Origin of the sequence: Methanobrevibacter millerae (assembly GCF_001477655.1) — an archaeon.
GTDB lineage: Archaea > Methanobacteriota > Methanobacteria > Methanobacteriales > Methanobacteriaceae > Methanocatella > Methanocatella millerae_A.
In genome coordinates, this window is sequence record NZ_CP011266.1 from 1,365,864 (window position 1) to 1,481,206 (window position 115,343).

Sequence of the window (115,343 nt, forward strand, 5' to 3'; positions counted from 1 at the left end):
CGTCTGCTTTTTTAGAACTTCATGAGTCACATCATCAATTTTAAAAAGCTTGTCAAGTTCCAGTTCACTTTCTCTTATGTATTCATTGTTAATATAGACAATTGATACCTTTTTAACGTTCAATCCAAGATTTGACAGTACAAAGTACTGATATGCTGCATCGTCAATGTAGATATCATCGATTTTTGTAGAGCTTTTAACCTCATAGATTTCCACACCATCAGCATCATTTTTTAAAATATCAACACTGCAGAAATTGTTTTCAAAACCGAATGACGCTTCGGTAATGACATTAGGCTTATTTTTCAACAATTCTTCAGTTTTATCTATTGAAACTGTTAAATCAATGTCAAACGGAACATTAACATAATCTCCAAAAAGTCCCTTTGCAAGCTCACCTACCTCACGGCCCTTTTCTAAAACAGCATCATTGCCATCTATTGAATAATCAGGCAAGTATTTTTCCAACCATAAAATCTTTTCACACTGCACGCCCTTGCAATAGCGGGACTTTGATAAATGTATTTTACTCATAATATAACCCTAAATCCAACTTTTAATAATCATTTAATATAACTGGTTCATTTCCCCTGCAGGAAGCATTATTATGTATATATATTCTAAACACAATAATAATTTTCTAATCGATTTTTGTTCCGCATTCACTACAAAACAGTGAATTTTCAGCAAGTTCTGCTCCACATTTTTTACAATTTGCGATATCTTCCTCTTTTAAAAGTTCGTCCTTTAAATAAGAGAATTTTTCATCAGTTATTATTCCTTGTTTATGAAAAGATTCTAATCGCTTTAAGTTACTGATTTTGTATGATTCATCCAATTTTTTCAATTGAGAATAATCTATTTCTAAACCCCATCCATCTTCTTCATAAAGTGCTCCACTGATACGTTTGCTTAAAACATCCACACAATAATCCAAAATATGTTCTGAAATAGTGTATCCACATGTTAATTTTAAAAATATTTTTTTGTCTTTGAGCAATGTTAAAAGACCCATAGATTTTTTGTTTTTATCTTCGAGTTTTTCAAAAGAAACTATATCCTCATAAGGTATTCTAATATCACTTCCATCCATAGATCCATTTTTAAATACTATTCCTTTATCGACTACCTGAAATAAAGTAGTTATTATCCTATTTTCTTCATTTTGACTTGTTCCACTAGTTGCAGCCAAACCGATAACACCAAAAGCCAATGTAGCAACACCTTTTTTAGTACCACTGCTCCCAGATGTTTTCAATTGTTTTTCAGGAAGTATAACTTCACATTCAACACCTTTAAAAATATCATTTTCTTCTAAAAATTTCTTTATTTGCTGTTGTTCACGTTCTTCCTCAGATAATCCATCATCTCTATCAAAAATTCCCATAATTTCACCATCAAATACTTTACTCCCATATCTATTCACAATAATCAATTTAAATTTTTATAATAAGGACTTAGATTAATAAACAACTCTTTAATATCCTTTTTATCAATTCCACCAATAATAGAATCTATCAATTCTTCCTGTCTGGCTTGACCCAAGGTTAACCTATAAAGTGATAATATTTGAATTAATCTATCATATCTAATTTCATCACGGCTAAACGGATATGTAGGCACGATTCTTTCAATCTTTATAGTATTATCATTTATTCCCCAATAAGGGATTAAATCAGAGCTTCCACCAACTTTTTCCTTTTGACTAGCTTTTTTAAATATTTCCTTCCAAATATTCTTTTTAAAATCAGACTTATACCTCTTTGCCAGATTCTGTCTAATTGCCAAACATTCAAATCTATTAATTCTTCCCTCACGCTGCTCCAAATCAATTGGGTTTGACGGAAGGTTCCAATGGACAATTCGCCTACAATAATTATGAAAGTCCAGACCTTCTTGGCCTATTGATGTGGAAGCCAAAACAAATGGCCTGAATGGCATGTTAAATGCATCACGAATGGATTTTTTACGGTGGGTATCCTTTTCATCACTTTTTCCTTTAGTAAATGATACTGCAAAATGTGTTCTTAAATAAACATTTTCATACTCTTTATTGCACATACGCTTTTTAAAATTTTCCAAAGTATCAACATCATATGAGGCAGTCCGGAATTCAAATGAATTAATGAATTTCCTATTAATTATTAAAAGTCTGTCTTCATTATTCTTATCCAACCCATTTGATAATAAATGAACATATTCATCAAATACTGCTTGAAGATTACCCTGTTTTGAGTATTTCAATACGTTTTTCCAGTACGCATCATCTGAATTTTCACCGAAATTCAAATCTATTACTGCAATTGATTCAGGCAAATTCATACGGTCAATAAACTTTCTTCCAATTTGTGTTGTAGTGTATAAAAAATTATTAATTATCAAATTATAAGGCAATTCCTTTTCATATGCCCTGTATGCACATATTGCAGGAGAAGCCATAGCCATATCACATAACACATTTTCCAAATCATCAGGTTTTTTACCCAATTTTCCTCCAAAACCATTATACTGTTTTTTAAGTTCCTCATAATGTGTTAAAAATCCTTTTCTAAAATAATAACCAGATTCAACCAAATCATCCGATTGCTTTATCCATAAATCAACATGGGATGGTGAATCCAAAAGCATTGGAGCTAAATAATACCATCTGAAATCATCAAAAAGAGTGTTTTCCCATTCAATTTTTTTCAAACCATCCTGAATTTTAGTTTTAACCTCATCTTCAATTTGTTTTAAGCTCAAACCCCTATTCAAACAATCCAAAGGATCATACACATCAGCTAAAAACTTTGATGGATATAAAAGTGAAAATAATGTCATTTGCGTTGCTTTATTATCTTTTAGAGAAAATGTCATTCTAGGGCTTGGATATCTACTTTGTGAAAAATAATTAATTTTACGACTTAATTGACCTATTGTTTCACGTTCAATTTCATAGGATACCAATGAAGAAATCATTCTTGGAACCATTTCCCATGATGAAAATATCAATGTTTTAGAAAAATCTTCTGTACCTTCAAATGCGCCTGTCAATTCATAATATGGTAAAGATGGAGGCACCCAAAGCAAGTTAGCTGCATTATTTTTTAAAACATGACACATTAAATTTTCTAAACGAGCATTATTTGATGAAATTATTTTATATTCATTTATATCATCTTTATTTAGCCATAATGTATCCTTTTGAATCATATCAAACTCATGGTGGTCATTAAAGTATCTCTCAATTTTCGTTTTTAACTGATAATGTTTCATGAAAGACATCAAATATGGGGATGATTTAACATAATCAATCGGCACATTAGCATTTATTCCCATTTCATCCAGCAATTTTTGCATATCCATATAGGATACAATATCCTCTTCAATTACTTTCAGCTGATTTTCAACATCACTGCTGTCAATGATATCATCCATTTTGTCTTCAGTTATTCTTTCAGTTCTGCAGATATTTTTAAACATTGCATCTTCAGCTTTATTTTTTGCAATGATAAATGAAGTTTTATCCTTGTTGATTTCTTTTAGTTTAATTGAATAGTCATTCCATATTTCTCTAAATTCCTGCTTTTTTTCATCAGTGTTGTTTAAAAAGTCAATAACATCAAAAAATTCCTTATAGTGTGTATCCAATTGTTCTTCATCAATTTCATCCAATGTTGAATACATTTTATAAGGAGTTGCTGAAAGCATTAATATCCTTAAATCATCAGAATTGAAGAATTTTTTGGTTAATCTATCCATATCTGAGTTTTCTTCACTATCCAATAAATATTTGAATCTTTGAAATTCATCCATGATGATTAAATCCGGATCCAGTTTATCCAGTGAAATATCTGCAAATAATAATCTCAATTTGACAATATATGGTTTTACTTCTTTTTTATCAAACTTCGTTTTTCTTATAATTTGACCGAAAGGTTCCGATAACTCATTTTCTTTAAGTTTTTCAGTGATTTTAGAAATCATGTATTTTATATATTTTCCATTGGATTTCTGGTCACATTCAATTACCTGCTTTTCAAACCAATCACGAGGACCATCCCACCATTTGACACCAAATCGTAATATTTTTTCTAAATTTCGCATATATTCTTTAAATTCAGGAACTCTTTTTAATATTGCATACATCAGCGCCCTTTCATCAACTGTTCCCTGTGAATTACTTACCTTGAAGGATGTTTCGGGAGTTAATGGAATTAATTGAATGTATTTATTTAAAACATTCTCATCATTTTCTTCATTGAAAATATTTAAATGCTGCATTGATAATCTGGATGTATTTGTACTTTCAGCCTTGATTTCATTGACAATTCTTAATTTGTCAAGATTTTGCTCTGCTATTGTTGAATTAGAACAAATATATACAATTTTAACCAAATCATCATTCTCATCTTTTCTTAACTTGGCAAATTTTGCTATTGTTCCTCTTGCAACTAGTGTCTTTCCAAGTCCAACTTCATCGGAAACCAAGATACGATTTTGACCGCAACGATAAAGATAATCGATTCTCTCAACAGTAGCTCTTTGAAAATCCTTTAGTTCATCCATTACTGTTTTTTCAATTTCATCCAGTCGATTAACAATTTTACTCATCATTAATCACCCGCTTAAATGTATCATGCAATTCCTCAAATCCTTCAGGAATGACATTATCTTTAGATAATGTTTTAATTAAAAACTCCAATTCAGAGAATTTTTCAGGCTCATACATTGCTGCTTTTAACATCTTCTCATACAATTCAGGCAATTCTACGGTAAAGTTAGTATCAGATTTATCTGAACTGTAATCACCATCTTCAATGGAGCTTAAAATATATTCATCACCAAGTAAAAAGGCAACATACCTGATGAATGCGGTCTTATCATTTATTATGTTTGAAACAACATCATTTTGTCTATCTTCCGGCAGATTATCAACAGGGATTTTAATAATTCTCCTTATAGAATCATCATCTTTTGTTATGGTAATGATAAAAAATTCAGACAATTGAACTTTATCCAAATCTTTAAAAATGATTTTTCGAGAAAACTTAACCTTTTTATTTGACAGTAACGGCTGTATTTCAATATCATAGTCATCATAATCTTTATCGAATTCAACTTCCAAATCAAAAGAATCATTTCGTGAAATAACATTAGCACTTGAATTTAATCTGACTATTTGCTTAACGATTAAATTAAGGTCATTGCCATCATTTTCAGGCTCTGATTTGATGGTGTCCATATTAACCATTTGAAAAGGATTATCCTTACCATCATTGAAAATGTTTTTCAATACTTTATTAATGTTAAACCTGCGTTTTTTGGCCCAAAGTTTAATCATGAACTCAACATTGCCAAATAATGCATTGTGAGATGCATTTAGTGATCCCAAATATAAATCAACATAATTTCTTTTTTCAACAATATACATCTTGGCATGAATGTCCTGCTTTTGAGAATATTCCTCGGAAAGTAATGATTCCCCATCAACAACATCATCCTTTAGTGCGTAAAACTCAAAATTATCCAATTTTTTATCTTTAAGAGGACTGAGTGAATTCAGTCTTGTGATAAGAATAGCTTTGGAATTTGGTTTTTTACGATTATTGAAATCAATTATGACATCCTTAGACAAAAACGGAGACATTATTAAAAGATTTTCAAGAGAATTGCTATAGAACAGCTGATGATTTTGAATGGAATATTCAGCACCAACACCGTTTAAAATAAAATCAAAACCCTCAAACACATTTGAATCCAATTTGAATTCAACATTTTCCAATTCATTCATTATTTCTCTTATCTTATCCGTTTTATCACCATCAGTAGAAAAACCAGATAAAAATTCAAGGAATTTTATTAATGGATTGTTTTTGTCTGTTTTGGAATCTGTAATGCTACCATCCATAGAAAAGCTTAAATCCCAATTTCTATCAAATGTCAGATTCCTGCTTAAAACAGCAAATCTGTATAATATCTCTTTTTTATCATTAATATAACGCAATACCCATACTTTAGGATGAAATGATGCATATCTGGAATATTCAACATTATTACTGTTTGTAACCTGAAATACCATATCTTCAAGAAGAATATATAATGTAGTTGTTTTGTTTGGAAGTTTTATCTGTCCGCTTTCACAGAAAAGTGCAATTTTATCTCCCGTGCTTCTTAAAGCTTCAAGCAAAAATATAGGATTTTTGTTTAACTCTGTATCATTTTCAGCTGATAAACCTAATGATATGGATGCCCCTACCAATGCATCCAAATCCAGCGAGTAAGTTGCACCAATTGCAAAATCCAATTGATAATTTTGTGGAGGAGACAAAATACTTCCATAATCTAGACGGTCTTTTTTAGGATTTAACATCTAATCACCATGCTCCTCACTTTGATAAATATCTGCAATAATATCTTTTGCAATTGAAAATCTGTAATCCAATCTTTTGCCGGCAAACCATTCATTTGTATCATATTCACCGGGATGTGCAGTTTTAGATCTGTTGACACCTTTCAAAAAGATTTCACGATTTTGAATAATATTTTTCAATTCTTCAAAATCTTCATTTTTCATAGCTTCACAGGAATTTTTTAAAAAGATTCTAAGATAAGGATTGAAAACGCCTAAAGAAGTCATAATACCATCAATATCAATATTTGAAATTTCATACAAATTCAAATTATCGAATTCCCTAATAGCTTCCTCATTTTTATTTTCAGACACAATCAGATTATAAACTACCCTTAAAGCAAAACAAAACTCGCTAAATGAATTAGCATTATTGTAATTATTTTTAATTTCATCAGGAAACATGTAGATAATCGCTTGCAAATCGCTGAAAGAGGAAATATCCAAAAATTCATGAATATCATATTTCAAAACATAAGCCATTAGTGAATCAGGACAAGTTTCTATAATTTGATTTTTTAAAAATTGTCCTTCTTCAAAGGTCAAGTTTATATCCAAATCGTCAATCCAATCTCTCTTATATGAAGGAATATTGAATAAATGTATTTTTTGAACATCTCCAGCATTTTTATCATCATGCGCTTCATCGCTGCTATTTCCTAATTTAACAGCACCTAATGTGTTTTGCTTTTGAATAGCAATGAACTTGATATACTGGTCAATTGACATTTTTCCTTTAAAAAAGCCATATTTTCTAAGACCCACCCAATAGATGCTGGCAGGAGTTCGAGATACCCAAGAGCCACCATGAATAGATCGACTTCCAATAACACCCACCTCATCAGGATTATTTTCAAGAAATATATGGGCACATTCTTTTTCTGTTTTGTCAAATGTTTTCTTTAATTTAAAAAAGTCATACTGATTGTTAAATTCCAAATCTCTTAATGCATAAGGAACAATGAAAAAGTATTTGGCTCTAGTTTGGATTGTAGAAGTCCCTGGAAAAAACAAATCTGAATAAGCATCACGAATCTGTGAAATTCCCAGCTCATCAAGAACTCCTTTTTCCCCCAATAAATCTAAAACAGAAAGTATTTTACTTCTTTCATCTTTTGAAAAGTCAATCCATCCTATTTCCATAATATCCCAAATATTAATATATAATTTATTATTTATTTTTAAAATATCTTTTACCCAATAGCCATAAATATCTATCTAACTCTTTCAGTGAATATTGTTCTAATGAATAGTAATGAGCAAATTGATGTAAGATATCATTAAATTTAACATAATCCTTTAAATCATTATTAGAAAATTTAGCGAATTTATCTTTTTTTCTAAAATACCTCAATATCTTATCAACATAACTGTCATATATAGGAAATCTATCGGGATTGTGATGTGAACAATATTTTGTAGCAAATGAATAAAATCTCCTATTTAACTCCTTAACATCAGCAATATCATTTACTAATGTTAAATCACCCTCATCAAGTCTTTTATCAATATCCAATTGATAAATATGTTTACCAACTGTAAAAATAGAAAATATCTGAGTACTATAAAAATCATTTAAAGTACTTGATTTAATTAAAATATCTTCTATTAATTTATTCTCAGGTATCAAATCGAAAAACAACTTATCAAGACTATTTTCCTGATTAACATAATTTTCTAAAGAATACCATTCACCAATATACTTCTCAACTTCTTCAACAGTTGGTGTTGGTATAACAAAATCTTCGTTTTTGACAGTATTATAACTCGTATCAAAAACTATAGGAATATGATCGCTTAATTTTATCCATTTTTCCCCATCACCAATTTGCAAATCATCAATCCTGCCTTTTTTGGCAAATACATGATCCAAATGGAATGGCTTGTCCAAATGTCTGTACATGAAAAATGTAGGCTGACTTTCTTCGCCTTGCGTTTCATTATTTAGATAGTGATATGTGTCTGTAAGACCATATTCAGATAGCTTTTCAATTACTTCATTAACATTTTTAGCGTGAGCTCCCTTTAAACGCACATCACAGTTAAAGTCACCACAAATTATCATGTCTTCATTAAAGAATCCGGAATCTTTATGATTATCATAATATTTAGTAATTTCCTTTGGATAATAAACTGTTTTAGTGCCCCCCATATCCGGATTGGTCCAGACTCCCAAAAGATTAAATTCATCATTTACCCTAACAGGTATGAAATATCTAAGTCCATTATCATCCAAATCAGCCAGTTCCAGTTTCACATCATCACGAGCAAATATTCCAAGGCCATAATACTGGTTTTCACCAACCCAATAGCAATTGGAAGCAAAATCTTTATATTCTTCTGAATCAATTATTGATGGATTTTCACATTCCTGAATCACATAGATGTCTGCATTCTCTTCAAGAATTGCTGGAAACTTTTCGCTGAATTTACCGTTGCAGTTCCAAGATATTATTTTCATAAAGAAAACACCTCACACAAATAGATTATTAATAATTTATGTTAATTGATAACTTATATTTTTACAAACCCATACAGTTTAAATTATTTTTTTCAGTTACATTCCATTAAACAATGATTGTGATAATAAAAATATTTAAAAATGAATTCTTACATAATCACTTTTAATTGAGATTATTATTATACGAGTTCAAAATACTTTAATAAATTAATAAAGCCATGGAAAATTTTTTAAAAATATATGAGGAGGATTTAATTTGCCTTTGAAAAAATTCAATTCAAATGATGAAAAGTTGATTAAAGACACGATAAATGAAAACATTGCGAGTTCCATGAAAACACAACCCTCTTTTGCTAAATTATTGCAGTTAAATGGATGTTCTTCATTAAAACTTGGTTTAATGGGAAGAAAAATTAGAAAACAGTTATTAAAAGAAGCTGAAAGTGGATATTTAACTGTAGAATCAGTTATGCCCAGAGCTTATTCATTAATGGGAGAATATTTACAAATTAATGAAGTTAAAACATTTGAAGAATTGGAAATTGGAAATAGCATTCCCAATATTGAAAATGACACTTCTGAAATTGTAAATACTGAGGAAAAGATTGATACAATCCTTCAAAAAGGATTTAATGCTACATTACCATATATAAGTTCCGGTGTCAGATTTGGGCAAGCCGGAGGAAATAGTTTTGGAGGGGCTACTTATGTTTCATCCCAATTTGGAGAAGGGCAAACCGAATGGAAAAATAGTATGGTCTTTTTCGTGGAAAATGGATTAAGAATAGATGAAACAGAACAATTCATTCATTATAAACAAGTAGATTATGTGGATTATTCAGAAAAAGAAGATAGAAAAGGTTTATTTGCATTTAAAAGAAAAGGCATCACTTTTATCATGAAAAATGGTGAACAAATTATTATGAGAGTTTTGGCAGATGAATTAAATGCCATTAGATATTTAATAGATACAAACATGGAAAACAATAAAAAAACAAATATTGTCGAAAATAGGGATAATAATGAGGATATTTTAATTAAATATTTTGACATGTTTGAAAAAGGTTTAATTACTCGTGAAGAATTTCAGTTAAAAAAAGAGCAGTTATTTGAGAATAATAATTCTGATAATTCACTTTTAAAATCAAAACAACAACAATTATATTGTACTAAATGCGGAAGTTTAATTGATACAGATTCAAATTTTTGTAGCAATTGCGGAAATCAGCTAAAACAATGAAGAACTTTTATGTTTTATAATTTGAACTTAAATCTTTCAAATCAATTTAATTTAGTGCCGCAATTCGTGCAAAACTTCTGATCTTCGTAGTTAACAGGAGTCTTGCAATTAGGACATTCAAGAATAGCTTTTTTCCCATGTAAAATTTTGGATTTTTCCATTTCAAATTCTTCTTTCGTCAAATAACCATGCTCATACAATTCAACATATTTTAAAATCTCATCTGCATCGGAAACTTTGTTTGTCGGTTCATTTTGAGAAATTTCATCCCAGCCTTTTTCTTCAAATTCTCGTCCTCTGGCATTTTGATTGACAATATCCATGAACTGGTCATTGATAAGATTTTGAATCTTTACAGCATCCCATATTGCTACAACAACAAATCCCATGTATATTATCTGGTTTTCAAGAAGTATTATTTTCAAATTATTATTGACGTGAGGCTCAACGGATATGATGGACTCATAAGGAATTCTTAAATCTTTTCCGTCCTTTTGAGCGTTTCTGAATACTATTCCATTATCCACCACAAGCATTTGTGTTGAAATTGTTCTGTTTACCTCCTCCTGCTGAATTTCATCCTGAATAGCTAATCCAATGAGCCCAAAATATTTTGTTGCAACACCTCTTGATAGGCTATTATCAATATATTTGAGTTTTATTTCCTTTTCGGGAAGTATTACATTAACAGTGACTCCCTGATAAATATTATATTTGGTATAAATCTCCAATTCCTTCTGTTTGTTTTTTTTCATTTCCGATTCATATTTAAGTCTTTTATGTTCAAGTTTTTCATGATACTTTATATAATAGCTTGGACCCAGGAAATTATCTATATCATTTTGTGTTTTAAATTCGCTGGTGTTCCTGTGATATTTCTGCCTGATTTTTGAATTAAGAGCATTACAGTCCATGTGCAGTAATTCATCAAGACGCTTTTCAATATCTTCCAAAGCCAATGTTTTATTGAGACATTCATCTTTTAAAATAGCTTTTTCATTATTATTGGTGGGATTCTTTTCATATTTATATGAATATGCTTTTTCAGTAAAATAATCACTTGGCGTGAATCCACCGCATAGCTCCTTAATTTTATTTTCACATGCCTTTTGATAATCTGAAGTTTTATTGAATAATCCCATAATCATCACTTCCTATTTTTTAAGATATCATTTAACTTTAAAATCTCATTGCCTAACATTTCATTTTGTTCTTGCAATTTTGAATTTTCCCTTTTTATTTCCTTAAGCTCTTCACTTATTGAATTTAGACTATCCATAATAGCTTCCTTATCGACCTTTTCATCTTCAGAAATCAGTCTGTCTGTCAAATAAGAGGATATTGCTGCGGTTATCATGGAAAATATAAATATTCCAACAATTATTAAAATCAATGCAATAACCTTTTCATTGAATGTGACAGGTGTAATATCACCATATCCGACAGTGGTCAATGTTACTACCACGAAATAAAAATCATCGAATAAACCATAGGAAGGACCGAAAAAATACATCAATAGAGTGAAAAATAACACAGTTAATATTATTCCAAGACCTATCCTGTCGAGGTTACTTTTTTTAAGGAATATATTGAGGCTGTCAAAGAATTTGCTGAATAAAACAATTACACGTAAAAACTTAAGCAGTCTAATCAGCCTTAAAAAACGGGCTGATGAAAATATTGCAGGTAAAATCAAATCAAATGGAATAGCCGCAATCAAATCTATCCAATTGCTTTTCTGCTTTAAAAATACCTTTTTGGGTTTCGACAAGTAAAAATTAATGCAAAATTCACCTAAAAGAATAAAACATACCATCAAATCAAAAATATATAAAGCCCATGCAATATCTGAAGGAAGTTCAAAACAGATTAAAAGCAAAATGCAAACTATATCTATTAGAACCAATATGTTTAATATAAACCATGCGATATATCTTGCATTATATTCCTTACCTCTAAATTTCAAAATTTCACCACAATCACTTTTTGAACATCCAATTTAATTTAAAGACTTCATTTTACAAATATTTTCTATATAATTGTATATATAATGTTAATAATATAAGTTTATATTAATACTTACAAATAATATATACTTTTTAAACAACAAGAACATATCTTATATTATGATGAAAATGAAACAAAATGCATTTACAGGAAACAACACTGATTTTTACAAACAGCTGAAAAAAAGCATCAAAGATGCTGATAGCATTGATATTATTGTTTCATTTCTTATGAAATCCGGCGTCAAACTGATCATTGATGATTTGAGGGATGCTGTTGACAACAACAAAAAGATTCGCATCCTGACAAGCAGATACCTGAACATCACACAGCCAGAGGCATTAATTCTACTAAAAGAATTAAAAGACATTGACTTAAGATTCTACTCAAATAAAAACAAGAGTTTTCACCCAAAAGCATACATTTTCCACAATAAAGACTATGATGAAATCTATGTGGGTTCATCAAACCTTTCAAAAGGAGCTTTAACTGATTCTATCGAGTGGAACTACCATTTTACAAAATCCCAAAACGAGGATGACTTCAATCATTTCCAGGAAACTTTCAATGATTTATTTGAAAAACATTCCATCGAAATCACAGATAAGATTCTGAATGAATATTCCAAAAAATGGAAAAGGCCAAAGCTTCAATTAAATCAAAGGGACAATGAATTATTTGAACCGAACGGTGCACAACTTGAAGCATTATACAACTTAAACAAATCTCGTGAAGAGGGTTATGACAAGGCACTTGTTGTTGCAGCTACAGGTATAGGAAAAACATATCTTGCTGCATTTGATGCAAAAAATTATGAAAAAATTTTATTTTTAGCACATAGAGAAGAAATCATAACACAGGCTTCAGAGAGCTTTAAAAACATATACCCAAATAAAACCCAGGGATTTTACTACAGCAAAGATAAAGATATCGAAAAAGACATAATTTTCGCACTGGTTCAAAGTCTAGGAAAAAAGACAAACCTCAATGAATTCAAAAGGGATTATTTTGACTATATTATCATTGATGAGTTTCATCATGCTGTAGCAGACAATTACAAAAGAGTTCTTGATTATTTCACACCAAAATTCCTTTTGGGCCTTACTGCAACACCTGAAAGGCTTGACAACAGGGATGTATTTGCACTGTGCGACTACAACAATGTATATGAAATCCGATTAAAAGAAGCAATCAACAAAGGATATCTCTCACCATTCAGGTATTATGGAATCTATGACGATACTGTTGACTACAGCCAAATCAATATGAAAAACGGAAGGTATGATGAAAAGGATCTTGAAGAAAAGCTGATGATTCACAAAAGGGCAGAACTTGTTTTAAGACATTTTCTTAAATACAATTCATCTTCTGCAATAGGTTTCTGCTCATCAAGAAATCATGCGGAGTATATGGCTAAATATTTCACAGAAAATGACATTCCTTCAGCTGCTGTATACAGCGGAAGCCAGGGAGAATATACAGAAAACAGAAAGGATGCAGTAGAAAAACTCAAAAATAACAAACTTAAAGCTTTATTTACAGTAGACATGTTCAATGAAGGGGTTGACATTCCATCAATCGATACTGTTTTATTTTTAAGGCCGACACAGTCACCGACGATATTTCTCCAGCAATTGGGAAGGGGACTTAGAAAAGATGAAAACAAAAAATACCTGACTGTCCTTGACTTTATCGGAAACTATAAAAAGGCAAATATGGCGCCGTTTCTTTTAAGCGGATATGACTACAACACAAAAACACTTTTAAATGAAAGTGTTATGGAGTTTGAATATCCTGATGATTGCTATATTGACTTTGACTTTAAGCTTGTTGACTTGTTTAAAATCCAGGCAACTCAGGAGCTTAAAATAAAAGATAGAATCGTCCTTGAATATGAAAGTATAAAGGCTAAAATCGGCAAAAGGCCAAGCCGTGTTGATCTGTTTTTAGGAATGGATGACAGCATTATCACATCAATGAAAAAATCATCTAAAATAAACCTTTTTAGAGATTACCTGAAATTTTTAGACGACAATGATGAATTAAATATTGAAGAAAGGGAATTCATATCAACGCCTGCCCATGACTTTTTAAAAACAATCGAAACGACAAACATGACCAAATCATACAAGATGCCCATACTTAAAGCATTTTATAATGATGGAGAGATAAAGTTAGACATAACAGAAGATGATGTCTATAAAAGCATGAGGGAATTCTACTCATACAAGTCAAATGCAGTGGACATGCTCAAGGACAAATCATCCAAAAACTTCGCTTCATGGCAAAAAAAGCAATACTTATCTCTTGCAAAAAGAAATCCGATAAAATTTCTGCTTAAAACCCATAGCGAGTTTTTTATAAAAAAGGAAGGATATGCAATAAGCCTGTCAGATGAACTGAAAGATTATATTAATTTGGATTCATTCAAAAATCATTTTAAAGACATTATAGAATACAGAACCCTATACTATTACAAGACAAGATATGAAAAGAAAAGTGATAATTATGAATAACTTTTATGATGATAATGCAGAGGAATTCTTTAAAGGAACAGTAAACGTAGACATTAGCTATTTATATGACGACTTTTTAAGTCTGATTCCAGATAACGGGAACATCCTTGATGCAGGATGCGGATCCGGAAGAGACTCAAAGTTTTTCATCTCTAAAAACTATAACGTAACATCAATCGACGGATCTTATGAAATGTGCAGGGTTGCAGGCGAATATCTTGAACGAGAAGTCATGCACATGCAGTTTCAGGAAATGGAATTTGAAAATGAGTTTGACGGAATCTGGGCTCTAGCATCACTATTGCATGTGCCGTCTGATGAAATCAAAGATGTTTTAAAAAGATTTAAAAACGCATTAAAGGAAAATGGAGTAATTTACGCATCATTCAAGTACGGCGAGTTTGAAGGAGAGAGAAACGGAAGATACTTTAATGACATGGATGAGAAATCATCAAATGAGCTATTCGAAAAGTTAGGCTTTGAAATCATTAAAACCTGGACAACACAGGATGCAAGAAAAGACCGTGAAGATGAAAAATGGCTTAATATCATTGTTAAAAAAATAAATTTTTAGATAATGTACGAAACATTAAAATTAATTAAAAAAATATTTTTATTAAATTTTTGAAATACCTCATTATCTTTCAATTTATCAATGTTAATTTGTTATTTTCCACCTCCAGAATTTTTACTCTCGAAATCAGTGAAATTAATTCCAGTTGATCCTTGAGTGTTATCTTTACTTCTTATAACATAATTAATTGGATAAACAAGCGAATAATAATTATTTTCGTAGAGTTTATCTGAAGTATCATTCATTGCCATAAAATTCACCGATAAGAATAAAATAAATATGATTATTGGAATAGCAATGAAAAGTTTAAGAGTAAAATTGTCCTTCATCAGGGAAAAATTCTCCAGATTTACTATATACACCCCGAATACCATCTTTATAACATACTGTGCGACCATCATAAACTGGTTTGGTACTATAAGGAGAACTTGAGACCGATTTGGTAGTTTCTTTTACAACTTCCTTTATTTCTATTTTTTGAGTCATGTTTGAAACTGAATAATTATCATTTCCGCCATATGTAACATTAAATGTATACTCCCCAGGAGTTAACCCTTTCAATTGCAGAATTCCATTACCCATTCCGTCTGTTTTTACTTGTTGTTGGTTTTTAGCCCCATTTGCATCGATAATAGTTATGTTAACTGTTTGGTTTGCAAGTGGTGTACCATTAATATCTGTTAACGCGATAGAAAAACTATCTCCATCATGTAAAGTATTATTGCTTGTAACTGTAATTTTCGTGTTTATTTTTGCATTTGTTGTTGGATTTATATACATCACACCAAAAACAACAAGCAAAGCGATAATTATTATTAATAAAGCAATTATAATCTTATTATTTTCCATTTGCACTCCCCATTTATTAAATTTGTTATTATGTTGTGTATTAATATCTTGCCAACAACATTTAATATTTTCTGTTAATGTATTTTTATTATTAGTTAATAGTGTATAAAAAAATAGAAAAAGAGTTGAGAATAAATCCCAACATCAGATGTTTGAATCTGCAAAGCTTCCCTGCATAATGCGCCAGCCATAATGTAAATGTTAAAAACTTATCTAAGTATGATAAATCCCCCGCTTCGGATTATATTGTACATAAAGACCGCTTTTGGCATCATATTTTACATCCAGGCCACTGATCCGTTCTGATCGAAGAGCCTGCTCTTTTGTTATACCAAGACTATCGGCTTCAGGACCTTCCAGATAATCCCCATTATTAGTGCTTCCTACACTTTCAATAACGGCTTTTTTAACAGTGAACTGTTGGGCTGAAGAGCAGTTCAGATAATTATCATTACCGGCATAACTAACGGTTACATTATATTGGCCATCACTTTTATCCAATTTTAAAGCAGCAATTCCTTCGCCATTAGTAACTGCTGAATGATAATCCCTATTCCCGTCTTTATCAGTTACAGTTATATTTACGGTCTGATTGGCCAGTGCTGTTCCATTAGCATCAGTCAGCCTAATCTGTATTGAATCACCTTCGTTAAGTTCCGGTCCATTTGCAAAGGTCAGATTTGTGTTTTGTTTATTTGCATGAGGCATTATTGCAACTAAACCCGCCAAAAGAAGTATAACAATCACAACTAAAAGGCAAATAATGATTTAACCGTCAGTAATTTAGTTGGAATGAATATTAATAAAGAATTCATTCCCTCTGTTGCAAACACAGTCGGAACTAATTTAGCACGATATAAATTAATCCATAAAGACCAATTTGCATATAATAATATGCAAGTAGGTAGAGATAGAACCATACGTGTTGCCAGATATAATAATGAAAATCCATCTATAATATCTCCAGCTTATAAAATATTTCAAATATTGGATGAAAATATATTAAAATCAGAATTTTTAATGTTATATTTTTTAAGATCAGAATTTGATAGATTGTGCTGGTTTTATACTGATAGTAGTATCAGAGGAAGTTTAGATTGGTCTCAATTTTGCGATATAGAAGTTCCAGTTCCATCTATTGAAATTCAAGATAAAATAGTTAATATTTATAATTTTTTAAATGAACGAATCCAACTCAAACAAAATATAAATAAAAATTTATATAAAAAAAGTAGTAAAAAAAGATTTTATATTTTTAGAAATCTTTTAAATATTTAGCTTTGATTTTATCAAATTCTTCTTCAGTTATTGCACCAACATCCAATAACTCTTTAGCTTCTTTTATTTTTTTCATTGGATCAACTTTATCTGATTCAGAACTAGTTTTTTCAATAACAACAGTATTTTGAGTGGCGTTATTTTTATGATGTAAAAAAGAATTATATCTACTATCAATTGCATTAACCATGTTCTCAGGAACATTTTTTAATTGAATAAAATCAGCTGATTTTAAATTAATAATCAAACTGCTACTTAAATGTAATTTACCTCGTGCATCATAATCAATACCAGCGACATTTTCAAAATAAATCTTACGTGTACCCATATTAGATTTTAAGAATACAGATTCTTTAAGTATTTCTAAATAGTTGTTTTCAATGAAAACATATGCATTATCAACTTCTCTACGACTAGTATTTGTGAAAGTTGAATTTTTTCTTTCTTCAATAGCACATTTAAACCATACTCTATTCTGGAATTTGATATTAAATTTTTCTTCTAATTTCTTTTCATTTTCTTTTAATGGTTTTAGTTTTTCTTCTTGTAATTTTTTGTTGGCTTCATATTGGTTCATTGGTTCACCATACTTTTCATTTAAAAGTTCAGTAAACCTGCCTTTTATTTCATTTGATTTTAAACTATTATTTTTTATTTCTTTTTTAATTTTTTTAAAACAAGTATTGAAGAATCTTGTTTCTGAAAACCCCATATTGGATATACCATATAATGGTAATAATTGTCTGAATTTGAAAAAAGTATCTTCTTTATAAGTGTCTAATTCTTTTAATGCTTCGGATTCGATTCTTTTTTCTTCATCAGTTTTCTTATCGAATAAACCCATTTTAATATTCCCTCCCATATTAATACAAATTATTTTATTTTTAATAGTTATACATAATTTATATCTAAACTGTCAATATATAATTTTATATTTAATTAAAAATAAAAATATTTTATTCATATTTATCACATCGAAATAATCTCATATAAAGATTTCCGTATGCAAGTACTTGCTTGCATCTTTTAAACCAATATAATAATCTATTTTTTTATGTGTTGAAATAAAAATCTTTATTTTAATAAAATACGTGTATTTATGTTAATAAAAACATATTTATCATATAATGCATAATAATTAATAATATGATATTCTACAGGAGGCAAATAATATGATAACCTGTTCTGTTTGTGGTGGATTGAATAATCCGAATAATGCGGTTTGTCAACATTGCGGGTCTGATTTAATCGATGAAAGCGAAGCGATGAATTTATTCTATGACAATGATGACAATGACACATCATTTTTCGATTCATCCGATGACGATTCCGGAGATTCAAATTATATTGATGATGACGATGATTATGAAGATTATTAAAAATCATTATTTAACTTAAATATTTTTCTAAATTTGCTGAAATAACTAATACACAGATATTCGCCAAACTCATTTACATGAGCATGCTAATACATATTAAAAATAATTTAAATTTATTTGAAAAGCAAATAAAAATCCCCTTTCATAATAATATTTGATTTTCAAATCTCACTTTTTGTTTTCAATATCTTCACAGATAAAAAAGCATTTAGGGGTCTGAATTTTTTAGTTCTCAGATAATTGTTGTATGGCTGTTTTTGAGTAAAATCCTTGTGATATGATTAAGGCTCCTAAAAATACATTTAAATATACTGTTTTTGCCATTGATTTTGGTGTATATTTGTGTATTTCTTTCATGTTGAGTCCTTGTTTGAGTAATTTAAAAAAGTCTTCTATTTTTCCTCGAATTGGTTTGAATTTCTTCCAATCGTCTAATTTTTTGAATAATTCTATTTTTAGGTTGTTATAAAATTGTTTTTGTGCTAAAACTTTCTTTGTTTTTTTAAATACTTGTAATGGGTAGGATAATTGGTCGTTAAGCTTTGTTTTGTTGAAATTGTCTTTTGGAAATTTTTGAGGACATTGCATTCAATCTATCTTAATCATCAATTAATCCATGTTATTCTCAGCATAGTTCGATAAATCCGTTTTATTACCAGAACATTACTTGAAAAGCAATTCAACCAAACTGTTCGTTTTTGGTATTTTTTTATAATCAGTTAAATTTTTTATCAAAAATATCTAAAAGATAATACGATGTTTAGCAAGTTAATACGTTTTTTATATGTTAAAAACATAAATAATAAATAATGATTCAAAAAACACACTGTTTTAAAGTTTGAATCACCAATTGCTAAAGGATGAGTTTATGATAGATTTACTTACAATACTAACACAAATCGACGATTTTATGTACTTTCCTGTTCTGATTATTGTAATGGCAGCGGCAGGATTGTATTTTACTTTCACTACAAAAGGAGTGCAAATCAGATTGGCAGTTGAGTCTGTAAGACTCATATTGGAACCGAAAGAAGATCAAAATTCAGTATCCTCCCTGCAGGCAATGCTGGTGTCAACCGCATCAAGGGTGGGAACCGGAAACATCATCGGAGTATCGACTGCAATATGTCTGGGAGGGCCTGGGGCCTGTTTTTGGATGTGGATTATGTGTATTATCGGAGCGTCTTCAGCATTCATGGAAAGTACCCTGGCACAGATATATAAACGAAAAGACAATAACGGACAGGCATACGGCGGTCCTGCATATTACATCGAAAAAGGACTGAAACAGCATAAGCTGGCGATACTCTTCTGCATATGCCTGATTGCAACATATGCACTGGGATTCAATCTGTTATGTTCATACAACCTCCAGTCCACATTCATGGATTACTCATTCTATAACCCTGCCGTTACTCCGCTCATTATAGGGGGCATTCTTGCAGTCATTACAGGATATTGCCTCATGGGTGGTGGAAAAAGAATCATTAAAGTTACTGGTACAGTTGTGCCTATCATGGGCGTGGCATATGTTGCAGTTGCCTTAATCGTGATTTTAATAAACTACCAAAACATTCCACCAATGTTTCTGCTTATTTTCCAGGATGCATTTGATTTCAAGTCAATTGCCGGAGGTATTGTAGGGTCATGTCTGGTTTACGGAATAAAAAGAGGACTCTTTTCAAACGAGGCGGGTGTAGGTTCAGCACCTAACGCATCAGCCTCCGCAAAAGTCTCACACCCTGCAAAACAGGGACTGGTGCAAACACTGTCAGTCTACATTGACACACTGATTTTATGTACAGCCACAGCACTCATGTGCCTGTCAACAGGAGTTGCAAGAGATGCTGCGGTTTCAGGTGCTCCATATGTGCAAAATGCAATATCAACCGTATTTGGAACTGCCGGGCCTGTATTCATCACAGTTGCAATGGTTCTTTTTGCTTTCACAACATTGCTTGGAAACATCTACTATGTCGACAATGCACTTACATTCATGAACAATAAGGTCAAGCCTTCAAAAAGATTCATGAACATATTTTATATTGCATGTACAGTAGTCATTTTTGTCGGTGCAATAATTCCTATGGATGCCGCATGGGCGATGGCAGACATCACAATGGGAGCGATGACACTCATCAACCTGCCGACATGTATGATTCTTGGAAAACATGCTATAGCATGTCTTAAAGATTATGAAATACAGAAAAAAGCCGGGAAAAATCCTATATTCAAGGCAAGTTCAATAGATATTAATGAAGAAGACTTGGATTTCTGGAAATGAACAATTCATTTCCCAACACAATTTTAACATCACCATCAAATGAATATTTTCCGCTTGAAACCTCTTTAAATGATAATCTGAAAGATATTTATAAATAAAGGATAAATATTTAATCAGGTGAAAAAAATTTTTACTACTGCATTTTTGTTATTTCTTCAGGGAATACGTGAATCAATAGGAGCACCCTTAAATACTTTCTTTATGAATTTTACGGACTTTGGAAACTTACCTATTATCCTGTTTTTTATTGCTGTAATCTACTGGAGTTACGATAAGAAATTAGGGGAATACCTGTTAGTGTCACTGTCATTTTCCCGTTTGGCCAACAGTTTTGCAAAACTTACGGCCTGTGTTTATCGTCCGTGGATGAGCGATCCCAATGTTCATCCTTATGAAAAGGCTTTGGAATCAGCTACAGGATATTCCTTTCCAAGCGGACACATTACATCCGCAACAATATTATTTATCGGATCCGTCATCAGAGGCAATATCACAAAAGGACTGCAGTTCCTTTTCATTTTCTGTCTTGTGCTGATGGCATTTACCCGATGTTATTTCGGTGTGCATTATTTATCCGATGTTATAGGCGCATTCATAATTTCCCTGATAATACTGTTTATTGTTGGAAAATTATTTGATAAGCTGGAGGACAATCCTAATTTTGATTTGATTATAGTCGGTGCAGGTATCTTACTGTCAGTTCTGCTTTTGGTTTATGCAACATTCAAATCCTATCCAATGGATTATGACAGTGCAGGCAAATTAATAGTTGATCCTGCAAAAATGGCTATTGATGCATATAAGGATGTCGGATTTACCATTGGAATATTGGTTCCATGGATAATCGAGAGAAGATTCATTAAATTTACAATCGACGGACCTTTTGACTGTAAATTTTTAAGAATTGCCGGCGCTTATATAGGTTACATGATTTTGATGTATGCTTTATATCCTTTGATTAAAGCTTCACTTAACCCGTTAATGTCTAACTTCCTGAACTTTTTCATGTTCCCATGCTATGTGATACTGATTGTTCCTGCCGTTATAAAATTCTTCCAAAACCGTAAAAAGGATGTTTATGAAGACATTTCATAACATCTTTTCTTTTTTTTAGCATTGCAGAAATTAACTGAATTCTCAATTATTTTTCAAAGCAATATTTTTAAACTCAGTAATTGAAAGCGGTTAATGGTATTGAACCCAAGCAACGGATTAAAAAGATAAAAAAAGCAGGAGATAATCTGTAGCAATAATCAATTTAAAGAAAATATCAGGCCATTCCATGTTCTCTAACATAATTACTGGTTGCAATATCCATATGCTGCCCATCTCTTGAACCAACATATTCCTTTCCGTTTTCATAGAAATGAGGTACACCATTAGAATCAACCCAATCAGAAGGTTGGCTGGATGAAACTGCATTAGAGTTTGATGAAGTTACCGGTTTTTCAATAGTTATCTTTTGAGTGAAATTGCAGTCAGTATAATTCTCATTACCACCATATGTAATATTAAAAGTATATTCTCCGGGAGTTAAACCGTTCAACTGCAGACTTCCATAACCATTTGCATCAGTGTTTACCACCTGAGGATTTTTTCCACCATTGGCATCAATTATTGTAACATTAACTGCCTGATTGGCTATTGGAGTGTTATTCAAGTCTGTCAGTTTGACGGCAAAAGTATCCCCATCATGCAAAGTAGAATTGCTTGTTACAATCACTCTTGAATCGACCTTGGCATGGCTTGGGTTTAAAAACAGAAATCCTGCCGCAAGCATGACGACAATCACGACAACCAATGCTATTATTATCTTATTGTAATCCATCTTATCACCAAATTTTTATTTCCTATCCAATTTTTAAAGTTAAAATCATGAAGGAAACAATTCATATAATTAGTATATATGATGTTAGTAATATAAGTTTATTTTCAAATTCAATAAAAAGGATCCACTATAATTGGCTAATCATAGCGGAATTTTGAGTAGAAAAGCAATATGGCTGCAGACAATGTCAAAACACTAGCTATTGCCATGATTAAATGTGAAGATGAAATCAGCCCAGGTATTGTATCACTGCCTATTGCCTGATTTCCTATTATTACAAGACAGATTACATTATATGTGGATAGGCTGATTGTTTTACCTATCTCTTTGCTGGAGGTCAGCATTGATGATGCATCACCCAAATCATCATTGTCAACAAGCGTGAGAACATACTTGTTGTTTGGAGGTGAAAATAGACCGTGTCCGATACCCTGAACAATCATGACCGCTACCAGCAGATACAACGGCAAGAGCTCTATGAAACATAGTGAAAACATTACAACGAGCAGTATTGACATTGCAATTCCGGCCAGAACCCTGTCATCATACTTATCGGAGAGCTTTCCGCTGTATGGGGAAACTAAAACCATAATCAAAGGAGTTGAAAGCAGTATTATACCTGCAATTCTTGAATCAAAGCCGAGAACGTACTGCAAATGAAAATTAAGAATATATGTTGAAATGAAAGTGATGAAATAGGCGATGAAAGCCGCATAATTGCCTACCACATACCTGAAGTCACGGAAAAGGTTCAAATCAAAAATCGTGTTTGAATTGTGAATTTCAACCTTGACAAATATGAAAAATGAAATGAAGCTTAAAATCAGAAGCGGCACGCCGAATGGCCTTGTAATATTGGTTAGGCCTAAAACAAACAAAATCATTATAAGAATATAGAAAAATGATCCCCTTACGTTAATCGGTTTTGAGTCATTTTTCCATTCACCGTCAATTTTAAAAAGCAATATCAGTTCAATTACAAGTGCTACGGCCATTACAACAAAAAGCGGCCTCCATGAGAGGTAATAAACAACAAATCCTGAAATCGTCGGAGCGGAAGTCATTCCAATATATCCCATGGATCCGACAATGCCCAGTGCACTGCCGACATTATCCTCAGATATCTGATTGACAACGAACATGTAGATACTTATGAGAAGTACTGCAACGGAAATTCCCTGAATGACCCTTGAAAAAAGAAGGAAATAAACGTCAGAAGCAATTGCGGACATGATTAATCCAATGCTTAAGACAATTACGCCGATGATGGTAAATCTCTTGACGCCATACTTGGAAATGACTCTTGACAATGGAATTGAAACTGCAATCAATGCAATCATATATGAAATTGAAATCCAGTTTGCAAGTTCAATAGTCAAATTCAGGTCACTGGACATTAAAGGTATTGCAACCTGAATCATGCTTCCGATAAATGATGTTATAAACTGAATCAATGCTGCAATAACTAAAACCAACATATCTTTTGAACTGAATTTTGAATTATGACCTGAAAGAAAACTCATAGTTTTATTTTAATCGATGATTATATTTAATGTTTTTTAGAATCCCATTTTAAACATTCAAAAATTATCACAGCAAAACTTTAAATAATTTTATGTTTTTCACCAATTTCATTTTATGTTTTTCATATAATTGCATTACGAAAAACCCAAAAGATATAAATTAGGATTTACCTAATCCCCCATTAAGCATATCCATTTCGATACTCAAATTCATTCAACATCAAAGCCCTTTTCAATCATGCTCTTTTTAAGAATCTCCATAGCTTCAATCGTATCCTCATCGGAAACCCTTTTTATCATACGATTGTTTTCATTGAATCTTCCGATGAAATAATCCTGCTGGTCCTTTCCTACAAGGTCAAGTCGGGTATAGTTTGTAAGGAATTCGAGAAGCGCGAAAAGTCCTCTGTTTATAGCTTTTGCACAGGGATTGTTCTTGACGATTTTTAAAGCGTCACTTGATATGATATATGCTTCGCCGTTGGATGTGACATGGTCTTTAATCGGATCCATTTTTCTGATGCTTGTAACCTCACAGATAATGTATGCTTCCGCATTTTTAAGTATTGCAATATCCTCATCATCACTGAACTCAGTAATATCAAGATTGCCTATGGTTGATTTTGCAAAATAAAGGGGGTCGAAGGTTATGTTTATGACGTATTTTCCTGTGTCCATAATATTTTTCAATGTTTGAGTGCCTACAAAGAGCCTGCATTCAAGCTTATCCTTTCCTTTGCATGCAATTCCGATAGGAGCCGCATTTTTCACCCCGTCTTTGCTCATTGTGGTGTAAATTCCTTCATATTTTTGCCCTTCTTCAATACCTATATCAGTTAAATCTATTGCCATTTTATCACTTAAATAATAATTGAAACGATTCACTATTATATATATTACTCAAGCTGTACAAACAACTGTTTAGATTCCATTATTTTAAAAAAACTATTTTTTAGATGTTTTCATGATAACCAATAATTATTGAACTGATTTAAACAATCAGCACTCAGTTGAAATCACACAAAGCCTAATCACAACATCTTGCCTGAAACTGGAGGAATTAATTTTTAATATTAAATATCATAAAAAACAAAACAATTATTGTAAAAAATTAAAAAAATGGTTGATATAATGAATAAGTACATAATAGGACTAGTTTTAGTATTATTTATGTTTTCAATAGGTAGTGTTTGTGCAGGCGACATGGAAAACACATATGAACTGGCAGATGGTGGTTCAAATTCTCCAGCCACATTCACCGACCTGAAAAATAATATTACGGCTAGTGAAAATGAATTCAGCATGAGCTCAGACTATAAATTTAATAAAGAAGCGGATTCGGATTTTTTAAATCCAAAAAATAAGAATAACATAACTATAGACCAGAAGAATTTTGTAATTAATGGAAATAACCACACCATAGATGCCGACAGCACAGAGGGACTAAGTTTATTTAATTTGAAAGGATCCAATATAACGATTAATGATTTAACAATTAAAAATGTTTTAAATATGTCAATTAATTCAAAATCCAACCTAACTCTAAACAACGTCAAGTTTATCAATTCAGGCACAATAAATGACCCAGTTATTTATTCTGCATCCAATTTAACACTCAATGAGTGTATTATGGAAAATATTTCAGGATATGGAATTCGCATACAATCAGCAAAATCACTGACTGTAAAAGACTCAGTATTTTCAAATTCAAAAACAAAAATGGGATTCATAAATGCCAGAACAGAGACCGTGAGATTGGACAATTGCGTATTTGAAAATATTGAATCAGAATATGGTGCTGCATTATACTATAATGGAATAGAATTATTCGTTGAAAACTGTCGGTTCAATAATTTGCATTCAAGCTTGACTGGCGGCGCAATTGCAGTCAAAGGAATACCTCTTAACAATATGACAAAAAAGTACCCTCATGAAACAAGAATAGTGATTGAAAAGTCTATTTTCAGCAATGTTTCAAGCGAAAAGAACGGAGGAGCAATATTTACAGATATGGGAGGAATGTATTTCGAAAATAACAGTACTGCAGGAGATATGCTTATTTCCGATTCCAATTTCATCAATTGCAAATCCGAATTTGGAGGTGCAATCCTAAACCTCAACGGTGCCTTATACATACTGAACAGCAGCTTTACAAACAATGAAGCAAGCGTTAGCGGCGGAGCACTATACACATCATATTCAGACCTGATTATTGAAGATTCCCTATTCAAAGATAATAACGCATTAAAATATGGTGGAGCAATATATTCTGAATTGAACGCCACAATTATAGATAACTGCAGTTTTATTTCAAACAAAGTTGATAATTCCAGTGAATTCAATCCAAACACCATCTATAATTATGATACCTCAACATATATCAGAAATTCATTTTTCAACAACTCAAAGCAAAGCATATCATCACTTTTTACAAAGGAATTCATTGAGGAGAACAATATATGGAACGATGACGAATTTTATACAAACTTAAGCATTTATCCGATTGCATATACAGATGAAGGCCTTGAACTTACCCTAATCAACAACAGCATCAACGTCACAGACTTGCCATCCAAATTTGACCTTCGTGACTGGGGCTGGGTAACACCAATTAAAGATCAGGGACGAATGGGTGCCTGCTGGGTATTCGGTACAATTGCAGCACTTGAATCAGCACTTCTAAAAGCAACAGGAACAGTATATGACTTATCTGAAAACAATGTTCAAAACAGCGAACTGATATACAGCAGATACGGATCTACATCTAACTTTGAAGGAGGATTTTCACTAGACGCATTAGGATATATCTTAAGTTGGATGGGTGTTTTGCCTCAAGAAGATGACATATACGATCAGGCAGGAAAAATTTCAGACATACTCGACAGCATAAACAAAATTCACATCCAGGATGCATTATTAATTCCAATCAAGAGAGATGAAAACAAATTATGCTACAACCAAACAGGAGAATTAATCAAAAGAGCAATTATCGAATATGGAGCAGTTACTTTTACATATGCAGGAGACGGTAAATATTACAATGAAAAAACAACTTCAATATACAACAACAACACATATGAACCAAATCATGAAGTAGCTGTAATAGGATGGGATGACAATTACCCTAAAGAAAAATTTAATATAACCCCACCAGGCAACGGAGCATGGATAATAAAAAACAGCTGGGGTAAAGAATGGGGAGATGGCGGATATGCATACATATCCTATTATGATACATCAGTTTATGGTAAAGATAAAGACACTATTGATTATACTGTAGCTTTTATAATAGAAAACACTGAAAACTACACATACAATTATCAGACAGATTTTTCAGGCCTTAAAAATTTCACAAGCAACTACACATTCTACAGCAATGAATTTGAAGCTGTTGAAAAGGCAGACCTGGCGGCAGTGGGAACCTACTTCAACGATACTGGGGTTTATTATGAGTTCAAGATATATGTAAATGGCGAGTTGAAACTTACGCAAAACGGAACAAGTCCATTTGCAGGATTCAGAACAATCAAACTAAACAAAAACATTCCAGTAAAAGAGAATGACACATTCAAAGTCGTATTCAAAAGCAATAACGTTCCGTTCCAAGATAAATCAAGACAACACTTATTGCCTGAAATGTCTTATGTAAGCAGTGATGCAAACACATGGATTGATTTTTCCAAAAAGAACATGACAGTTTGCCTTAAAGTATACACACTGGAGTCCAAAAATCAGATAATAACCGAAGATTTAGTTAAAATATATAAAAACGATTCCAGGTTTGAAGCTGAAATCGGTGCAGTAAACGAAAGCGTTGCATTTGAAATCAACGGCATGAACTATACAAGAATCTCAGATGAAAACGGAACCGCAAAAATAGCCATTAACCTAAATCCTGGAAACTACACAATAAAAACAACTTACAACGAAGCAACTGTTGAAAACACGATTACAGTATTGCCGACATTAATGGCTGAAAATCTCATTAAATACTATAAAAACGAATCACAGTTCTATATTTCATTGATTGACGGTGCCGGCAAAGCTGTCCCTAATGCCAACATTACAATGAACATCAACGGAGTGTTCTACAACAGAACCACCAATGCAAACGGAACCGCAAGACTAAACATCAACCTTAACCCTGGAGAATACATATTAACAGCAATAGACCCATTGATCGGCCTTCAAATGTCATACAGTATTACAGTATTGCCTGTACTGAGCGCAGAAGACATTAACATGACATACATGGACGGAACACAGTTTGCGGCAACATTGCTTGACGAAACCGGAAAAGCACTGGCTGGCGTCAACATCACATTCAACATCAACGGAGTCTTTTATAACAGAACAACCGATGAGAATGGAACCGCAAGACTAAACATCAGACTGATGGCAGGCGAATACATCATCACATCAATGTATGAAAACGGCGCTGCAACATCAAACAAAGTAACTATCAGAAGTTGAGGTAATTCTCAACCTTTTTTCTTTTTTTAATTCATGAAACGTTTTTTGATGTTTATAATTAAAAAATATTTAGACTTTGTAAAAAATTTTGTGGGTTATAATATAATTTTTACAAATTTTTTCATGTTTTTGTCATGAGTTTATTCTTCCCAGATTTTTGGCTTAATTTGGACCATGCGTCATTTTTATCTGGAATTATCTCAGTTTTTAGTACTATATTTTCGTACCATTTGATTTTTCCATTTCTTAAGAATCTTTTTACTCCTTGGGTTGTTTTAAATCTTTTTCTGTATTTTTTAGGAAATACAATTTTGAAGAATATTTCAAGCCAGTTGTTTGTTTTGGGAATGTTTTCATTTTCAATATGTGATAATGTGTTGTCTAGGTCTTTGCCTAGTTTAGTTATGAATTTTGCTATTTCGTCAGGTAAGTGTTTTATTTGATTTTTTAGTATGTTATATCTTAATTTTGCATTTTTAAATGTTTCTTGATTGAATATTTCGGATATTCTTTCATTGTAATTTTCATATTGGTCTATTTCCTTTTGTATTTTGCTATTTTCTTTTTGTAGTGTTCTGTTTTCCTTTTCCATTTTTATGACTTTGTCTTTTTGTTTTCGTCGTGAGTCTTTATTTTTAAAATTTGGGGATTGTCCTTTGTATTTTTCATAGTATTCATGTATTTTTTCTTTGTTTTTGTTGATTCTATTTTGATTTCTTTGTTTTTTCTGTTCTAGTCGTTTTTGTGTTTTCCATACAGGTTTTCGTTGGTTCATGATTATATGAAATCCGCAGGGGTGGAAATTCATGTTTGCTTTCTTTGCAATTATTGGATATTCTTTTAATTCATCTCCAATTAATGTATTCTTTTTTAAATCTGTTAATAATAAAGGATGTCGTGGATTGAGAGTGTTTGGGTCTTTATATGGTGATAAATCTTTTTGTGAGTAGATTATAAATGTTTCTAAAAAATCTCGATATTCATTTTCAGGTATTATTTGATCATTTATGATACTTTGGTTGTTGGAATCAATCATTGCTAGAAATGCAAATTTTTTTCCATTTATTGTTAAAAATGATTCATCATGGCCTGGAAATCCTGTGGATTCAATATTTTTTTCATTTAACTTTTCTTGTATTTTTTCTTCTTTTTTAGAAATATATTTCTCTGATTATTTATCATTAAAATTATAAGTAGATTGCCTTGATAAATTCAAATTATATGCTTCATTTAAGAATTTAGTGGCATTTGCATAGGATATGTGTTCTTTAGAATATAAATTCATAGTCATGACTCGAATATCTTCAGTATAATTGCATCCTTTTTTAACTATGGGTTCTAAAGGTGTTATTATTGTTTTCTTGCATTTTGGACAAATATATCGGTATTTAAAAATTGGATATTTTTTATCCATGTTCCAATTTATTAAATCGTGTTTATGAAGCTTACTTCCACATTCACAGACAGGATTGCTCATTTCATAAATAATTTTAATGTCTGAGGGTCCAATATGATAAAATAATATTGCAATTTCTTTAGGAGCAAAATCCTTCAACAAAACAGCATTTTCACAAAATGTAACGATATCATTAAATACTAATTCAGACCTAAATTTAAATGTAGGGGCGTTATTTCGAGACATATATAAATATATGCCTCTACAAACTATTTAAATTAATTTAATTTACTTATAAATCATTATAAATGCTTTAATTTTAATAAATTAATAGAGGAAACTTCAGTAGAAGTACAAAACTCCAGAATAAAGAAACAAAACTCAAAGATGTATTATATAACATTTACAGAGCAATACAAATATTTTAAAAATGGTTTCTACAAGGTTAATTTAATGTTTAAATAAATCTCCGAAAATCAGTGATAAAAAAAAGTCAAATTTAATGTCTTATTGCAGAGAAAAAATCTCTACAATATTCCACATAGACATTAAAAACTATAGATTTGCATCTCCATAGAGGTTTACTTTAAAAGTAATTCTCTTATATACTTGTATTATCAAATTATTATATAAACTTAACTATTTTTTTAAAAGAAGGTAATTAAACAGTGTTCTCTCCGGGAAAAAGGCCTCACGAAACTTGAATTTCAAAGTCCGTCATTGAATTGTTTATATTTAATTACCCGTTAAACAGAGGTGAAAAAGTGAGCTAATATCTTCTACATTTAATTAGAATCATCAATGATTTAATAAATGAAGCAAGATTAAACCAATATGTTCCAATCGTGAAGATGATTAACTCCACCGTTCTCACCTCCGTAGAGATGCATGGAAAGAACACCAATGCAGCATGTGGAAAAAACTGAACTGATAAACAAATAAACATTACTTAAAAATTTCATGATTATTCACCTCCCACCATACCTATAGTTTGAGGCCTTTTACTAGATAACATATTGTTAAAATCTTATTTAAAGTTTGTTTAAGCCATTTTGTAAAATTATAACCATTTTAAAAAATTGTAATCAAAAAAACATGATATATAAATGTTTTGGCGATGATTGAACTTGGATTAAAAGAAATCCAGCAGCGGTGGCCGACAGTATTGATGGTAATGTCAGGCCCATCTGGTGCACAATCATAGAAACTGACGAACTTGAAGACATTAACACCACCTATTATCTAAAAGAAGTAGATATAGAGAGACTATAAAGTTAAATAATACTGTAAAATATTCCTGTCAAAAAAACCTACTCCTGAGAATAAAAAAATTGGGAAAGAATCTATTGATTATCTTTCCAAAGTTTAAAGGATTTAGGAATACCTACAAGAGTCAAATTTTCTAAAGTGGAATCTTTAAGTCTCTTTTTATAATATTTCTCCTTATTAAAAGTTCCTTTTTGCTTTTCTTTTTCAATGTCTTGAGCAATATTATCTGCCCATTCCTGATAGAATGCAACGGCTTCATCATGAGGCATGCCTTTTGTTGGAACATAGACTGATGAGATAACTACGCCAAGAGCACTTCCTCCGCCGGATCCTAAAATATTTCTTTCTATCATGAGAACTGCTCTTATAAACTCATCTTCAATTGTATCTAAAACTTCAAGGAAAACTGGTTCAATTAATTCCCATTGTTTTCGGGAGATGACATTATCTCCACCATCTGCATATTTAAGACCTATAGATGCTGTTTTATCAAATATTTTATCAACAGCCCTGCTTTTACCTAATGCCCTGGAAAATTTACCTGATAATTTACTATCAATATCAATTATCTTATCTAATTTATCAGAACTGTCGCGGGATTCACTCCAGCCGCAGTTTGGACAGAACTTGCTTCCGCCGATTTCACTTCCGCAATTAGGACATAATTTATTGATAGATTCTTTTTCAATTTTAGTACCGCATTCGGGACAGAACTTACTTTCACCGGCATTATGTCCGCAATTTGAACAAATAACCATTTTCAACACCTAGAAATCATCAAATACATCGTCATCAATATCGTCGGTGTAGTAGTCTATATCTCCGTCACCGTCTTCATCGATGCCGTATTCATCAATTTCGCCGTCTTCATCATAGTCAAAGCCGTATGTGTCAGGATTCCCGTCACCTGTTGTATCTGCAGCATAAGTATCAGCATAGCCGTCATGATTAGTGTCTGCAACCCCAACATCAATATTGCCGTCACCGTCAGTGTCTTGGCCAACGAAATCTACATATCCATCGCCATTTGAGTCATATGCATATGTATCGTAATTTCCGTCACCTGTTGTGTCAGCAGCTGCAAAGTCTGCATAGCCGTCACCGTCAGTGTCATATTCACCGTAATCAATGTTTCCGTCACCGTCAGTGTCATATTCTGCCGCATCAACATAACCGTCACCGTTTGTATCATATACGTAAGTATCAAAGTTTCCGTCACCTGTCGTGTCTGCTGCGGCCGCATCAACATAACCATCACCGTTGAGATCTGCTTCTGCATAATCTGCGTAGCCGTCACCGTCAGTGTCATATACTGCAGTATCTGCGTAGCCGTCACCGTCAGTATCCGTTATGACAGTGTCAACATAACCGTCACCTGTTGTATCGCTTGAAACTGTATCGTAGTTTCCGTCACCGCTTTCATCTGATACTATTGTTTCTTTGTAGCCGTCACCGTTTAAATCAACATATTTTTCATCTGCCATTTTTATCACTATTCTCTCATGAGTTCATTATAACGTTCTTGTAAGTTAAAGGGATCCCTGTCAACAAGCGTTGATACTTTTGGAAGTCCCTGTTTATCGTATGAAATTGAAAAGTATTCTCTGGGTTTTGGAGGAGCCTTTTTTTGGTCTGGTGATCCTTTTCCTTTTTTGTTTAATTTTTCTACTTTAGCATCATGCTTTTCCTGATCAAATGTTAAATTATCATCAGCCATTATCCTTCCAATATTGGCCGCCATCAAAACCGGAATTCCAACACCTGTTGCCATTCCTGCAACCGTCAAACCATACATTCCTAATCTTTTTAGATTTTGATTTCGTTTCTGAATCCGTTTATATTCCACTTTCTCTTCGACAGACAAGCTTTCAAAGTATTCTTTTTCTTCCTTTTTCTTTTCCTTTTCCTTTTCAGCCTGATCATCTATTTTATCAAATATGCCCTGAAGCTGGTCAATGTTTTGAATGGAATCAATTTCCAAAGCCTGATCCTTTATGTTTTTAATGTTATTGAAAAACCCCATTTCAAATCACCGAACTACAGTTTTGTACCGCATGAATCACAAAATACGTAGCCCTCCTGAATTTGAGAACCGCAATTAGGGCATGTTTTTAATCCTTCTTTAGAAGTTTCATTTGCAGATGAATCTTGGGATGTGCTGGAAGATGGATTCACTGCACCGTAATAACCGGAAACATTAGAAACTGCAGGAGTCTGTTTGGATTTGGATAAATCATCCTGTAATTTTTTAATTTGAGATTCCAAACTGGTCTGCTTTTTGATTAATTCCTCATTTTTCTTTTGTTCAGCTTCCAAATCATCAGTTAAATTTTTAATAACCTCCCCATAATCCTTATGGAGATTCTGTTGGATTTTGAGCTGTTCTTCAAGTTCCTTTTTAAGTTTTGCCACTACATTCTTCTGCTGTGTAACAGTCTTATTCATATCCCTTGTAAGGCTTTTGTGCTTTTGGATATCCTCTTTTAAATATTTGTTCTGTTTTGCCAAAGACGCATTCAAGGAATCCTGCTGATTGAACTTGGAGTCAAGCTGTGAGAGTAAAGCATCCTGCTTATCAATGATTTTTTCAAGTCTTTCGACATACTCCTTTTCCGTTGTCATACTTCACACCAAAAAATATTACTATTTTATTGATAATCTGTTAATAATGATATAAAAATTTAGGTGTTTTAGAAATCCCCGTTTAATTTGGGGTGAGGAGTTTTGTTTTCTTATCAGCTTTTTTTAAGCCCATATTATCCAACATTCAAATATTCTTTTCAAATAGAAATAATAATTTAAAATAGTGACATGAATGATGATTAATGTTTTAAAAAAATTTCAAATCAAAAAAAATAATAAATAGCTTAGAGTTAAGCTATTGTTTAGAATTTAAAGATTAGTATTTCTATAGACAACCTCACCGTCAACTATTGTGGAAATTAGCTTTGCATCAGGTATCTTTTCAATATCATCATTTAAAAAGTCCGTATCATAGACAACCATGTTTGCAATCTTTCCAATGTCAAGAGATCCGAGACGGTCTTCCTGGCCGAACTGGTAGGCGGCATTGATTGTCATTGCATCCAGTGCATCCCTAACGCCAATTGATTCTTTTAGATTTCTAGGCTGGCACTCTGCAAATGTATATTCTCTTTTAACGGCGGCATAAATTGATTGTGGAATATTGAAATGTGAAGATACAGGATAATCACTGTGAAAAGTAATCTTTGCACCCTCATCAATGAAGGATTTTATCGGATAGCAGTTTTCGGCCCTGTCCTCTCCGAGATATGCCACTTCAAGGTCGTATTGAATATTTTCCTTTGGAGACCATAACGGCGGAACAACAGCTATGATATTGTATTCGGCCATTCTTTTAATGTCTTCCGGAGCTACAATCTCGAGATGGGCAAAGGCATTTCTCTGGTCCATATTAGCAGTTTCGATTTGAGCTTGACTTAATGCATCCAGAGCGAATTTGACTGCTCCGTCACCTACCACATGGCAGTGAACGTTCATGTCATGTTCTCCTGCAATCTTTGCAAATTCCACAAGCTTATCATGGTCATCGAATGATTTGACTCCAAAATATCCCGGCTGGTCTTCATATTCATCCAGAAGCCAGGCCGTATGTGCCTCCACAACACCGTCAACGAATACCTTAACACCTGTAATCCTGAAGTATTCGTTGTTGACTTCACTGGCCAGTTTGATGAGATCCAAAACATCATCTGTGTTTCCTACCGTACGGACTGCATATGTTCTAAGCTTCAGCTTTCCCTCTCTGGAGAGGTCAGCATATGCTTTGATTGACGGATATCCGTAATAGCCAACATGAGCATCGAGAGCTGCAGTGATTCCGTTGCTGAATGCAAATTCCTGCCAGATTAAAAGAGACTCCCGCAGTTCCTCATCGCTTTTTGTTATCCGGGAATTCAATGTGATGGCCGGTTCTTCTGAGAGGTATCCTGTAGGCCTGCCGTCATCATCAACACGGACTTCATTTGTTGAGTATTTTTCAAGAAGCTTTTCATCGATGTCAAAATATTCCATTGCAGCCGTATTCAGCCATATGGAATGGCCGTCCTGTGTGGTCAGTGCAATTGGAACATCGGCTGAAACATCATCAAGCATTGATGCTGTAGGCTCTTCATTATCGAATTTCCAGCTGTTTCCAGTGTAAATTTTTCTTCCGGGATTATCCTCAACATACTTTCTTGTTATTTCAACATAATCCTCAAGGGTCTTTCCCTCACTCAGGTCAATTGAAAATCCCTTTATATTTCCTGCCGGAAGTCCATGAGCATGACCTTCCATAAATCCAGGATAGATGAAATTGTCTCCAAAATCCAAAATTTCTGTATTTTCATCAATCAGCTGAAGGGCAACTCTTTTTGAACCGGCATACTGGATTATTCCATCCTTTACGCATACCGCTTCTACCTTTCTGTCCAGGGTATAGATATTTCCTAAAATTATTTGATCCATTGTCATGATTACCACCAATTATGTAATATATTTGAACAAAGATATTAATAAATTTTTAAAAAATATCATAAAAGAATTACATTTATTAAAAATAAGTAAACAAAAAAAGTTAAAGGAAAGTAATTGGATAATCTAATTACTCCATTTCCTTTGCAGTTCTTTATCGCTGAATACGCTTTCAGCACATTTATCATATTGGCTAACTTTTCAGATTAAGTTTTCACCAAGCTCTCTTGCCTTCTGCAACTGTTCATCCTTATCGCTGATAGCTCCAGGAACATTATTGTCCTCCAGATTAATAATATCGCCAGTTTTGAATCCCAATACTTCAAAAGCTGCCATTTGAGTGTTAAGGGAACTTTCAAATGCTTCAAAAGGAGCGGCACCATGGGTTGCAATAATTGAAACTTTCTTATTTGAAAAGAGTTCGCCATATTTAGGGTTCATAAAGTAAGAATATAGTCTGTCGATTACGAGTTTTGATTGAGCGTTAACGTCACAGAAGTATATTGGACTTGCAAGGATTATTGCGTCAGCTTCTTCTATTTTTTGATAGATATCCTGCATATCATCATTTAAAGCGCATTCGGAATCATGCTCTTTACAGTAGTTGTCACCCTGACATGGAGTGATTGTTAATTTGTTTACATCTACAATTTCGCTTTCAGCCCCTTTTGCACAGGCGGCATCAAGTGCAGCTTCAAGAGCAATTCTCACGTTACTTACTTCTCTTGGACTTGTATTGATTCCTAAAATTTTCATAATAAAATCTCCAAAAAATATAATAATATATTTCAGATTTAAATATTGATATTTGTTTCTATTTAAGCTAATGATTTTGCTGAAAGCGGGCGATAATGCTTAAAAAAGCATTGCATTATCACTGAAAGCTTCACTCATATCTCCATTATCCTTAAATAATTTGTTTTTCTTGTCTTTCCTATTGGAAATCCACCTGTTACTATTATCAAATCTCCCTTCACTAAATCGAATTCCTTTATGGCCATTTTTCTTGCATTTTCAACCATCTTGTCAGTGGTTTTATATACGTCGGTTATTATTGGCTTGACGCCGAAGTTCAAAACAACCTTTTCTGCAATGTGCTTGGACGGACAGCAGGCCAATATTGGTGAATTTGGTCTCAGATTGCTGATTTTTCGGGCAGTGAAACCTGTCATGGTTGTTGTGACAATCAGCTTGATGTCAGTGTATTGTGCGGCTTCCACAACCAGTTTTGCTATTGTATCGCTGATGCCTATTGATCCTGTGTAGGCAACATGCTTTGAATAGTCGATTGTTGATTCCACATATTCACATATCCTGCTCATTATTGAAACGGCATCTATAGGATATTTTCCTATTGTTGTTTCACCGGAAAGCATCACGCAGTCAGTTCCGTCAAGTATTGCATTTGCAACATCTGATACTTCCGCTCTTGTAGGCCTTGGACTTTCATACATTGATGCAAGCATTTCTGTTGCGACAATTGCGAATTTGCCTTTCTCACGGCATTTTCTGATGATGTCTTTTTGAATCATTGGCAGTTCTTCCATAGGAGCTTCCACTCCAAGATCTCCTCTTGCAACCATTATTCCGTCGGATTCGTCTATTATCTCATCAATGTTATCTATTCCCATCTGGCTTTCTATTTTTGAAATGATAAGCGCATCTCCTCCAGCTTTTTCGACAATTTCACGGGCTTCAATGACATCCTCTTTTGCATTTACAAATGACAGTGCCAGATAGTCACATGAATGTGTAGCTGCAAAGGTAATGTCTTTTCTGTCGTCATCGCTCATGAAATCCAGCTTCAGATTTACTCCCGGAACATTGATTGTTTTGTGGTCCTGGATTTTTCCGTCCCCCAATGCCTTTAAAAGAACATAATCATTTTCCTTTCTGATTACTTCAAGCTCAAGAAGGGCATTGTCTATGAGCACCTTGTCGCCCACCTCAATAAAGTCGATTGCATCACTGTGGTTTACTCCGAATTCAAGTTCGCTTCCCTTATTGCAGGTTTTGCTCATTTTGATTGTATCTCCCCTTTTAAGACTGACGCCTCCGTTTTCAAATTTTAATGTTCGAAATTCCGGTCCCTTGGTATCATACAATAATGCTACAGGAAGATTTGTGGCTTTTCTAACTTCACGAATATTATCAATGGTTTTAAGTATTCCATCTTCTGTTGCATGGCTTAGGTTAATTCTAGCGCAGTTCATGCCTTCATTAACCATTTTTTCCATGACTTCGGCTGAATCAGATGCCGGACCTATAGTACATATGACTTTCGTTTTTTTCACGATATCACCCAATTAAAAACAACTATATAATTTTCTGGTTAACATATTTGATAAACTCATTGGACAGTATTTTTCACAAGACACTATTTTATACTTTTCACCAAATTTATTTTATATTTTTCATCCCATATCTTTGATATTACATAAACAGTCAATAACCACACCAAATAATGTGCACCAACTATAATATAACTTAGCCAATACTTAATTAATTAAATAATTTTAATAATAAGCATGAAAATTTTCATAGTTATAATAACAAGTACAAAAATAATGAATCATAAAATCAATAATTCATGCATAAAAAAAGCAGAAAAAAGAAAAAAATAGTTGGGAATAAATCCCGACAACAATTAAGTTTTATCACCAAAATGATTTCCATCAACAACAATATCATCAACATAATACTCATAAGTACCATCAGGATAATATACATACCCATTAGCACCATTTGGACCAAGAATGTCAAAATATTGTTCCTCAGGAGATTTTATATTTGTAGAATTTGTATTAACATCAGAACCACTAATTATTATTTTATTTGCCAATGAAGCACCATTGAACGTGGAAGTAATGATATATTCACCGGCCTGCAGGTTAATGTTTAAACGAGCTATTCCTCCTGCATCGGTTGTCCTTTCATAAAAGACTCCATTGATGTTGAATGTAATTTTTTGTGCTGCAAACAGATTTCCTTTACCGTCCACGAGTTTTGCTTCAAATTTTGTTCCATCACGATATTTCATATTAATGTCTTTTGCTGAAAGAACAGGCAATACTTTAATGGTGTTTGATGCCATCAAACCATTGTAATTAGCAGTGATGACGTAAGTTACAGGATTCAAGTTGATGTTCATTTTCACATGTCCTGATGCATTGCTGGTTCTTTCATACATTACGCCGTTGATATTGAATACAACTTTTTCTCCTGCCTATAAAATAAATTAACCTAAAACTAATAATTATTATAGTTAATTATTTTGAAAAAATCAATTGATAAAAACAATAGTGATTGATGAAAATGTCATTATAATAAATAATATATTGAATATGAATACTCACAATCACAAATTAAAAAAAAAGTGAAATTAAATACATTTCATACAAAAAAATCGAATTAAAAATAAGTTTAATTTAAGGATAGGAAAAATCCCATCCTTTTCCACAAAATAAATCATGTATATGCTATTAAATGATGAATACATGATTAAACATCAAAAGATGTCTATACTAGAATATGAAAGTTATAGTATTTAAACCCTTTTATTATTTATTAAAGCAAAATTACATACTGAAATATATTTTACAGAAACAATAGAATTTTATTTTAACAAAAAACTTATTAATTTAAATATTTCAAAAGATAAACCATTACATCTAAATATTGGTAAAACTCCCACAAAATATATAGAGAAAAATAATATGCTATTAAATTTTAAGGTGATACAAATGATTGAAGATATTTGTGTTGCAATTGCTTATTTAGTCATTGCCCTGCATTATCTTCACCTAGCTATAGGATAAATAGCCAATAGTTATGAATTGAATATAGTTTTGAATTTTTTATGGATGATATTAACATTGTTAATTGACTAGTTTTCTCTCAACATTTATAATTCAAACATAACTATTAATAATTTAAAAAGATTATTTTCAATCATGATTAGTCTTTTTATAAAATATATATCCAAAATCCCAAATATTAAAAAAAATACTGTTAATTTCACGTATTCTTTGAAATAATTCATCAAAATAATTTTTATTGAACAATTACCAATTTTAGTAAATCATCATCTAATGCAAATCCATTAATTATCTATTCGTTTAATAATTTAGTATTCCATTTTATGAAATGTGTTGCATTTTTTGAGTTTACTCTATAACCTACAGATATTATTGCATCCAAATTAAAAAAATTATTTTCATAACTTTTACCATCACGGGGAGTTGTCAAAATTTTTTTGACAACTGAATTTTCATCCTACAAATGTATTATTCCAATTGAAAATAATTTTAAAAAAAGAAAAGGAGATTGAATAAATTTGAAAATTACTCCTTAATTCAATTCCCATTTAAAGTTATACTTTAAATTATATTTTGTTTACCCAGTACCCGCTAGGACTTCCTGGCTCATCAGTATCTTTATATATATAATTACCTCCTTTAGTCATTGGAACATCTCCTCCCACATCATTATGAGCATACATGATATTACCATTAGCATCACGGACATAATTATCATTTACAGTACTAGACTTTGTAGATGTACTACTACTTGTTTGAGTAGGTAAAACTTTTTCCTTCATTTCCATCTTTTGAGTAGTGTTGCATGCAATATAGTTGTCATTTCCTCCATAGGTAACATTCATAGTATATTCACCGGGAGTCAAGCCGTTCAGCTGCAATTTACCTTCACCGTTCGCATCAGTGGTTACAGCCTGAGGATTTTTCCCACCATTAGCATCAATTATAGTTATATTAACACGCTGATTAGCTATTGGCGTATTGTTCAAGTCAGTCAGTCTGATTGTAAAGTTATCCCCATCCTGCAAAGTGGAATTGCTTGTAACAACAGCTCTTGAGTCAACCTTTGCATGGCCTGAATTTAAAAATATGACTCCTGCTGCAACAAGAACGACAAGAACAACAACCAATGCAATTATTATTTTATTGTAATCCATTTTATCACATTATAAATATTAATATTATACTCTCTATTTTAATGACAATAATCGCAAATTTTAATTATAAACGCACATTTAAGAATATAAGTCAACAACACCATTATCAATAGCTTTCAGATTATTATCCCTCAGCATACCGTTCAAATATAATTGATAAGGTTCGACTTTATTCACATAATATGCAGCTTCCATCGTTGCCAATGTCACCACTGCCTCAGGATTTGCATAAGGATATCTTTCTTGTATTGAAGGAGTAGAACTTGACTTTTCTATAGGCTTATAGCAAGTTATCGTATATTTCTTAAACCAACATGTTACATTCGCCTTTTTACCAGCAACATCATCTATTGAATATGATGTGTTCGGATTGTCAGCTTCCTTAACTTCCATATATACATTGTCTTTTGAGTTATGATATAATGACACATTATTTTCATTACTGATTAATTCAAATCCCTGTCGAGGATCCAAATCTTTCATAAACATTTCATTTACGAAAAGAGCACTTAAAATAACAATAATACATATTAAAATTATTATTAAAAAATTTCTACTTTTAATGAAATTCAAAATTTTGGTCTTATCCCTTTTCATAACCGGAAGAGGTTTTGGTTTTTCTTCTTTGACATAATTTGATAGTGAAGCACCACAATTTCGACAGAATTTAGCACTTTCATCCTCAATTTTTTCACCACATTTATCACAAAACATACCTATTCCCCACTTATTTTAAAGTATAACATATTAATTATACCATTACAGGCTCACCACGTTCCCATCTATCCCTATATTCACGAAGATCACTATAACGACTTCCAACAGACTGTGAATGCTTACCGTCAGGATCAACAACTATACCATTGCTATCATAATAGACATTTACTTCAGGATCGAAGAAAATTTCATTTGATGAACTTGAAGATTTTGTTGATTGCTGATTTACAGTCTCATGAACCACTTTTTTCTCCATTGTCAATTTCTGTGTGGTATTGCATGCAGTATAGTTATCATTTCCACCATAGGTAACATTCATAGTATATTCACCAGGAGTCAAGCCGTTCAACTGCAATTTCCCTTCACCGTTCGCATCAGTGGTTACAGCCTGAGGATTTTTCCCACCATTAGCATCAATTATAGTTATATTAACACGCTGATTAGCTATTGGCGTATTGTTCAAGTCAGTCAGTCTGATTGTAAAGTTATCCCCATCCTGCAAAGTGGAATTGCTTGTAACAACAGCTCTTGAGTCTACTTTTGCATGACCTGGATTTAAAAATATGACTCCTGCTGCAAGAACAACAATCAGCACAACAACCAATGCAATTATTATCTTATCATTATTCATATTATCAACCTATTTTAATATTAATGAATTATACATGCTCGTACTAACAGGATTATCCATAAATTCTAAAACTAAATATGTTTTATCATTATTATGAAGTACCATATGCATTAACATCGTTTTAGTTCCATCATATGGGTTTTGGCATAAAATACTTACTTCAGGTTCTCCCCTAAAATCACCCACATTAAAGTCTAAAGCTTTCATACTTACATCTGAGCCAATTCCTTCATTAAATGATTTAATTATTTCAGTTTTAGAAATTTCTCCCTTATTATAGACATCAATCATTTCTTTAAAATCATTAGCACTAAAATTTTGCATTTCACCAATTTCAAAAACTGGCATAGACTCATTTTCACCCAAATAAAATATAGTGTCATTTATTCCTTTATGATAATGACTTCCTGCAGGTCCAGCCACTTTAAAATCTCCTAAATCAAAAGTTTCAGGCTGTGAATCTACATATGAATTGTAAACACCATAGGCCAGCATTGCGATTATCACCACAAGAAGACCAATAATAATATAATCTCTTTTATCCATTTTTTTCACCCTATTTGAGTACAAATTGTTACTCATTACACATATTATATCCATACATGCAAATAACTATTTTGATATTAACTTCACCAAAGATGTTATAAAAAAGTTTTTAAAATAATAAATAATATATGTCCAAATAATTAATTAACTGGAGAACTTCAAATGGAAAGAAATAACTTAATAATTATTATTTTAGCCATAATATGTCTAATTATGGCTACTGCATTAGCAACATACATAATTGTTGGAAATCAGCAGCAGGATGTAAAAGTAGTGAACAATACCACAAATACGACAAATACAACTGTCACAACAGAAAAAGTCAACCAGGAAACTCAAAAATCAGTATATGCATACAAAAGCGATGGTACACCAATGTACAGCCAGGCCGAAGTCGACAGCTATGTAAAAAGCAAATATGGAGCAGTAAACTACCATATTCAGGACAATGGATATATCAACATAGATGATCCCGGATACACTGACGACGGAGCAAGAGTAGTCAAAGGAGGAGTAAACAAAGACGGTAAAACATATGAAAGAAGCTTTTATGAAAACCATATTATGGGAAAATGATAGAGTAGAAAAAAATACTTCATGAGTTCGTCCAATAATTCAATTTTTTGATTGGATTTTTATTAAAAGGATTTACTCTTAGAATGAGATTAGTGGAGTTTCAGAAGTTATTTTACACTTGAAATTTCACTTCATTACTTTTTTAGTATTTTATTTTTAGCTGGATATTGATTAATTGTTTATTTTGTATTTTTTGTTTGGAAACGTGTTTTTATTTGTTTGAACGAGTGTTGCATTAGTTTTTCGTGTATTTTTTGCAGGTTATATAACTTGTGTATAAATTATTTGAATAATCTGACTATTCAACAAATAATGAAATAAAAAAAAATGAATGGAAATAGTTTAATCGCCCATAACATGAAATGAAAATCATTCTTCATAATCTTCACAGAACAACCTGTTGTATATCTCAGATTTTCCCAAATCACAGTAATGTCGTTCAATTTCACTGTAGTTTCCTTCGCTGTCGTATTCTCCTTCATAGCTGCTTCTGAAATGAATGCAGCTAAAGTAACAGTAATTGCCTCTTGTCATCATATCACCTAATCCTTGTATTCGTTTATTGAAGTTATAAGATTTTCCATGTCATCCAAAACGTCATGCACTTCATCCGCATCGCTTTTGGACATGCTTATAATCAGTTCGCTTGAAAGGTCATCGAGCTTATCTATGATTGCCCTTAAGCTGTCAAGTCTTGATGTTAGCTCATTATCTATCCTGGCTGAATCTTTGCCTGCAAAATTAATCATGTTCAATATTGATTTGTAGTATTCATTGAAGACCTTGGTGGATTCATCCACAACGGCCATGAACTTCTCGTTTGTAATCTGTGGAGGAGTGAACCTTTTGTTGATAAGTTCCCTTGTTTGTCTTTCCTTTTCATTATACTCCATTTTCAATTCCCTGGCCTTCAATGCATACCCCATATAATCCGGAGAGTTGAATGCATTCTGATTCGGACGACTTTCTTGAGTCCTGACAGGTTGCTGAACAGGTTTTGAAGGTTGCTGAACAGGTTTTTTCGCAGAAGTCCTCTTATGAATGAAATAGCCTATGAGAAATGCAGGTACTGCTATGACAATAGAAACTACAGTAGATGCAAATGCCTGTCCGGAATATTGGCCGGGAAGAGCTGAACCCAAGCCTGAAATCAGACCCAGCACAATAATTAACAAAGTAATCAGTTTGGTTTTTGACAGTCTGAACCTATCATCCTCATGCCAGTAAAGGAGAAAATGCACAATATCCTCACCGGCATTTCCGCTGTAATAGCTGGAATCTATATCCATTATTGAATGAATAAAAAAGCCTATAATAAATGTGGGCACTGCAAAAACCAATGCGATGACAAGTGCAGTGCCAAACTGCCAGTCCTGAAGGCCATAGATAAAGGATACGACAAACACCAGCAAGGTCAGAAACTTTGTCCTTGAAAATACATATCTGTTGTTTTCCTTCCAATACAATAAAACGTTTCCCATTAAAATCACTTGATATTATATTTGAAATATTGAATATTTAAATATTCACAAAATAGTCACAATTCAAAAGAAAATAATAAGTCGCATGCACAATATTTTAGCCTTAAATGCCCATACACTTAAAAAATAGATGCCGACATATCAGTCATTCAAAATAATACATACACATGTTAAAAAAATAATAGGCAATGATGAAAATTAAAAAGAAATACTTTTATATCTTTATCAATAGAATTAGAAATTATATAATCAGATATATGAAACTAAAAACTACATTTCAATAAATTATCCTGCACACAAGTGTTATCATTCAAATCGGGAGGGATGATCATTTCTGAAAATCAAAAAGAAAAAAAGAAGTATACAAAGCGTAGGCTTAAGCACTACCAATACCGGCGAAAAGCGGACAGGGCAATTAAAAAAAGACCTCCATGGAAAGAATATCATTTGCATATAATTGTTCTGGTTCTGGTCATTATTGCAATGTTTATTGGAATCAAAGAAATTAGAATAACAGATACCATAAGCTTTTTGCTTTTGCCTTTAATATATGCTCTTGTTATGGGATTGGCTCTTTATCTGATAAAGTCCATCAAATGGGTAGGTCCTTCACAGGCCAAGGTAGCTGAAGGAGTTATGGTTTTATTCATTGGTGTTTTGCTTTCCAAATTAGCAATTTCAAGCGGACAGTCAATTGAAACCATATTTCATGTAGGTCCCGCATTGATTCTGCAGCTTTTAGGTGATTTAGGTACTCTGATTGCATTGCCGGTTGCTTTGTTTTTAGGTTTTAGAAGAGAAGTTATCGGTATGACAAGTTCCATTTGCCGTGAACCTAACCTCGGTGTTATCATTGACAAATACGGATTTAAATCACCTGAGGCAAGAGGTGTTTTAGCAATCTTCGTTATAGGATCAATTATAGGTACACCATTCATCAGCTTCCTGTCAAGCCTGAGCGTTTCACTTCTGCCGTACCATCCATATGCATTCGCAATGGCATCAGGTATTGGAAGCGCAAGTATGAATGCCGCTGCATTGGTTCCATTGGTACACATGCATCCTGCCATGGAAACACAGCTGGAAGCGTTTGCGGGGTGCAGTAATATTCTTTCATTCTGTTTGGGAATCTACATGTGTATATTCATATCATTGCCTATTGCAGAAAAACTCTATAAATGGTTATCCCCAAGAATAGGTAAAGGAAATGCAATAATTGGAAACGACTCAGATTCCGATGAAATAAAAGAATATAATGATGATTCATCAGACGGATTGAGTTTAGGTAAACTTGAAAGATGGAGTGTAATGCTTTTGGCATTTTCAATAATTGTAACCGTTGGAAATGTCATCGGATATCACACTTCCCCGGTCGATTCATTTATAGCTATGCTAATTATTTCAGCCATTACCATTGTAGGTATGTCTCTTGAAAGGATTTTCCCAGTCAGCATTCCATCAATTATCTACATAAGTCTAATCGGTTTGATTTTAGCAATACCTGGAATGCCAACTTCAGAATTTGTAACCCATTACGCTTCACAGGTAGAGCTTACAACAATATGTACTGCATTTCTGGCCTATGTCGGTATTGCAATCGGTAAAGATTGGGACGAATTCAAAAGAATCGGTTGGAGAGGACTCATTGTCGCTTTAATCGTGATTTCCGGAACATACCTCTGTTCTGCAACTATCGCAAACATAACACTATTTGTAACAGGAATGATTTAAGAATCATTCATTAAACCATCACCAATTATATTTTTAACGCATAAATAAATAATTTCCCTTATTTTAAAAGCATAGACAACATCTTCTTCTCACCACAGATTTATTATGATTTATCAACCCAATATCCGCTAGGACTATTTGGTTCATCAGTAGCCTTATATGAATAATGTCCATCTTTAGTCATTGGAACAGAATAAGATCCGTCTGCACCAGGAGCATCGGTATGAGCATACATAATATTACCATTTGAATCACGGACATAATTATCATTACTCTTACTGGATCCTGAAGACGCACTACTGCTACTGCTTTGATCTTCCTGAGAAACCTTTTCAACATTAACAATATTAGTGGTGTTATTTGTAGTGTTAACTGATTGATTTGTCTGATTTTGATTCATCAACATATTTACAGTCAAAAAATATGTTGAAAGCGCCACTATAGCACAAATCAAAATTATAATTATTATATTTTTTGTATCCATATTATCAACTCACCATATTATTTGTTTATATTTGTTAAAAAATTAGAATGAATTTGGATTAAGTGGGTGCAGAACCTCCACCGCCGCTTGAACTGCCACCAGAACTGCTTCCACCGCCGCTTGAACTACCACCATTATATGAATCATAGTAATAATAATTTCCCGCATCAGAATAAGTTCTGCGTCCGTCATCAGTATAACCCGGCTCATCCAAATTGATATATCCATTGCCTTGAATATGATAATCAACCATACCATACTTATTCAGCATGTACTGATCAACTTCGGATTGAGTATACATCGGAGTACCATCGCTTTTATAAGCTAGTGCTTTTTTCTGATTGTTATATGATTGTGAACTATTATCAGTTGTGTTATTTATATTTTTACCATTGAATTTCACATGATCTGCAATATAATTAACTAATGTTTGATTTTCACCCATTACAGATACGGATTCTCCAGTTTCTTCAGACATGACCATCCGAGTATAAACTTTTTTACCATTAACATCAACATTAACAGAGTCATTTAAGTTTACTCCAACAGCATGACCATCAACAACACCTTTACTATATGTAATTTGCATTACCTCACTATTACCGAATAAAGCCTTAGTCGTTGATGAAACGCTTGAGCCTGCAATATTCGAATTGCTGTTAATATCGCCTGCACCATCGTTGAAGCTTATCCAGCTCGGCAATTCAAGGCTGCATGTACTGCTGAAATTATATGTTTTAAAAGATTTATCATTTGTTGTAAATGCACTTGCAAATATCAATATACTCGCTATGACTACTATAACCAGTACAATCAGCAATATATTACGAGTTCTGTTATTTTTCTTTATCTGATTCACTTCATCATAATCATTAATTCTTGTTCCACATTTAGGACAATATTCATCGTCAGAATTAAGTATCTTATTTCCACATTTCCTGCAATAAATCCTTTTCATAAAAACAATTCACCTCTTGGTTAATAATATGTGTAATGATGGTTAATATTTTTTTCAAAATCTTTTAAAGCATTCCCCCCCATGGTTCTGAATGTCAAACCTTCAATTTCACATGATTAATATTATTCATCAGACAAACAAAAAACTAATAAAGTCTAACGAGAAAATAAAATAGAAATGAAATGGCAGATTAGTAATCTGTTGACTATTCAATCGACGAATGGATGGATGCTCAAAATTAAGGTCATGACAGAGATGATAATGAGAGAAATAGAAGAAATATGGATTTTGAATTCCAAAACAATTCGACATCACAAAAATTAAAAAAATATGAATTTGAAAGCTATCCAAATCCTGCCAAAACACCGATGTTGTAAATCAGAAATGAAACTACATATGCAGTCACGATAGTTATAGCGCACATCACCAAAGCCCACCTGTAGCCGTTTGTTTCCTGCTTGATTGCACCGATAGTACCGATACATGGAGTGTACAATAAGGTGAATGCCATAAATGAATATGCTGAAAGCGGCGTGAATGTTTCCTGTACAAGATGGGTCATTCCGCTTTCATCATCCTCACCAACACCTCCAAGAGTACCGAAAGTGGACACAATTACTTCCTTGGCTGAAAGTCCTGCGATAATGGCTACTGCAGCCTGCCATGTGCCGAACCCCAATGGAGCAAAAACAGGTGCAATCGCGTTACCTATCATTCCAAGGATGCTGTCTGCTGATCCATATTTCACTCCAAGTGGGAATATGCTTAATGCCCACAATACAATAGAACATCCAAGAATTACTGTTCCGGCTTTCTTTATGAATCCCTTGACCTTTTCCCAGGTATGTGTAATCACTCCCCTAACTGAAGGTATCTTATATGTAGGAAGCTCCATTACAAACGGGGATGAAAGTCCCTTGAACATTATTCTTTTAAGAATGGCTGCGACAACAAGAGCCACAAGGATTCCGAGAAGATATATAGAAAGCAATATTATCGCATTATATTCCTTGAAAAATGCTCCGATAAATATTGCATAGATAGGCAATCTTGCAGTACATGACATGAACGGAACAAGCATCATTGCAAGCTTTCTGTCGTTTTCACTTTCCAAAGTTCTTGTTGCCATGATTGCAGGCACACCACATCCGAATCCTAAAATCATGGGAATGAAAGCCTTGCCGTGAAGACCTACAAGCTTATGCATGAATATATCCAGGGTAAATGCAGCCCTTGCAAGATATCCGCAATCCTCAAGAATGCTTAAAAAGAGAAATATCATGATAATAATCGGCAGGAAGGACATGACTCCTCCAACACCTCCAATGACACCGTCGCATATGAATGATGCAAGATACTGATTTGGAATGAAGCCCTCCACAAACTTTGAAAGCATGATAAAACCCTGTTCAATCAGTTTCTCGAAAGGTGATCCTACAGCATAGGTTAGATAAAACATTATGAACATGATCAATATAAAGAATGGAATTGCAAGAATTCTGTTTGTAACAATCTTATCTATCCTGTCAGTCACGCTTTCAATTTCAATATCAGGCCTTTCAACGGCTTCAGCCATCAGACCGTCAATAAATGCATATCTTGCACTTGCAACCACTTCCTCTGCACCATCATTGTAAACGTCATAAAGGTGTCGTGATACCTTATCTGATTCTATGAAGATTGATGAGCTTTGAGGTGACTGCTGAACATTATGAATGACTATCGAATCCTTTTCAAGAAGCTTGATTGCTGTCCAGACTGACGGAACATTCAACAGGTTTTCATCCTTTTCAATCAGTTCCTGCATATCCGCCAAATGACCCTTCAGCTCATTTCCATAGGCCAACTTTTTGCTTGTATCTATAGGATTTTTGGCCTGCCTTTCTGCAATAGTAAGGAGTTCATCAAAGCCGTCACCATTTTTTGCATTAATCTCAACTACAGGAAAGCCCAGGAGTTCACTCATCAAATCAAAGTTGATGATATGACCTTTTTTCTTTGCAAAATCATTCATGTTCACTGCCAGAATGAGATTTGCTCCAAGCTCCATCATCTGAACTGTCAGGTACAGGTTACGCTCCAGATTAGCTGCATCAACCACATTAATGATTACATCAGAATCATCGTCAACTATAAAATCCCTTGATACGATTTCCTCCATAGTATGGGCACTCAATGAATAGTTACCCGGCAAATCAATGAGTTCATAATCATATCCTCCATGTGAAAAGTGACCTTTTGCCTGTTCAACTGTTTTTCCAGGCCAGTTTCCAACATGCTGGCGCATTCCTGTCAGTTTGTTGAAAACAGTTGTTTTTCCAACGTTAGGATTTCCGGCCAATCCAACTACCAATTTTACATTATGTTCCACCATCTTTTAAACCCTATGCATTATCTTAAAAAAGTGTAAAATCTCCCAAATTACAAAACTCCTTTTTAAAAAAATCAGTTTTAATAGAACATAATAATAATTTTCCTTTTTATTTTATTTAAATTATGAAGATAATGAAGGGTGTCCGCCAAAATTAAATTTTAGTTTTGAACCCTATTTTTTTTAGAATATGGTTGCTGTGAGTTGTAATTGATTTTTAATGGATGTACTTTCACAGAAATCTTCTAAATCTTCCGTTGTATTTTCTATTTCTTGTTTTATGTTGTATAATCTGATTAGATTGTATGCTAATGCATCTAGGTTTATTCTTTCTTCTGTTTTTATCATTCCGACGACTACTTCTTTTTCTATTTGGAATTGTTCTTTGAATATTCCGAATGGTCCTTCAACGCTTGATCTTTTTGCGTATTCGTCTTTATATTTTTGTTTTTCCATTTTGTGGTTCATTGCTTTTTGTAATTCTGAACCGTATTCTGTGATTGTTTTGTGTGTTTGTGAGGATGCACAGCATTTTGTTCGTGCATTACAGTTTTTACATGCATTGTAATTGTTGTATATCCTTTTTACTTTGTCTGGTTTTTTTGAATCTTTGTGTGGTTCTGTGTATTTCGCGTAGAAATGTAAGTATTGGTTTTCTGGGCATTTAAATGCATCTTGTTCATAATCGTATTCAAAGTGGTCTTTATGGTATGGATTTTCGTTTAATTTTCCTATTTTTTCTTTTGATTGTTTTCTTGTTGGTATTAATCCTTCTATTTTTTCATCTGCTAGGTATGATAGTGATATTTGATTTAAATATATTGTATCTGCGCTTATGTATTTTGGTTTGGTGTTTACGTTTTGTATTGCTTTTTTAGCGATTGCTGGTAGTTCATAATGGTCTGTTGGGCTTTGTGTGACGTTTATTGCGCAGATTAGTTTGGTGTCGTAATCGACTGCAGATTGGATATTGTAGGCAACCATGTAATTTCCTTTCTTTCCTTTCATAAAACGTGCTTCAATATCGTTTACTGGTATTCTATCTTGTCCTGTGAATGTGAATTGTGTTTCTATTCCATACAATAGTTCTAATTTATCTTCATCACTCATGTCCTTTTTTTCCAATATTCTTTGGGCAGGTTTATGGAGTTTTTCAAGGCTTTCAGGACTAACTGGGCGTCCTTCGTAGTAATCAACTAATATTTTGGTTTCTTTTTTGGAGATTGTGTTGTTGTTGGAATTATATGCTTTTTTGATGGTTCCATCAATAGCAACGTGATTAAATTCCGTAAAACCTTCATCAAATGCCTTTTTCAATGTCATTTGTAATAATACTTCGAAATAACGACCGTATTCTCTTCGATACCTTTGAATTGAACGTTCAGATGGTCTAATATCGTCACAAACGAACCTAAAAATATCATGGTACCTTGCCATGTCCGCAATTATGGATGTTCTATCAATATGCTGGATTTTAGCATAAACAAGCAATTTTAACATTGAATCTAGAGGTAAAGGCTCTCTTCTTTTCTTTTTCTTAGGTTCATCAATTTCCAAAAGAGGAAAAACATCTTCAATAAAATCAACGACAAAACGAGAAATATGATCCTTCGGAACATTCCAATCTAATGTATTAATGCCTAATTTTGTCTGATTCTTGTCAAATTTTCTTTTAACCATAAACAACAACACCAAAATAACTTATACCTAATATAAAATATGTATAACAAAGTATATAAACTTAACTATTTAAAAAACAGTTAAATCCAAAACAAAAACTCATAATTAATTAAAAACAAATAAAACAAAAATTTAATATATAAAATTAAAATTTAAGAATAATGAATTAAAATATTTAAAAAATAGTATAAAATAATGCTAAAATTTTTTTGCACAAAATTCAAAAATTAATTTTGGCGGACACCCTGAAAATTGAAAAAAATTTAGGAATGTTTAAATATTTGGCGAAAGAAACTTGATGACGAATAGACAAATAGTATAATTGCATTAAACAGAATCATAGGAGAAAAGATTATGAAAATTTGTCAGAAATGCGAAGCTGAAGTAAAAGAAGACGAAGATACCTGCCCAAGATGCGGCAGCAAAGACCTAAAAGAAGAGAAATTCTGTAGAATACTGGGCACTAAATTGAATTGAAAAAGAAAAAAAATAATATCTATTTTTCATCAAGAAGTTTTCCAATTCACAAAGCAATCTGTAAAGCCCACAAAGTCAGATTTATTAAATTCATGAAAACTGTCACCATTGAATCACTTAAAAAAATTTAGATATTAAAAAAACTTTTGGAAATTGTCTTTAGATAAGTTATTCTGTTTTAAAATAACATTTAAAGTTTTTCATATTTTCGAAAAATAAATAGTATAAAAAATTGTTCTATTTAAAAAAATTGTTTTGAGTCATAAATATTGTTTTAAGTGGTAAAAATTGTCCTTTATTAAAACTGAGCTTTTTATATACTTTAAAAAATATATAAAATGATTGGTGATTAAATGGCACAAGAACAAGACCGAACATTCATATATTCAAATCTTTCTGCAATCAATTTATCCAATGCTTCTTCCCTAAGCATTTCATCAACTAACTGATCATAGTAAGCATCTTCATACTTTTCCTGCTGTTCAATTAGTTTTTTATCCATTTTATTCAAATCATTCATCATTACACACTCAATAATCCTCTACTGTAACAACATCGTCGCTATAATAATAGCGATAATTATATTCATAATTGCTGTATTGCTGATTTGCAGAACCATTTGTGGTTGTAACAGTAGTATTGTTTCCTATAATACTGGTTGAATTCGTTGGAATTTGGATAATTACCTTTTGATTTATGATTAACGTATCTGAAAAGTTACATCCGTTGTATTTATCATTTCCGCCGTATTTTACCTTAATAACACAATTGCCTATAGTTGAATTATCGACCTGCATGCTTGCCTGACCCTGACTGTCTGTAGTCAGGATTTTTTGCTGAGATCCTCCTGAGCTTCCAACTATCGTAACGTTCAAATTCTGGTTTGCAAGAGGAGTATTGTTTATGTTAGTTAACTTGACTGTAATATTGTCTCCTTCAGTTATGTTGTCAGCGCTTGCCATGATTACTTTTGAATCCATCTTCGGATGTGCCTGGTGAGCCATCAGGAACATTGCAGCACCTGAAACAACAACAATGATTGCTATAACCAGCAGGATATTTTTGAAATTCATATCAACACCTATTATTAGATATGTACTTTTACTATATAAATGCAATTTCTATCATTTCTTTATATATCTGTTTGCAGGCTCCGCATTAGGATAGCTAACAGGGTCTTTACCACCATAACCATTAGGATAATACTTTTTACTGGGTCCCAAACTCTCCAGGATATTGCCGCTGTCATCAACACGATAATAACATCCATCTTCTCCAATGATTACATGAGTGCTGCTTCTGCTACTGCCTGATGAATCACTGCTTGCAACCTCTTCAGTATTAACCTGCTCAACTGAAATGTTTTGTGAAGCATTTGCCGTTGAATTGTTGACCGCAGGAGCATTATTTGAACCTGAATTCAAAACGAAAAGCAAACCTCCTGCAGCGACTATTAGCAATATTATTGCAAGAACTATAATTATCTTGTTATAATCCATTTTTTCACCATATAAATATTTTGTATTAACATATTAAAAACATTATTTATAACAAACTATTAATGTAAATGATATGATAGTTAACCAGCTCAAAATATTATCATGTAACGGGCCTTTAAAAAATTATCTATTGTTCTAATGTATTAGAAAAAAGAGAAAGTCCATAATCTTTAAAATTCTCACCAATCTGACAATCCCAAAGACCAAGGTAAAATCAACTCGAATGCTATTGAGCAACCAAATCAATCATATTGAAAAATGGTGTCATCAAAGACACAATAATCATTTATATAATTCAAAATAAAGTTTAGAATGGTGTTAAAATGACATACGATAAAAAATTACCAAAAATAGCTCTCGGTGCCTGGGCATGGGGAAACGACAATACATTTGGTGGCGAATTAAGTATTGATGAATTATGTCCAATCTATGATGAAGCAATGGATTTAGGCCTTAATTTATGGGATACTGCATTTGCTTATGGTATGGGAACTTCCGAAAAGGTTTTAGGAGAATTCCTTAAAACAACCCCTAAGGAAGATTACATTATATCTACCAAATTCACTCCCCAATGTGCCGACCCACAATCTGAAAATGCAGTAACTGCAATGCTTGAAAACAGTATGAACCTATTGAACACTGATTTCATAGATATTTTCTGGATTCACAATACTGTTGACGCTCCAAAATGGACTGAAAAACTTGCATTAACCGCTAAAGAATATGATATAGGAATGTTAGGTGTTTCTAATCATAACTTGGAAGAAATTAAAGAGGCAAATGATATATTAGAAGACAACGGATTGGAACTCAAGGCCGTTCAAAACCATTACAGCCTACTCAACAGATCATCAGAAACTTCTGGAATCCTGGACTACTGTAAGAAAAACGACATCACTTTCTTTGCATATATGGTTTTAGAGCAAGGTGCACTATCCGGAAAATATGACACCAAGCATCCTTTCCCTGAAGGGTCAGATAGAGCAATGGCTTACGGCGACAGCCTTGATAAAATCGAAGAATTGAATAATGTTTTAGGTGAAGTTGCAGCAAATCATGAAGTCAATATCGCCCAAATCCCAGTTGCATGGGCAATAGCTAAAGGAACTTTACCGATTGTCGGTGCAACCAAAAAGCATCATGTAAGCGATGCATTCAAAGCATGCGAAATTACATTATCCAAGGATGAAATTGACATGATTGAAAAAGCAGGTGATGAAGTAAACGTCAATACAATCAGATTCTGGGAAAAAGAAATGAAATAACTTTAAAAAACCGTCACCATTTATTTTTTAATCCAAACCCAATTTTTCGCGGAATATTTTTTTGGTTTCCTCTTTTGTTTTCTGGCTGTAATGGGTCGGGTCATCATCATTGTCCAATGTGAATATAACCAAATCATAGATTATCTGATTCAGGGATCTGCCCTTTTTGGTTAGAATGTAATAATTTATTCTTTTGTCATCCTTATCGGTGATCTTTTCTATAAGGCCTTCATTTTCCATATATTTAAGGCATCTTGACAATGCCTTGTTGGTCAAATCGGGCTTGTCTTCCTTGAACTCTGAAAATCTTTTCTTGCCGAAAAAAATATCTCGTATAATCTGCAAAACCCATTTTCTATTAATTATTTGAAGAGACAATTCCACAGGACAGTACGTTACATCAAAATCAAAATAAGTCATAATAAATTTCCCATTAATCGATGTTAATATATTTTCAAATTATATTTTAAATAATTTTTAGTGTCATTAATGACACCCAAAAAAAAGAAAAGAGAAGTTAAAAAACTTCTAATTTTTAAATCTTCTTGCAACAACACAAACAAATAATCCCAAAAGCAATATGACAAGAGGATTACCTGTTGCATTTGAAATATCTCTTTTAACAATTTGGTCTACCGTTTCATTTTTGACCGTTTCATTGACCTCAATACCGATAACTTCTGTTACATTTGTTGAGTTAGCTAGAGTAACATTGTCGTATCCTACCAAAACAGTGTTTGTAAAGTTTCCTAATTCAGTAGTATTGAATATTACATAGAATCTTTTAGATTCACCTACTTTTAATGTATCAATTAAATTGAATTGATGCTTATTGTTAGAATTCAGCATATGTTTCCAGTTGCCTGTACCATTGTAGTAATCGACATAGACAAGGCCACAGCCATAAGAATCCTCAATAACAAATACATTATCCAAGTCAATTTCTCCATTATTTGTAACAATAATTTCAAATATTGTAAGGTTACCAATGACAACAGTTCTGTTTAAAGATATTTTTGAAACAGTCAAATTGGCTGTTCTATTGTCAACGACTTCAACTTGGGCTGTTGTATTTTTAATACCTGTTTCATTAGTACTTGCTGAAATTGTATTATAGCGAATGCCACTTGAAGTGGTATTGAATACAACATAAAAACTTGCAAATTCTCCAGGTGCAAGTATGCCATTCAAAGTCCAAACCAAAGAGTTTTCACTCCAATCTCCTAAATCATCGATGTAGTGATCATAAATCAACCCATCATGCTTAAGTTCAGTGATTTTAACATCAGTCAAATTGACGATTCCAATATTTCGAATTATGATTTCAAATACTGCCTGTTCGCCAAATCTGACAGTTGAATTAACAGCAATTTTTTCGATTGTAAAATCTGGCTTTACAACTTTTACAGTATCGTTTGCAGTCTTGTTCTGTGATGAGATCACGTTTACAAAATCACCAACATCTGTAGTTTTAAATTTTACAATAAAACCTTTATATTCATTCGGAGCCAAAACATCTTTAGTTGTCCAGCTCAAATCATCATTTTTAATCCATGCCTCATGATAATCAATAAATGAATCATATAAAAGACCATCAAATGCCAATTCAGTGATTGTAATATTTTCTAAATTGGTTTCACCGTCATTGTGAACGACAATTTCGAAAGTTACATAATCGCCGATTAATACAACGGAATTAGTGACAATCTTTTCTATTGTATAACTGGATTTCAGGACATTGACTGTATCATTTGAGGTTTTATTGCCTGATGAAATGACATTGACAAAGGTTCCATTTGTTGTAGTATTGAATACAACAAAGAATCCTGAATACTCACCAGGATGTAATGTAGAGTTAAAATTCCATGACAAATCATTATTCTTTATCCAATGATTTAACTCATCGATATAGTGGCTGAATACAAGACCGTCATATGATACTTCAGATATAGTGATATTGCTTAAATCCACTTCCCCAATGTTATGTACTACAATTTCGAAGATAGCTTGAGAACCCATAACAACATTTGGAGTTAAAGAAATCTTTTCAATGACATAGTCTTGTTTTAAAACATTTACAGTATCGTTTGATGTTTTATTTCCTGATGAAATGACATTGCCAAAGGTTCCATTTGTTGTAGTATTGAATACAACAAAGAATCCTGAATACTCACCAGGAACTAAAGTGCCATTCAGAGTCCAGGATAAATCTGAATTCTTAATCCAGATTCCAAGGTAATCTATAAATGAATCATATAAAAGACCATCATAGGACAGTTCAGTTATTGTAATGTTGTCTAAATTGGTTTCGCCAACATTGTGAATTACAATCTCAAATATGGCCTGAGAACCCACTACAACATTTGGAGTTAAAGAAATCTTTTCAATGATATAATCACCCTTATGGACTTTAACAGTGTCATTTGATGATTTGTTGTCTGTTCCATTTGCTTTTGCGGTTACAATATTGGTAAAGTTACCGTTTGTTGTGGTAATAAATGTTATAAAGAATCCTGAATATTCACCTGGACGCAATATGCCATTTAATGTCCATGACAAATTAGAATTTTCAACCCAAACATCAAGATAATCCGTGTATGAATCATATTGCAAACCTTCAAAGTGATATTCTTTCACTGTCAAGTCATGCAAGTCTACACTTCCAGTATTGTGAACGATGATTTCAAATGTTACCTTATCTCCGATTTTAGTATTCTTGTTTAAAGCTATTTTTTCAATCGTGAAATCTGGTTTAACTACATCCACAGTATCATTTGAAGTTGTATTGTTAGTTTCGTTGGAACTTCCTGATACTACATTTACAAAGGTACCTTTTGTTGTAGTATTAAATACAACATAGAAACCTGCATATTCACCCGGATACAGCAAAGAGTTCATTGTCCAACTTAAATCATTGTTTTTGTTGAATAATGAGGTATAATCATAGAAATGGTCATAAATCAAACCTTCAAATGATTCCTCTTTAATTGTTACATTGTTCAGATTCACATTTCCTGTATTGTGAACGATAATTTGGAAGATAACTTGATTTCCAACAAGTACTTTTGGAGTGACAGCAGTTTTTATCAAATCCATTGAAGCAATATCAGAGGAATTGGTAGTATTGTGGGTTTCATTGTCATCAAACACTTCAGTAGTGTTGTTTGTTGATTTATTACCCGTTCCGTTAGAACCTGCAATCACAACATTTGTAAAATTACCTATCTGTATAGTATTAAAGTTAACAATCAAAATTGCAAATTCGTTAGGATGTAAAATGTCATTTAAAACCCATTTGTTTTTATTGTTGACAACTGAATGTTTCCAGTTTCCATTGTCCACAAATGAATCGTATATAAGTCCGTCATATTGGTCTTCTATTATAAACACATCATCCAATGCACATTCACCGACATTGTGAACCACTATTTCAAATACTGCTTTTTGTCCTAGTTGGAGATATTTTGTCAATGTGATTTTTTCGACAATAAAATCCGGCTTTAAAACTGTGGTTGTGTTATTAACAGTCTTATTATCAGTCTCATTAGTCTTAACAACAATAATGTTAGTGAAATTACCTTCACGAGTAGTATTGAAAAATACCTTTAAACCAATCAACTCACCAACAGGAAGAGCGCCATTCAAAGTCCAGACATTCTTACCATCAACAAAAGCATGAGTCCAATAACCATTATCATCAAAGGAATCATAAACAAGACCATCATAAGAATCCTCAATAACAGTAACATTAGTCAACTCAGTCTCACCAATATTCCTAACAACAATATTGAAAACAGCCTGAGAACCCAAAACAACCTCAGGAGTCAAAGTAACCTTTTCAACAACAAAACCAGGCTTCAAAACCGTGGTTGTATTATTAACAGTCTTATTACCAGTCTCATTAGTCCTAACAACAACAACATTAGTGAAATTACCTTCACGAGTAGTATTGAAAAATACCTTAAAACCAATCAACTCACCAACAGGAAGAGCGCCATTCAAAGTCCAGACATTCTTACCATCAACAAAAGCATGAGTCCAATAACCATTATCATCAAAGGAATCATAAACAAGACCATCATAAGAATCCTCAATAACAGTAACATTAGTCAACTCAGTCTCACCAATATTCCTAACAACAATATTGAAAACAGCCTGAGAACCCAAAACAACCTCAGGAGTCAAAGTAACCTTTTCAACAACAAAACCAGGCTTCAAAACCGTGGTTGTATTATTAACAGTCTTATTACCAGTCTCATTAGTCCTAACAACAACAACATTAGTGAAATTACCATAAGCTGTTGTGTTAAACAATACTTTAAATGCTGCATACTGATTAGGACTTAATGCATAATTTAATGACCAGACATGTTTTCCATCAACTACAGAATGGTTCCAATAACCATTGTCGTTGTGTGAATCATAAATCAAACCATCATATTCATCTTCTATAACAGTCACATTATGCAAATCCACTTCTCCAGTATTGTGAACAACAATTTCAAATTCAGTTTGCTCGTGAAGCTTAACTGTTTTGTTTAATGCTATTTTTTCAACAGTGAAATTGGCATTTAACACACGAACAACATCAAAACTGTATACAATAGAAGAGTTAGATGATCCTCCTGTTGCATTGTTATAAAATGTTCCGTTTTTGTAAGCTAAAAATATTACTGTAAATGTTGAATTTTCAAATGCATCCAGAGATGGTAAGTTCCATGTTCCATTGGTTTCATTATATGACCAGTTTTCATCATCACTGCGCCATGAAACATATTGCAAACCTTCTGAATAATCCTTATCTTCAATGAAGATATTGTATATTGTTTCATTAATAGTGTTTCTGGCAGTTATTGTAAATTCAACATACTGATTAATCAAAACCGTCTTGTTTACAGTTTGTTTCGTTAATGTTTCATTTACAAAGTCAATTTGAGCGAATTGGAAAGTAAATAAATTCTGTTGTCCGCTGCCAGTGATAAGTGATGAAAAATTATACAGCAAAACAGTACCGTTGGCTAGGGTCTTTGTTGCACTGGTTCCATTAATTCTAAATCCGGCATCATACAATTCAATAACCCTTTTGACAATAGGAATATTTGATGATCTGAAATCTCCATCAGTGAATTCCCAAACATAATCATGCAAGTTACGTGTTTTTAACTCATACTCACTGTTAATAGTATCATATATAAGTATTTTGAGATAATCAGCAACTTCTTCACCAGTAATTACATTTCTAAGGAATTTCATAGAATTGTCCATTTGACCGGAACTAGGTTCACCGTTTTGATGTTCGGCACAGTATGCATAATAGCCGTTTGAAAGTCTCATTAAATGAGAAATATCTGAATCCCCAAGTACGGAAGCACTTTCACCAAGCAAATCATAAGATATCTTATCATCAGATACATTTGTGTCGATTAGTGTAACATTGTCATGAACATAAATTTCAGGTCCTACAGCGGCGTCGTTATTGTTCAATGTAACATTGACCAGCGTTGGATTGAAACCATAAACCCCACCACCATACTGCCTTGCAGTGTTGTTTTCAATAGTGGAGTTTACTACTTGCCCATAACTCATATAAAGACCACCCCCATAATTTCCGGCAGTGTTATTAATAATACTACAATTCTCAATCAAGGAGCTTGAACCTCTTTGAGATATTCCTCCACCACCGTACAATGCTGAATTGTTTGCAATGATGGAATTTGTAATTTTATTATTTGTACCCATAATGTTTACTCCAGCACCTGTAGAAGCATTATTGGAAATTACAGTCACATTATTTGCAACACTAGATGAACCACCAATATAAAGCCCACCTACAACATAATCTGCATGATTACCAATAAAAACAGAATCTTCAATCACATTGGAAGACCCATACAATACTGCACCACCGATATTTCGAGTAGCATGATTGTTAATGAATGTCAAATTGCTAAGTTTACCATAGCTCGCATAATAAAAGAAACCTCCCTCATATCCGGCAGTATTGTTTTCAAATACAGAATTTGAAATAACACCATAATCATAGTACCAATAGACAGCACCGCCACTATAATAAGAAAGCGCTTTATTTCCACTGAATCTGGAATTATTTAAAGTCCCATTATTTCCCATCCAACAGATAGCACCACCATCATCATATGCGGTATTATCCATGAACTGAGAATTATTGACTAAACCCTTATAACCGGACCAATAAATAGCTCCACCTTCATAATAAGCATAACTGTCACTAAAAGTACAGTTATCCACTACACCATCAGATCCAGACCAATAAAGGGTTCCTCCTTTATTGTAAGTATATCCATTGACAAAATTTAGATTACTTATTACCACATTACTTGCGGATACTTGAAAAGCCCTTGCGTTATTAGAAGAATCTATAGTAAAATTATTTCCATTTATTATAAGTGCCTTATTGATTACAATACCAGAGTTTAATGAACTGTCATTAGAAGTATACTTATAATCCCTATTCAAATCAACAGTACCATTCGAATTTTGAATTAGTGCATTTAATTCCGTGAAAGTACCTGGAACATCACCCACAATATCTTTTGAATCAATTTCATTCCCCATAACTGACGTATCATTTTCTTGTGCGCTTACTGACGATATCGACAATAAGATAAATAAGAATAATGTAATGAAAATAATCTTTCTTTTTTGCATATTCGTTTTCACCTCCCTTTAAATTTTAGACTAAATTAAAAGAAAACCAAAAAATAGCCTTAATAATATATTGTATTAAGTAATATTTATAATATTATATGAATAAAAAAAATTAAATTAAAAAAAATATAAAAATTATTCATATTATAAAATTTTAGCATAAAATCTGAACATTTTTTAAGGATTGCAGTCCCCGCATGGAGTATATCCACTTGAAACAGCACTGTCATGTGAAGAGAAATAGACCCTGTTCGAATCCTGAATCTGACTTATCAAATAGCAGTCTGACCTGTGGAACCTTTTGCTTTCTGCGTTTCCAATCAACGCCACATCAGATGAATTTGAATCATCACTGGAATTGACCGGAATATAATTTTTGGAATTGGATGAAGAATTGTTCATGAAATCATTTATAAAATCAGAATCTATTTTCCTATTTGAATTTGAATCAGGAAAAATTCCTTCATTGAGCTGCGGAAAGAATGTGAAAGCCAGATTTATAACGACTAAAACCAAAACAGCGAAAATGACAAATGAAATTATCCTGTTTCTTTTTGATGAACTTTTTTTCTTCATTGTTTTGGGAGAAGTAACCTTTACTCCGCATCTTGGGCAAACGTCATCATTTTCATCTACCTTTGCACCGCACATTCTGCAATATCTGATATCCATAATATAGTATATTTAAATTCAATGAATAAAATAATTTAGGTAAATCATCAGTTGCATAGTGATAATAGTTTTTGTCAAATTGGCACCTCTTGTGTTTCTATTTTCCCCACATGTGATATTGACAGTTATTTTCATGATGCCATTTCGTTCAGCTGAAGCATTCCATTTCCCGTCCCATCAGTTTTTACTTTCTGGGGATTTTTAGTGCCTTTTGCATCGACTATCGTTATGTATACCACCTGATTTGCAAGCGGATTTCCACCATCATCAGACAATGCAATGGATATGTAATCGCCGTCATAGATAGCATCATTGCTGTTTAGTGTTATTTGTGATGCAATCAGTTCATTTGATCGGGAAAGGACAAACATTATTCACCCCACAAGAATCAGTGCAAGGATTACAAGCAGCATTGAAATTATCGTTTTGTTTTCCATGCATTCACCAGAAATATTTTTGTCATATGCATTATAACACTTTCCAAACGGAAGCGGAAAAACATTTAAGCAAATGAAAAACAGACCACATAATTCAACATATAATAGTATGAACAATACAAATAATTAACTAAAACTTTAACTAAAATGAAATATGATGAAAAATTAGAGATTATGATTTATTAAATACACATGTGAAAAATAAAAAAAGTAAAATATTAATAATAATAGTAGGAATACCTGCTCATGCTACCAACATATGCCACATAGGTAATGATGAAGAATGAAACAACAACCATGACGACTGAAATGGCTATGATGATTGCCCCATGCTTTTTTACATCAGGATTGTCTCGGGTAAGGAGATATATTCCAAAAATGATTCCGACAATATGAAAGAGAAATGCACAAATATATCCCAAAACAATAGCGGTTTTATGTGAATCCTGATTGAGGGAAGCTCCACAGCTTGTGCAGACAGTATTTCCCAAAGGCACCAGTGCTCCGCATTTTCCACAAAATACTCCTGCATTCACATTTTGCTGAGTGCCTGGCTGACCGCCCACATCGTCCACTCTGGTTCCGCACTTGGCACAAAACTTTGATTCATCATTCAACTGATTTCCGCAGTTACTGCAAAACTTAACCATGAATTATTCCTCATCAGATGATGTCAAGTCGATTCCACAACTTGGACAGAACTTATCACTGCCTGAAACTGTTGAACCGCAGCTTTTGCATGTATTAGCCTGTGCAGTTTCCTCTGCAGGAATTGCGCTTCCACAATCCGGACAGAACTTATCGCTTTCAGAAATCTCGTGGCCACAGGTTTTACAGAAAGTGGTTTTTCCAGCAGATTTTGCTTCAGGAACTGCATTTCCACATCCAGGACAGAATTTTGATTCTCTGAACAGTCCGTGTCCGCAATTTTCACAGAATGAATCAAAATTATTAGCAGTTGAAGAAACGTTAGATGCTGTCTTTGAGTTAAGATTGATTGTTACTATATCCTCGGATGCGACGAGATAATATAATATTGCTGCAGGGAAAAAGAAAATTATCAAAACAATTAATAACCCCATGCTGTATGATTTTTTCTTCAATATGGCCGTGCCGTTGAAATTGGACTGAAAACTGTAGCCCTGTGAAAGATACATCTGTATCTGCTGATTGAATTCATCTTCACTATTAACATCAATATTATAATTAAGTCCCAATTTATAACCTCCAATAATGAATTTTAACACATATTAATTATACTTTAAATATTAAATCTAATATAGATATCGATTTAAAAAAAAATATGGTGACGGTTAATCAATCTAAAACTTCACTTCTACCTTTTCAATCAAAACATCATTGCTTACAGGATACTTATGATATGTAGCGCCTTCTTCTCCGTCATCCCATTGACTCCATTTCCATTGGCCACTATTATACATATATCCTCTTGACTGATAAGAGCTTTTATCCAGCATCTGTCCGTTTTTATAAACCCATATACCTAAACCGCCAACAGTAGTTCCTCTCCATTTCATGGCTTCAACCTTATACTCACCGACAGTTTTGCTTACCCTCTGGTCATATGCATTCAGCTCCAGAGTCACACTTCCTCCAGAGGATGAAGAGGATGATGATGAACCGCCGGAGTTTACAGGAGTGGTTTTAGCTTCGTTCATCTGCATATTTTGTGAAATGCTATTTGAAGCATATTTATCGTTTCCAGAGAATGATACGGTGACATTGTATGTTCCGGGAGTCAGCCCATTCATCTGCAATTTTCCTTTTCCAGACCCGTCAGTCGTAACCTTTTGCGGATTTTTAACGCCATTAGAATCAACGATTATAATGTCTACAACTGCATTTGCTATTGGAACACCGTTTGACGTTGATAATGATACCTCAAAGTTATCACCATCATTCAATGAAGCAGCAGATGTTACGGCCAAATTTACATTTTCCTTAAAAGGATTGAACATTACAAATGCCATTGCAATCATTGCAACGATTATTATAAGCAAAACAATTATGATCTTGTCATTTTCCATTTTTTGCAATCCTCCAACATTAGATATTTATTTATATATTTTTCAACATATATTAAGATGTATTAATCTTATGTCAATAATGGGGGAGAAATAATGGCCAAATTTTGCGGAAAATGCGGAAACAAGTTAAAAAATGAAAATGCTAAATTCTGTGATAAATGCGGAAGCAAAATTTCAAATGCAACAAGAAGCACAAACACCACTGTCAACACACCCATAAACAATGCTCCAATTTATAAAGAAAAAAGCATGCCTCTTGCTTTAATATTGTCATTTCTCCTTCCAGGAATAGGAATAGTATATGCCGGAGACGTTGCCAAAGGCCTAGCAGTGTTTATTGGTCTGGTTGTTATTAACTTTTTATTAAATACATTGTTAAAATCACCGATAACGCCCATACTGAGCATTGCTTTAATAATCTGTTCACTGTACCTCACATATGAAGAAGTCAATGCTGTCAATGAAAAAAATAGAAAATTGATGAGAAATCAATTTTAAAAAAAAAGTTGAATATTAGTCATCTAACTTTTTGAAGCTATTACACCTTTAATAGGTCCATATGGAGGAACCTCTATTCTTAAATCCAATGCCTTTAAAAGCAATTCAATACCTTTTCTTTGACCTGGAATAAACCTATATGTTGTTTCAGGAATGAAAATGTATCCCCCAACCCTAATGTATGACAATAGTTTCAATATGAAATCTACCTTGAAATAATCACTTTTTTCAATTATGCTTCGGTTTAGATTGATGATAACATAATCGAATTCCCCTTCAACATCTGATACGTCTTCAATACCTATCTGAAATATGTCAACATCATAAATCGTTTGATCTGTTATGAGAATCCCTTTTCCATACTTCTGTGCTGCGTCAATGAGAAGCTGAAGCTTTTTAATCATCACACTATTATTAAATTTATTGTGATTGTCCAATTCTTCACTTAAAACCAAATTTCTTTCAACACTTCTTAAAAATTTAATGTCATTTCTTAAGACACTTTCCTTTTTATGGGTTAAAAATACAAGTCCGCAGCTTGTGTCTACATTTTCAGTTTTCATATAAAATTTCTCTTCTTCAATCAAATCTTCAAAGACAATTTCATGAAAACTTTTTAGCTTAGGGCCTATTTTATTTATTGGAGCGGATTTTGCAAGGATATCCTTTGGAACTATGAACCTCTTGAATGCGCCATAGGACTTTAATCTGTAAGGACTCATTCTCCTTTTTAGGAAAAGTTCAGTCTTTAAATAGGATTCCAGACTTGAATCTGTTTCATGTTGGCCTGAAACCTTTTCAAAGAATTCAGAGTCTATATGACCTCCCATTACGGAACAATTTACTTCTATCAGAACCGGGCCTTTATCATCAATCATGAATTCCCCATGAACCGGACCATATTTGATTCCCACTGCATCACAGACATCATATGCGTAGTCAATCAATTCAGCCTCGCCTACATCCAATTCATTAACACTTTCAACGGTATCATATACAAATGCACCGTCTGAAGTTCTTATTTTATGGTACTTCCATATGGTCGTTACCCTGTGAAGTCCATCACATGAAACAGTGTTTACGATATATTCCTCACCATCTATGCGTTCCTGAACCAGAATACGGTCATTTAAATTTCCTAAGAAATTTTTCTCTAAAAAGAAGTCAGCAATTTGACCTGCCATTTCCTGTCTGTCTGAACAGATTCTTATGTTTGCTGAATCTGCAGAGTATATTGGCTTCAATACAACTTCACCCAATGATTCACTGTCATAAAATTCCATGGCTTCCTCAACTGATGTGACTACCTTTCCCCTAATATATCTCAATCCTTTTTCAGCAATCCTGTTATGCATTTCATGCCTTAATGTCATTGCATCCAAGTTTTCAATAGGATTACATAACAAATTTAAGTCATTTGCCAATTTGGTTGATAAAAATACACCCCGTTCGCTTCCAGATAAAACAAGCTTTGGATTTACTTTTTTAACTATTTCAAGAGTTTTTTCATAGGTATCCTGTTCATAGATAATATCAAAAGATGCGTCAACTCTTTCATATTCCATTTCCATCTTTTTATTATATTCTTCCACATCCGAAGTATCTGGCTTTAATTCCAAAACAATAGGCTTAAAACCAAAATTAATTACATCCCCTACATAATTGGTTCCTGTAGATATGCAATCAACGATAACAATTTTTTTCATAAAAAATCACCCAATATTTAATTATGGATTTGGATTTAAATACGCATAATGAATAAATATTTTACTATTTAATATATTTTATAAAATATTTAAATTTTAATTAAAAAAAGAGTTATAGTGAAAGGACACTATAACATTATCTTATTTCTCTTTTTAAATTTGGCAGAATACTTTTGTGAAAACATGATGAGAGTATGTGGATTAACATCCGCATATTTTCTGTGATACAAACTGTGGCAGCTATGACACATTACAACACCATTGTCCTGGCTGAAATATATGGGATTTGTATTGCTGCACTTGATTATGTGATGAGGTTCAAGTTTTTCACTTGAACCGCAAATGATACATTCCTTATGATTTGACAAAAGATCTCTTGCCCAGGACTGCAGTTTCCAGTACTTCTGTGATGACTGTATCTTCAATTCAATCATTAACACACCCCCAATCAGTTATCCAAATACTCAAGATCAATTCCGGCATCAGCATATTCAAACACCATTGGAGTGTTTTTGCAGGTGACGGAGATTACTCCACAGTATTCTGCAAAATTATCTTCCGTCAATCTTGCAAAGAGATTGTTTGAAATGTCTCTTGGAAGCTTGCGAGGGATTTTTGAAGGAATCCTTCGTGGCTTTTTGTGACGGTTAATGAAATCTTCACTCAGAATAAACTCCATCAACAGGAATTCTTCGTTTGTTTCCATTTCAAATGAATTTGATTCAGTGACTAAATCTAAAAAGTTTAAGGTTTGTGTAAATGACGGATTTACACAGACTTGGTTTTGACAATTTGGACAGTTTTCCATAAATATCCCTCCCATCTATAAGAAAAATAAGTTTATAAACATAATGCAACTCAACAAGTAACTAATCATAAATAAAAATTGCTTAATGGCAAATCACTCCTTAAAAAAGGATTTAATCAAAAAAGATTAAATCATCAATCATTTCATCAGCTATCATAGACAAAAACTGGTTTTCATCTATCTTTTCAAAATGGGGTCTTTTAGAGAAACTGGTTGTTCCTACAGTGATGTCGTCACCGTGGATTTTAATTCCAATGTCGGTTACCTCACCAAGGCCCTTATCACAGGTAGTGATGGTTGTTCTTGTGGAACCGGTCTCTATTTCAAAGGTAATGCAATCTTCATTGCTTTGCTTTTCAATGACATGAATTAATCTGACATAAATGCCGTTGTCATTAATTTTTCTTGATACAAAATCAAAAAACTCATCATTCATTTCGCTGAATGAGTATTTTTCATCTGCAAGGCCAAGGAGGGTTGGCATTTCATCAGATGCGTTTAGCTCTTCAACGTAGAATGGGAATTCGTCGCTCACAGTTACAGTATGTATTATGGTTTTTTTCACATTAATCTTCATATTTCTCCTCTTTTTAGATAATGGTTAACTTTATTCAACAACAGGAATACTAATATTCACATGTAAATTGTCAAATACGGATGGTTATAACCTCCTTTTAAAAATAACATTCAAAAGCAGTTTACAATTAGGAAAAATACAATCGGATTAGAACACTGTGTACCCAGTGACTTTTACAAATGCTATCATATTTATCAACTCCCCATATATAAGTTATGATAAATTCGTATACAGTCAGTTTTCAAATGGTGTGATTATTTTTAAGCTAATATTTTATATTATATATTAACTAATATATAAATATTTCCATTTTCATATTACTTTTTTAAAAAAATATAAAAAAATTAAAAATTAAATCATCAAAAAATATTAAACTTACAAAAAACATAAGAAAATACATGATTGGAAATGATTGGGATTTAGCTTTAAAAGAAGAATTTGAAAGTGATTATTTCAAAAGGATAAAAGAATTTACCGATGAGGAATATGCAACAAGGACGATTTATCCACCAAAAGAAGATGTCTTTAATGCATTTAAATTTACTCCACTAAAAAATGTAAAGGTAGTGATTCTAGGCCAGGACCCATATCATGAAGAGGGTCAGGCTCACGGCCTTGCATTCTCAACTCCTGAAGGCAGACCAATACCAAGATCACTTAAAAATATTTTTAAGGAAATAGAAAACGAATACGGCTATCGTATCCCTGAATCAGGATGTCTTGAATCCTGGGCTCATCAGGGAGTTTTTCTCCTGAATACTGTACTGACCGTTCGTGAAAGTGAAGCAAATTCCCACAGTAATTGCGGCTGGCAAACATTTACAGACCATGTAATCAAAATATTAAATGAACAGACACAACCAATAGTATTTCTGTTGTGGGGAAAGCAGGCCGAAAAGAAAAAGGAATTTCTAAACAATCCAAATCATCTGGTTTTAATCACATCACATCCCTCACCTTTCTCAGCAAGACGAGGATTTTTCGAATCAAATCATTTTAAACTGGCAAATAAATTTTTAAATGAAAATGATTTAAAAGAAATAGACTGGAAACTTTAATATAAGAGATCTTCCTGAACCAATTCATCAACATATGTAGTATCATCCTTAAGTGATTCGATATGATGAATTACATTAAGTTTCAAATCTTCAAGCTTTATTCTACCATCTATGTTTCTAAAGTCAATCAGGAAGTCAAATTCATAGACTAATTCATTTGAATGATTGAAAACCTGCCAGTTTTGGCCTTTAATATGAATTAAATGAACCGACCATTTGTCCATCAAATCATAAATCCTGGATGATACCTCATCCACATCAAAATCAATGTAGTATATTTCTTTTTTAGTCATTTCTCTATATATTAATGTTAAAAAAGCCAATATCCATTATCCAAAAGCAACTATGAAATTTGCAGGATATCGACTCCAATCATCAAATATTATTGAAGTTAACTTAAATTAAAAAAATAGAATATGGTTTAATTAATTATGAATTAATAAAACATCCTTATTGGATTTCCTCAATACCTTTTCAGCTACACTTCCAATGAAGAATTTATGCAAACCTGATTTACCGGATGCTGAAATAATAATTAAATCCACATCTTCATCCTCAGCAATTTTAACAATAGTGTCTGCAGGAGTACCGACAACAACCATTTTTGTGACATTTACATGTCCATCAAAACGTTTTGCCATATTATCTACATTTTCATACGCTTCTTTTAAAAACTCCTCATTAAGACTTTCTATATTTTTTTTACGCTGAAATGGTGTTGTAGCCTCTAATTTACTTGCAACAGACAAAACTATAATTTCTCCATCATCGGAAAGTGCCTTGATTGCTCTTTCAACTTCATGTTCGGAAAATTCAGACCCATCGGTAGGTAATAATATTTTATCAAACATTACAAAAAACTCCTTTAATATAGTATTAGATTTACTTACATTTATATTATTTCTTTGAATTTTGACATCTCTTCCAAAATATAGTTTAAATTTTGAGAATCTGTGATATTTTCATCACCTATAAATTTGATTTGATTTTCCAATTCCCTTAATCGGAATTTGAACCTGAATATGATGTCAATCATTTCACTAAACAGCTCTATGTCATTGACCCTATACAATAGATTTTCAATTTCATTCAATGTATCCAATATGTTCTTTTCAAATGTAATGTTGCCATCAAATTCCATTTCACATGCAATTATGTGGTCATATATTCCCTGACAGTCTATTTCCATTGAATCTGATTTGATTGGATTAATTTCACTGCTTTTCATTTAGATGAAAACTCCCTAATTATATAAATGATTTATATTCATCAAATTAAAAATAGTTTTTGCAATCAGTCAAAAATCAGGATGTTATTGTAGTTTTTGAAGTTTTTATATTCGCTGCAGATGATATAGTGACCGGATTCCAGATTGATATCCAATGCAGCAGTACCATTTTCATCAGTAAATCTTGTATAATTGACCCCATTTATGAAAAATCTGACTTCCTGATTGGTTTTAACAGGAATTCCATCATGCAATACCTGAATACGATAACTGGTGGTATTTTCGTGACTAAAGATAAGATCATTGGAGTTGAAAGTATATCTATCTCTATTAAGAAGTTTATTTAAATAATCCTTCGGACCTGAATCAGAACTATCAGCACAGCAGTCAAATCCTGAATATGCGAAACTGACTTCAAGGCTTAAAAAAAGAATAATTAAAAAAATAAGAATTTTTTTCATAAAAATCAGTATTTAATGCGAATGAAAGGAATGAAAATAATTGCAAAAAGCAATACCAAAATTGGATTGGCTGTTTGTTTTAAACTTAAATCTGAATTATTAACAGAACCAACTGCTTTGATTACTCCGCCATCAAATATATCAGTACCATTTGATGAATTGGTATTTTCTCCTTCAACATACATATCCATGGTTGAATTCATAATAGTCTGTGAACCAACTCCTGCCGTGAATTCATAGGTTTTGCCTGCGATTGTAGGAACGCAAACCAGTGTCAACAAATCATTTTCACCAGGATATAATGTATCTATAAACCATGTGCTGTTGTCATACTCAACAGGAAAAATCAACAGATTCAAACCCTGAGGCAACGGATACAATATTGATAAATTATGATATGTGTCCTGACCAACATTCTTTACATGAAGATATACTTCAACGACATCATCTTTATGAACTACTGAAGGTTCATAACTTTGATTGAATTGAAGATTATAGTTCTCATTTACATTATTATCTGAAACAATAGTCTTATTATCCGCAGCATTGATACTAGAGACTAAAAATAATGTTAAAATAATCAAAATCAGTAAACCAAAAATACCTTTACTGTTCATAATAATGCCTTTTTTTCATTAATTCGAATGGTATATCTGTTTTTCATCATATATAAAATACATCATATCAACAACTATTTTAAAAAATAAACCGACAAAAAAATCTATTCGATACAAAAATTAAAATTAATGTTCTTCTCTTTAAAAAGAAAAATATCAATTGAAAAGAGGTTTTGATTAAAAATAAATACAATTATTCCAAATTTAAAGAATTAAAAGATTTTCAAAAAATATCACGAGTCAAAAAATCTATTGTAGAATGAATAAATTTTAATAAAATTAAAATAAAATAAATTAATTTACATTATAGTATATTATTTATAAACATGTGAATAAAAAATAACATATTTTAAAAACACCAAAAAAATCTATCATATTCATTAATTTTAAATAAAATTCTAATCAAAAATAATATTAATGGCATTTCAGTTAATATCAACAATTCTTATAGCAATAGCACTTGCAATGGACGCATTCAGTGTATCGCTTACAAAAGGATTTATTCAAAAACACTTAAAAACAAACCAAATATTTTATTACGGAATATTTTTTGGATTCTTTCAATTTATGATGCCTATATTAGGCTTTTATTTTGGAGCATTGATAAACGAATTCATTGCATCAATCGCATCAATTATAGGATTCATTCTCCTTTTGGCCATCGGATTGAATATGATTAGGGAAAGCCTTCAGAATGATGAGGATGAACTTACAGACAACTTCAGCTTTGGTGAAGTGACCCTGCTTGCAATCGCAACAAGCATCGATGCATTTGCAGTTGGACTTACCTATGCGCTTTTAAATGAATCAATTTTACTTCCTTCAATAATTATCGGTATAGTAGCATTTCTATTTTCAATAGCAGGAGTATTTTTAGGTAAAAAAATAGGAAATTATTTCGGCGGACGCTTCCAGATTCTTGGTGGTGTTATATTAATTCTGATCGGTATAAAAATTCTTCTTGGATTTTAAAAAAAAGTATTGGAAAACTTACGCATGTAAGTTTTCACCAAATCTCTTAATGAACAGTTTTGCCCAGATATAGCCTACAGTTCCTCCAACAAAACATCCTGTAACCACACCTGCATAGATTCCAACCAATCCCCATCCGAAGATAAAGCAGAAAATGTATGCAAATACAGTTTCTAAAATCAATGATCTAAGCAAAGTAATGATTAAGGAATATACACCTTTACCCACACCCTGGAAAACCATTGATGACATTATACCATGTGGAATTGCAAGAACAAACAGGCTAAGCACTGATATTGCCGTTGCGATTTGAGGAGCCAGTTCCGCACTTGCTGAAGTGTATGAAAACATTGCAGCAATCTGTGATGAGAAAATAAACATTATTGCTCCCAGCGCAATAGATAAAATAAAACCTAATTTTATGGAATAGCTGTGTCCAGTCTTAAGGTTTTCATAGTTACGTGCACCATATGCAACACCAGACACGGTCAGTTCAGCAGTTCCAATACCTATTAAAGGTATCATAGCCATTTGAACAATCCTCATTGAAGCTGTATAAACAGCAACAGCGGTTGTGCCTGCAACAGTAACAAGCATTCCATTGATAATAATTGCCAATGCTGAAAATATAATGTTTTCAAGTGTTGATGGAATAGCTACCTGCAGTTCATCAATTATCATTTTTCCTTGGTAATTAAAGTTTTTAGGAGATAAATCCAAATACAAATCATTTTTACCCCAAATCCAATAGGACATTACAATACAGGACAATGTAGCTGAAATTACGGTTGCCCATGCTGCTCCATTAATTCCCATGTTCAATACATAGATGAATATAGGATCCAAAATAATATTCATTACTGCTGTCACTGCAATTGCAATTGTTGCTCTTCTCATGTCTCCTTCTGATCTAAATATTGCTGAAGCCACACCGGAGTATACAAAAATAATCAATGCTCCAAAAATAATATAACCGTAATTTAAAGCGTAATCTATAGTGCTGCCTGCACCCATAAGTTCCAATAGCTGTCTCATGAATACCATCATCAGCACTGTAAATATTAATGATACTACAATACATAAAACTATTGCATGCAAACCCGCATTGTTAGCCTGATCATAATCCTTTGCTCCAATATAACGTGCAATCAATGAGTTTGCACCCGCACCTATACCGTTTCCCAAACCAACCAAAACCATGAATAATGGAGTGATAAATCCGATAGCTGCAAGAGCATCAGCTCCAAGTCCTGCAACCCAGATACTATCTGCAATATTATATAACATGATTAAAAGCATGGAAATCATCATAGGAATACTTAATTTAATAATAGCATTTTTTGGATCTCCCGTAATCATTTCAATATTTTTATTTTTTTCACTCATTTTTTATCAAACCTTTCTTCATTTAATGATGTCATTTTAATAGCTAAATTTTTTAATATAATCTGTAAATTTTCCTTTTCCTGTTGATTTTCAAAAAGAATATCTTCAAACTCCTTCAGGATATCCTTTGATTTGTTAAAAGTCATTTCGCCCTTTTCAGTCATTGAAATAATATTTTGTCTTCTGTTGTTTTCATCAATTGTACGTTCGATAAAACCGTTGTCTTCCAACTTTTTAATAGATCTTGCAATGGCTCCCTTGTTTGTATTGCATCTTGAGGCAATCTTTTCCTGATTCAATGTTGAATCCCCTGCAACTTCAAAGAGAATATGAAGTTGTGTGATATTAATGTCAAGTTCACTGAGCATGTTATTAAAATAAATTGACTGAGCCTTTGCAAGAATTCCAATTAACTTTCCAATAGGCAAATCCTTCGCATCAACTTTTTCTAAATCACAATGTGTCATGATATACCTTCATTTTATCAAATTTAAAAAAAATATTTGATATAAAGAGGTTAGTATTTACTACTATATAAACTGTTGCATCATCAACAATTGCACCGACAACAATTAACAGACTCAAGTAAATATTTATTTCATGATAGACCATCAGTTTAAAAACATATTTTATCACCAGTCCAGTCAACGAAATGAAAAATATATTAAATTAAAATATATGAAAATAAAAAAAGTATTGTTTTAATTAATCATCAATGGAAATAAACTCATCATAACTTTTTGAGCGGATAACATCCAAAAAGAACTTTTTCTTTACAGGACCCAATTCATTCAAAAAGTCATCATAATATTTGGAATCCCTAATTTTTAGATAATCCTCACGAATCAAATTAAATAAAGGCTCCTTGCATTTATCAACAATCTGGGAAAGTGCAAATCTTGGACCATTGATTTTATATGCAAGCAAATCAAACTTATAGTCATCATAAAATCCGTTATCTATAAATCTTCTCATCAGTTCCTGGCCTGCCGGAACGGTATCCAAATAATCGCAGTCTATGATATCAGTAATTGATTTTGAATGTTTTCTGTGATAATATAAATGCTTTCTGATAATTGAAATTCTTTTAGCTTTCAAAAAGATTTCAAAGAAAAACGGCATATCCTCAAAAAATATTCCCTCAACAAACTTCGCAGAGGAATTTCTTAAAAATTCGTTTCTGTATATCTTTTGGCATGCATTGACTGACAAATCAAAGAGAAAATCGCGGCATTCATCAGGAGTGAATACCCTATCGTCAAATGACTCGTCAAAGGAGTTCAATTTAAACCAGTCATTGTCAGAAAACTGTCCCGTTTCATCATCAAAGTACTTGATTTGAAATATTGTAATGTCTGTATCCTTGGATTTTGCCTCGCTATAAGCGATTTCAAGGGCATCACTGCAAAACCAGTCATCACCATCGAGAAATGCAACATATTCGCCTCTGGCCAATTTCATTGCCTTGTTTCTGGATGCTCCAAGTCCAATGTTTTTCTGGTCAATCAATCTGATGCGGTCATCATCATATGAGTTAATTATATCCAAAGTGGAATCTGTAGACCCGTCATTAACGACAATAAGCTCAAAATCATCAAGGCTTTGATTCAAAATACTACTAATCGCCTTGTCAATGAACCTTTCCTCATCATATACACATAAAATTACTGAAACCTTCATATGAACTCCCTTATCAATCTTAATATTTCAGAGACATTTTCGCCAACAAGCAGATTATGCTTTGTATCATCAAAAACAATTATGCTGGAGTTTTTAATGTTATCTTTCATGATATCAGTCAAATTCTGTGAAATCAAATCATCTTCACGGCCAGCTAAAATCAGAGTTGGATTGTCAAGTTTGCCCAACTGTCCTGTGATATTCAAATCCATGCCCATGTCAATTCCATTGGCTATCGCTTCAAGATTGGCCCTTTTTGCAGATTCCCTTTTGACTATTTCAAGGACTTCCCTATTTCTGTTGAAGACATCATCCATAATTACATAATGAATGATTGTATCATAAAAATCTTCAAAAGAATTGTTTACAGCTGTTTTAAGCTCCATAAATTTGGATTTCAAATTTTCATCACATTCGCTGAAGCTGGACATTATCACCAGCCTGTCTGAAATGTCGGGATATTTCATTGCAAATGACAATGCAATATTGCCTCCCATAGAAAATCCAATCAAACTGGTTTTTTCAATACATAACTTTAAAAGCAGATTGTACAAATCATCAACAAGCAAATCGATTGTAAACGGTTCATACAGAGACTTTCCATGACCTCTTATGTCATATGACACTATCCTATAATCATCCCGAAGCCTTGAAGAGAGCACTCTCCAATATTCCAGACTATCGCTTAGCCCATGAATGAATACTATTGTCTTTTCTCCATTTCCTTCAACAGCATAATTCATTTTCATACTTATTATTTATTAATCAATTTGATTAATAATTATTTTGAAAATATTTAAAAGTGTAAAATATTATATTATACAATATGAATTCAAAATTAAGATTAGCTAAAACAATTTCAACTTTTACAAACCCTCCGATTATCTGCATACCATTATTCATAATTATATGCCTGACATTATCCATTGACAACCTTTGGCAATTTCCAGTTCTGGAAATGATTTCCCTGATATTCGCTTCAATACTTCCTATGGCAATCATATTATACTGGGCTAAAAAAACTGGAAATGATAGGGATATCTCAAGAAGAGAAGACCGCTTTACCCCACTTATCGTTGGAACCGTTTCATACTTCATCGGATTTTTAGTATCCATATTTTTAGGCCTGAATGACTTTCTGACATTTTTATTCCTATGCTATACAATAAACACATTTATCGTCATGATTATTACAACAAGATGGAAAATAAGCATTCACACCACAGGACTCAGCGGTCCGGTTTGTGCATTAATCATTCTTTTGGGACCTGTAGGTGCAGTCTTTGGCCTCATTTATCCTGTTTTGATATGGTCAAGAGTCACTCTCAAAAAGCATACAATGGCTCAGGCTATTGCTGGCGGTGTTCAGGGATTTGTCTTAACTGCAGTTGAGATGTTTCTATTCATTTTCATGTTCAATTTGAATGTGGGAAATATCTATCCATTCCATCATGTGTGCGGATTTATCCTGGCAATCGTATTTACCCCTGTGGTTCTTGGCATTTTCACTTATCTAAACAACACGAACTCAATAATATTCTATCTGGTTGAAATTATTGGTCTGGGATTCTTTATAGCCATAACACCAATAGATGTTATAATAATATACATTTTGACCACAATAGTTTCTATCGTTATAAGCAATTATGCTGGTGAAAGGTTCAGTTGGTATAATATTGTATCTTAAAAAAAGAAGTTAAGTGTTTTTTTAACACTTATCTATCAATTATTCTTCCTGCATCTATTTTTTTGGTATTATAGTTAACAGCTTTGTGAACGCTGTTAAGTGAAGTCTTTAAATTGTTTGCAATAACTTCGCGCAATTCATCGTCGAATGGAGCAGTCTTATCCCCATAGAATTCACAGATTTTTGAAATCTTTTTGTCTTCAAGGAATATGAAATATTCTTTCCAGTGCTCAGTCAAATCACCTAAAAGACTTTCAATATGGATGAATTCCTTGTTTAATTTATTTGCTTTATCATATGCCTCTTTTTCTAAAGCAGAAAATTCAGCTATTTCTTCTTTAGTGTAATCTTTCAATAATTTTTTATCAGCCATTATATCACCATAAAAAAATGATTATTAATATAAATTATCTTATTTAGGAATATATAAATATTTGTTAAAAAAAAGAAGAAAAGGAATGATGGAAGATTAAAAAAAAAACAAAATAATTTATAATTATCATAAAAAAATATGTTGGAGAGTCATTTCAAATTGAACTAAAAAAAACATTATTCCTCCAATTTTTCTTTCCAGGACTCATCTAATTTCATATCATTTTTACAGTAAAGTACCGCATTGTCAACAGATTCATACATGTCATGAATTCCTTTTGACGTTTTTCTGTAGTTTGCAACATTGCTTCTTTTTATTCCTATGCTTGCAGCCTCATCATATGAATCAATGTCGGCACCCAGAAATATGAATTCCCAGTTGTGGTTTTGAATCATGTTCTTGATTTGTGTTTTTGTGAATTCCTTGGATGAATTTTCATATCCGTCAGTTGTGATTACAAACAGTACCTTGTTGTCAATTTCCTTATCCAATGTCACTATTGTTCTTCCAATTGCATCCAATAGTGCAGTGGATCCTCTAACGAAGTATTCATCCCTTGTCAAATCATCCACTTCATAAATGTTTTTTCTTTTGTAGAGTACATCGTATCCATGATCAAAAAGTATGGTTGTTACCTTAGTGTTGTTTTCCTGAGCCTTTTGCTTTGCGATAAATGAATTGAATCCTCCAATGGTATCATTTTCAGACCCGTACATTGACCCGCTTCTATCCAACAAGAATATAATATCTATTTTTTCATCGACCATATCAATTACCTCGTATCTATCTTGTGTTTAAATTATTTGTAAGTTGAGATATATATAAGTTGTGGTTAAATATTTAGTCATACCTAAAAAAAATCAAAATATTTATATACTAGAAATTACTACATTATTAAATAGTGATGTAAATTTAGGACAACCTAAAAAACATTGCTTTTACATTATTAGTAAAGACTAATACAATCTCCAAAATTAAAACACAATTGAATTAGTTTTTTCCACAATTTTCTAATTCAAAACGAAAAAATTATCTGCCAAAGATTTTTTCAAAAAAGTCATAGGCGTTTGAACCAAAAACGCCTTTATTATCTCTTATTTTTTACGAATCTTTTAATTGAAATTAAACAATTATTTTATCATAAGATATTTTTTCACTACATCCATTACACTGCCAATTTTATTGAGCAGGTGATCTGAAAACTTCTTTCATATCTAAATTACAGATAGATTTAAATATGATGCTATACCATTATTATATAACAATAGTTATTTTTTAGGCAGTAATTATAACAATATATTTAGGTATACCTAAAAAATAACGAAACATTTATATACTACTTCTTACTACATTATTAAATAGTGATGTGAAAAGAAAAAAAAACACATTGCTTAAAAACATTATTAGTCAATAAAAACTAATACAATCTCCAAAATTAAATTACTTGAATTAGTTTTCCACAATTTTCTAATTCAAAAAAAACGGAAAAATTTATCTGCCAAAATTTTTCCACAAATATCTCAACTAGGTGTTTATTAAACCGATAAACACCTATTATTATCTCTTGTTTTCTAAAAATAATTAAAAATAGCTAAATAAAAATAAAAAATAAAAAAAGATCAAAATTATTTATAATTTTGAGCTCTTTGTTCGAAATGTGCTTTAGGATATCCGCATACTGGACATTTTTCAGGTGCATTAGGACCTTTGAAAATGAATCCACAGTTTTCACATTTCCATTCAACTTCTTCATCTTTAGCAAAGACAGTTTCATTTTCAACGGTGTCAAGTAAAGTTCTGTATCTTTCTTCATGTTCTTTTTCGATTGCACCTACTTTTTCAAACAAGAAAGCGATTTTAGCAAAACCTTCTTCACGAGCAGTTTCAGCAAACTCTTTGTACATTGCAGTCCATTCTTCGTTTTCACCGTCAGCTGCTGCGTTTAAGTTTTCAATAGTGTCAGGAATTTCTTCATCATGTAAAAGTTTATACCAGATTTTAGCATGTTCCCTTTCGTTTTTGGAAGTTTCCATAAAAATGTCATGGATTTGAACATAACCTTCTTCTTTAGCTTTTGCAGCAAAGTATTGATACTTGGTGTGAGCTTGGGACTCACCAGCAAAAGCGGCTTGCAAATTTGCTTCAGTTTTTGTACCTTTTAAATCAGTCATAATATACATCTCCAATTAATATATATAAAAATTATTTTATAAAAAAATAATGATTTTTTGTTGGACAAAAATATCATTCAAAGTCTTCTAAAAGAATTGTCATTAATTCTTCATCAGTAATATCTGAATCTCCAGACAATCTATTAGCCTGGGATGTCAATACATTTTCAAAGATATTTCTGATTTGGCGACCGTTTGCAAAATTGTCACCACGGGTATTGTATAAATCCTCGCACAATCCCTTAAGATAGTCATCAGCCTTTGAATCAAGTATTAAACTTGAATTTTCACACATGCTGATGAATATGCCGTACAATTCTTCAGGATTATAATCATCAAAGAAAATATACTTGTTGAATCTTGACTCCAAACCGGGATTTGAATGTATGAAATTGTCCATCAGTGCAGGATATCCTGCAACTATGACCACCAAATCATCACGATGATCTTCCATTGCCTTTAAAATAGTATCAATAGCTTCCTGACCATATGCATCATTCTGACTTTTTGGAACTAAAGTGTATGCTTCATCAATGAAAAGTATTCCTCCCATTGCGCTTTGAATAACTTCCTGGGTTTTTATTGCAGTCTGGCCCAAATATCCTCCGACCAAACCGCTTCTGTCAGTTTCAATAAGATGTCCTTTTGATAAGACTCCAAGTTTTTTATAAATTTTTGAAAGCAGACGGGCAACAGTTGTCTTTCCTGTGCCGGGATTACCTGAAAACACAAGATGAAGAGACATCGGTGGCTGTTTCATTCCACGCTCCTTTCTGATTTTTCTTATCTGAATCAGATTAACCAATGAATTGACTTCCTTTTTAACGGCTTCTAGACCTACCAATTTATTCAATTCATCTATTAACTCCTCCAAACTCTCATCGCTCTCTTTGCTTTCTTCATCAGACTTTGAGTCCTTGTCCAAATTCAAATTAAAGTCAGTGTTCATAAGTATTGACGCTACAACATCGGGCCTTTTTTTAGACAATTCATCATAAAATCTTTCATATTGACTGTTGCCGTCAATAGCTAGATTAATCCATGTTCTTGCCTCAGCCAGAAAGTCTGCAGTGAAGTTATTGATGTCTTCACATTCACAAAGCAAATTCAAAACCTTTGAAACATGATTTTCATCAACACTATCCTTGTTTGAAAAATAATTGTTTTTGAACTGAGAAAGGTTATGCGACAGCCCGTTCATATACTCATCAAAAAGCCTGTATGATTTGGGATCAGTATAATCGCATTTGAAATATGCCTTTGCCAAATCCCTGTAAATTTCAAAAAGCCTACTGCAGTATCCATCCAGATTCTTTTCATTCAGAAAATCCTTATGGAACATGTCGTTTTCATGAAATATCTTAAATGACAATGGCAGATAATCTTTAAAATCATTATCGTAATTATTGGAAAGAATTAAATTCAAATCATCTATGCCATAATCCAAATCCAATGTGTCCCTTATAAAAATCAATTTCTTGTCAGTGAATGATTCTCCGTTCAATGAAAGATATGTCAAAAAGTCAGCAAGATTTGTCTGTACTATTTCCTTAACTGAATGTCCACTGGATTTATAGTCTGCCAGAATAGGAGTAACATTTTCATCATAAACCCCACGATTATCGATCAATTCACAATATTCATATAATTCATTAATTTCCTGATTTATTGAATTTTCATCTTTTTTTGATAAATCATGATTACAATAAGGACAGACTTCAGCAGTTTCATCAACTTTCTGATGACAATTATCGCATAGTTTCCAATTATCTGACAAGATTAACACAACCTATGTGATAATGTTTAGAATTATACTTAAATATAATTAACTAAATTTTATATTTAGTATGAAACAAATATTATTCAATAAAAAAAATGAGTTAAAAATATGAAAAAATTTATTAAAAAATGGACTGAAAGCAGTCTAATACTAAAAATAATTATTGGAATGATTATTGGTGTTATTTTAGGAGTTTTCATTCCAAAAGTTTCAATAATTGGCCTACCTGGAACTCTATTTGTAAGTGCACTCAAAGCAGTGGCTCCGCTTCTTGTCTTTGTGTTGGTTGCATCTGCACTATCCAAAGCAAAAAGTGGAATTGCGAGCAGATTTAAAACAGTCATCATTTTCTATCTCTTCAGTACTTTCATAGCTGCAATAGTTGCTGTTTTAGGAAGCCATCTTTTTCCGGTCGGAATGCACCTTACTGCTGCAAGTAATGTATCAGCACCAAGTGGCCTTGAAGAAATTCTAACAAACATACTGACAACAATCTTTTCAAATCCTATAAAGTCATTAACCGAAGGGGAATATCTGGGAATCCTATTCTGGTCTTTTGTATTTGGAATAGCTCTTAAGATTGTAGCAAGTGACAATACAAAAAATATGATGGAAGATTTTGCAAACGCCCTGACCATAATAGTAAGAGGAATAATACAGTTTGCTCCTATAGGAGTAATGGGACTTGTTTTTACTTCCGTTTCAGAAAGCGGAATAGGTATATTTACCCAATACGGCCAGCTAATACTATTACTTGTAGTATGTATTGGAATTGTTGCACTGATTACAGATCCGTTAATTGTAGCATTAACCCTAAAGCGCAACCCTTATCCTCTCGTATTCACATGCCTTAGGGAAAGTGGTATTACTGCATTTTTTTCCAGAAGTTCAGCAGCAAACATTCCAATTAACATGAGGCTATGTGAAAGACTGGGATTGGATAAGGATTTCTACTCAATAAGTATTCCTTTAGGCGCTACAATAAACACAGAAGGTGCTGCAGTTACGATTACAGTAATGACATTAGCAGTCTGCAATACACTGGGAATACACATATCACTACCAATTACAATAATGTTATGCCTAATTTCAACAGCGGCAGCATGCGGCTCATCCGGTGTGGCTGGTGGATCATTACTGCTTATTCCAATGGCATGCTCAATGTTCGGTATCGGTAATGACATTGCAATGCAGGCGGTTGCGGTTGGATTTATTATTGGTGTGATTCAGGATTCATGCGAAACTGCACTTAATTCAAGTGGAGACGCACTTTTCTCTGCAACAGCAGAATACTACGATAGAATGAAACGTGGAGAAGATATGAAATTTTTAGGAGAATTTGCGAAATAGGATTTAGAATTTCAATCCTATTCCATATGCTTTTTTCAATGCATCTTCAGCATTATCAGCATCACCGATGAACTTGACACCACCCACTTCAAGACAATCAACCATTTCCAGTTCTGTATTCATCTCGAATGGCTGCTTTATGACCAAATCGATGTAAGGCCTGTAGAAATCATCACCAGGATAGGTGTGTGTAAAAATCAGTACAACCTTTCCTGAAAACTTCTTGTTAGGATTGTTGAAAATAGAATAGAACCTATCGATTATAGTTTTAAGCTGTGCAGTATTAACTATTAATATTATATCATATAAAATCATGAAAGTGAATAAAAGCACCATGATTCTACTATATTCTGATTGATAATTATGATGGAAGCGACATAGTGTAAATTTTTCAAACTTACATGTCATCACCATCATTCTGTACATGTTACAATATACTTTACAATAGAAATATACGTCTAAATTTTTATGAAAAAATTTTATATCAAATACTTAATATATCAACTTATTTTTAAAAATTAAGCCATTTACTGTATCCAATAGAATGAAAATTTCTCAGCCACAGATATATTTCAAGTGTAAAATTTTCATATATATTTAAAAAAATTTTTATTTTATTCAAAACATAATTAATTCTATGAATATACTGATAATAGGTTCCGGAGCTGTAGGGATTGGACTTGGAAGTTCACTCCTGTCACAGGGAGAAAATGTATCATTTCTTGCAAGCAAAAAAACTGCAAGCAAAATGAGGGAAGATGGAATTAAAAGAACAGGCTTATTTACAAACTACTCTTTCAATCCAAAAGAATTCAATATCTATAAAGGTTATGAAGAGATTCCAAAAAATTCATTTGACTATGTGCTTGTTGCAAGTAAAACTGTATCCAACAGTGAAATCAGTGCAAAATTAGATATGCATAGAGACATATTGAAAAATGATTTTACAATACTGATTTGTCAAAACGGATTTGGAAACGATGAGGCATACTTAAAATACTTCAAGACATCAGAAGTCTACTGTGCACGTATAATTACTGGATTTGCAAGGCCTGAGAGAAACATAAGCGAGATAACGGTTTACACAGAACCAATGCTTTTGGGATCTCTTCAGGGTGAAGACATCTCCCATCTGCAGGAAATAGCTGACAGGATTACTGCATCCGGATTAAATTGTGAACTGACAGAAGAGCTGGACAAGTACCTTTGGGCAAAGATGCTGTATAACTGTAGCTTAAACCCATTGGAATCAATACTGGATGTTACATACGGAAAGCTGACTGAAAATGAATACACCATTGAAATAATGAATAAAATCATTGATGAGATATTCAATGTCCTTGAGGCTTCCCCATATTCAACTTTATGGAAGAGCCCTGATGAATACAGAGACCTGTTCTACTCAAAACTAGTTCCGGACACATACAATCATTACTCATCAACCCATAATGACATTAAAAGAAAAATAAAAACTGAAATAGACTCATTAAATGGAAAAGTAATAGAACTTGGAGAAAAATACGATGTTGATGTAAGTACAAACAGAATCATCTATAACCTAATCAAAGCAATAGAAAGTGATTTCTAATTTGCAAGTTTTTCTAAAAGCTCTATTATCCTATTGTTTTGCTTAATCAGTTCCTTGTTTTGTATAATTAGAATATCAAGTTTATTGTCATTTGAAATGTTGCTTAATTGAAATTGACTGTCTGTTTCTTTTTTGATTTCTTGTTTATTTTCCATTTCGGGTACATCTTTAGGTTCATTTTTTGGTTTTGAAGTTTTGAAACGTGATGAATGTCTTTTTATTGGATCTCCTTCGGAAACCTTAAAATCTTCAGATACCAGGCGTGTTCCGCAGGATACGCAAAATACACTTCCGTCTTCATATACTTCCTTACATTTTGGACAAATCATTTTTATCGTCCCCCATGTGTAAGCAGATACCATGTAATTAACTGATTGTTGGAATGGGTATCATGCTGATTTTTTTGTGATACAGAATTGGAATAATCCGTGCTGACCCTATCTAAATATGCTCTGTCTTCATGCTGCCCGTATGCCTCACTCAAGATGCCATAAAATGAATCGGATGTCATATCAGATGCAGGAGCTGACTCCACAATATGTGAAATACTTGCGTTTACATCATTTCCCTGAAAGCATATGCAATAGACTGACTGGTTAACCGGAAAATATAGATAAGATACATTTTTAGAGATATATGTATTATACACTGTCAGCAATCTTGCAGGGCGGCTGTCTATAGACAAATCACTAACAGAATCCGAAATCTTATAGTATCCGCCGTAATTGCTTATTATATAGTCATCCACACATAATATTGCAAAAGTCCTTAAGTCATGGTAGACATAACCGTTTTTCTGCTTATCTCCCAATGAGTATTGGTTTGGAATTTCAAACTCGTTACCATTGACAGTAACTTTTGAAAAATCTTCGGCATATACACATCCTATTATAAGAAATATTAATGAAATGAAAATTATTTTTTTCATCATTTAGTAATATATTAACAACTTGTATATATATTAAAGGGAAAAACCATGCGAAAAAACTAAACACTTAAATACTTAAAAGTAGTAAAATAGTATTGTTCATATTTTACATACTATTTTTTTATAATATGAACAATGGTGATGGTTAATGATAAGCATTCGTTTGTATTCCTTTAGTGGTGTTTAGGAAGAGAATGCTTATTTGTTTAAAAAAAATGCTTATTTTTATAATTAAGGTGAAAAAATGGAAAACACTGAAAATTTAAAAAACTTGACTGAAAAGTATATTGAACTTGAAGATAACGGAGCATCAGAAGAGGAATTACATGAACTTGCTCATGAAATAGACCATGCAGTATTCCATGCTGAATTATACATGATTTTAAATAAACTCGAAGATGAAACCGAAATCGTTGCATTGCTCATCGGTGAAGAAGAAGATGACGAAAGCTTTTTTATACCAGTGTACACCAGCGAAGAAGAAGCCAACAAAGCTATTGAATTCTTTAAAGGCCAGGAAGGAAGCGGCGAATTTGAACTTGACAAAGGTAGCGGTGAAGAAATTATTGCAGCATACACAGAAGATGATGATTTCTTAGGCCTTGCAATCAACGCACCGGAAAATGGATTTGTAGTATTTGCCGAAACCGTACATGACTGCTGTGACGAATAGATATGCAACTTAAAGATTACGAATATTACCAAAAAACCTCTGAAGGTGGATGCAAAAGTCAAATGAAAGATTTCATTAACTTATATTCCAAAATTTTAAAAAGGGTTAAAAAGGAATCCGCTTCAGAGCTTGACGGTGTTAAAATCAACATCAAAAGAAGATATCCTCAAGAAGTTTACCTAACATTAATTGATGAAAAGGATGAACTTATAAAGCTTACATTAACCGAAAAAACAAAGGAATATGTCATTCCTATTTTTACCGATGTATGCGAATATGATGAGGGCAGTGAGAAATTAACCAAACTTTTCCTTGATAAAATGACTCAAAAGGTCATATCTGCTGAAGACATTAAGGAATTGGGAGAAAATGACAAGTATTTCAAAGGAATAATTATAAATCCTCATTCTCAAAACTTCAGAATGGATACAGAGGGAAACATATGAACTTTATATGCCCAACACTCGGCGAAGATCATGAAAAGGATTTCCTTGTAATGGGAAAAATAGATGATTTCAAAATAATAGTATTTTCAGATATGAAAAATTACAATGAAGGTTTTGAATATTTGGAACTTGCCGATTATAAACCTTGTAAAGTATCTATTGACTTATTTAAGGAACTTTCAAAAAATGATGACGATTTTTCCGGTCTTGTTTTGGACATCCATTCAAAAAACAAAATAATTTCAAAAGAAGAGATTTTAGAATTATAACTCCTCTTCTTCCTCATTTTCTTCAGCATTTTCCTGATTGTAATACTTATACCTATAAGACATTTTAAAACCGGAAATTGCTTCTCTTTTTGGTCTGCGCTTAGTAAAAATCTTTTCCTTGTTAGAATATTCATTTTGAAAAGACTTATTCAACTCCTTATTTTCACGAAAATAAGTGTTTCTTTGTTCTCTTTTATGAGGAGCCCTATACATTCTTTTTCTGATTAAACGTCTGCGACCAGTTACTAATTTTATCACAAAAATCACTTGTTTCTAGAAGCGGATTTATCTAATGTAGCTTGAATTTCATCAATTCTTTCAACTACAACTTTAATAGCTTGTTCTCCTTGACGAGTTGGATTAATACCTTGTTCTACAAGTAATGCATCTCTGATATCTCTTAATCTGTCAATTGAATCAATTTTCATTATTGTTGAGTAAAACATCTTAAAATTTCCTCCACACCATTACATTTATTATATAATATATAACTTTCCAACTTAATATATAATTTTCTAAGTACGATTATATGATTGGACAAAATGAATTTTAAAATTTTTTTCAATCATGATAATAATTTCTGCCAACAAATAAAAAAATTATTTGTAAACATTAAAATTATCAACTGTCCTTACCAAATTGCTTGCAATCTGCGTTTTATTTTCCATACTGTCATCCTGAGCGGTTTCAAAAAGAATCACTTCATGGCGGTTATTTGAAATCGGTATCGTTACCCATTCAGGTGAAGTGCCTCCAGTGATTGGAAATACTGGAAAACTCAAATTGCCAGCGATTTCATTGGCATATTGCACAGACACATTAGATTCATTGTTAATGATACCCACATATTTCTGATTTTCCCAATAGTCTTCCATTTCATGAACGTCAACTACAACATAAGGGTCATAGTTTTCAATATCCGGAACAACATATTCATTGGCTAAAAGTTCACCCATATGCCTGTTTGTATCATAGTCACTGGTATTCATACCGCTATCATTGAAATTAAGTTTAATGTAATATGCAACAAACCTGTTTTTGAGAGTATTATCCTTAGTGAAATTCATTATGGATTCATTTGTAGCAATATGAGTACCATTTTCAAGGCTATGGACTCCTAAAATCATTATTGCAGTATTATTGGAGGATAAATTTCCGTATGTTATCTTATAAACTGTACCGTTGGAGTTGTTTCCTATTATTGTTGTATATTCATCTAAAGTTTCTGTTTCTTGTTGTGATTCGTTCAGAATTAAAGTAATTCCCACACCAATAACAATCAAAATTAATATTATTGATATAATTATATGATCTTCTTTCATTGTTTCCATCTTAAATTTTTATCAATTATGATATATAAAATTTTTAAGGTTACAAACTTTTTACTTTTCCAAATTGATAAACTTTTCAATACCTAATTTTGAAAGATTCATTACAAAGCTATTTATATTACAATCCAATACATTAAAAAATATGTATAAATCTCAACAAGTCATTTATTTATCTGGTGGTTGCTTTTGGGGTGTTGAAGCATACATTTCAAGACTTAAAGGAGTTAATCAGACCGAAGTAGGATATGCGAACGGAAGAACACATGACCCTACATATGAAAGCGTTTGCAGTGGAAAAACAGGACACAGTGAATGCGTTAAAGTAACATACAATCCGGAAATCATTTCACTTGAAGAAATTTTAGAGCAATATTTCAGGATTATCGATCCATACAGCATCAACAGACAGGGTTCAGATGTTGGAAGCCAGTATAAAACAGGTATCTATTGGCAGGAACCTTCACAGCGAAGCACTGTTGTAAAGTTTTTAAACAAAAAGCAAAAGGAGGCACCCAAAAAAATAGCTGTTGAAGCCCATGAGATTTACGGTTTCTATCATGCTGAGGAATATCATCAGAAATATCTTGAGAAAAATCCACAGGGCTACTGTCATGTTGATTTAAATCAGATAGATGATAAAGAATTTGACCACTTGACTCGAGAAGAGTACCAAATAACACAGCTTGCTTTAACAGAAGTACCATTTAGTGGAAAATATGATAACTTTTTTGAAGATGGTATATATGTAGATGTTGTAAATGGTGAAGTTCTCTTCACTTCAAAGGACAAGTTTGATTCAGGATGCGGATGGCCTGCATTTTCAAAGCCAGTAAATGAAGATGCAATAATAAAGCACAGGGACTTCACCCATGGAATGGTTAGAACTGAAGTGAGAAGCAGTAAGGCCAACTCACATTTAGGCCATGAATTCAATGACGGACCGAACGGAACAAAAAGATATTGCATAAACTCAGCAGCATTAAGATTTATCCCGAAAGAGGATTTGGAAAATGAAGGCTATGGTGAGTATTTAAGCTTATTTGACCAAAAAGATTAAAAATTATATAATATGAAATAAAAAGGTATTAACAATGAAAGCCGAAGACATAAAACACCCGGAATTAAAGCAATTGATAAACATGAGCTATCTTCATGGAGAGAACAACAATCAGAAAATGATTGAAAAGACAGACGATGAAATCAAGGAATACTTGAGTGAAAACATATTTATTATTTCAGGCAACCAAGATGAGTTATTTACCATTCCCTACGGCAATGATGGAGAATATGTCATTCCTATTTTTACTGACTTATTGGAATACGAACGTGGAATGGAATATTATGATTTAAATGAAATGAGCGAAAATAAGGATTACGTAATTAAAAAAATAGAAAAAATAGATGATCCTAATTTTTTAGGATATCTAATCAATATAGCCAGCGTCAGCTACATTACTCTTGTTTAAAAAAACTTTCATTGATTTTTCCAACGAATTCTTCGAATCTTTTTGAAACTTCACCATCAGGGTCAAGTGTTGATACGACACCATCCTTGTTTGGTGAGTCACTTACATTTTCAGTCAACGGCAAATCTCCAAGATATTCGATTTCCATTTCTTCGGAGAATGTTTCACCGTCACCTTCACCGAAAATGTTTAATTTTTCTCCGCAATGAGGACAGATATAGTATGCCATGTTTTCGACAAGACCTATATTTTCCACATTCAACATGTTAACCATCTTTACACATTTCAAGACATCTTCCTGTGATACAACGTTAGGTGTTGTAACCATAACAACAGCATCAAGATTTGGAATAGTCTGCAAGACTGTTAACGGTTCATCTCCAGTTCCTGGAGGGTTATCTATAATTAATACATCAAGCGGACCCCATTCCACTTCAGCAATTAACTGTTTGATTGAACCTGATTTTTGAGGTCCTCTCCAAATGATTGGAGTGTCAATGCTGTCAAGCATGAATGCCATTGACATTACTTTCAAGCCGCTTGGAGCTTCAACAGGAACCATATTACGGTTTTCATTAATGAATAAATCTTCACCTTCCAAACCTAACATTTTAGGAATGTTTGGTCCATGAATATCGGCATCTAAAATACCTGTGGAAAATCCTAACTTCTGGAAAGTTTCTGCAAGATTCGCTGCAACGGTTGATTTTCCAACCCCTCCTTTTCCACTCATAACAGCTATTTTATATTTAATTTGACCTAAATTTCTGGATAATTTGATTTCTTGCTCAATCATCTGCTTTTGTTGTTCAGGAGTCATTTGACCCCCGTGGCCATGTCCGTGACCGTGACCATGATGTGGATTTTCTGCCATTTAATTTCCCCCTATTTAATTGAATTTTTTACTAACTTCTTCAACAGCAAGTATTAACGGATCTGTAACCATAGATACTGGTGGCGCATAAGCAAATTCCATATTGCTTAAATCAAAGCAGGTTAAACCTTCAGTGATAGCTAATGTCATAGTATCAATTCTTTCAGCTACCCTTTCCTCTGCTATGATTTGACAACCAATAATAGTTCCATTTCCATCACAAATAATTTTGATATCCATAGGTTTTGCATTCGGATAATAACGTGCTCTTGTTAATGCTTCGACTTTTTGCACAACAGGCCTGATTCTATTTTGCTGAGCAAAACTAGTAGTATATCCAACTGCACCAAATTCCAATTTTCCAACTTTTGAAACCATTGAATTTAATACAGGATTGAATTTGGATTTTTTGTTACAGATTGTACGAGCCAATGTTTTTGATTCACGAACCGCAGTGGTACCCAATTGAGAAATTGTATTAAATCCTAAAATCAAGTCCTTGGATTCTACACAATCCCCCACAGCATAGATATCTTCCACTGAAGTTTCCATTCTGTCGTTTACAAGAATTGCCCATCTTCCAATTTCACAGCCTGCCATTCTAGCCAGATCCAATTCAGCCCTGACACCAGTAGCTAAAATGACCATATCTGCATCGATTAACTCTTCATCATCAAAGCATGCCTTTTCAACTTTCTTATCACCAATCAATTTGGTAATCGGTTTTCCTAAGACAACATTGATTCCTTCCATTTCAAGATATTTAACCAAGATATCGGACATGTCCTTATCAAGTGACCTTGGTACGATTTGAGGCATCATTTCACTTAATGTAACATTCAAACCTTGTTTCATTAATGCAAATGCAATTTCAATACCTATTAAACCGGCACCGGTTACAATTGCACTTTTAGCATCCTTGATAGCTTCCTGAACTTTAATACCATCATCAATATTTCTGATTTGATATACACCCTCCAAATCCACACCCTCCATTGGAGGCACAAATGGATTTCCACCAGTAGCTAAAACCAATTTATCATATTTAATAGTTTTTGATTTAGATTTGGATTCGTAAGTAACAGTTTTTTTACCACTGTCAACTGCAGTAACTTCAACTTCAGTTATGATATCAATATCTTTTTTCTTATAGTCTTCAGGAGTTCTCATTACAATATCATCAAAAGATTTAATTGTTCCAGATAAAACATAAGGAATAGCACACGGTGAGTATGCAACCTTATCATCTCTTGTAAGAACAACAATCTCACAATTTTTATCCATTTTACGAAGATTAGAAGCTGTTGATATTCCTCCAGCTCCTCCACCAACAATTACCACTTTCATTTTAACAAAACCTATTTAAGATAATTATTTAACAATATTTAATATATTAATAATTAATATAAATAATTAAGGGATTATTATGAAAGAAATTGATTTTGACTTAAAAAATAACCCATTTATTAACTTTAAATCTTCAAGATATACAATGTCTGCAAGAATTAATGTGGAAAAGCTATGGAAATTCTGTAAAAAAAATGACTATTCATTCTTTATATTAAGCCTTGGATGTTTGATTAATGCGACCAACAATGTTGAAAATCTAAAAAGAAGAATAATTAATGATAAAACAGTTGAATATGATTATCTTGATGGTGTGACTCCAATAATGAATGAAGAACTTGAAATATATAGGGAAATGAGAGTCAAAATACCTCAAGAATTTGAAGACATTTACAAATGGCACGATTATGTAAAAGAGTTATCCAATAAAATATTAAATGGAGAAGATGATGGATTTACACTTGATATGCTTGAAAGAGACTATACGAACATAGCAAACTATTCATGCATTCCATGGGTTGATTTTGATTCAATAACATCCTGTGAAGTACAAGGAAAACAAATCCAACCATTAATAACCTGGGGAAAAGTAAATAAAGATTATAAAATGACTGTATCAATTACTGTAAACCATATATTTGTTGTAGGGCGTGATCTTGCATATTTCTACGAATATGCTCAAAAAGAGTTTGATTCATTTAACTTATAATCAAACTCAAAACAAACAATAGTAATGAAACTCCCACAACTATTTTTGAATCCCTAATTGTTTCTTCATAATCTGCTAATTTGAATCCAGCATACAATGCAACAATAACACATAATAATGGATATAGCATTAATCATTTTTACATGGAACCATGATCCTAAAATAACTATAATCTCAAGCACAATAATAGAATAACCAAAAATTTTTATTGTTTGAATTTTTTCAAAAGAAGAATCAGTGACTTGAGGAGTATTTTTTACAGTTCTATTTTAATGTTTTCCAACTTATTTCCACAATTTTGACAAAAAATTGATGAATCATCACCAATTTCACCACATTCAGGACATTTCTTCATTATCCCACCTCCAAATATTATTTTATATTAATATATATATTTTAATTAACTTAATACCATATTATCAACATCTAAGAAAAATCTACGATTTTCAAAGTAAGCATATATAACTAGCTCATTTCCAAAAATGACAATATCACAATATCTAAATTTTGCATTTATTTCAGATTCTGTCTTTTTAACAAGATTTCTAAAATCTTGATTTAAATATAGCTTTTCAAAATAAGGAGTAACGATATCTGTTATCAATTCAACATAGTTATATGCATAAGAAGTATCATAAGATGCTCGGATAATAGCATCGTAATATTCCGTTTCAACTAAAAACTTAAAAAAGATTGCTGAACCTTGAGAATAGATTCCATTAAATTTAGCAGAGAATTTTTCCTCAATTTCTGATATTCCCTCATCCATTCGTTCAAGATATATTTCATTTCCGCCTTCATGATATAAATCATTCAAAAAGTCGTATTTATAAGGATTTTCTTTTTTCCTTTGCATCAATTCCTTTTTTTGTTCTTCAAGGAAATATTGATGTTTTAATCTTTTCATCTCCTGTTGTTCTTCAAGATAATCATCTTCACGACTTCTAATTGTTGTTCCGCAGCTGCATGAGTGATCACCTAAAGGAACATAACTTCCGCAATTAGGACAGGTTGGCATCTAATCCTCCGGTGAAGCTTCAATGTCTGTTGCTTCAAGCTTCATTATAACTGGCCTTAACCCATCATTGCAGGAAACTATTGCAACACCATGAGTCTTTATCCAGTCTGAATAATACCAAATCTCAGATACACCATGTGCAAGGGCAAAAACATACTGATAAATTGCCTTCCATGCCTCATCACAAAATCCCTCAGGCTTTGCATAATCAGCATAATATATTTCTCCTTCACTCATCAAAGGACAAGTTGAAAGACCTTCAATTCCATATTCCTTTGCAAGATCATCCTGAAGGGTTGTTTTTAAAATAGTTATTTTAACTTTTTTCATAGTTAATTATTTATTTAAAATATATTATAATATTTTTCAAAAAAAGAAAATATGAATGAAATGGATTCATTCATTAGGCAGCTATTGCAATTGTATTTGCAATATTTGAACCATTATAACTGGAGGTTATAATATAAAATATATGACTTACTTAATCTTTTGTAAAAAATGAATAATAAATGTTTTGAAAAAAATATTAAAAAAAAGAATTGGGATTAACCCAACTTAAAATTTAATCTTTAATTGTGATAGTATTTGATTTAGCATAACCATTCCAGTATGAAGTTATTATGTATTTTCCGGAAAGTAAATTAATATTTAGTTTTGCAATACCATCTGTTCCAATTGTACGATTGTAAAATATTCCATTGATGTTAAATACAACTACACCACCTTCAGATGAAGGATTTCCCTCTTTATCCAAAACTGTGACCTTAAATGCACTTCCATCATCATATTTCATTGTCAAATCACTTGAAACAAGTCTTTCCTGTACAACAATACTATTAGACACACTTCCCCCATTATATGTAGAAGTAATGATATAATTTCCAGGAGCCAAATTAATATTCAACTTAGCAGTAGCATTTTCATTAGTTGTTCTTTCATAAAATACACCATTGATATTGAATGTTACCTTTGCACCGGCTAAAGGATTACCATAACCATCAAGCACTTTGACTGTGAATTGACTTCCATCCTTATAATACATCTTCAAATCCTTATTTTCAATGATAACTGGTTTAACTGTAATTGTATTGGCAAATCTCTCACCGGTAGCTAGGTTAATGGAAGTGATTATATAATTATTTGGATTCAGATTAATATTTAATTTAGCCATCCCATTTTCATTTGTTTTGCGTATATAAAATATACCATTGATATTAAATTGAACATCTGAATTTTTTAAGGGATTACCTTCATTATCCAAAAATGATGCATAAAATTGAGTATCATTCTTATAATATTTTACAATATCATTACCGGATAAAGTTGTTTTAACCTTAACTTTCACATTTGTTTGATTTTTACGAACACCTCCATCATAGGAGACTTTAGCATCATATTCACCGGCATCCAAATTAATTGCAAGAGACACATATCCATTATTTGTTATTTTACGAGAATAATTTTGTCCGTTTATAGAAATTGAAACCTTCTCACCTGTTAACGGGTTGCAGTATTCATCAGTCAGATAAATATTCAAATTCTGAGGTCCTCCCACATATTTTTCCACATCATTTGCATTAAGATAAGCACAAGGTTCAATAGCATTAAAAGCAAAATCGTTGTCTTCATCCATGCTTATTACATAAGAGTGAATATTGTAGTTTCCAGTAACTTTAGGCATTACTTTAAATGTAATTTCCCTCGCCTGCTTGGTAGCAGGCACTATCCAGTATAACATATGATTTTGGGAATCATATGAATATTTACCTACAGTAGGATTAGCAGACACAAAATCAATATTTTCACCTAATTCAAAAGCAATTGTCCTTTCAGCAACCAAATGATTAACTGTATAATGCAATTCCTTTTCATATCCTACTGTAGCCAAATTACTGCTGTCTATATCAATAACATTTCCCAGGTATTGGTTATCAAAAATTTTTGTTCCAAAATATAATTTGTCCGGATTTTGAGGAACTACAGATGCAGGATAATATGTTCCTTCATAATAAAAATGAGTAACGATTTTTTCTGTACGTAAACCTACATTATGCCCATTATCATTTGTCACAAACATGTCAATACCGTAAAATACTCCATTTTCAGTGTCATGTGCCTTATAGTCATAGGTATAAAGGTTTCTTCTGTTTAAACCAGAATCATCATAGGAACAGACCATAATTATTGCATCAACAGGATTATTTGAATATTTCTTATAATCTCCCTTGTCAAAATATTCAATTTCATTTGGAATGGTCATGTATTGACCTATATTAAGCTTACCAGTCACAACCCTGTCTGCAAATGCAATACCATAGTTTCCTTGAGGATCCTTAATAACAAAATGTCCATAAGCATAAGATGAAAGAACATTTTTGATTCTGTTAAGATAATCTGCAGAAATATCCTTGTTTACATACATTGTACTTGCATACTGTTCAATACGCCTACTGGATGAATCATACTGGCTTCCGCCCTGACCCATAACCCAGCCGTCCTCTGTGATGATTGAATGGAAAAAGTACGTTGAAACCGTATCAAGTTCCTGTTTTATGATTTTTACCCCATTCCAATTTTCAGAATGAACATATACGCCATAACCGTTGAGGGGCGAATCCTGTCTGAATGCATATACCGTTTCACCATCTTCCTGTATTATAAAAGAGCAACAGTCAAAATCAGCAATAGTATAATTTTTTGTAATTTCCGTCTCGCCATAGACATATTGGTCATTTACTTCATCATAATATTCAGAATCTCTAATTTCAATGCCTGATGCATCATCTGAGGCAATATTCTCTATGTCAGATGTCATATTATCCGATGCACAAACCCCATTTAAATAAATTAGCATTATGAATAGAAATATAATAAATATATATTTTTTAGAAATCATATATAGCACCAAAATTTCAAAATTTCTTATTTATCAAAAATTTCTATTAAATTTAAATAAACAAAACAATCAACATTAAATAATCAATTAACAATTTTGACAACAATAACAATATAAATTTCTGTTTGAAAAATTATTTAAATATTATTCATGAAAAAAATAGAAAATAGAATTATACAAAAATAAAATGTATATTTCCGAGTAAAATTTGTATAGGAATTTGGAAAACGTTCATACCATTTTTATTCATTGCAATATCAACTGCATCTCCTCGAGACATTGTTCCAGGAACCTTATCATTGCCAGCATAACCATTATATGCGTCATTTGCCCGTATATCATCAATTATACTTGCACCAAAAATAGCTTCAGCAGCAGCATTGTTAACACTGACAATTATATGTGGCGTGTAATGATATGTGTATGATATAATATCCTGAGCGGCACCATAAGGATTTTCAGGATGATTTAAATGAACATTATGCAATGTCTCACCGGCCGCATTAAATGAACTTCCAGGATAGATCCAATCAAATCCTCCCAGAATTGTGAATTTTGCAGCCATATCAATACTTGCATCCTCTCCAGAGTCTTCAGCAACAATTAAAACTGGACTAAAGATGGTTGATACCAATAACACAACAGCAATCAATACAATTGCTAAAAGAACAATTTTTAATTTACTCATAATATTTGATTAATTCTTTTAAATATTAATAGTTTACCTTGAAAAATATTATGTATGATACGAACCTGCCTTTGAATCATATCGAACATAAACTCCCGCATCCATACCATCAATACTTTGTGAAATATAATGCATATTATGAGCTATAGCATATTCTCTGGTTATACCCCTACTGTCAACAGCAGGCCCTGACTGAGGATAATATGAATATCCGTCATCACTTATGCCTGTTGGCTGTGAAACTTGAGTTTGAACTTCATTAACTGCAATCTGTTTTGAAACTGAACTTTCACGGTAATTGTTATTTTCCAAAACATTGCATGTTACATTATATGCTCCTGCAGGCAAATCACTTAGACTAACTGCAGCATTACCTGATGCATCTGTCGTTACCTGTTTTGTTGAAACTGCACCATTTGAACCGACAAATGAAACGGATACCTGCACATTAGCTACAGGATTTGAATTGGAATCACTTACATATATTGCAAACTGATCGCCGACAGTCAGCGAATCCGCACTGACAACAGAAATATTGCACTCCTGTTTAAAAGGATTGAATGCGAAAAATCCGATTACAATCATGACAACAATGATTGAAAGCAATATAATAATTATTTTATCGTTATCCATGATATTAGTATAATTTTATGTCATTTAATATTTTTTGAAGATATCTTTTGGTGAATACAAATTCCCGTTTGTTAACTATCTTATTATTTACTTCAACAGTTTCATCCAATCGTTTAGCGGCGAGAAACTTGGTATCTCCCTGCCTTATGTTTGAAGATTGATTATTTTCAATTTTTTGAGTAATTAAAATATAATCCTCTTTAATATTTTTTAAATCATCAGAGATATTAAATAGCTCCAAATCAGTAATCTGATTTTTAAAATGCCAGAAAATGAATATCTTTTCAAAATCAATCAAATCATCAAATAGTATGACATTTTCATAATCAATATCAGCCAAATTTAAGGTTTCTATAGGATATCTCTTGCCGCAGTTCTTATATTTGTATTCCAGAACAGCAACTTTAATGTTAATGCTTTCAAGGGCATCGACAATATCTGAGTCAATGTCAAAAATAGATTTTCCAACCAAATTTTCCAATTCATCCATTTAAATCAAAATAAAAAAAAGTAGTGGAATTAGTCAAAGTTAATTCCAGTAATCCTTAATCCACCATAATGGGATTTGTATTTTATGTTTAATCCAATTAATAATGGAGTGATTTTTTCAATAACTCTTGCTTTTTCCAAAATACCGCAGTCAATGGTTTTGACTCCAGGAATTTTGTCAATGATTTCTGCTGCAGTTGCTTTTGCATCATTATCATCACCTGCAATCAAACAGTCACAGTCAATTTCTTCTGGAATATTAGCTAAATGTGAGTTTGAAATGTTACAGAAAGCACAGATTACTTTTGCACCAGTCCCTTCAAGAATTGAAGCAGTTCTTTCAGCAGCTGATCCTTCCATGAGGTCAATGAACCTGAATGGTTTTCCGCCGATTGCAGTTTCTAAAGGTACAGTTGCATCCATGACAATTTTATCCTTACAGAATTCCTTGATTCCTTCGATTGTTGGTTTTTGAGCAGCCAAAGGTACTGTGATAATTAATATATCACCTTCACGAGCAGCATCTTCATTTGCCATGCCTTTCATTGTTGATAAATCATAGTCTTTTAAGTCTTCTTTTGCTTGAGCAACAACTTCTAAAGCTTTTTCTTCTTTTCTAGAACCGATTATAACATCAACACCTTCAATTGCCAATCTTTCACCGATTCCAAGTCCTTGAGGTCCAGTTCCGCCGATAATACTAACTATCATTTTATCACCATATTATTTTATATAATTCATATTTAATATAATTTTTTAATGAAAAAATGACCCATATTGAAAAAAATTAAATATTGCTATTAAATTAGGAGAAATGTTTAAAAAAATAATTAAATAAAAATAAATTAACAATTATTCTAAATTATTTTTTTCATACAATAACCCACCAACGAATATAATATATTCAGGTAAGTGGTTGTTTTCAGCATAAAGAATTTTAAAATCAAAAATGTCTTCAATACATTGATCTACATTACCACCAAGAGATTCAATTGAATATCTCATTTTAAATGGCATTTTACATTGCATTCCAAATTCACGAGTACATTTCATACACAGATTACATTTTCCCAAAAATAGACCATAGGAATTCTCATCTTCCAACATGTAGATTTCATTCATTAACTTGATTTTCATCCTTTCCACTCTTTTTAAGATGAAATCAAGTTCCCTGTCATCATATTCCCTGACAAGTTCATCTTCATCAAAATCTATTTTAAAAGCAATGATTTTTAATTTATTGAAAGAATTCCAAACATCCATCACTTCAAATTCAAATGGAGGACAACTCCAGTTTTTTCCATAATCTTCACAGTCTTTGCAAAGTCCTTGAAACCTTTCAACATCAACATACTTTTCAACAAACTCAGCAACATCAACATCAGCAGTTAGTTTACTAATTCCCTTCATATTTAAATATTTTAAAAAAAATGTTAATAAATATTTCCAATAATTCAAAAATTTATAAAAAAAGAAAAAGGATTAAGTTTATACATCAGAGTACAATAAACCTAATGCTCTGTTTGAAAATAGCAAAATAAATGAATTGATAATCAATGAAGATATGATTATTCCAACTATTGGGATTGCTGTAATGAAAGCTCCAACCATAGCAATTATAATTGCTATAATCCATAAAATAATAACAAATACAAATAAATTTACAATACCAATTTCTTTCATATCTGAAAATACCTGTCCAAAGCTGAATGCTTCACCTAATGAGTCATATTTAGCTAATCTGCATTGTGCAACTGTTGAGAAAAGAGCAAATATGATATAAAATATGATGGTAATTACAGCAGTTATAGCAATTCCTGAGAATAATCCTGCCCATACGCTTGATGGAATTGAATTTAAAATAACGGAAGTGCTGGAGGAATTGGTAGCCATTTGACTAATATTTGCTGGAGTAAATATTCTAGAAAGAGCAGGTCCCATAGTAGCATATCCAACTATGATACTAACAATTGTAGGAACAATCATATATACAACTTGAACAACAAGAACTTTTATTCCATCGATAAAATTATTCATCCAGTCAAATGATGGTATATCATCACCCAAATCAATTGCATTTTTCAATATACTAAGTCCGTAACCCACTAAAAGAATTGAGACTATAAGAGCAACAATAGCCCATATTGTTGCAAATGCTGAGTTTCTTACTCCAAATTGTGCAAGCAAAGTAGTTAAGTTTGCTATTAAAAATATTACACCCACAATTATTAAACTTTGAGGATTTGATATTGGATATTTTAAAGCATCCCCAAAAATTTCACCTAATTTCATAGTTATACACCTTTAAATTTATTACTCGAAAAAAGAGTACATAATATAGTTTAAAAAAACTAATATATAAATTAAATGGAAAGAAAATGAATATAAAATATAACGAGTGTATAAAAATTATATAAAAATAAGATTAGTAATAAAAAAATAAAAAAAGTACTATCTAAAAAGATAGCATGTTAAATTTATTCATCTACACCAAAGGATTTTTTAAGTAAATCTGCATTTACAAATCCTTCTTTATAGATTTTTCCAGTAGTTAAATCATTGATAACAACTTCAGCCGGAGCAAACATTCCTTTATCGATTTTGTAGAAGTCAAATTCTGCTTCTTTAAATACGTCGAAGAACGGTTTTCCATATCCGTCAGCTGCGGAAGATGGTAATTTAGCTGCAACATCTGCAACATCATCATTTTCATCAGATTCAACATAGTAGTAAGTTCTTCCACCGAATAAAACTGCATCGTTTGTTTTACCCATAGCTTTTAATCCGTCAGGATCAACCGGTGCAATAGGAGCGATACCTGCTGCATGTTTTACTTTTGTTACGTCAAACTTAATTGCTTCCAACATTTTGTAGGTTCCGTTTTCAACAACTCTTCCTGAAATTTGGATTGAACCAACCAATGAAGAGGTAGGAGCCACAAGCAAGTAAACGTTTTTAACATCAACATCACATTCATCAGCAATGTATTGTGCGACATCTTCACCAGGCAATACATCAGCTTCTAAAGTTAAAATAGCTAAATCAGCATCTTTGTCTTCATAGTCAATTTCTTCATAGGTTTCAGCTGGTTTTAATGCGATTGCACGAGCTGGACCTGAACCTAATGCAAAGAAATCTCCTACACTAACAGACCATCCTGCTTTTTGAGAACCTAAAGTTGAAATGGAAGGAGAATCAGTTTTGATTTTTACAGAAGGAAGAGCGAATTTTTCAGATAAATCTCCAGGAATTGAAATTCCTACATCTGCAAGTCCACCGAGACAAACTTTAGTATAAAGTTCACCTGCTTTAAAACTTCCATCTACATTAACACCACAATCTAAAACAGTAGCCCCATTATCTAATGTGGATACTGCAATGTTTAATGCATCTGCTTTTTCAATCATTACATCTACGGTTTTTTTAGCTTCTAAGTTTACACTTACCATCATTTAACCTCGAATAAATATTAAACTTACAATAATCGTAAGTTATTATTTAAAAATTTAGATTTATTATTATTTATATTTGCCTAAAATAATTTTATATGTAAACATATTAAATATATTAATATGTCAAGTGAAGATGTTATTAAAAGTCCATCACGTTCTATAAAAAGAACTTTATTAGTATTTATCGGGAATGCAATAGGACTCTATATTATAGCCCTTATCGGATGGGGAGTGAAAGTAACTTACATGGATGATATTTTAATTTTAGTAATGATTATAGGGATAGTCAATTCATTATTTTGGCCTATTTTAACCCGAATATTCATGCCGTTTCTTGTTTTGACCTTTGGAATAGGCTCATTGATATTGAACGGAGTGCTCTTAGAGATTCTTGCTCCATCATTTGGAATTAATATTTCAGGCCCAGGAATAATTCTTGCTCCATTATCAATGGCAGTTGTTTCAACAATATTATCATCACTGGTAACACTGGACGACCAAAGTACATACTACAGGTCAGTCATAAGGGATGCTAAAAGAAAAAGACCTAAAGAATCCAAAAAATATCCTGGATTGATAGTTGTTGAAATCGACGGGCTTGGACATAAGATTCTTGAAGAGGCTCTTGAAAAAGACTTGATGCCTACAGTTAAAGATTTGATTGATTCAAAATCACACACATTAAGAGAATGGGAAACTGACTTGTCTTCACAAACAGGTGCAAGCCAGGCAGGAATACTGCACGGAAACAACGAGGGAATTACTGCATTCAGGTGGATTGAAAAATCAAACGACAATGCAATGATGCAGTGTTCAGGACCTAAAAATGTTGAAAATCTAGAGAAAAGAATCTCAAATGGAAATGGATTGCTTGCAGAAAATGGTGCAAGCCGCTCCAATCTCTTTTCAGGAGACACAGACAACGTAATATTTACATTAAGTAAAATCATGCACATTAAAAAATTATATAATCCTGCATGGTATTCAGTATTTTCAAACCCAAGCAACTTTGCACGTATTGTTGTATTGCTTATATGGGACATGATTCAGGAAATCTACTCACAGATAACTCACTGGATATTTAATATACAGCCAAGAATCAATAGAGGAATAACATATATTGGTGTAAGGGCCAGTACAAACGTCTTCATGGCAGAAATCAACACATCAACATTGATCGGAGACATGATGGTTGGGGAAGTTGACATTGCATATTCAACATATTTAGGTTATGATGAAATTGCACATCACTCCGGAGTGCGGGATAAGGACGCATTCAATGCTTTAAAAAGAATGGATAAGCAAATCAATCATTTAGTAAATGCTACAAAATACACACCAAGGCCATATCAGTTCGTAATCCAATCAGATCATGGTCAGACAAACGGCGCAACATTCAAACAGAGAACCGGTCAGTCATTTGAAGATTTGGTTAAATCACTATTGCCAGATGATATGTCAATGTATGCAAACATGTCATCAAATGAAGACCACTATACCGAATCATTATCTCCAATAAACATCAGAAGAATAAAAAAAGAGGAAACTACTGTTGAAAAAACCGATTCAGACGTCATTGTTCTTGCTTCAGGAAATCTTGCGATGATTTATTTAACCCAATGGTCACACAGGCTAACATATGAAGAGATGGCATCAATGTTTCCTGATTTAATTCCGGGAATTGTAAACAATCCATTAATTGGTTTTATCGTTGTTAAATCAAGTGAAAACGGTGATCTGGCTATTGGCAAAAACGGAACATACTACTTGGACAGCGGTAAAATAGACGGTGAAAACCCTCTTGAAGGCTTTGGAAAAAATATAGCATCACACATCAAAAGAAATTCATCATTTGAACATACACCAGACATTTTGGTCAATAGTTTCTATGACAGCGAAAAAGACGAGGTTTGTGCATTTGAAGAGCTTGTTGGAAGTCACGGAGGTGCCGGCGGAGACCAATCAAAGCCTTTCATATTATATCCTTCAACATGGGATGTGTCCGATGAAGAGATAATTGGTGCTGAAAGTATTTATAAGATATTAAAAGAAAACAATAAAAAATTAAAAAATATCAAATAATTTGTGTTTAAATTATATTTAAACACATATAAATACTTTTAATCGGATATTATTTATATATAAACATTTTTAACTAAAATACAACATTATATATATGGACGAAAAAGAGCTATACCAAAAGTTGGGACATGTAAAAGTTTCAGCCTATCGAACAAAAACCTTAAAAAGCATTGGCCATGACATCAAAATGCCTTCAGAGATAGCAAAGGACATTGGAATTAAAACCAGTCAGGTTTCAGCATCACTATCTGACTTAAAAAAAGAAGAATTAGTAGTTTGTGTAAATGAAGAGGTTAGAAAAGGACGTCTATACAAATGCACCGACAAGGGCATAGAACTTCAAAAATATATCTAATACTTTTTGTAATGTATCTTTGATTCGTCAAATCTTATTTTAACATCATTATCATTCACAGGATAGCCAACACAAATCACCGCAAATGGAATGCAATACTCTGGAATGTCAAGATATTCAACTATTTTTCTGCACCTATCTTCAATCGGATGAAAGCCTAGCCAAACTGCACCTAAACCTTCATAAGTTGCCTGAAGCAATATGTTTTCACAGCATGCTCCCAAATCCTGCTCAATCATTGATTCTATTTTTGCCTCTTTGAGATTGCCTAAAACGACAATCAGCCTTGATGCCTCACCGGCAGGCTTTGCGAATTTATGCATGTTTGAAATAGCAACCTTATCTTCATCATCTTCTATTACGATGAACTCCCATGGCTGCTGATTGCATGCGGAAGGTGCCTGCATTCCCGCTTTCAGAAGATTTTCCATTTGAACGGGACTAACTTCATCATCTAAAAATTTACGAACACTGTGTCTTTTGAAAATCGGATTCATGATAATATGTTTATCACCAAACATTAAAAAAATTTCCATTAAAATAATTGAAAAAACGATTAATAATTTTTATAGAAAGTGAAATCATGCAATATTTATTGATTGATAAACTTAAAATTTACAATTGATAAAAAAATAATAAAAACAAAAACTGCCAAATCTACATGATAACTAAAAAATTAATGTTTTTTTCCATTAATAATTTCTTCAATTTCACGATTGGCATATGGGAAGTCATTGACATCAGTCAGAATATGGATTTGGTCACCATAATTAATCTGGAAATCCTCCTGTGCAATAACATAGCTCCCATTTCTTATAACAGAAACTACAATTGAGTTTTTAGGAAATGGAATGTTTTTGATTTCAACACCAATGTATTTACACTCCAAAGGAACAATATACTCTGATAAAACATGGCGTGAAGGCTCAGGAGTGAATTTTTCCTCTCGCCTATTCAATAATCTTTCAAGAAGAGATTCGTAAATAGGTTCATTTCCAAGCAGTGTCGGTACCACATAAGCTATTAGACAGACCAATAGCATAGAAACCAAAGCTTCAGTTGAACCGCTCATTTCAGACAAAAGAACAATACCTGTAATCGGTGATCTGACAGTTGCCGTGAAAAATCCGGCCATTGCAATAATGATGAATCTATAAACCAGAACACTTTCAAGACCGCAAATCGGAATAAATATGGATGCAAAAATAGCTCCGATATAAGCTCCTAAAACCAGAATAGGCAAAAATATTCCTCCAGGAGCACCTGAAGAAAATGAAAATATTGAAAATAATGCCTTGGCGACAAAATAGATTAAAAGCAAACCTAAGGACGGAACAGCTACATCAAGCATTCCCATCATGAAATGTCCGCCGTCACTTATCTCAGGCATTATTAAAGCTATTATACCAGATACTACAAATACAATTATAAATTTAATTTCCAGACTTAAATTAGGAATTTTAGCCCATAAATCCTCTGCCTTAATCATACCCACATTATAAAGATAACCAAGCAAACCCAATACCACACCAAGCAGCACCAGCAGCCAGTATGAAGATAATGGAATGTTGGCTACAGGAAAAGACAATATTGTGGACTGGCCAAAAATCATTTTTGATATAAAATCAGAGACAATTGCTGAAACTAATGCAACAAAAACCAAAGTTTTATCAAAACCATGATTTATCTCTTCCAAAATAAATATAACCCCTGCCATGGGAGCATTGAATGCCGCAGTTATACCAACAGCAGATCCGACAAGAACCAGTCTTAGCTCATCTGTTTTGGATTCTTTAAATATTTTAGAAACACCTTTACCTGCCATTGCACCAATCTGAACGGAAGGACCTTCAGGACCTAGGGACAGACCGCCCAATGCAGTGAAAATTCCACCAACTATCTTTGCAAACAAAGTCTTATACCAGTTTACATCCATAAATCCTTTCAGTTCAGCATTTACCTGAGGAATACCGCTTCCCCTTGCATCACTTTCCCAACGCATCAGATAAGCAGTCAATAATGCCAAAACTATTAAAAATACAAAAAATAATACAATGTAAATTACATTGCTGTTAATAATACTTAAATAGCCCCTTAATATATCCTCAGAGCCATTTAAAAGAAACCTATACAAACATACCATCAAACCTGAAAAAATACCTACTAGAATACCCTGTACTGTTAGTTTGAAAATATGTCTTGGGTTTTCAACAATGGATTTGAATGTCTTTTGTACTTCCTTCATCAATTAATATATTGAAGTTTATAAATTAAATAATTTATTTAAAAAAAAGAAAAGAAAAAAGATTTAGATATAACTTTCATCCTTTTTTCTAAAGTGAGCTTGTGGGTGATCGCATAACGGACATACTTCAGGAGCTTCTTTTCCGTAATGGATATATCCACAGTTATTACATTTCCATGCAATTTCTTCGTCTTTTTTGAATACTTTGTCTGCTGCAATTTTTTCAGATAAAGCATTATACCTTTCTTCGTGAGCCTTTTCAGTAGCTGCTGCCGCATCGAATAATTCTGCAATGTCATCTAAACCTTCTTCACGAGCGGTTTGTGCGAATTCCTTATACATTACAGTCCATTCTTCATGTTCGCCTGCTGCTGCATCTGCAAGGTTATCAGTTGTAGGAGGTACTTTACCGCCATTCAACAATTTGAACCAGATTTTTGCATGTTCCTTCTCATTGTCAGATGATTCCTGGAAAATTTCCTTGATTTCAACATATCCATCCTTTTTAGCTTGGGATGCGTAAAATTCATATTTTACACGAGCTTGAGATTCGCCTGCAAGTGCAGCTTTTAAATTCTCTTCAGTTTTTGTACCTTTTAAATCTGCCATATTATCATCTCCGATACAAGTGTATCTATTACTAGTTTGTAGATTATAGGATATAACTGTTATTTAGAAAAAGAAAAATATTGAAAAATCTTAACGTTAGTATTTTCAAAAAATCAATTAATTTCCAATATCTTTTAATAATTGATCTATTAACACATCATTTAATTTTTGTGAGTTTTCACGTGATTATCCTTTGTTTAAAAAGAATATGGGTCAGACAAAGGAAAAACTTTCATTGATGTGTTTAAAAAAAGGTTTTTGTAAAGAATATTATGTTTAATTGGAGCTTCTCCAGGTGTTGCCGCATTTTGCGCATCTGATGAAATTGGTTGGTGCCTCATCGGCAGATCTTGTCTGAACTGTCCACCAATAGCCTTTGGTTCCGCCGCACTTATAGCAGGTTATTCTTGTTGTCGGCAGTGCAACATTATTGTTGTCAGTTACAATGACTTCCAAATCCTTATTCTTTTCGCCTTCAAATTTGTACTGCTCTTCCAAATCATTTTCAGTTAGGGATTTTGTATATCCACATCTGCATTTGATTTTGCCATTATCAGGCATTAACATTGAACCGCAATTAGGACAGAATTCCATATAAAAAACACCATTAAAAATTCGTAAGTATTAGTTTAGTCAACCATACTTATAAAATAATCGGTTGAAAAAAAAAGAAAAAAGATTCTAGCAAATGCTAGAATAATCCTGAATCCTCAAGTTTTTCCTCAAAGAAGTGTGAAGCCTTGTCAGCTTTCTCTTTGATAATAAGGGATAGTATAATTGTAGCAATAGCTATTGCCATAAGGACTAAAAATGAAGGAATATAATTGCTCCAAATAAGTCCAAGTACAGTTTCTCTTACTATATTTATAGCATATGTCATCGGCAGATATGGATACAGTGCCTGGAAAATAGGATTCATGATTTCAATTGGATAAATACCTCCGGTTCCAGAAATCTGGAATACAAGAAGTAAAATTGCAACCATCTTTCCTACTTGGCCTACCGCCGATACGAATGAATATATCAATGTCATAAAGATTACCGATACAAAAATCGATGTGAATATAAACATTCCTAAATTGTCAACATGAACACCGATAGCAAATGTGAATACAATAGTTACAATGGCCTGCAATATAGATAATGCAATGAATAAAGCCAATTTACCAAAGTACATTTCCAGTGGAGAATATTTTGTTCCTGTACTTGTCCCTGCAGATAGCATTGCAGATGTGATTAATGCACCGACCCACATGGACAATACAATATAAAATGGTGCCACCTGGTCACCATAGTGGTCTGAAGGGAATTCCTCAATCTTGTCTAATGTAATTGGAGCATAGAAATATTCACCCAGTAATGTTTCATTAATTCCAGTTACATCAGATAATGAATTTGCAGCACTTGAAAGAGATGATGCTGCTGTTATTAATGCATATGCAGCCCCATTAGATAGTAATTGTGCACCTGCAGCCAAACTCAAGGAACCTTCAGCCAATTGAGCAGATCCTTGAGCAAGCTCTGCTGAACTGGCAGACAATTTAAGGGAACCCTGTGCTACATCATTTGTACCTTGTATCAGTTGATTTGCAGAATTTTTATAGCCAATCAATGTGTTAATTGTATCTTTTGCTTTTCCGTCAGGTAATTTATCAATGTCCTGTTGAGATATGTTAATTTTGGATTCTGCCTGTGATACCTTATCCTGAACTGTAGACCATCCGGTTGATACCTGTTCTGCACCTGTTGAAAGCTGAGATGCACCATCTGTAATTTGATTTGCACCGTCAACGACCTGAGCTTCACCACTGGCAACCTGTGATGCACCTGATGAAACCTGCGCTGCACCTGAAGACAACTGAGCTGCACCTGAAGACATTTGTGATGCACCTGAAGCTAAACCAGACTGCAGTTCACCCAATTTACCATAAGCCGCTAAATTGATAAACTGGATAATTTTTGCATTCATCTCATTATAAATCATGTTTGCACCCTGCTGAGTAATTCTAGGAGCAACAGGATTTGTCTTATCATTTACAATATAAACTAATTTTGCGGATTGAGGGTCATCAGTTGTAATAGAAACAACATTTTTACTCAGGTTTTGCGGTATTATAATTCCTGCATAATAAGTTCCATTATGAACTCCCTCACGCAATGTATCTTCATCAACATAAACCCAATGGAATCGGGTTTCATTTTTAAGCCCTTCCACCAAATCCTCACCAACATTTAACTTCAATCCCTGATATTCTGTTCCGTTATCCATATTTGCTATAGCAAAATCCATATCATTTGTTTTTTCATACGGATCCCAGCAAGCATTGATGTTTATAACCGCATATAGAGATGGTAAAATAATGATAGCAATTAAAGTAATTACTACTATAGGATTTGAACGAGCAGCTCTGAAATCATTTTTCATAATTTCAATTACATTACCAAAATCTCGTTTTCCCATGATTAACCTCAAAAGCAAATTTATTAATATAATTTTTTTAAAAAAATATATCTATTAATAATGTTTATAAAAAATAATATTTAAAAGTAATTAATTTTTAACAGAATAAAAAAAATAGAAAAAAAGTTTGAAGTAGAGGCTCAACCCTCTACCATTATCAGCTTACCTGTCGATGGATCCTTGTATACTTTACCCATTTCAGTATAACCTTGACCTGAACTATTAGAAGTATCAGGAGTCTCATTTAACTGTTGGCCTTGATTAACTTCAGAAACACTCTTAATAGATTGCATTACTTGTTGTTTTTGTTCAGGAGTCATATCCTCATTGAAAACTATGGCCTGCATGTTCCAACTGATAATTACAAAAACAAGAAAACCAACAGCAATAACAAGCATAGCATCAACCAAGTTAGCTGTACCCGCCATCGGATCTTCTTCGACACGATTAGATCGCCTTCTTTGTTTTTTACGAACCATTTGAATCACTGTTTGTTCATATAATCTAAAACAGCATCTGACAAAGCATCTAAATCAGATAAATAACGGTCATACCAACCGCTTCTAATTTTACCGATAACATAACATAAAGCACCTGAACCAATACCTACAATTGTAGTGTTAAATGCAAGAGTTAATGATTCTGCAAGAGTATTTACATCTCCGGCACCTAAAGCCGCAAGCCCAGGACCCATAGGAATTAAAGTACCCATTAATCCTAAAGTAGGACCTACACGAGTAATAATATCAGTTTTTTGTAATGTTTTATCAGTTTTTTCTTCTTCATATTCAACTAATTTACGTGCTAAAGCTTCTCTTGAATTATTATCTAAAGCAGATGAACTTGCAATTTCAGTCAAAACCTTTTTTTGAGATTTTGGAATTTCTGCTGATTCAATAATACTTTTAAGTTCATCAACAGAAGCTGCAGAGTTAATTTTATAAATCAAATCCCTAACTGTTCCGACAGGAACTTTTTTTCTTGAAGTATATTCAGATATTACTCCTCCTAATGTAATGATTGAAATTACAACTATAATTAAAAGAATAACCAGTACGGGAATAGTTAAACTTTGGGAAATAACATCCAAAGAACCGGTTAAAAATTCTCCACCAGGTATACTTACACTCATTATATATCACCTTAATTTAATCTAAAAGACTTTTACTTCTTTTGTTTAAAAATATTCCAATAATCACCAATGCAATTATTATTAAGATTACTGCAATAATAGATTCAGGAGAAGTCATTGAAATAGTACTGAAATCCTTACTTAGGGAACCTGCAATATTTGGAATAACAATTGCAGAAAGTAAGAAATAAGCACCTAAAAGCAACATGAAATTTCCTAAAATAATCGGATAAGGTTTGCTTAAATACTTTACAATAACATTAGAAGCAAAGTAAGTTATAACAATCACTGCCACCAAAGCAGCAGCTGCAAACCAACTTAAATAAAAAGCACCAACACCAATAGTTGGAGCAACAATCAAAATACTTGCAACAATTGACCCGAAACAACATGGACAAGGTGCAATTACCGCAAGAGAAGTTGCAGTACTTGTATTATGATTATGCACTTTCCACTCACGAATTGTGAATAAACCTGCAATAATCATTATTAACGCCATGATTATATAGAATATTGAATTATAACTATAAATAGCTTGAGTGATTTGTTCTGCATACAATGATGCGATAGCAGAAATTATTAAAACTCCACCACCATATCCAACACAGATAATAGCAAATAATTTTTTTGACAAATTAGCTAAACCAGAAGCTAATCCCACTTTTATACCAAAAACGAGAATTGCCGCAAGAATACCAAATTGCCATAAAACACTCATCATATCCATATTAAAATCATCCCCATAATTAATTAAAAATCAATTACAATTTACATATTTATTTTTTAAACTATATAAAGTAAATTATTACATTTCAAAATTAAAAACCCCAACAAAAGACACATAAAGTAAATCTTATAGAGCCTATTTATCAATATTAAATTTACATTATTATATTTATACGTTCATTTTATTAAAACATTATTTAAAAATTTAAATAAAAAAATTAAAGAATAACTTTAAAGTTATTCAATTAATTAAAATTCATCTTGTTTATTTTTATTTCTAAAGTATCCAATAGCAAAAATTCCAACTAAAATAATTACACATATTATCAACTGTATAGACATGGATTTTTCAGTTGTTGTACTGCTACTTGAAACTGATTTTTCAACTTCGTAACTTTTGGATGAAGAATCAGCGCCTTCTTCACCAGTATTTTCCGGACCATTTATTTCAGAAGCACTGGATGCAGTGGCTGATTGTGATGAAGTTACACCAATACCTCTAGCAGTATCACCATTATTAAAACCGGATGTAGCACTGTCTGATTTTAAAGTGGATGAAGTGGTATTTGATTTAACATTGGCATTTGTAGTGTTCATACCAGAATTTTCATCTGTTTGGCTATCTGCACTGTCAGTATTAGGATTATTCTGGAAATTAGCTGGATTGAAGAAATTATGATTAGTTGCCTGGAAAATTTGATCAGCAAATTTGGCAAGCAAATCAGGATTAATAAAATCAACTGCCCATTGCATCATAGCTATGTTACCACAACTACAGTCACAACATGCAACACCATTTGCAATTACAGCTTCTGCCCATTGATTTGCAACATTGGATAATGTTGCGGAATCTGTTTTCCAGTAACCTTCATAAGCCGCAGTCAATAATGTACCTGCAGAAGATATAAATGCATAATTATTATTTCCTGTTTTTAACCAATCTGACACTCCTATTCCATACTTATCATTAAAGTAAACATCATATGCATCATCCCACATATAATTTGAAACAGCTTCAGGTCTTGTTACAGACCAACCAAGCAAATCAGTTAAAAATTTATTGGAAATATATCTAGCACCACTATAACCTTCCTGCATCATTCCAGATATCCAATCAGGATTTGAGTAGCGAGTGAGAATTTCTTTTGCAATAGCCTGTTCAATTGATGTAGTATATGGAGTATTTTTATTTCCATACATCAATACATTCATGTTTGGAGTATTTCCATTTACATAAGCCATTGTCATTGAAAGTCCACCCCAATAATCAAAGAAATCATCATTATCTAAAACACCATAAACATTAGTGTTACGACTAACAATCAAATCATTTGTATTGTTCAATGCTCTTGCAAATACTAATGGATTTGTTTCACCCCAATAGAATCTGGAATACATATTTCCCATTCTGCCTAAATAGAAATCAGCTAATTCATCAGTATCATTCCAAGTCCAACTTAAAGATACTGATTTTGCAATTCCTGCACCGTAATCACCATTCGGTGGTGCAAAAATGCGTGTTATTGCACATTCAGCAGCATAAGTAGTATTATATCCTAACTCCTTATAGTAAATGAAATCATTAATCCAATGTTTAGCAACATAGTTTTCTTCAAATGATTCACCACCAACACCATAATAATCAACGCTGGCCATGATTTGATCCAAACCTTCTTCAATATCCTTAGCCCATTTGCTATTCATTAATTCATCATTGTCTAAAATATACATATATGATCTGGCCAATGCAACTCTAAATGCATTATCCATCAATATAGCTTGGGTAGAATATAAATCTCTAAAGTTACCACTTGTGATAACAGTAACGTCAATTCTTTTTTTAGCCCATCCATCAGGACGAGTCAAATCATTGAGTTTGATTACAGAAGGCATGATTCTAGTTTTTACACCAACACTAACCTCATCATCATCGTGTTCATGGTCATCATGGTCTTCATCATTACCCACCTGAACATATCCACCGGCACTTGGTGAAGATGAATAAATAGGTTCCATTCCAAGTAAATACAAAACAACTGAAATTAATGCACCATTATCTCTTGCTGTTTCAACACACCAAATTCCCATTACAAGCTTTTCAGTATCATCTGTTAATCCTTCTAATGCAAGCAGTGTTAAAACACTTCCATATTCATATGCTTCTGCAGTTGGAAGTTCTTGAGATTGATCATGGAAGAAATTTCCTCCAGTAGGTAAAGAATTAACATCCAATACATCACCTGCAGGACCAGGAGCAATATATTTTCCATTCAATGCATCAATAAATGAATTTATTTCTTCATTAACAGACAGTTTTATCAAAGATATATACAATTTTGCATAGTCAAATGCTGCAATTAGACTAGATGAATTTACACCTAACACCTGTGCCACTTCATTACTTGAATAGTAAATCAAGGAGATTACAACATCTGAAGATAAATTCATTACTATGTCTCTTTCAAGAGAATTAAGCTCATTATATTTTTTAGAATATTTTATTTGTGCAATTTCATCATATAATGAAGTAGTTACGCCATTATATGTAAATTGTTGAGATAAGGCTGTCGATACTGACAATCCAATATCCTTATCTGTCCAATTCTGTCCAATCGCATGCAAACCCCAAGTATAAATTTCATTTTGAACAGATTTAATGAAAGAATCGACTGTGGAAACAACATCATCCGAAGATAACTTATTGAATGTATCATTGCTTATGCCCATAGAATGAACATAGTTATTTGTTTCAACAAGATGTCTGATTTCAGATACGAGTGCATCTTTAGAACTTTGATTTAATGAATTTTCATATTCATTTATCAGATTGGCTAAAGAAGTTAAGTTTCCATAAAGTTGAGTATAAGCCAAAGGAGAAGTCAAATGAGAAATCATTACTGCAAAACCTCTTCTTTTAGCCTGAATTCCTTCACCAAGACCATCAGAAATGTAGAAATATATTTGAGGAGTATCGCCAACAACAATAGAACCGTAATCTGTAGAAGATAATAAGACCTCCTTACCAGGCAACCATTCATGAGTTGCATGTCTTCCAACAAATACCATTGATTGTGGATAATATTCCTGGAAATAATAATATGCAGCCAAATATTGATGTGTTGGAGCAACTGCAGAGCTGTGATATAATGCATCAGAATCTGCTTCCCATCCTCTTTGAGGTTCAGGTGCCACAAACACATTACCGAATGTTAAACCCGGAATTACAAAGTATTGTGTTCCATTTCTCCAAACGGTCATAATATTGCCCGGAGCATCTCCCCAACCATTCAAACCAGGCACATTCAAATCAGCCCATTGCTTTTTATATTTTAAAAAAACATCATAATCTGATTCTAAACCTGTCTTTAAATACT

General features: G+C 32.6%; 119 protein-coding genes and 2 pseudogenes (2 of these 121 cut by a window edge). 28 read left to right on the top strand and 93 right to left on the bottom strand.

Translation table 11 applies throughout. The features are described from left to right. The 6 genes from SM9_RS05990 to SM9_RS11675 form a co-directional block, all read right to left on the bottom strand. Positions 1–534, bottom strand: the beginning of a protein-coding gene (locus tag SM9_RS05990; RefSeq protein ID WP_058739273.1) for a DUF2779 domain-containing protein. Its footprint begins 948 nt before the window's first position; only the first 534 of its 1,482 coding nucleotides appear in the window; the start codon lies at positions 532–534; its stop codon lies off the left edge, out of view. Between the two features lie 106 nt (positions 535–640). After that, positions 641–1,387, bottom strand: a complete 747-nt coding sequence (locus SM9_RS05995) for a zinc ribbon domain-containing protein (RefSeq protein ID WP_058739274.1) — start codon at positions 1,385–1,387, stop codon at positions 641–643. 44 nt (positions 1,388–1,431) lie between these two features. Beyond that, positions 1,432–4,593 (bottom strand): DEAD/DEAH box helicase, encoded by a 3,162-nt coding sequence (locus tag SM9_RS06000; protein ID WP_058739275.1) that lies wholly within the window; start codon positions 4,591–4,593, stop codon positions 1,432–1,434. After that, on the bottom strand, positions 4,586–6,352 hold the full coding sequence (locus SM9_RS06005; protein WP_058739276.1) for a phospholipase D family protein: 1,767 nt from the start codon (positions 6,350–6,352) through the stop codon (positions 4,586–4,588). The genes SM9_RS06000 and SM9_RS06005 overlap by 8 nt, the downstream gene beginning before the upstream one ends. After that, positions 6,353–7,534: a DUF6361 family protein gene (locus tag SM9_RS06010; protein ID WP_058739277.1), complete on the bottom strand. Its 1,182-nt coding sequence runs from the start codon at positions 7,532–7,534 to the stop codon at positions 6,353–6,355. Positions 7,535–7,562: 28 nt separating this feature from the next. After that, positions 7,563–8,852, bottom strand: coding sequence for an endonuclease/exonuclease/phosphatase family protein (locus tag SM9_RS11675; protein WP_083495852.1), 1,290 nt, complete (start codon positions 8,850–8,852; stop codon positions 7,563–7,565). Positions 8,853–9,114: 262 nt separating this feature from the next. Here SM9_RS11675 and SM9_RS06020 point away from each other — a divergent pair, with 262 nt between their 5' ends. Continuing rightward, entirely contained in the window at positions 9,115–10,092 is a 978-nt protein-coding gene (locus SM9_RS06020; RefSeq protein WP_157064682.1) for a zinc ribbon domain-containing protein, read from the top strand. Positions 10,093–10,133: 41 nt separating this feature from the next. Here the strand turns inward: SM9_RS06020 and SM9_RS06025 are convergent, their stop codons facing one another. Continuing rightward, complete coding sequence (locus SM9_RS06025; protein WP_058739279.1) at positions 10,134–11,234, bottom strand: 4-Cys prefix domain-containing protein; 1,101 nt, start codon at positions 11,232–11,234, stop codon at positions 10,134–10,136. Positions 11,235–11,239: 5 nt separating this feature from the next. After that, positions 11,240–12,058 (bottom strand): ion transporter, encoded by an 819-nt coding sequence (locus SM9_RS06030; protein ID WP_058739280.1) that lies wholly within the window; start codon positions 12,056–12,058, stop codon positions 11,240–11,242. A 163-nt stretch (positions 12,059–12,221) separates the two neighbouring features. Between SM9_RS06030 and SM9_RS06035 the strand changes: the two genes are divergently transcribed. Together SM9_RS06035 and SM9_RS06040 are read left to right on the top strand one after the other, a co-directional pair. Next, entirely contained in the window at positions 12,222–14,615 is a 2,394-nt protein-coding gene (locus tag SM9_RS06035; RefSeq protein WP_083495854.1) for a DEAD/DEAH box helicase family protein, read from the top strand. Continuing rightward, on the top strand, positions 14,608–15,189 hold the full coding sequence (locus tag SM9_RS06040) for a class I SAM-dependent methyltransferase (protein WP_058739282.1): 582 nt from the start codon (positions 14,608–14,610) through the stop codon (positions 15,187–15,189). Before SM9_RS06035 ends, SM9_RS06040 begins: the two co-directional genes overlap by 8 nt. Before the next feature lie 92 nt (positions 15,190–15,281). Here the strand turns inward: SM9_RS06040 and SM9_RS11995 are convergent, their stop codons facing one another. The 3 genes from SM9_RS11995 to SM9_RS06050 form a co-directional block, all read right to left on the bottom strand. Beyond that, positions 15,282–15,440, bottom strand: a complete 159-nt coding sequence (locus tag SM9_RS11995; RefSeq protein WP_157064683.1) for a hypothetical protein — start codon at positions 15,438–15,440, stop codon at positions 15,282–15,284. Between the two features lie 55 nt (positions 15,441–15,495). Beyond that, positions 15,496–16,044, bottom strand: coding sequence for an Ig-like domain-containing protein (locus SM9_RS06045; RefSeq protein WP_157064684.1), 549 nt, complete (start codon positions 16,042–16,044; stop codon positions 15,496–15,498). Between the two features lie 207 nt (positions 16,045–16,251). Beyond that, positions 16,252–16,785, bottom strand: a complete 534-nt coding sequence (locus SM9_RS06050; RefSeq protein ID WP_157064685.1) for an Ig-like domain-containing protein — start codon at positions 16,783–16,785, stop codon at positions 16,252–16,254. Between the two features lie 45 nt (positions 16,786–16,830). On the opposite strand from SM9_RS06050, the gene SM9_RS11680 reads away from it, so the two are divergent. After that, entirely contained in the window at positions 16,831–17,316 is a 486-nt protein-coding gene (locus tag SM9_RS11680; protein WP_083495855.1) for a restriction endonuclease subunit S, read from the top strand. On the opposite strand, the gene SM9_RS12375 is transcribed toward SM9_RS11680, so the two are convergent. Next, positions 17,294–18,160, bottom strand: a complete 867-nt coding sequence (locus SM9_RS12375; RefSeq protein ID WP_058739285.1) for an SHOCT domain-containing protein — start codon at positions 18,158–18,160, stop codon at positions 17,294–17,296. The two genes, SM9_RS11680 and SM9_RS12375, sit on opposite strands and share 23 nt — an antisense overlap. 328 nt (positions 18,161–18,488) lie before the next feature. Between SM9_RS12375 and SM9_RS06065 the strand changes: the two genes are divergently transcribed. Further along, the gene (locus SM9_RS06065) at positions 18,489–18,695 is read left to right on the top strand and encodes a hypothetical protein (protein ID WP_058739286.1); all 207 of its coding nucleotides are present in this window, start codon (positions 18,489–18,491) and stop codon (positions 18,693–18,695) included. A 225-nt stretch (positions 18,696–18,920) separates the two neighbouring features. On the opposite strand, the pseudogene SM9_RS06070 reads toward SM9_RS06065, so the two are convergent. Then, positions 18,921–19,274 (bottom strand): annotated as a pseudogene (locus tag SM9_RS06070) (IS5/IS1182 family transposase); the annotation flags it as partial. 289 nt (positions 19,275–19,563) lie between these two features. On the opposite strand from SM9_RS06070, the gene SM9_RS06075 reads away from it, so the two are divergent. Both SM9_RS06075 and SM9_RS06080 read left to right on the top strand, forming a co-directional pair. Next, positions 19,564–20,979, top strand: coding sequence for an alanine/glycine:cation symporter family protein (locus SM9_RS06075; RefSeq protein WP_058739288.1), 1,416 nt, complete (start codon positions 19,564–19,566; stop codon positions 20,977–20,979). Positions 20,980–21,096: 117 nt separating this feature from the next. Next, entirely contained in the window at positions 21,097–22,074 is a 978-nt protein-coding gene (locus tag SM9_RS06080) for a phosphatase PAP2 family protein (RefSeq protein ID WP_157064686.1), read from the top strand. Between the two features lie 175 nt (positions 22,075–22,249). Here the strand turns inward: SM9_RS06080 and SM9_RS06085 are convergent, their stop codons facing one another. The 3 genes from SM9_RS06085 to SM9_RS06095 all read right to left on the bottom strand — a co-directional run bounded on the left by SM9_RS06085 (position 22,250) and on the right by SM9_RS06095 (position 25,182). After that, complete coding sequence (locus tag SM9_RS06085) at positions 22,250–22,807, bottom strand: Ig-like domain-containing protein (RefSeq protein ID WP_058739290.1); 558 nt, start codon at positions 22,805–22,807, stop codon at positions 22,250–22,252. Between the two features lie 137 nt (positions 22,808–22,944). Further along, the gene (locus tag SM9_RS06090; RefSeq protein ID WP_058739291.1) at positions 22,945–24,330 is read right to left on the bottom strand and encodes an MFS transporter; all 1,386 of its coding nucleotides are present in this window, start codon (positions 24,328–24,330) and stop codon (positions 22,945–22,947) included. Positions 24,331–24,540: 210 nt separating this feature from the next. Then, a complete protein-coding gene (locus SM9_RS06095; RefSeq protein WP_058739292.1) occupies positions 24,541–25,182 on the bottom strand; it encodes a DUF447 domain-containing protein in 642 nt (213 codons plus the stop codon). A 279-nt stretch (positions 25,183–25,461) separates the two neighbouring features. Here SM9_RS06095 and SM9_RS06100 point away from each other — a divergent pair, with 279 nt between their 5' ends. Beyond that, complete coding sequence (locus tag SM9_RS06100; RefSeq protein ID WP_058739293.1) at positions 25,462–28,803, top strand: C1 family peptidase; 3,342 nt, start codon at positions 25,462–25,464, stop codon at positions 28,801–28,803. A 121-nt stretch (positions 28,804–28,924) separates the two neighbouring features. Here SM9_RS06100 and SM9_RS06105 read toward each other — a convergent pair whose 3' ends face one another. The 16 genes and pseudogenes from SM9_RS06105 to SM9_RS06170 form a co-directional block, all read right to left on the bottom strand. Further along, a complete protein-coding gene (locus SM9_RS06105) occupies positions 28,925–29,839 on the bottom strand; it encodes a hypothetical protein (RefSeq protein WP_058739294.1) in 915 nt (304 codons plus the stop codon). A gap of 135 nt (positions 29,840–29,974) precedes the next feature. Next, positions 29,975–30,445, bottom strand: a complete 471-nt coding sequence (locus SM9_RS06110) for a hypothetical protein (protein WP_058739295.1) — start codon at positions 30,443–30,445, stop codon at positions 29,975–29,977. A 578-nt stretch (positions 30,446–31,023) separates the two neighbouring features. Further along, positions 31,024–31,161 carry a hypothetical protein gene (locus SM9_RS12000; RefSeq protein ID WP_157064687.1) on the bottom strand — a complete coding sequence of 46 codons (138 nt, stop codon included), beginning with the start codon at positions 31,159–31,161 and terminating at the stop codon, positions 31,024–31,026. A 381-nt stretch (positions 31,162–31,542) separates the two neighbouring features. Then, positions 31,543–32,226 carry a zinc ribbon domain-containing protein gene (locus SM9_RS06115; RefSeq protein WP_058739296.1) on the bottom strand — a complete coding sequence of 228 codons (684 nt, stop codon included), beginning with the start codon at positions 32,224–32,226 and terminating at the stop codon, positions 31,543–31,545. Between the two features lie 9 nt (positions 32,227–32,235). Then, positions 32,236–32,952: a hypothetical protein gene (locus SM9_RS12170; RefSeq protein ID WP_198144328.1), complete on the bottom strand. Its 717-nt coding sequence runs from the start codon at positions 32,950–32,952 to the stop codon at positions 32,236–32,238. Between the two features lie 8 nt (positions 32,953–32,960). Beyond that, positions 32,961–33,491 carry a hypothetical protein gene (locus SM9_RS06125; RefSeq protein ID WP_058739297.1) on the bottom strand — a complete coding sequence of 177 codons (531 nt, stop codon included), beginning with the start codon at positions 33,489–33,491 and terminating at the stop codon, positions 32,961–32,963. A 14-nt stretch (positions 33,492–33,505) separates the two neighbouring features. After that, entirely contained in the window at positions 33,506–34,090 is a 585-nt protein-coding gene (locus tag SM9_RS06130) for a zinc ribbon domain-containing protein (protein ID WP_058739298.1), read from the bottom strand. 270 nt (positions 34,091–34,360) lie between these two features. After that, positions 34,361–35,965, bottom strand: a complete 1,605-nt coding sequence (locus SM9_RS06135) for an amidohydrolase (RefSeq protein ID WP_058739299.1) — start codon at positions 35,963–35,965, stop codon at positions 34,361–34,363. A 201-nt stretch (positions 35,966–36,166) separates the two neighbouring features. Next, positions 36,167–36,721 (bottom strand): flavodoxin family protein, encoded by a 555-nt coding sequence (locus tag SM9_RS06140; protein WP_058739300.1) that lies wholly within the window; start codon positions 36,719–36,721, stop codon positions 36,167–36,169. 134 nt (positions 36,722–36,855) lie between these two features. After that, a complete protein-coding gene (gene pyk / locus SM9_RS06145; RefSeq protein ID WP_198144330.1) occupies positions 36,856–38,259 on the bottom strand; it encodes a pyruvate kinase in 1,404 nt (467 codons plus the stop codon). Positions 38,260–38,612: 353 nt separating this feature from the next. Then, complete coding sequence (locus tag SM9_RS06150) at positions 38,613–39,155, bottom strand: hypothetical protein (protein WP_058739302.1); 543 nt, start codon at positions 39,153–39,155, stop codon at positions 38,613–38,615. Between the two features lie 920 nt (positions 39,156–40,075). Further along, positions 40,076–40,219: pseudogene (gene rhuM / locus SM9_RS12580) on the bottom strand (RhuM family protein); the annotation flags it as partial. Between the two features lie 130 nt (positions 40,220–40,349). Further along, positions 40,350–40,940 carry an Ig-like domain-containing protein gene (locus tag SM9_RS06155; RefSeq protein ID WP_058739303.1) on the bottom strand — a complete coding sequence of 197 codons (591 nt, stop codon included), beginning with the start codon at positions 40,938–40,940 and terminating at the stop codon, positions 40,350–40,352. Positions 40,941–41,018: 78 nt separating this feature from the next. Beyond that, positions 41,019–41,654, bottom strand: a complete 636-nt coding sequence (locus tag SM9_RS06160; protein WP_058739304.1) for a zinc ribbon domain-containing protein — start codon at positions 41,652–41,654, stop codon at positions 41,019–41,021. A gap of 37 nt (positions 41,655–41,691) precedes the next feature. Further along, positions 41,692–42,288 (bottom strand): Ig-like domain-containing protein, encoded by a 597-nt coding sequence (locus SM9_RS06165; RefSeq protein WP_058739305.1) that lies wholly within the window; start codon positions 42,286–42,288, stop codon positions 41,692–41,694. Positions 42,289–42,297: 9 nt separating this feature from the next. Further along, the gene (locus tag SM9_RS06170; RefSeq protein ID WP_058739306.1) at positions 42,298–42,834 is read right to left on the bottom strand and encodes a hypothetical protein; all 537 of its coding nucleotides are present in this window, start codon (positions 42,832–42,834) and stop codon (positions 42,298–42,300) included. Positions 42,835–42,996: 162 nt separating this feature from the next. Between SM9_RS06170 and SM9_RS06175 the strand changes: the two genes are divergently transcribed. After that, a complete protein-coding gene (locus tag SM9_RS06175; RefSeq protein ID WP_058739307.1) occupies positions 42,997–43,410 on the top strand; it encodes a hypothetical protein in 414 nt (137 codons plus the stop codon). A gap of 369 nt (positions 43,411–43,779) precedes the next feature. Here the strand turns inward: SM9_RS06175 and SM9_RS12005 are convergent, their stop codons facing one another. Together SM9_RS12005 and SM9_RS06180 are read right to left on the bottom strand one after the other, a co-directional pair. After that, positions 43,780–43,944: a hypothetical protein gene (locus SM9_RS12005; protein ID WP_198144335.1), complete on the bottom strand. Its 165-nt coding sequence runs from the start codon at positions 43,942–43,944 to the stop codon at positions 43,780–43,782. Positions 43,945–43,952: 8 nt separating this feature from the next. After that, a complete protein-coding gene (locus SM9_RS06180; protein ID WP_157064689.1) occupies positions 43,953–44,699 on the bottom strand; it encodes a hypothetical protein in 747 nt (248 codons plus the stop codon). Positions 44,700–45,215: 516 nt separating this feature from the next. Here SM9_RS06180 and SM9_RS06185 point away from each other — a divergent pair. Next, complete coding sequence (locus SM9_RS06185) at positions 45,216–46,622, top strand: DUF3100 domain-containing protein (protein ID WP_058739309.1); 1,407 nt, start codon at positions 45,216–45,218, stop codon at positions 46,620–46,622. A 103-nt stretch (positions 46,623–46,725) separates the two neighbouring features. On the opposite strand, the gene SM9_RS06190 is transcribed toward SM9_RS06185, so the two are convergent. Both SM9_RS06190 and SM9_RS06195 read right to left on the bottom strand, forming a co-directional pair. Beyond that, entirely contained in the window at positions 46,726–47,106 is a 381-nt protein-coding gene (locus tag SM9_RS06190; protein WP_058739310.1) for a hypothetical protein, read from the bottom strand. Between the two features lie 58 nt (positions 47,107–47,164). Next, complete coding sequence (locus tag SM9_RS06195) at positions 47,165–48,064, bottom strand: zinc ribbon domain-containing protein (RefSeq protein ID WP_058739311.1); 900 nt, start codon at positions 48,062–48,064, stop codon at positions 47,165–47,167. A 177-nt stretch (positions 48,065–48,241) separates the two neighbouring features. On the opposite strand from SM9_RS06195, the gene SM9_RS12380 reads away from it, so the two are divergent. Next, positions 48,242–48,388, top strand: coding sequence for a hypothetical protein (locus tag SM9_RS12380; RefSeq protein ID WP_232299097.1), 147 nt, complete (start codon positions 48,242–48,244; stop codon positions 48,386–48,388). A 19-nt stretch (positions 48,389–48,407) separates the two neighbouring features. Here SM9_RS12380 and feoB read toward each other — a convergent pair whose 3' ends face one another. Together feoB and SM9_RS06205 are read right to left on the bottom strand one after the other, a co-directional pair. Further along, a complete protein-coding gene (feoB, locus tag SM9_RS06200; RefSeq protein ID WP_058739312.1) occupies positions 48,408–50,438 on the bottom strand; it encodes a ferrous iron transport protein B in 2,031 nt (676 codons plus the stop codon). Positions 50,439–50,618: 180 nt separating this feature from the next. Next, positions 50,619–52,115, bottom strand: coding sequence for a transposase (locus SM9_RS06205; protein WP_058739128.1), 1,497 nt, complete (start codon positions 52,113–52,115; stop codon positions 50,619–50,621). A 354-nt stretch (positions 52,116–52,469) separates the two neighbouring features. Here SM9_RS06205 and SM9_RS12490 point away from each other — a divergent pair, with 354 nt between their 5' ends. Then, on the top strand, positions 52,470–52,592 hold the full coding sequence (locus SM9_RS12490; protein ID WP_269744779.1) for a zinc-ribbon domain-containing protein: 123 nt from the start codon (positions 52,470–52,472) through the stop codon (positions 52,590–52,592). Between the two features lie 349 nt (positions 52,593–52,941). Here SM9_RS12490 and SM9_RS12010 read toward each other — a convergent pair whose 3' ends face one another. From SM9_RS12010 to SM9_RS06215, 3 genes are read right to left on the bottom strand one after another with little or no spacing between them, the layout of a single operon-like run. Then, positions 52,942–53,112 (bottom strand): hypothetical protein, encoded by a 171-nt coding sequence (locus SM9_RS12010; protein WP_232299098.1) that lies wholly within the window; start codon positions 53,110–53,112, stop codon positions 52,942–52,944. A gap of 10 nt (positions 53,113–53,122) precedes the next feature. Then, complete coding sequence (locus tag SM9_RS06210) at positions 53,123–53,665, bottom strand: Ig-like domain-containing protein (RefSeq protein WP_058739313.1); 543 nt, start codon at positions 53,663–53,665, stop codon at positions 53,123–53,125. Positions 53,666–53,716: 51 nt separating this feature from the next. Further along, positions 53,717–54,091: a hypothetical protein gene (locus SM9_RS06215; protein ID WP_058739314.1), complete on the bottom strand. Its 375-nt coding sequence runs from the start codon at positions 54,089–54,091 to the stop codon at positions 53,717–53,719. Positions 54,092–54,414: 323 nt separating this feature from the next. On the opposite strand from SM9_RS06215, the gene SM9_RS06220 reads away from it, so the two are divergent. Continuing rightward, positions 54,415–55,356: an aldo/keto reductase gene (locus SM9_RS06220; protein ID WP_058739315.1), complete on the top strand. Its 942-nt coding sequence runs from the start codon at positions 54,415–54,417 to the stop codon at positions 55,354–55,356. Positions 55,357–55,383: 27 nt separating this feature from the next. Here SM9_RS06220 and SM9_RS06225 read toward each other — a convergent pair whose 3' ends face one another. The 7 genes from SM9_RS06225 to SM9_RS06255 all read right to left on the bottom strand — a co-directional run bounded on the left by SM9_RS06225 (position 55,384) and on the right by SM9_RS06255 (position 65,200). Continuing rightward, positions 55,384–55,776 (bottom strand): winged helix-turn-helix transcriptional regulator, encoded by a 393-nt coding sequence (locus SM9_RS06225; protein ID WP_058739316.1) that lies wholly within the window; start codon positions 55,774–55,776, stop codon positions 55,384–55,386. 108 nt (positions 55,777–55,884) lie between these two features. After that, positions 55,885–62,043, bottom strand: coding sequence for a DUF7507 domain-containing protein (locus tag SM9_RS06230; protein WP_058739317.1), 6,159 nt, complete (start codon positions 62,041–62,043; stop codon positions 55,885–55,887). Between the two features lie 177 nt (positions 62,044–62,220). Further along, positions 62,221–62,715, bottom strand: coding sequence for a DUF2116 family Zn-ribbon domain-containing protein (locus tag SM9_RS06235; protein ID WP_157064691.1), 495 nt, complete (start codon positions 62,713–62,715; stop codon positions 62,221–62,223). Between the two features lie 131 nt (positions 62,716–62,846). Then, positions 62,847–63,086 (bottom strand): hypothetical protein, encoded by a 240-nt coding sequence (locus SM9_RS06240; protein WP_058739319.1) that lies wholly within the window; start codon positions 63,084–63,086, stop codon positions 62,847–62,849. A 284-nt stretch (positions 63,087–63,370) separates the two neighbouring features. After that, positions 63,371–63,802: a zinc ribbon domain-containing protein gene (locus SM9_RS06245; RefSeq protein WP_058739320.1), complete on the bottom strand. Its 432-nt coding sequence runs from the start codon at positions 63,800–63,802 to the stop codon at positions 63,371–63,373. Positions 63,803–63,805: 3 nt separating this feature from the next. Beyond that, positions 63,806–64,369: a zinc ribbon domain-containing protein gene (locus SM9_RS06250; RefSeq protein ID WP_058739321.1), complete on the bottom strand. Its 564-nt coding sequence runs from the start codon at positions 64,367–64,369 to the stop codon at positions 63,806–63,808. Positions 64,370–64,474: 105 nt separating this feature from the next. Beyond that, positions 64,475–65,200: a carboxypeptidase-like regulatory domain-containing protein gene (locus SM9_RS06255; protein WP_058739322.1), complete on the bottom strand. Its 726-nt coding sequence runs from the start codon at positions 65,198–65,200 to the stop codon at positions 64,475–64,477. 93 nt (positions 65,201–65,293) lie between these two features. Between SM9_RS06255 and SM9_RS06260 the strand changes: the two genes are divergently transcribed. Then, complete coding sequence (locus SM9_RS06260) at positions 65,294–65,698, top strand: zinc-ribbon domain-containing protein (protein ID WP_058739323.1); 405 nt, start codon at positions 65,294–65,296, stop codon at positions 65,696–65,698. A 23-nt stretch (positions 65,699–65,721) separates the two neighbouring features. On the opposite strand, the gene SM9_RS06265 is transcribed toward SM9_RS06260, so the two are convergent. The 4 genes from SM9_RS06265 to SM9_RS06280 form a co-directional block, all read right to left on the bottom strand. Then, entirely contained in the window at positions 65,722–67,404 is a 1,683-nt protein-coding gene (locus SM9_RS06265; RefSeq protein WP_058739324.1) for an ATP-grasp domain-containing protein, read from the bottom strand. A 128-nt stretch (positions 67,405–67,532) separates the two neighbouring features. Further along, a complete protein-coding gene (locus SM9_RS06270; RefSeq protein WP_058739325.1) occupies positions 67,533–67,838 on the bottom strand; it encodes an HNH endonuclease in 306 nt (101 codons plus the stop codon). A gap of 14 nt (positions 67,839–67,852) precedes the next feature. Then, entirely contained in the window at positions 67,853–68,212 is a 360-nt protein-coding gene (locus tag SM9_RS06275; protein ID WP_058739326.1) for a hypothetical protein, read from the bottom strand. Positions 68,213–68,324: 112 nt separating this feature from the next. Next, positions 68,325–68,789, bottom strand: a complete 465-nt coding sequence (locus tag SM9_RS06280; RefSeq protein ID WP_058739327.1) for a hypothetical protein — start codon at positions 68,787–68,789, stop codon at positions 68,325–68,327. Between the two features lie 398 nt (positions 68,790–69,187). On the opposite strand from SM9_RS06280, the gene SM9_RS06285 reads away from it, so the two are divergent. Further along, positions 69,188–69,847 (top strand): uracil-DNA glycosylase, encoded by a 660-nt coding sequence (locus tag SM9_RS06285; protein ID WP_058739328.1) that lies wholly within the window; start codon positions 69,188–69,190, stop codon positions 69,845–69,847. Here the strand turns inward: SM9_RS06285 and SM9_RS06290 are convergent. From SM9_RS06290 to SM9_RS06310, 5 genes are all read right to left on the bottom strand, one after another. After that, on the bottom strand, positions 69,844–70,140 hold the full coding sequence (locus tag SM9_RS06290; RefSeq protein WP_157064692.1) for a hypothetical protein: 297 nt from the start codon (positions 70,138–70,140) through the stop codon (positions 69,844–69,846). The genes SM9_RS06285 and SM9_RS06290 overlap by 4 nt on opposite strands. Positions 70,141–70,272: 132 nt before the next feature. After that, on the bottom strand, positions 70,273–70,698 hold the full coding sequence (locus tag SM9_RS06295) for a universal stress protein (RefSeq protein ID WP_058739330.1): 426 nt from the start codon (positions 70,696–70,698) through the stop codon (positions 70,273–70,275). 41 nt (positions 70,699–70,739) lie between these two features. Next, on the bottom strand, positions 70,740–71,075 hold the full coding sequence (locus tag SM9_RS06300) for a hypothetical protein (protein ID WP_058739331.1): 336 nt from the start codon (positions 71,073–71,075) through the stop codon (positions 70,740–70,742). A gap of 65 nt (positions 71,076–71,140) precedes the next feature. Next, positions 71,141–71,536, bottom strand: a complete 396-nt coding sequence (locus tag SM9_RS06305) for a hypothetical protein (RefSeq protein ID WP_058739332.1) — start codon at positions 71,534–71,536, stop codon at positions 71,141–71,143. Positions 71,537–71,541: 5 nt separating this feature from the next. After that, the gene (locus SM9_RS06310) at positions 71,542–72,153 is read right to left on the bottom strand and encodes a COG1361 family protein (RefSeq protein WP_058739333.1); all 612 of its coding nucleotides are present in this window, start codon (positions 72,151–72,153) and stop codon (positions 71,542–71,544) included. A 417-nt stretch (positions 72,154–72,570) separates the two neighbouring features. Between SM9_RS06310 and SM9_RS06315 the strand changes: the two genes are divergently transcribed. Next, positions 72,571–73,125, top strand: coding sequence for a manganese efflux pump MntP (locus tag SM9_RS06315; protein ID WP_058739334.1), 555 nt, complete (start codon positions 72,571–72,573; stop codon positions 73,123–73,125). An 18-nt stretch (positions 73,126–73,143) separates the two neighbouring features. Here the strand turns inward: SM9_RS06315 and SM9_RS06320 are convergent, their stop codons facing one another. Continuing rightward, entirely contained in the window at positions 73,144–74,511 is a 1,368-nt protein-coding gene (locus tag SM9_RS06320; protein ID WP_058739335.1) for an MATE family efflux transporter, read from the bottom strand. Then, entirely contained in the window at positions 74,508–74,879 is a 372-nt protein-coding gene (locus tag SM9_RS06325) for a MarR family winged helix-turn-helix transcriptional regulator (RefSeq protein WP_394326122.1), read from the bottom strand. Before SM9_RS06325 ends, SM9_RS06320 begins: the two co-directional genes overlap by 4 nt. A gap of 52 nt (positions 74,880–74,931) precedes the next feature. Between SM9_RS06325 and SM9_RS12585 the strand changes: the two genes are divergently transcribed. After that, positions 74,932–75,018, top strand: a complete 87-nt coding sequence (locus SM9_RS12585; RefSeq protein WP_394326123.1) for a hypothetical protein — start codon at positions 74,932–74,934, stop codon at positions 75,016–75,018. 198 nt (positions 75,019–75,216) lie between these two features. Here the strand turns inward: SM9_RS12585 and SM9_RS06330 are convergent, their stop codons facing one another. Together SM9_RS06330 and SM9_RS06335 are read right to left on the bottom strand one after the other, a co-directional pair. After that, entirely contained in the window at positions 75,217–76,191 is a 975-nt protein-coding gene (locus tag SM9_RS06330) for a glycosyltransferase family 2 protein (RefSeq protein WP_058739337.1), read from the bottom strand. Further along, complete coding sequence (locus SM9_RS06335; RefSeq protein ID WP_083495859.1) at positions 76,188–76,940, bottom strand: alpha/beta fold hydrolase; 753 nt, start codon at positions 76,938–76,940, stop codon at positions 76,188–76,190. The genes SM9_RS06330 and SM9_RS06335 overlap by 4 nt, the downstream gene beginning before the upstream one ends. Before the next feature lie 77 nt (positions 76,941–77,017). On the opposite strand from SM9_RS06335, the gene SM9_RS06340 reads away from it, so the two are divergent. Next, positions 77,018–77,878, top strand: a complete 861-nt coding sequence (locus SM9_RS06340; RefSeq protein ID WP_058739339.1) for a hypothetical protein — start codon at positions 77,018–77,020, stop codon at positions 77,876–77,878. A gap of 28 nt (positions 77,879–77,906) precedes the next feature. On the opposite strand, the gene SM9_RS06345 is transcribed toward SM9_RS06340, so the two are convergent. From SM9_RS06345 to SM9_RS06360, 4 genes are all read right to left on the bottom strand, one after another. Continuing rightward, positions 77,907–78,251, bottom strand: coding sequence for a hypothetical protein (locus tag SM9_RS06345; RefSeq protein ID WP_058739340.1), 345 nt, complete (start codon positions 78,249–78,251; stop codon positions 77,907–77,909). Positions 78,252–78,427: 176 nt separating this feature from the next. Further along, entirely contained in the window at positions 78,428–79,018 is a 591-nt protein-coding gene (locus SM9_RS06350; RefSeq protein WP_058739341.1) for a vWA domain-containing protein, read from the bottom strand. Between the two features lie 858 nt (positions 79,019–79,876). Next, positions 79,877–80,422: a rubrerythrin gene (gene rbr / locus SM9_RS06355; protein WP_058739342.1), complete on the bottom strand. Its 546-nt coding sequence runs from the start codon at positions 80,420–80,422 to the stop codon at positions 79,877–79,879. Between the two features lie 73 nt (positions 80,423–80,495). Continuing rightward, entirely contained in the window at positions 80,496–82,199 is a 1,704-nt protein-coding gene (locus SM9_RS06360) for an AAA family ATPase (RefSeq protein ID WP_232299099.1), read from the bottom strand. 111 nt (positions 82,200–82,310) lie between these two features. Here SM9_RS06360 and sstT point away from each other — a divergent pair, with 111 nt between their 5' ends. Then, entirely contained in the window at positions 82,311–83,552 is a 1,242-nt protein-coding gene (gene sstT / locus SM9_RS06365; protein WP_058739343.1) for a serine/threonine transporter SstT, read from the top strand. A 3-nt stretch (positions 83,553–83,555) separates the two neighbouring features. Here the strand turns inward: sstT and SM9_RS06370 are convergent, their stop codons facing one another. Next, entirely contained in the window at positions 83,556–83,978 is a 423-nt protein-coding gene (locus SM9_RS06370) for a flavodoxin family protein (protein ID WP_232299100.1), read from the bottom strand. Positions 83,979–84,189: 211 nt separating this feature from the next. On the opposite strand from SM9_RS06370, the gene SM9_RS06375 reads away from it, so the two are divergent. After that, a complete protein-coding gene (locus tag SM9_RS06375; protein WP_058739345.1) occupies positions 84,190–85,140 on the top strand; it encodes a ketopantoate reductase family protein in 951 nt (316 codons plus the stop codon). On the opposite strand, the gene SM9_RS06380 is transcribed toward SM9_RS06375, so the two are convergent. Together SM9_RS06380 and SM9_RS06385 are read right to left on the bottom strand one after the other, a co-directional pair. After that, on the bottom strand, positions 85,137–85,469 hold the full coding sequence (locus tag SM9_RS06380; RefSeq protein ID WP_058739346.1) for a zinc ribbon domain-containing protein: 333 nt from the start codon (positions 85,467–85,469) through the stop codon (positions 85,137–85,139). The two genes, SM9_RS06375 and SM9_RS06380, sit on opposite strands and share 4 nt — an antisense overlap. Positions 85,470–85,471: 2 nt before the next feature. Continuing rightward, positions 85,472–86,068 (bottom strand): hypothetical protein, encoded by a 597-nt coding sequence (locus SM9_RS06385; protein ID WP_058739347.1) that lies wholly within the window; start codon positions 86,066–86,068, stop codon positions 85,472–85,474. Between the two features lie 244 nt (positions 86,069–86,312). On the opposite strand from SM9_RS06385, the gene SM9_RS06390 reads away from it, so the two are divergent. Genes SM9_RS06390 through SM9_RS06400 form a run of 3 tightly spaced genes read left to right on the top strand, consistent with a single transcriptional unit; the run spans position 86,313 to position 87,456 of the window. Next, complete coding sequence (locus tag SM9_RS06390) at positions 86,313–86,741, top strand: SseB family protein (RefSeq protein WP_058739348.1); 429 nt, start codon at positions 86,313–86,315, stop codon at positions 86,739–86,741. Positions 86,742–86,743: 2 nt separating this feature from the next. Then, positions 86,744–87,187, top strand: a complete 444-nt coding sequence (locus tag SM9_RS06395; protein WP_058739349.1) for a hypothetical protein — start codon at positions 86,744–86,746, stop codon at positions 87,185–87,187. After that, positions 87,184–87,456 (top strand): hypothetical protein, encoded by a 273-nt coding sequence (locus SM9_RS06400; RefSeq protein WP_058739350.1) that lies wholly within the window; start codon positions 87,184–87,186, stop codon positions 87,454–87,456. Before SM9_RS06395 ends, SM9_RS06400 begins: the two co-directional genes overlap by 4 nt. Here the strand turns inward: SM9_RS06400 and SM9_RS06405 are convergent. The 3 genes from SM9_RS06405 to SM9_RS06415 form a co-directional block, all read right to left on the bottom strand. Continuing rightward, positions 87,451–87,714 carry a hypothetical protein gene (locus tag SM9_RS06405; RefSeq protein WP_058739351.1) on the bottom strand — a complete coding sequence of 88 codons (264 nt, stop codon included), beginning with the start codon at positions 87,712–87,714 and terminating at the stop codon, positions 87,451–87,453. The two genes, SM9_RS06400 and SM9_RS06405, sit on opposite strands and share 6 nt — an antisense overlap. Before the next feature lie 5 nt (positions 87,715–87,719). Then, positions 87,720–87,902 carry a hypothetical protein gene (locus SM9_RS06410; RefSeq protein ID WP_058739352.1) on the bottom strand — a complete coding sequence of 61 codons (183 nt, stop codon included), beginning with the start codon at positions 87,900–87,902 and terminating at the stop codon, positions 87,720–87,722. A gap of 153 nt (positions 87,903–88,055) precedes the next feature. Then, positions 88,056–88,778, bottom strand: coding sequence for a hypothetical protein (locus SM9_RS06415; protein ID WP_058739353.1), 723 nt, complete (start codon positions 88,776–88,778; stop codon positions 88,056–88,058). Between the two features lie 151 nt (positions 88,779–88,929). Here SM9_RS06415 and msrA point away from each other — a divergent pair, with 151 nt between their 5' ends. Both msrA and SM9_RS06425 read left to right on the top strand, forming a co-directional pair. Beyond that, entirely contained in the window at positions 88,930–89,844 is a 915-nt protein-coding gene (gene msrA / locus SM9_RS06420; RefSeq protein ID WP_058740320.1) for a peptide-methionine (S)-S-oxide reductase MsrA, read from the top strand. Between the two features lie 34 nt (positions 89,845–89,878). Further along, entirely contained in the window at positions 89,879–90,253 is a 375-nt protein-coding gene (locus SM9_RS06425; RefSeq protein WP_058739354.1) for a hypothetical protein, read from the top strand. Here SM9_RS06425 and SM9_RS06430 read toward each other — a convergent pair. After that, a complete protein-coding gene (locus SM9_RS06430; RefSeq protein ID WP_058739355.1) occupies positions 90,240–91,127 on the bottom strand; it encodes an Mrp/NBP35 family ATP-binding protein in 888 nt (295 codons plus the stop codon). The genes SM9_RS06425 and SM9_RS06430 overlap by 14 nt on opposite strands. A 15-nt stretch (positions 91,128–91,142) precedes the next feature. Next, positions 91,143–92,474, bottom strand: coding sequence for an FAD-dependent oxidoreductase (locus tag SM9_RS06435; RefSeq protein ID WP_058739356.1), 1,332 nt, complete (start codon positions 92,472–92,474; stop codon positions 91,143–91,145). 79 nt (positions 92,475–92,553) lie between these two features. Between SM9_RS06435 and SM9_RS06440 the strand changes: the two genes are divergently transcribed. Continuing rightward, positions 92,554–93,183 carry a CatA-like O-acetyltransferase gene (locus SM9_RS06440; protein ID WP_058739357.1) on the top strand — a complete coding sequence of 210 codons (630 nt, stop codon included), beginning with the start codon at positions 92,554–92,556 and terminating at the stop codon, positions 93,181–93,183. 256 nt (positions 93,184–93,439) lie between these two features. Here SM9_RS06440 and SM9_RS11690 read toward each other — a convergent pair whose 3' ends face one another. The 11 genes from SM9_RS11690 to mch all read right to left on the bottom strand — a co-directional run bounded on the left by SM9_RS11690 (position 93,440) and on the right by mch (position 102,356). Beyond that, positions 93,440–93,538 carry a zinc ribbon domain-containing protein gene (locus SM9_RS11690; protein WP_083495860.1) on the bottom strand — a complete coding sequence of 33 codons (99 nt, stop codon included), beginning with the start codon at positions 93,536–93,538 and terminating at the stop codon, positions 93,440–93,442. Positions 93,539–93,583: 45 nt separating this feature from the next. Beyond that, entirely contained in the window at positions 93,584–94,201 is a 618-nt protein-coding gene (locus SM9_RS06445) for a hypothetical protein (protein ID WP_058739358.1), read from the bottom strand. After that, positions 94,202–94,531 carry a TIGR04076 family protein gene (locus tag SM9_RS06450; RefSeq protein ID WP_058739359.1) on the bottom strand — a complete coding sequence of 110 codons (330 nt, stop codon included), beginning with the start codon at positions 94,529–94,531 and terminating at the stop codon, positions 94,202–94,204. A gap of 232 nt (positions 94,532–94,763) precedes the next feature. After that, entirely contained in the window at positions 94,764–97,016 is a 2,253-nt protein-coding gene (locus tag SM9_RS06455; protein WP_157064695.1) for an Ig-like domain-containing protein, read from the bottom strand. A 253-nt stretch (positions 97,017–97,269) separates the two neighbouring features. Next, a complete protein-coding gene (locus tag SM9_RS06460) occupies positions 97,270–97,785 on the bottom strand; it encodes a hypothetical protein (RefSeq protein WP_058739361.1) in 516 nt (171 codons plus the stop codon). Between the two features lie 48 nt (positions 97,786–97,833). Continuing rightward, the gene (locus SM9_RS06465) at positions 97,834–98,418 is read right to left on the bottom strand and encodes an Ig-like domain-containing protein (protein ID WP_058739362.1); all 585 of its coding nucleotides are present in this window, start codon (positions 98,416–98,418) and stop codon (positions 97,834–97,836) included. A gap of 4 nt (positions 98,419–98,422) precedes the next feature. Beyond that, positions 98,423–98,908 (bottom strand): PDDEXK family nuclease, encoded by a 486-nt coding sequence (locus SM9_RS06470; RefSeq protein ID WP_058739363.1) that lies wholly within the window; start codon positions 98,906–98,908, stop codon positions 98,423–98,425. A 29-nt stretch (positions 98,909–98,937) separates the two neighbouring features. Further along, entirely contained in the window at positions 98,938–99,618 is a 681-nt protein-coding gene (gene npdG / locus SM9_RS06475) for an NADPH-dependent F420 reductase (protein ID WP_058739364.1), read from the bottom strand. A gap of 141 nt (positions 99,619–99,759) precedes the next feature. Continuing rightward, entirely contained in the window at positions 99,760–100,317 is a 558-nt protein-coding gene (locus SM9_RS06480) for a DUF2284 domain-containing protein (RefSeq protein WP_058739365.1), read from the bottom strand. Positions 100,318–100,395: 78 nt separating this feature from the next. Further along, entirely contained in the window at positions 100,396–101,199 is an 804-nt protein-coding gene (locus SM9_RS06485) for a DUF4013 domain-containing protein (protein ID WP_058739366.1), read from the bottom strand. 185 nt (positions 101,200–101,384) lie between these two features. Beyond that, positions 101,385–102,356, bottom strand: a complete 972-nt coding sequence (mch, locus tag SM9_RS06490) for a methenyltetrahydromethanopterin cyclohydrolase (RefSeq protein WP_058740321.1) — start codon at positions 102,354–102,356, stop codon at positions 101,385–101,387. Positions 102,357–102,479: 123 nt separating this feature from the next. On the opposite strand from mch, the gene SM9_RS06495 reads away from it, so the two are divergent. Then, a complete protein-coding gene (locus SM9_RS06495; protein ID WP_058739367.1) occupies positions 102,480–104,441 on the top strand; it encodes a phage holin family protein in 1,962 nt (653 codons plus the stop codon). Between the two features lie 94 nt (positions 104,442–104,535). Continuing rightward, positions 104,536–104,796: a hypothetical protein gene (locus tag SM9_RS06500; RefSeq protein WP_058739368.1), complete on the top strand. Its 261-nt coding sequence runs from the start codon at positions 104,536–104,538 to the stop codon at positions 104,794–104,796. On the opposite strand, the gene SM9_RS06505 is transcribed toward SM9_RS06500, so the two are convergent. From SM9_RS06505 to SM9_RS06545, 9 genes are all read right to left on the bottom strand, one after another. Further along, positions 104,793–105,317, bottom strand: coding sequence for a nitroreductase family protein (locus SM9_RS06505; protein WP_232299101.1), 525 nt, complete (start codon positions 105,315–105,317; stop codon positions 104,793–104,795). The genes SM9_RS06500 and SM9_RS06505 overlap by 4 nt on opposite strands. Before the next feature lie 155 nt (positions 105,318–105,472). After that, positions 105,473–107,041, bottom strand: coding sequence for a ClC family H(+)/Cl(-) exchange transporter (locus SM9_RS06510; RefSeq protein ID WP_058739369.1), 1,569 nt, complete (start codon positions 107,039–107,041; stop codon positions 105,473–105,475). Between the two features lie 63 nt (positions 107,042–107,104). Continuing rightward, complete coding sequence (gene rbr / locus SM9_RS06515; protein ID WP_058739370.1) at positions 107,105–107,650, bottom strand: rubrerythrin; 546 nt, start codon at positions 107,648–107,650, stop codon at positions 107,105–107,107. Positions 107,651–107,926: 276 nt separating this feature from the next. After that, positions 107,927–108,244: a transcription factor S gene (locus SM9_RS06520; RefSeq protein ID WP_058739371.1), complete on the bottom strand. Its 318-nt coding sequence runs from the start codon at positions 108,242–108,244 to the stop codon at positions 107,927–107,929. A gap of 97 nt (positions 108,245–108,341) precedes the next feature. Beyond that, the gene (locus SM9_RS06525; protein ID WP_058739372.1) at positions 108,342–110,111 is read right to left on the bottom strand and encodes a YhgE/Pip domain-containing protein; all 1,770 of its coding nucleotides are present in this window, start codon (positions 110,109–110,111) and stop codon (positions 108,342–108,344) included. Positions 110,112–110,251: 140 nt separating this feature from the next. Beyond that, complete coding sequence (locus tag SM9_RS06530; RefSeq protein ID WP_058739373.1) at positions 110,252–110,590, bottom strand: DUF2149 domain-containing protein; 339 nt, start codon at positions 110,588–110,590, stop codon at positions 110,252–110,254. A gap of 5 nt (positions 110,591–110,595) precedes the next feature. Then, positions 110,596–111,243 (bottom strand): MotA/TolQ/ExbB proton channel family protein, encoded by a 648-nt coding sequence (locus tag SM9_RS06535; RefSeq protein ID WP_058739374.1) that lies wholly within the window; start codon positions 111,241–111,243, stop codon positions 110,596–110,598. Between the two features lie 16 nt (positions 111,244–111,259). Beyond that, positions 111,260–111,970, bottom strand: a complete 711-nt coding sequence (locus SM9_RS06540; protein WP_058739375.1) for a DUF2162 domain-containing protein — start codon at positions 111,968–111,970, stop codon at positions 111,260–111,262. A 248-nt stretch (positions 111,971–112,218) separates the two neighbouring features. Then, on the bottom strand, positions 112,219–115,343 hold the 3' portion of the coding sequence (locus SM9_RS06545; protein ID WP_083495861.1) for a cobaltochelatase subunit CobN. Its footprint extends 1,813 nt past the window's final position; only the last 3,125 of its 4,938 coding nucleotides appear in the window; its start codon lies off the right edge, out of view; the stop codon is at positions 112,219–112,221.

What these genes read in the sequence shown, in the direction of transcription:
- SM9_RS12005 (WP_198144335.1), bottom strand. Translation starts at nt 43,944, where the DNA reads ATGACAAGAGGCAATTACTGTTACTTTAGCTGCATTCATTTCAGAAGC.
- SM9_RS06455 (WP_157064695.1), bottom strand. Translation starts at nt 97,016, where the DNA reads ATGACATCTGACATAGAGAATATTGCCTCAGATGATGCATCAGGCATT.
- SM9_RS06075 (WP_058739288.1), top strand. Translation starts at nt 19,564, where the DNA reads ATGATAGATTTACTTACAATACTAACACAAATCGACGATTTTATGTAC.
- SM9_RS06505 (WP_232299101.1), bottom strand. Translation starts at nt 105,317, where the DNA reads ATGTTTGGTGATAAACATATTATCATGAATCCGATTTTCAAAAGACAC.
- SM9_RS06205 (WP_058739128.1), bottom strand. Translation starts at nt 52,115, where the DNA reads ATGGTTAAAAGAAAATTTGACAAGAATCAGACAAAATTAGGCATTAAT.
- SM9_RS06185 (WP_058739309.1), top strand. Translation starts at nt 45,216, where the DNA reads ATGATCATTTCTGAAAATCAAAAAGAAAAAAAGAAGTATACAAAGCGT.
- SM9_RS06370 (WP_232299100.1), bottom strand. Translation starts at nt 83,978, where the DNA reads ATGTACAGAATGATGGTGATGACATGTAAGTTTGAAAAATTTACACTA.
- SM9_RS06415 (WP_058739353.1), bottom strand. Translation starts at nt 88,778, where the DNA reads ATGAAAGAAGATCATATAATTATATCAATAATATTAATTTTGATTGTT.
- SM9_RS06330 (WP_058739337.1), bottom strand. Translation starts at nt 76,191, where the DNA reads ATGAAGGTTTCAGTAATTTTATGTGTATATGATGAGGAAAGGTTCATT.
- SM9_RS06435 (WP_058739356.1), bottom strand. Translation starts at nt 92,474, where the DNA reads ATGAAAGTGGTAATTGTTGGTGGAGGAGCTGGAGGAATATCAACAGCT.
- rbr (WP_058739342.1), bottom strand. Translation starts at nt 80,422, where the DNA reads ATGACTGATTTAAAAGGTACAAAAACTGAAGCAAATTTGCAAGCCGCT.
- SM9_RS06260 (WP_058739323.1), top strand. Translation starts at nt 65,294, where the DNA reads ATGGCCAAATTTTGCGGAAAATGCGGAAACAAGTTAAAAAATGAAAAT.
- SM9_RS12170 (WP_198144328.1), bottom strand. Translation starts at nt 32,952, where the DNA reads ATGGCAGATGAAAAATATGTTGATTTAAACGGTGACGGCTACAAAGAA.
- SM9_RS06295 (WP_058739330.1), bottom strand. Translation starts at nt 70,698, where the DNA reads ATGTTTGATAAAATATTATTACCTACCGATGGGTCTGAATTTTCCGAA.
- SM9_RS06300 (WP_058739331.1), bottom strand. Translation starts at nt 71,075, where the DNA reads ATGAAAAGCAGTGAAATTAATCCAATCAAATCAGATTCAATGGAAATA.
- npdG (WP_058739364.1), bottom strand. Translation starts at nt 99,618, where the DNA reads ATGATAGTTAGTATTATCGGCGGAACTGGACCTCAAGGACTTGGAATC.
- SM9_RS06160 (WP_058739304.1), bottom strand. Translation starts at nt 41,654, where the DNA reads ATGTTTTGTGATAAATGTGGTGAAAAAATTGAGGATGAAAGTGCTAAA.
- SM9_RS06470 (WP_058739363.1), bottom strand. Translation starts at nt 98,908, where the DNA reads ATGGATGAATTGGAAAATTTGGTTGGAAAATCTATTTTTGACATTGAC.
- SM9_RS06310 (WP_058739333.1), bottom strand. Translation starts at nt 72,153, where the DNA reads ATGAACAGTAAAGGTATTTTTGGTTTACTGATTTTGATTATTTTAACA.
- SM9_RS06280 (WP_058739327.1), bottom strand. Translation starts at nt 68,789, where the DNA reads ATGAAGATTAATGTGAAAAAAACCATAATACATACTGTAACTGTGAGC.
- SM9_RS06135 (WP_058739299.1), bottom strand. Translation starts at nt 35,965, where the DNA reads ATGACAATGGATCAAATAATTTTAGGAAATATCTATACCCTGGACAGA.
- SM9_RS06155 (WP_058739303.1), bottom strand. Translation starts at nt 40,940, where the DNA reads ATGGATTACAATAAAATAATAATTGCATTGGTTGTTGTTCTTGTCGTT.
- SM9_RS06460 (WP_058739361.1), bottom strand. Translation starts at nt 97,785, where the DNA reads ATGAGTAAATTAAAAATTGTTCTTTTAGCAATTGTATTGATTGCTGTT.
- SM9_RS06195 (WP_058739311.1), bottom strand. Translation starts at nt 48,064, where the DNA reads ATGAAAAGGATTTATTGCAGGAAATGTGGAAATAAGATACTTAATTCT.
- SM9_RS06110 (WP_058739295.1), bottom strand. Translation starts at nt 30,445, where the DNA reads ATGTCTCGAAATAACGCCCCTACATTTAAATTTAGGTCTGAATTAGTA.
- SM9_RS06230 (WP_058739317.1), bottom strand. Translation starts at nt 62,043, where the DNA reads ATGCAAAAAAGAAAGATTATTTTCATTACATTATTCTTATTTATCTTA.
- SM9_RS06450 (WP_058739359.1), bottom strand. Translation starts at nt 94,531, where the DNA reads ATGAAAAAAGTTAAAATAACTATTTTAAAAACAACCCTTCAGGATGAT.
- SM9_RS06425 (WP_058739354.1), top strand. Translation starts at nt 89,879, where the DNA reads ATGAAAGCCGAAGACATAAAACACCCGGAATTAAAGCAATTGATAAAC.
- SM9_RS06115 (WP_058739296.1), bottom strand. Translation starts at nt 32,226, where the DNA reads ATGGTTATTTGTTCAAATTGCGGACATAATGCCGGTGAAAGTAAGTTC.
- SM9_RS06350 (WP_058739341.1), bottom strand. Translation starts at nt 79,018, where the DNA reads ATGGTCGATGAAAAAATAGATATTATATTCTTGTTGGATAGAAGCGGG.
- SM9_RS06320 (WP_058739335.1), bottom strand. Translation starts at nt 74,511, where the DNA reads ATGAGTGAAAAAAATAAAAATATTGAAATGATTACGGGAGATCCAAAA.
- SM9_RS06225 (WP_058739316.1), bottom strand. Translation starts at nt 55,776, where the DNA reads ATGACTTATTTTGATTTTGATGTAACGTACTGTCCTGTGGAATTGTCT.
- SM9_RS12490 (WP_269744779.1), top strand. Translation starts at nt 52,470, where the DNA reads ATGAAAATTTGTCAGAAATGCGAAGCTGAAGTAAAAGAAGACGAAGAT.
- SM9_RS06255 (WP_058739322.1), bottom strand. Translation starts at nt 65,200, where the DNA reads ATGGAAAATGACAAGATCATAATTGTTTTGCTTATAATAATCGTTGCA.
- SM9_RS06465 (WP_058739362.1), bottom strand. Translation starts at nt 98,418, where the DNA reads ATGGATAACGATAAAATAATTATTATATTGCTTTCAATCATTGTTGTC.
- SM9_RS06095 (WP_058739292.1), bottom strand. Translation starts at nt 25,182, where the DNA reads ATGGCAATAGATTTAACTGATATAGGTATTGAAGAAGGGCAAAAATAT.
- SM9_RS06000 (WP_058739275.1), bottom strand. Translation starts at nt 4,593, where the DNA reads ATGAGTAAAATTGTTAATCGACTGGATGAAATTGAAAAAACAGTAATG.
- SM9_RS06315 (WP_058739334.1), top strand. Translation starts at nt 72,571, where the DNA reads ATGGCATTTCAGTTAATATCAACAATTCTTATAGCAATAGCACTTGCA.
- SM9_RS06530 (WP_058739373.1), bottom strand. Translation starts at nt 110,590, where the DNA reads ATGGTTCGTAAAAAACAAAGAAGGCGATCTAATCGTGTCGAAGAAGAT.
- SM9_RS06485 (WP_058739366.1), bottom strand. Translation starts at nt 101,199, where the DNA reads ATGAAATTAGGTGAAATTTTTGGGGATGCTTTAAAATATCCAATATCA.
- SM9_RS05995 (WP_058739274.1), bottom strand. Translation starts at nt 1,387, where the DNA reads ATGGGAATTTTTGATAGAGATGATGGATTATCTGAGGAAGAACGTGAA.
- mch (WP_058740321.1), bottom strand. Translation starts at nt 102,356, where the DNA reads ATGGTAAGTGTAAACTTAGAAGCTAAAAAAACCGTAGATGTAATGATT.
- rbr (WP_058739370.1), bottom strand. Translation starts at nt 107,650, where the DNA reads ATGGCAGATTTAAAAGGTACAAAAACTGAAGAGAATTTAAAAGCTGCA.
- SM9_RS06345 (WP_058739340.1), bottom strand. Translation starts at nt 78,251, where the DNA reads ATGGCTGATAAAAAATTATTGAAAGATTACACTAAAGAAGAAATAGCT.
- SM9_RS06340 (WP_058739339.1), top strand. Translation starts at nt 77,018, where the DNA reads ATGAATTCAAAATTAAGATTAGCTAAAACAATTTCAACTTTTACAAAC.
- SM9_RS06540 (WP_058739375.1), bottom strand. Translation starts at nt 111,970, where the DNA reads ATGGATATGATGAGTGTTTTATGGCAATTTGGTATTCTTGCGGCAATT.
- SM9_RS06265 (WP_058739324.1), bottom strand. Translation starts at nt 67,404, where the DNA reads ATGAAAAAAATTGTTATCGTTGATTGCATATCTACAGGAACCAATTAT.
- SM9_RS06100 (WP_058739293.1), top strand. Translation starts at nt 25,462, where the DNA reads ATGAATAAGTACATAATAGGACTAGTTTTAGTATTATTTATGTTTTCA.
- SM9_RS06305 (WP_058739332.1), bottom strand. Translation starts at nt 71,536, where the DNA reads ATGAAAAAAATTCTTATTTTTTTAATTATTCTTTTTTTAAGCCTTGAA.
- SM9_RS06440 (WP_058739357.1), top strand. Translation starts at nt 92,554, where the DNA reads ATGAAAGAAATTGATTTTGACTTAAAAAATAACCCATTTATTAACTTT.
- SM9_RS06085 (WP_058739290.1), bottom strand. Translation starts at nt 22,807, where the DNA reads ATGGATTACAATAAGATAATAATAGCATTGGTTGTCGTGATTGTCGTC.
- SM9_RS06040 (WP_058739282.1), top strand. Translation starts at nt 14,608, where the DNA reads ATGAATAACTTTTATGATGATAATGCAGAGGAATTCTTTAAAGGAACA.
- SM9_RS06430 (WP_058739355.1), bottom strand. Translation starts at nt 91,127, where the DNA reads ATGGCAGAAAATCCACATCATGGTCACGGTCACGGACATGGCCACGGG.
- SM9_RS06130 (WP_058739298.1), bottom strand. Translation starts at nt 34,090, where the DNA reads ATGACAACGGAAAAGGAGTATGTCGAAAGACTTGAAAAAATCATTGAT.
- SM9_RS06500 (WP_058739368.1), top strand. Translation starts at nt 104,536, where the DNA reads ATGGACGAAAAAGAGCTATACCAAAAGTTGGGACATGTAAAAGTTTCA.
- SM9_RS06065 (WP_058739286.1), top strand. Translation starts at nt 18,489, where the DNA reads ATGATAACCTGTTCTGTTTGTGGTGGATTGAATAATCCGAATAATGCG.
- SM9_RS06525 (WP_058739372.1), bottom strand. Translation starts at nt 110,111, where the DNA reads ATGGGAAAACGAGATTTTGGTAATGTAATTGAAATTATGAAAAATGAT.
- msrA (WP_058740320.1), top strand. Translation starts at nt 88,930, where the DNA reads ATGTATAAATCTCAACAAGTCATTTATTTATCTGGTGGTTGCTTTTGG.
- SM9_RS06215 (WP_058739314.1), bottom strand. Translation starts at nt 54,091, where the DNA reads ATGGATTATAACAAGATAATTATAGTTCTTGCAATAATATTGCTAATA.
- SM9_RS06170 (WP_058739306.1), bottom strand. Translation starts at nt 42,834, where the DNA reads ATGGATAAAAGAGATTATATTATTATTGGTCTTCTTGTGGTGATAATC.
- SM9_RS06235 (WP_157064691.1), bottom strand. Translation starts at nt 62,715, where the DNA reads ATGGATATCAGATATTGCAGAATGTGCGGTGCAAAGGTAGATGAAAAT.
- SM9_RS06375 (WP_058739345.1), top strand. Translation starts at nt 84,190, where the DNA reads ATGAATATACTGATAATAGGTTCCGGAGCTGTAGGGATTGGACTTGGA.
- SM9_RS12375 (WP_058739285.1), bottom strand. Translation starts at nt 18,160, where the DNA reads ATGGGTTTATTCGATAAGAAAACTGATGAAGAAAAAAGAATCGAATCC.
- SM9_RS06390 (WP_058739348.1), top strand. Translation starts at nt 86,313, where the DNA reads ATGGAAAACACTGAAAATTTAAAAAACTTGACTGAAAAGTATATTGAA.
- SM9_RS06245 (WP_058739320.1), bottom strand. Translation starts at nt 63,802, where the DNA reads ATGGTTAAGTTTTGCAGTAACTGCGGAAATCAGTTGAATGATGAATCA.
- SM9_RS06005 (WP_058739276.1), bottom strand. Translation starts at nt 6,352, where the DNA reads ATGTTAAATCCTAAAAAAGACCGTCTAGATTATGGAAGTATTTTGTCT.
- SM9_RS06335 (WP_083495859.1), bottom strand. Translation starts at nt 76,940, where the DNA reads ATGAAAATGAATTATGCTGTTGAAGGAAATGGAGAAAAGACAATAGTA.
- SM9_RS06535 (WP_058739374.1), bottom strand. Translation starts at nt 111,243, where the DNA reads ATGAGTGTAAGTATACCTGGTGGAGAATTTTTAACCGGTTCTTTGGAT.
- SM9_RS06220 (WP_058739315.1), top strand. Translation starts at nt 54,415, where the DNA reads ATGACATACGATAAAAAATTACCAAAAATAGCTCTCGGTGCCTGGGCA.
- SM9_RS06285 (WP_058739328.1), top strand. Translation starts at nt 69,188, where the DNA reads ATGATTGGAAATGATTGGGATTTAGCTTTAAAAGAAGAATTTGAAAGT.
- SM9_RS06395 (WP_058739349.1), top strand. Translation starts at nt 86,744, where the DNA reads ATGCAACTTAAAGATTACGAATATTACCAAAAAACCTCTGAAGGTGGA.
- SM9_RS06520 (WP_058739371.1), bottom strand. Translation starts at nt 108,244, where the DNA reads ATGGAATTCTGTCCTAATTGCGGTTCAATGTTAATGCCTGATAATGGC.
- SM9_RS06275 (WP_058739326.1), bottom strand. Translation starts at nt 68,212, where the DNA reads ATGGAAAACTGTCCAAATTGTCAAAACCAAGTCTGTGTAAATCCGTCA.
- SM9_RS06010 (WP_058739277.1), bottom strand. Translation starts at nt 7,534, where the DNA reads ATGGAAATAGGATGGATTGACTTTTCAAAAGATGAAAGAAGTAAAATA.
- SM9_RS06090 (WP_058739291.1), bottom strand. Translation starts at nt 24,330, where the DNA reads ATGAGTTTTCTTTCAGGTCATAATTCAAAATTCAGTTCAAAAGATATG.
- SM9_RS06035 (WP_083495854.1), top strand. Translation starts at nt 12,222, where the DNA reads ATGAAAATGAAACAAAATGCATTTACAGGAAACAACACTGATTTTTAC.
- SM9_RS06445 (WP_058739358.1), bottom strand. Translation starts at nt 94,201, where the DNA reads ATGCCAACCTGTCCTAATTGCGGAAGTTATGTTCCTTTAGGTGATCAC.
- SM9_RS11675 (WP_083495852.1), bottom strand. Translation starts at nt 8,852, where the DNA reads ATGAAAATAATATCTTGGAACTGCAACGGTAAATTCAGCGAAAAGTTT.
- SM9_RS06180 (WP_157064689.1), bottom strand. Translation starts at nt 44,699, where the DNA reads ATGGATATAGATTCCAGCTATTACAGCGGAAATGCCGGTGAGGATATT.
- SM9_RS06210 (WP_058739313.1), bottom strand. Translation starts at nt 53,665, where the DNA reads ATGAATTTCAAAAATATCCTGCTGGTTATAGCAATCATTGTTGTTGTT.
- SM9_RS06400 (WP_058739350.1), top strand. Translation starts at nt 87,184, where the DNA reads ATGAACTTTATATGCCCAACACTCGGCGAAGATCATGAAAAGGATTTC.
- sstT (WP_058739343.1), top strand. Translation starts at nt 82,311, where the DNA reads ATGAAAAAATTTATTAAAAAATGGACTGAAAGCAGTCTAATACTAAAA.
- SM9_RS12010 (WP_232299098.1), bottom strand. Translation starts at nt 53,112, where the DNA reads ATGAATGATTTGAATAAAATGGATAAAAAACTAATTGAACAGCAGGAA.
- SM9_RS11680 (WP_083495855.1), top strand. Translation starts at nt 16,831, where the DNA reads ATGAATATTAATAAAGAATTCATTCCCTCTGTTGCAAACACAGTCGGA.
- SM9_RS11995 (WP_157064683.1), bottom strand. Translation starts at nt 15,440, where the DNA reads ATGGCAATGAATGATACTTCAGATAAACTCTACGAAAATAATTATTAT.
- SM9_RS06240 (WP_058739319.1), bottom strand. Translation starts at nt 63,086, where the DNA reads ATGTTTGTCCTTTCCCGATCAAATGAACTGATTGCATCACAAATAACA.
- SM9_RS06290 (WP_157064692.1), bottom strand. Translation starts at nt 70,140, where the DNA reads ATGACTAAAAAAGAAATATACTACATTGATTTTGATGTGGATGAGGTA.
- SM9_RS06480 (WP_058739365.1), bottom strand. Translation starts at nt 100,317, where the DNA reads ATGAAGGGAATTAGTAAACTAACTGCTGATGTTGATGTTGCTGAGTTT.
- SM9_RS06175 (WP_058739307.1), top strand. Translation starts at nt 42,997, where the DNA reads ATGGAAAGAAATAACTTAATAATTATTATTTTAGCCATAATATGTCTA.
- SM9_RS06385 (WP_058739347.1), bottom strand. Translation starts at nt 86,068, where the DNA reads ATGAAAAAAATAATTTTCATTTCATTAATATTTCTTATAATAGGATGT.
- SM9_RS06140 (WP_058739300.1), bottom strand. Translation starts at nt 36,721, where the DNA reads ATGAAAATTTTAGGAATCAATACAAGTCCAAGAGAAGTAAGTAACGTG.
- SM9_RS06150 (WP_058739302.1), bottom strand. Translation starts at nt 39,155, where the DNA reads ATGTATGAAAGAACCAGCAATGCATCAGGACATGTGAAAATGAACATC.
- feoB (WP_058739312.1), bottom strand. Translation starts at nt 50,438, where the DNA reads ATGGTGGAACATAATGTAAAATTGGTAGTTGGATTGGCCGGAAATCCT.
- SM9_RS06165 (WP_058739305.1), bottom strand. Translation starts at nt 42,288, where the DNA reads ATGAATAATGATAAGATAATAATTGCATTGGTTGTTGTGCTGATTGTT.
- SM9_RS06410 (WP_058739352.1), bottom strand. Translation starts at nt 87,902, where the DNA reads ATGTTTTACTCAACAATAATGAAAATTGATTCAATTGACAGATTAAGA.
- SM9_RS11690 (WP_083495860.1), bottom strand. Translation starts at nt 93,538, where the DNA reads ATGAAGAAATGTCCTGAATGTGGTGAAATTGGTGATGATTCATCAATT.
- SM9_RS12380 (WP_232299097.1), top strand. Translation starts at nt 48,242, where the DNA reads ATGAAATGGCAGATTAGTAATCTGTTGACTATTCAATCGACGAATGGA.
- SM9_RS06125 (WP_058739297.1), bottom strand. Translation starts at nt 33,491, where the DNA reads ATGGGGTTTTTCAATAACATTAAAAACATAAAGGATCAGGCTTTGGAA.
- SM9_RS06025 (WP_058739279.1), bottom strand. Translation starts at nt 11,234, where the DNA reads ATGGGATTATTCAATAAAACTTCAGATTATCAAAAGGCATGTGAAAAT.
- SM9_RS06105 (WP_058739294.1), bottom strand. Translation starts at nt 29,839, where the DNA reads ATGATTGATTCCAACAACCAAAGTATCATAAATGATCAAATAATACCT.
- SM9_RS06325 (WP_394326122.1), bottom strand. Translation starts at nt 74,879, where the DNA reads ATGCTCAGTGAACTTGACATTAATATCACACAACTTCATATTCTCTTT.
- SM9_RS06380 (WP_058739346.1), bottom strand. Translation starts at nt 85,469, where the DNA reads ATGATTTGTCCAAAATGTAAGGAAGTATATGAAGACGGAAGTGTATTT.
- SM9_RS06495 (WP_058739367.1), top strand. Translation starts at nt 102,480, where the DNA reads ATGTCAAGTGAAGATGTTATTAAAAGTCCATCACGTTCTATAAAAAGA.
- SM9_RS06190 (WP_058739310.1), bottom strand. Translation starts at nt 47,106, where the DNA reads ATGGATACAAAAAATATAATAATTATAATTTTGATTTGTGCTATAGTG.
- SM9_RS06510 (WP_058739369.1), bottom strand. Translation starts at nt 107,041, where the DNA reads ATGAAGGAAGTACAAAAGACATTCAAATCCATTGTTGAAAACCCAAGA.
- SM9_RS12000 (WP_157064687.1), bottom strand. Translation starts at nt 31,161, where the DNA reads ATGAAATTTTTAAGTAATGTTTATTTGTTTATCAGTTCAGTTTTTTCC.
- SM9_RS06270 (WP_058739325.1), bottom strand. Translation starts at nt 67,838, where the DNA reads ATGATTGAATTGAAGATACAGTCATCACAGAAGTACTGGAAACTGCAG.